Source organism: Streptomyces sp. NPDC030183 (assembly GCF_055573455.1).
On the sequence record NZ_JBVIBK010000002.1, the window covers coordinates 56,967 to 169,269 of the forward strand.

A 112,303-nucleotide genomic window follows, 5' to 3' on the forward strand; every position below is an offset into this window, starting at 1 on the left:
TCGACCCGCCGGAAGGCGGCGGTGTGGGCACGCTGCTCGTCCGTGCCGTCGCGACCTGACCGTACGACTGTTCCGGAGCCGGTGAGCTTCGGGACGGCGGCGGGGGAGGGCGAGGTGGGCGGTGCTGCCTCCCGGACTCCCTCAGGGGGCGCCCGCGTGCCGCCGGGTGCCTTCCGCTCTGAACGTGCGGCGGTACGCCGTCGGGGTCACCCCCAGGGCGCCCTGGAGGTGCTGGCGCATGGACTGGGCCGTGCCGAAGCCCGCGTCGTGGGCGATCTGGTCGATGGAGAGGTCGGTGGACTCCAGGAGGTGGCGGGCCCGTTCGACGCGCTGCCGGGTGAGCCACTGGCCGGGGCTGACGCCGACCTCCTCGCGGAAGCGGCGCGTGAACGTACGGACCGACATGGACTCCTGCCGGGCCATGTCGCGCAGCTGGATCGGCTCGTGGAGACGGGCGAGGGCCCAGGCGCGGGCCGCGGTCGTGCCGGCGGCCTGCGGCTCCGGCACCGGCCGCTGGATGTACTGCGCCTGACCGCCGTCCCGGTGCGGCGGCACCACCGTGCGGCGGGCCACGTCGTTGGCGACGGCGGTGCCGTGGTCGCGCCGGACGAGGTGCAGGCACAGGTCGATGCCGGCGGCCACGCCCGCCGAGGTGAGGATGTCGCCGTCGTCGACGAACAGCACGTCGGCGTCCACCCTCACCTTGGGGAACAGCCGCTGGAAGTGCTCCGCGTGGTACCAGTGCGTGGTCGCCGGGCGGCCGTCGAGGAAGCCGGCGGCGGCCAGGATGTAGCCGCCGGTGCAGATGGAGACGAGCCGGGTGCCGGGGCGGATGTGGGCGAGGGCGGCGGCCAGTTCGGGGGTGAGGACGCCCTCCTCGTACACCGGGCCCAGCTCGTGCGAGGCGGGCACGACGACCGTGTCCGCGGTCGCCAGGGCCTCCGGGCCGTTCGGGATCAGGACGTCGAAGTCGGCGTCCGTCTCCACCGGGCCGGGCGGCCGGATCGAGCAGGTGACGATGTCGTACAGCCGGCGGCCGTCCGCGCCGCGGGCCTTGCCGAAGATGCGCTGCGGGATCCCCAGTTCGAACGGCAACAGCCCGTCGAGGGCGAGGACGACGACACGGTGCCGGGCGTCGCCCCCGACCGGCACAGCCTCTGCGGCCAGGGCGGCCTCTGCGGCCTCGGCGGGTGCAGCGGCCTCTGCGGCCTCGGCGGGTGCAGCGGCCTCTGCGGCCTCAGCGGGCTCCGGCGGTTCGGCGGGCTCGGGGCGTGGTTCGGGGGGCATGGCCCGATCCTAGCGAACACTGTCCTTCGGGCCACTCGTTCGGGAAGATCGCAGGTCCGAAGCTTGTCCGCATGACCCAGAGAGCCGACGACGCCACCGTGCTCAGCCCTGCCTCCACCGATCCGCAGCCGCACGAGCCCCGCCCGGCGAAGCCTTCCCGGGTGCACCGCGCCTGGTTCGTCGCCGCCGTCACCTTCGTGACGATCATCGGCGCGGCGGCCTTCCGTTCCCTGCCGGGTCTGCTGATCGACCCGCTGCACGACGAGTTCCATTGGTCGCGCGGCACGATCGCGTCGGCCGTGTCGCTCAACCTGGCGCTGTACGGGCTGACGGCGCCGTTCGCCGCCGCCCTGATGGACCGCTTCGGCATCCGCCGGGTGGTCGCGGTGGCCCTCACGGTGATCGCGGTCGGTGCCGGCTCCACGGTGTGGATGACCTCGGCCTGGCAGCTGATGCTCTGCTGGGGCCTGCTGGTGGGGCTCGGTTCGGGCTCGATGGCGCTGGCGTTCGCGGCCACGGTCACCAACCGCTGGTTCACCGAGCGGCGCGGCCTGGTCTCGGGCATCCTGACGGCCGCCTCCGCATCCGGGCAGCTGATCTTCCTGCCGCTGCTGTCCTGGATCGTCTCCGAGCACGACTGGCGGCCCGCCGCCGTCACCGTGGCCCTCGCCGCCCTGGCCGTCGTCCCCTTCGTCTGGCTGCTGCTGCGCGACCACCCGGCGGACGTGGGGCTGAAGCCGTACGGGGCGAAGGAGTTCGTGGCCAAGCCGGCACCCGTGCGGGGAGCGGCGAGCAGGGCGGTCAGGGTCCTCCTCTCGGCGGTCCGGACCGGACCGTTCTGGCTCCTCGCCGGCACCTTCGCGATCTGCGGCGCCTCCACCAACGGCCTCATCCAGACCCACTTCGTGCCCGCCGCGCACGACCACCGCATGCCCATCACCGCGGCGGCCTCCCTGCTCGCCGTCATCGGTGTCTTCGACGTCGTCGGCACGATCGCCTCGGGCTGGCTCACGGACCGCTACGAACCGCGGCGGCTGCTGGCCGTGTACTACGCGTTCCGCGGCATCTCGCTGGTCTTCCTGCCGTCTCTGCTGGCCCCGAGCGTGCACCTGCCGATGATCTTCTTCATCGTCTTCTACGGCCTCGACTGGGTCGCCACCGTTCCGCCCACGATGGCCCTGTGCCGCGAGCACTACGGCGACGACAGCGCCATCGTCTTCGGCTGGGTCCTCGCCTCCCACCAGGTCGGCGCCGCCCTCGTCGCCTTCCTCGGCGGTCTGGCCCGCGACACGTTCGGCGAGTACACCGTCGTCTGGTACGCCTCCGGGGCGCTGTGCGCGGTGGCGGCGCTGATGGCGCTAATGATCCGCCGCCGCCGGCCGACTTCGACGGCGACCACCGGCGGCGGGGGCGTGGCGGTGGCCGGGGCCTGATGCCGGGCCGGGGGACGGGGCCTGATGCCCGCCCGAGGTCGGGGCCGGGGCTTGACGCCGGGCCGGGGCCGGGGCCGTGGTGTTCACGGATGGGGCGGGCGCAACCGTTTCGGGGTGGGCACACTCCCTTCAGGCGGGGAGGGTGCAGGTGATGTCCATGGCGAAGCCGAAGGCGGAGGAGACGGGCGAGGGCGTGGCCCAGGGGAGTGCCGAGCCGTCGGCGGTCTCCATGGCCGTGCTCGGTGTCGAGGGCGCGCTGGTGTGCGCCGCGCTGTTCGTGGCGGCGCTCGCGGCCCGGTCGGGGCCGGGGGGCGGGGAGCCGTTCGCCGCCCTCGCGGTCGTTCCGCTGACGCTCGTGCTGATCCTGTTCGCCGGAGGCGTGCTGACCGCGGCGTACGTCGTCCCGGCCGTACGGCTCGCCCACTGGACGGCCCGTCAGCTGACCGGCCGCGCCGCCTGGTGGTGGATCCCGCCCGCCTGCACCCTGTGGGTGCTCCCGGCCCTGGCCGTCCCGGCCTGGCACCTCGCGGGCCTCGCGCTCTACGCCGTGGCCCTGCCCCCGGCCCTGGCGGTGCACTTCACCGTCGTACGCGCCCTCGCGGGACGGCCGGTACAGCCCTGCGCGGCGATCCTCTCGTGGGGAGCGCTGGCCGTGGGGTGCGTGGTGATCGGCGGTGGGGTGGCGGTCGTGGCGGTGGGGTGAGGGCCGGAGGGGGCCCAGGTGTCTCAGCTGCCTCAGCTGACCAAGCCGGTCGTGAAGCCGCCGAAGCGACCCCGGTGGAACAGCAGGGGCGCGCTCGCCGCGTCGTCCGCGCCGGGCGTGCCCAGCGCCTCCACCCGGCCCACCACGATCAGATGGTCTCCTCCGGGGTGCACGGCGTGGATCGTGCAGTCGATCCAGGCGGCGGTTCCGGCGAGGCGGGGCGAGCCGGTGACGGGGGCCGGGTCGTGGTCGACCCCGGCGAACTTGTCCGCGCCGCTCACCGCGAAGCGACGGCACAACTCGCCCTGGTCCGCGCCGAGCACGTTCACGCAGAAGACGCCCGCGCGGGCGATGCGGGGCCACGTCGTCGACGTACGGCCGACCATGAAGACGACAAGCGGCGGGTCGAGGGAGAGCGAGGAGAACGACTGACAGGCGAACCCGGCGGGGCGGTCGTCGACAGAGCGGCTGTCGCCGGCGGGGCGGCCTTCGGCGCGGCGGCTGCCGAGGGGGCTGTCGTCGGCGGGGCGACTGCCGAGAGGGCTGTCGTCGGCGGGGCGGCCCTCGGCGGGGTGGCCGTCGGCAGGGCCGTTGCCGGTGCGGTGGCCGTCGCCCCGGCCGACCTGGCCCGTGGCGGTGGGCGGTGGGGCGGTGATCACCGTCACGCCCGTCGCGAAGGTGCCCAGGACGCGGCGGAACTCCGCCTGGTCGACCGGCGCCCGCTCGCCCTCGCGGACGCAGCGCAGCTCGGGGCGGGGCAGTGCTTCGACCGGGCGCGCCGGCGCGGCCGTCCACGTCCGGTCGGACCGTAGGTACCGGACGGCGGCCTCCGCCATTCCCGCATGTCCCATCACACCGCCCATTGAACCTGACGCATCGTCAGATGTGAAGCGGTGGGGGCCGCTCAGCCGCTCCGGGTCGCCGACCGGTTCGACGCCCCGGCGTGCGCGGAGGTCGACGTGGCCTTCCCGCGTCTCCTCCTCCCGAACGGGTTGCGACGCCTCCCCCTGGCCGTCGAGCCACGCCCGGGACGCGACCCAGGCCGTCGCCCCCCGGGGACGCGACCCTGGCCGTCGCCCATCGGGGGGCGGGGCGCGCCGGCTGAAGTCAGCGGCCCTCGAAACGCGGTGTGCGGCGTTCGACGAAGCTCGCCACGCCCTCCTGGGCGTCGCGCGTCGTCATGTTGATCTCCTGGGCGGCGGCCTCGGCGGCGAAGGCGGTGGCGCGGTCGGTGTCGAGGGAGGCGTTGACCAGGTGCTTGGTCAGTGCCAGGGCGCGGGTCGGGCCGGCGGCGAGGCGTTCGGCCCACTCGCGGGCCGTCTTCTCCAGGTCGGCGGCGGGCACGACCCGGTTGACCAGTCCGAGGCGTTCCGCGTCGGCGGCGGACAGGGCGTCGCCGAAGAACATCAGCTCCTTCGCGCGCCGCGGACCGACCAGCCGGGGCAGGAGGTAGGCGCCGCCACCGTCGGGGACGAGACCGCGGCGGACGAACACCTCGATGAACCGGGCCTCTTCGGCAGCGAGGACCAGATCGCAGGCGAGGGCGAGGTGCGCGCCGATACCGGCGGCGGTGCCGTTCACCGCCGCGAGCACCGGCTTCTCGCAGTCGAGCACGGCCGCGACGAGACGCTGGGCGCCGTCGCGGATGGTGCGGGCCACGTCCCCGGCGGTCCGCTCGGCGGGGCGGGCCGCGCCGCCGGACCGCAGGTCGGCGCCCGCGCAGAAGCCGCGGCCCGTCGCGGTGATCACCACCGCCCGCACGGCGGGGTCGGCGGAGGCGTCCGAGAGCAGCCGGACGAGGCGGTCCCGCTGGTCGGGGGTGAGGGCGTTCATCGCCTCGGGGCGGTTGAGGGTGATCCACGAGACGGCGTTGTCAGTGGCGTGAAGTATCAATGAGTCACGGGATTTTTCGGGAGGATCGAGAGGGGAAGCGGACATGTGGATGCTCCTGCTGTTACGGGGCGTGACAGCCTGGGTCGGGGTGCGGTGGCGGTGTTCAGCGGCACACCGCCAGCGCGTCCAGGGCCACGGCGCCCTGTCCCCTGGGCAGCACCATCAGCGGGTTGATGTCCAGCTCGGCGATCTCGTCCCCGAGTTCCAGCGCCATCCGCTGCACCCGGAGCACGACCTCCACGAGCGCGTCGACATCGCACGGGGGCGCCCCGCGTACGCCGTCCAGCAGGGCCCTCCCGCGCAGTTCGGCCAGCATGGCGCGGGCCTGGTCCTCGCCGAAGGGCGGCACGCGTACGGCCGCGTCGCGGAGCACCTCGACGAGGACACCGCCGAGCCCGACCGTCACCGTCGGTCCGAAGAGGTCGTCGTGCGTCATGCCCACGACCATCTCCACCCCCCGCTCGACCATCTGGCAGACGAGCACCCCGTCGAGCGGCACGTCCTCGTAGCGGGCGATGTCGGTGAGTTCGCGATAGGCGTCGCGGATCTGGCTCGCGGAGGTCAGCCCGATCTTCACCAGGCCGAGTTCCGTCTTGTGGGCGATCCGCGCCCCGGACGCCTTCATCACCACCGGGTAGCCGACGAGGCTCGCCGCGCGCACGGCCGCCGCCGCGCTGGTCACCAACTGCTCGCGCGGTACGCGTATCCCGTAGGCGCGCAGCAGTTGCTTGGCCGCGTGCTCGCTCAGCTGCTGCCCCGGCCGCATCAGCGCCCGGGCCTTGCGGAAGGAGGGCGACGGGGAGCGCGGTGCCTCGTCGAAGGGGGAGCGGTAGGCGGTGGCGAAGCGGGCGTGGTCGAGGTGGGCGCGGACGGCCGTGATGCAGTTGGCGAAGGTACGGAAGGTCACCACCCTCGACGACCCGAGGAGCGTCTCGCGGTAGGCGTCCTCGGTGCCCACCGGCGACCCCCACACCACGCACACCAGCTTGTCGGTGCGTTCGGCGGCGTCCACCAGGTCCCGGGCGAGCTTGTCGCTCATCGGCGGGAAGGGGCCGGTGATGGGACAGATCAGCACTCCGACCGCCGGGTCGTCGAGGATCGCGTCGAGGATGCGGGGGCCACGCCAGTCGCCCACCGGGTGCCCGCCGTTGTCGACCGGGTTGGCCACGTTCAGATAGCCGGGGATCCACTGGCGCAGCTCGGCCTGCTTGGCCTCCGACAGCGTCGGCAGGCGCAGCCCGGCCTCCGTCGCCAGGTCGGCGAAGTGCGCGCCCGTGCCGCCCGAGATCGAATAGACCACGACACCGTCGGCCACCGGACGTGACGGGGCCTGTGCGCGCGGACGCCGGGCCCGCGCCAACAGGGTCGCCGTGTCCTGGAGTTCGTCGAGGCCGTCGACGCGGATCACGCCGTACTGCCGCATCGCCGCGTCGACCACCGCGTCCGCGCCGGTCAGCTTGCCGGTGTGGGTGGCGGCGGTGCGGGCGCCCGCCTCGGTGCGGCCGACCTTCACGGCCACGACGGGTACCCCGCGCCGGGCGGCCCGGTCGGCGGCGAGGAGGAAGGAGCGGCCGTCCTTGAGGCCCTCGATGTAGCAGGCGATGGCGCCGACCTCGGGGCGCTCGGCGAAGTAGGAGATGAAGTCGGCGGTCTCCAGGTCGGCCTCGTTGCCGGTGGGGGCCCAGTGGGAGAGGCGGATGCCGAGTTCCTGGAGGGAGAAGACCGGGCGGCCCTGGTGGCCGGACTGGGTGATCAGCGCGATGGCGGGTCCGTCCAGGTCGTCGCGGAAGCGCTCGAAGGCGTTGAGGTTGGTGTTCGGGCCGAGCAGCCGCAGGCCCCCGGCGCGGGCCACGGCGGCGGCGAGCCGCTGCTGCGCGACAGCGCCCTCCTCGCCGGTCTCCGCGAACCCGGAGGCGAAGGCGACCGCGAACTTCACCTTGGCCTGGGCGAGTTCGTCGATCAGGGGGAGGGGGTCGGAGACGAGCAGCACCGCGAGGTCGACCTGTTCGGGCAGGGCGGCGACGGAAGGGGAGCAGGGTTTGCCGAAGACGGACGGGCGGGTGGGGTGCACGGGATGCAGCCGGGCGCCGACCCGTTCGGCCCAGGCGAGCAGCTGCCGGGTGATCCCGGTGTTGGGCCGGCCCTCCGCGTCCGAGGCGCCCACCACGGCCACGGACTCGGGGTGGAAGAACCGGTCCAGGTCGGGGACGGCGGCGTACAGCGGGCGCCCGCTGACATCGAGGTCGCCGGCCTCGGCGGGCCTGCCGTGCACGATCTGCTGGGGGTGCTCGCCGCAGGCGATGGCCCGGGCCCGGCGGGAGTCGGTGGTGAGGGTGCCGTGGGTTGATCCAAGCATCGGTCCGCCCGCTCCTGTGTGACAGCCAATTCACTGATGTGACGCGGTCACGTGTCGCTCACCTAACTGACACAGCGTCAGATTTCAGACTACTGAACTGACGCAGTGTCAGGAATGGGTGTGCGCGCAAAGTTACGTGGCGGTACGGGGAGTTGTACCCGCCGGGGGCGGGCGTCAGACGTATACGGCCGGGCGAGCCGTGATCGCCGGCTCGCCCCGCCCCGCCGTGCCCCGTTCAGCGCGCGGCGCGTACCTGGACGGTGACCGCGTCGCGCGTGGCGACGCCGCCGGTGCGGGCGACGGCCTTGGCGATCTTCTCCGCGTCCAGGGCGAGTTCGCGGAACATGCCGCTGATGGGGTTGGTGAAGCCGGTGAAGTACAGGCCGGGCGCGTTCCGCGGGGAGCGCGCGCCGTGCACGACCGGCTTGCCGCGCCCGTCCAGGACGTCGAGATGGCCGACGAGGCCCTCCAGGGCCCGGCGGTAGCCGGTGGCGGCGATCACGGCCTCGGGTTCGGCGCGCGAGCCGTCGGCGAGGACGACCTTGCCGTCCTCGAACCTCTCGACCGCGGCGACGATCTCCACCTTCCCCTTGCGGACGGCGTCGATGATGCCGACGTCCTGGACGGGGATGGAGCCCTCGTTCACCCGGGAGTACAGGCCGGAGGTGGGGCGGGGCAGCCCGTGCGCGGACAGGTCAGGCACGCTGAGCCTGGCCATCGGCTTGGCGATCCGGTCCACCAGGGCGACCGGGAGGCGCCGGACCAGGACGGCGCTGTACTGGGCGGCCCAGCCGGCCGTGGAGCGGCGCACGATGTGCGGGGCCGTCCGCACCGCGAGCCGCACCCGCTTCGCCCCGCCCTCGACGAGGTCGACGGCGATCTCGGCGCCGGTGTTGCCGATGCCGACGACGAGGACGTCACGGCCGGCATAGGGCTCGGGGTTGCGGTACGCGGAGGCGTGGGACAGCTCGCCGGTGAAGGTGTCGCGGCCGGGCCAGTCCGGGATGTGCGGGGTGTGGTTGTAGCCGGTGGCGACGACGACCGCGCCGGCGGTGAGCTGACGCCCGCCGGTGGCGCGCAGCAGCCAGGTGCCGTCGGGGTTCCGCTCGACGCGGCTGACCTCGACGCCGGTCACGATCTCCAGCGCGTGGACCTCGGCGTACTTCTCCAGGTAGCGGACCACGTCGTCCCGCGCCACCCACCGGCCGAAGCGGCGCGGCATCGGCAGGCCGGGCAGTGCCGACAGCCGCCGGGTGGTGTGCAGGCGCAGCCGGTCGTAGTGCCGCCGCCAGGACGCGCCCACCGCGTCCGACTTCTCCAGTACGACGGCCCGTATCCCCCGGGCGCGCAGCGCGTGGGCGGCGGCCAGCCCGCCGGGACCGGCACCGATCACATAGACCGGGTGGTCGGAGACGGGGGTCGCGGATGCTCTGGAGTCGGCCATGTGCCCGAGCGTATTCACGTCCCTCATTGATGGGTCTCGGTCAAGACCGGAATTGGTTGCGGATTGATCACGGCTGAGGAGGTGTGCGTGAGGTCTGTGGCGTAGGTCTCCCGGAACGTGGCGGGCGCGTGGCGCGGATGGGGGTGGCGCGGAGCCCTGCGGTCGCCTCTCCATGTCTTGCGCTTCCCCCTTCCATCCGCTGAACTGACGTACCGTCAGAAACCCCGCGCGGACGCGAAGGGCGGCAGCGATGGACTCGGTCTGGCTCTCCGGTGGTGAATGGCTGGCTGTGCTGCGGATCGGGCTCGGGCTGTGGTGGCTGGAGAGCTGGCGGCACAAGGACAAGAAGACCTGGTTCCAGGGGGCCGGGATCGCCTGGGCGGCCGGGGTGGCGGGGAAGCACCGGTGGGAGGCGGTGCGCAGCGGCTTCGACGTGGTGGTGAAGCCCCGGCCGCGCACCATGGCGTACGTCGTCGCGTACGCCGAACTCGCCCTCGGGCTCGGTCTGGTCCTCGGGTTCCTCACTCCCGTGGCGCTCGTCGGGGGCCTGCTGCTCAACCTGCTCTACTTCGTGCTGATGATCCACGACTGGGCCGAGCAGGGACAGAACTCGATGATGGCGCTGATCTCGGTCGTGGCGCTCTTCGGGATGTCCTGGCAGAGCTGGTCGCTGGACAGCGCGCTGGGGCTCTTCTGATGGCCGCCGGCGGGGCGGGCGGCCGGTTCGATCTGCCGGAGGCCGACGCGTTCAGCCGTACGTACTGGGACGCGGCGGCCGAGGGGCGGCTGCTGGTACGGCGGTGCGGGGCGTGCGGGCGGGCCCACCACTACCCCCGGGAGTTCTGCCCCCACTGCTGGAGCGAGGACGTGCGCTGGGAGCGGGCGAGCGGGCGGGCCACGCTGTACACGTGGTCCGTCGTCCACCGCAACGACCTGCCGCCCTTCGGGGAGCGGACCCCGTACGTCGCCGCCGTCGTCGACCTCGTCGAGGGGCCGCGGCTGATGACCGAGGTCGTGGAGTGCGAGGCTGGGAGCCTTCGGGTGGGGATGGCGCTGGAGGTGGCGTTCCGGGAGGCGGGGGAGTTCCGGGTGCCGGTGTTCCGGGTGTGCGGGACCCCGTAGGGGCGCGGCTTGCGGGCCTGGGTTTCAATGGCGGGGTGAGTCGTACTCCTGAGCCGTGTGCCGATGAATCGCCCGCCGGGCACGCCGAGTTCGCCGAGCCCGCCGAGTTGGCTGCGCCTGCCGAGTTGGCTGCGCCTGCCGAGTTGGCTGCGCCTGCCGAGGTGCGCGGGCACGGGCTTGTGCTGTGTGCCTGGGACGCCGAGTCGGACGCCGATGTCGACGCCTGGTTCCGGGGGCGTTCCGACCCGGAGTTCCGGCGGTGGAACACGCCCCTGATGCTGGACGAGGGGCCCGAGGGGGCCCGTGAGTCGTTGCGGCAGCGCGCGGAGACGGACGCGGAGGGGCGGACCGCGACGTTCCGGGTCGTGGACGCGGAGAGCGGGGTCACGCTCGGGCATGTCGGGTTCAGCGGGGTCGACCGGCTCATGCGGCGCGCCATGGTCGGCTACTGGGTGCTGCCCGAGGCCCGCGGCCGGCGTGTCGCCCTCCGGTCGCTCGACCTCGCCACGCGCTGGGCCTTCGCCGAACTCGGCCTGCACCGCATCGAACTCGACCACGCCCTCGGCCACGACGCCTCCTGCCGGATCGCCGAGCGGTGCGGGTACCCGTCCGAGGGGACCCTGCGCGGGTCGATGTGGGAGGCGGGGCGGCACGACGCCTTCCGCGACTCCCACCTCCACGCCCGCCTGGCCACCGACCCGCAGCCGGACGCGAACCTCTACGACGGGCCATAGCCCGAGCGGGGCGCGAACGCCTCGCGCGGCATGATCGGGGCCGGAAATGCTCGTGCGGTGGCCGGCCCCCGCTCGGTACGGTCGTGAGAATGCGTGCAGAAGGACGTGACCACGGAAACGCACAGGCATCCGACTACGCCGACCGCGCCGACCGCGCCGACCGCGCCGACCGCGACGTGAAGACGCAGGCATCCGACGACGGGTACGCCGGTGTGGACGACCCGGACGGCTACTTCGGCGAAGCCATCGCCTCCCACTACGACGAGACATCCGCCGAGATGTTCGACCCGAAGAGGGTCGGACCCGCCGTGGAGCTGATCGCTGACCTCGCGGTGCGGCCCGGGCGCGCGGCCCGCGCACTGGAGTTCGGTGTCGGCACCGGCCGCATCGCCCTGCCCCTCGCCCGCAGGGGCGTCCCCGTGCACGGCATCGACATGTCGCGCGCCATGGTCGAGCGGATGCGGGCCAAGCCCGGCGGGGACGCGATCGGCGTGACCATCGGGGACTTCGCCACCGCCCGCGTGGACGGTGAGTTCACGGTCGCCTACCTCGTCTACAACACGATCAACAACCTGACCACGCAGGACGCCCAGGTGGACTGCTTCCGCAACGCCGCCGCGCACCTGGTGCCCGGCGGCTGCTTCGTGATCGAGGTCGGGGTCCCGGCACTGCGCAGGCTGCCCCCGGGGCAGGACGCGGTTCCGTTCCACGTGGGCCCGGACCGGCTGGGGTTCGACACCTACGACGTGGTCACGCAGGGCATGCGGTCGCACCATGTGCGGGTCGTCGACGGGCGGGCGACGCACTTCTCGATCCCGTTCCGGTACGTCTGGCCGGCCGAGCTGGACCTCATGGCCCGCCTCGCCGGGATGCGGCTGCGCGACCGCTGGGAGGACTGGGACGGCAGCCCGTTCACCAGCGAGAGCACCCGGCACGTGTCGGTGTGGGAGAAGGTCTGAACCGGTAGGGCCGGGGTGGGGCCGGGCGTCGGGGCCGGGTCCTCAGGGCCACAGGAGTTCCGTGGCCCAGCCCTCCTCCGTCCTGCGGTAGACGAGCCGTACGTGGCGTCGGCGGGCGTCGCCCTGGAAGAACTCCACCTCGTCCGGGTCGACCGCGTACGCCGTCCAGGACGGGACGGGTGCGTCCGGCTCCTCCTCGGCCCGTGCCCAGGCGTCCTCCGACGCCCGCTCCAGCTCCGCCAGGGAGGACAGGACCGCGCTCTGCCGGCCCACGAGGGCCGCGGCCAGCGCGCCCGTCGAGCGGGCGTGCAGATCGGCCTGGGCGAACGCGGCGGGCGCCACCGTGACCCGGCCGCGCACCCGCACCTGCCGTCCCCGCACGGGCCAGTAGAAGCCGAGGGCCGCGTACGGGCGGGCCGCGAGGTGCCGGCCCTTGCGGCTGCCGGCGTGCGTCGCGAAGTGCCAGCCGTGGTCGTCCACGTCGTGCAGCATCACGGTACGGACGTCCGGGAGCCCTTCGCCGTCCGCCGTGGCCAGTGACATCGTGTGCGGCTCCGGCTGCCCGGCCGCGACCGCGTCCGCGAACCAGGCGGTGAACAGGGGGACCGGTGCGGCGGGCGCCGTGGCCGGGTCGAAGCCGGGCAGCTCGGTGACCTCGGGGTCCCAGACCCGCAGGGTCCGCAGCAGCTGTACGAAGTCGGAGGGGGCGTCGGCGCCGGGAGTGCTCATGCGCCGATTCTGCCCGGGCCGCGGCGGGGCGGCCCACGAGGCCGGAAGGACCGTTGCCGGGGCCCTCACCCCCGCCCCAGCACCACCGTCCCCGACGAGCAGAACCAGCCCCCCGTGCCGGAGGCCACGGCGAGGCGCGGGAGGTCGCCGCCGGGGGAGCGCAGCTGCCGGTCGCCGGCCTCGCCGCGCAGCTGGCGGACGGCCTCGACGAGGAGGAAGAGGCCGCGCATCCCGGGGTGCTGGGCGGACAGACCGCCGCCGTCGGTGTTGACGGGCAGGTCCCCGGTGAGGGTCAGACGGTTCTTCTCCACGAAGGGGCCGCCCTCTCCCTTGGCGCAGAAACCCAGGTCCTCCAGCGTCACCAGCGTCATGTACGTGAAGGCGTCGTAGATCTCCGCGAAGTCGATCTCGGACGGGCGGACCCCGGCCCGTTCGAAGGCCAGGCGGCCGCTGACCGCCGCCGGGGACACGGTGAAGTCGGGCCACTCGGACATGGTGGTGTGGGAGACGTGCTCCCCGGTGCCGAGCACCCGGACGGGCGTCGCGGGCCGGCAGTCGCGTACGTACTCCTCGGCCGCCAGGACGACCGCCGCGCCGCCGTCGGAGCGGACGCAGCAGTGGAGCTTGGTGAACGGGTCCGCGATCGGCGCGGAGGACAGCACGTCGTCGACGGTGATCGGTGTGCGGAACATGGCCTCGGGGTTCGCCGCCGCGTTCGCCCGGGCCTGGACGGCCACCGAGGCGAGCTGCTCCAGGGTCGTCCCGTACTGGTGCATATGGCGGCGGGCGGCCATGGCGTACTTGGCGATCAGGGTGTGCCCGTAGGGGGCCTCGTACTGGAGGGGGCCGCGGGCGCCGAAGGAGAGGGTGCCGGTGCGGCGGCCCGCCCGGACGTCGGCGCGGGCCGTGGAGCCGTACACGAGCAGGACGACGTTCGCGTGCCCGGCGGCTATCGCGTCCGCCGCGTGCGCCGCCATGACCTCCCAGGTGGCGCCGCCGACCGAGGTGGAGTCCACCCAGGTCGGCCGCAGTCCCAGGTACTCGCCCACCTCCACCGGCGCCAGCGTCCCGAGGCCCGCCGACGCCAGCCCGTCCACGACGGTGTGCTCCAGACCCGCGTCCGCCAGGGCCCGGCGGGCGGCCTGCGCGTGCAGCGCGTACGGCGTCGTGTCGTCCACCCGCCCGCAGTCGGCGAGCGCGACCCCGACGACGGCCACCTCGCGGCGGCCGGTCCTTCCCCTGCGGATCCCCGGTACGGCGGCAGCGGTCATGAATCTGACGGTACATCAGATTGCCGGGACGGGGGACCTGTGCGTCGGCCGCCTCCCGCTCTAATATGACGCACCGTCAGGTGCAGCACAGGGGGGAAGCAGAGGGGGACCGCCCATGAACGCCCGCTTCACCGCCGAGCAGGACGAGATCCGCCGCACGGTACGGGAGTTGCTGCTCAAGCGCAGCGGCCCGGAGGACGTCCGGGCGGCCGTTCGGACCGGCGAGGGGTACGACACCGCGCTCTGGACGACGCTCGCCGAACAGCTCGGGCTGCCGGGGCTCGCGCTCCCCGAGGAGTACGGCGGGGTCGGCTGCTCGGTCACCGAACTCGCCCTGGCCTTCGAGGAACTGGGGCGCGCCCTCACCCCCTCGCCGCTGCCGGGCACCTCCCTCCTCGCCGCCCCCCTCGTCCTCGCCCTCGGCACCGACCGCCAGCGCGACCGGCTCCTCCCCCGCCTCGCCACCGGCCGGCTCACCGCGACGCTCGCCGTACCCGGCACCGCCCTCGCCACCGCGCTCGACCTGACCGGCGACAACCGCGGCGACTGGGCCGGCGGGGGCCGCGCCGGAGGAGTGCAGGCGCGGCGGGCCGGTGACGACTGGCGGCTGTACGGGGAGGCCGCCCAGGTGCTCGACGGGCACAGCGCGGGCCTGCTCCTCGTGGCCGCCCACACCGGCGGCTTCGCCCGGTCGCGCACGCTGCTGTTCCTCGTCCCGGCGGAGGCCGCGGGGCTCGTACGGGTACGGCAGACCGCCCTCGACGAGACCCGACCGGTGGGCCGGGTCCAACTTCGCGACGCACCAGCGGAGTTGCTCGGCGACGACGACGAGGCGGACGTGCCGGGCGCGCTCGCCGAGGTGGGCGACGCGGCCGCCGCCGTCCTCGCCGCCGAGGCGGTGGGAGCGGCCGACCGGGCACTGGAGCGGACCGTCGCCCACGTGGGGCAGCGGGAGCAGTTCGGGCGGCCGATCGGATCGTTCCAGGCGGTCAAGCACCGGCTGGCGGACGTGTACGTGGCGGTCCAGGCCGCCCGCTCGGCGGCGTACTACGCGGCGTGGAGCGCGGGCGTGCGCGGCGAGCGGGTCGGCGGGCAGGCCCTCGCCCAGGCCCTGGAGACGTTGTGGACCGCCGCGTCGGAGGGCGTCCAGTTCCACGGCGGCCTCGGTTTCACGTGGGAGCACGAGGCGCATCTGTACGTCAAGCGCGCGGCGGCGGACGAGCTCCTGCTCGGCCCCGTGCACCGGCTGCGGGGGCGGGCGGCGGAGCTGGCGGGCATTCTCGGGGGCGACGACGAGGAGGTGCGGGGCTGATGGCCTCGAAGAGCACGAGCGGTCTGAAGGACATGGGCGTGCGATGGGTGCAGAAGGTGTCGTCCGCTCCGGCGTTCGCGCGGGTGGCGCCGCATGTCATCCCGGCCCTGGACCGGGCCGTGCACCGGGCGACACGGGGCAGGGTGCTGCTCAGCGCGCAGCTGCTGCCGGGGATCGTCCTGACCGCGACCGGGGCGAAGAGCGGGGTGCCGCGCCGTACGCCGCTCGCCTGCATGCCCGAGGCGGGCGGCCGGAGTTGGCTGCTCGTGGGCTCCAACTTCGGGCGGACCGACCACCCCGCCTGGACGGCGAACCTCCTGGCCCACCCCGACGCCGTGATCAGCTGGAAGGGCGAGGACATCCCGGTCACCGCGCGGCTGCTGGAGGGCGAGGAGCGGGCGGCGGCGTGGCGGGAACTGCTGCGCTTCTGGCCGCCGTACGCGACGTACCAGGCGAGGGTGGAGCGGCAGATCCGGGTGTTCCGGATCGTCCGGCGGTGACGAGGACGCGGGGGCGGTGGCGAGGACGCGGCGGGCGGTGACGAGGACGCGCGGGCGGCGGTGAGGACGCGCGGGCGGCGGTGAGGACGCGGCGGGCGGCGTCCCTCGGGTGAGGGCGCCGTCCAGCGTGACAGGCTCTGCGTCCGGGGCCGCCCGGGGCGCTCACGCTGCCCGGGGTGCTCCTGGTTGCCCGGGGTGCCCCCGGTTACTTCGTGGGCTTCTTGCCGGTGATGCCCAGGTGGACCAACAGCGCCAGGTTCGGCTTCAGTTCGGCCTGCTTCACACCCCAGGACTGGAAGCCCTTCTGGTGCGAGGAGACCGAGGCGAGCATCGCGACCAGCGATCCTGCGAGGGCCCCGGGGTTCACGTCCTTGTCGACCCGGCCCTTGGCCTGGAGCTCCTTCACCGTCTCCGAGAGGGAGTTGGTGACCGAGTTCAGGATCTTCATGCGGATCTTGTAGAAGCGTTTGTCGCCCTCGGCGGCGCCCAGGTCCACGACCCGGAGGATCGCGTCGTTCTTCCGCCAGAACTCCAGGAAGCCGTCGACGAGTTCCTGCGCGGTCTGCCAGCCGGCCTTGCCGACCCACGAGCGCCCTTCGAGGAGGCTCGTCAACGTGGCGCCCTCGGCGGCCATTTGCTCGGCGATCTCCAGGACCGCGCCCTCGACGTCCGGGAAGTACTGGTAGAACGTCGCGGGCGAAGTGCCCGCCTTCCGGGCGACATCGATGACTTTGACGTCCCGGTAGGGGGAGGAGCTGAGCATCTCGCTGAGGCAGTCGAGCAGCTTCTGCCGGGTCGCCTGCCCACGCCGGCCGGCCACGCGGCCGTCGACGGTACGCACTTGTCCTGTCATGCCGTCAGCTTACCGAGGGGTGATGGGAGCGCGATTCGGCCGACTGCAAATGGGGCGCACGGGCTTCACCAAGGGGTTCGCGGGACGCGACGGGCAGAAGGGTGGCGGGTTTCTTTCGCTGCGGGGGAAGCGGGGCGGGCGGGGTTCGCCGCCCCGTCGGCCACCCGCACGTACCCGCTCACCGCGCGATTCGCGTGCGGCGCCGTTAGCTTGGCGCTATGTACCCCGAGGGCGTTCCGTGCTGGATCGATGTGCAGCTCCCCGATGTGGAAGCCGGGAAGCGTTTCTACGGCGAGCTCTTCGGGTGGACGTTCAAGGTGGCCCCCGGCGACGGGGCGCACGAGGTCTGGGCGTATCTCCCCGCCGCGACCGCAGCAACCGCCACACCGTCCGACGCCCCCTCGGGCCTTTCCTCGGACGGCCCCTCCGACTCCTCCTCGGACGGTCCCTCCGACTCTTCCCCGGGCGGCCTCTCGGACTCCTCCTCGGACGCTCCCTCCGGCGCCTCCTCGGGCTCCTCCCTCGCCCCCGTCGCCGCCCTCGTGCCCAAGCCGGACGGGCGGATGCCCACCGTGTGGACGCCGCACTTCGCCACGCCGGACGCGGTGGCGCTCACCGCGCGGATCAGGGCGGCCGGCGGACAGGTGATCACGCCGCCGACCCCTGTCGGGGAGCTGGGGATCGCCGCCCTCGCCACGGACCCCGAGGGGGCCGTGTTCGGGCTGTGGCAGGCGGGCACGCACCCGGGGTTCGGGCGGCGGCACGAGCCGGGGACCTTCGCCTGGGCGGAGTTGTACACCCGTGACACCAAGGCGGCCAACGCCTTCTACGCCCACCTCTTCCACGACGCGCTCTTCGGGCCCGACGCCGACCCCGACTTCGGGCGGGCCGCCGTCACCGAGGTGTTCCCCGCCGAGATGCCGCCGCACTTCCTCGTCCACTTCGGGACGGAGGACTGCGAGGCGGCGCTGGGCGCGGTCACCCGGCTCGGCGGGCGGGTCCAGGTGCCGCCGTTCGACACGTCGTACGGGAATGTGGCGGTCGTCACGGACAATCAAGGCGCGTCGTTCGCCCTGCTCCAGCGCGCGCCCGATGGCGGCCGACGGGAGGCGCGGCAGGGGGCCGGCCCGGAGGAGCAGCTCCCTGACGATCCGGGGTGGCAAGGGGGCGAAGAGCGCGAGGACGAAGGCTGAACGGCTCTTGCGCCAACGACGTACGGGAAGACGTTCCGCAGTGCCCCGGGGGCGGGTGAGGGGGTTGTGCGCCGGTGGTACGCCGCGTGCCGAGGTGGTCCATCATGCGGGCTCCCGCTTCCCACGGGCCGGACGGCATGGTTTTGTCCTGAGACACCCCGTTCCGCACCCGGGTTCGCAACCTGCCCCCGGTACAGGAAGAATCGGGGTGCGTGCCGCCATGGCGGTGCGGTGGTGAGACGCTGCACGGGGTCGCGCACACAACGTGGGTGACGCGGGCCGTACGGGGAGGTGGCAGGGCAAGTGGATCAGCTGACGCAGCACGATCCGCGGCGGATCGGGCCGTTCGAGGTGCTGGGACGGCTGGGTGCCGGCGGCATGGGGCTGGTCTATCTGGCGCGCTCGGCGTCGGGTCGGCGCGTGGCGATCAAGACCGTGCGGACGGAACTCGCGGAGGACCAGCTCTTCCGGGTGCGGTTCACGCGCGAGGTCGAGGCGGCCCGCGCGGTGTCCGGCTTCTACACGGCGGCCGTGGTCGACGCCGACCCGCGGGCCGCCGTGCCGTGGCTGGCGACCGCGTACGTCCCCGCGCCCTCGCTGGAAGAGATAGTGAACGACTGCGGGCCGCTGCCGGTCCAGGCCGTCCGCTGGCTCGCCGCGGGTGTCGCCGAGGCCCTCCAGTCGATTCACGGCGCCGGTCTGGTCCACCGCGACCTCAAGCCGTCGAACGTCCTCGTCGTCGAGGACGGGCCCCGCGTGATCGACTTCGGTATCGCCTCCGGCGTTTCGAACACGCGTTTGACGATGACGAACGTCGCCGTCGGTACGCCCGCGTACATGTCCCCCGAGCAGGCGAAGGACTCGCGCAGCGTCACCGGCGCCAGCGACGTCTTCTCGCTCGGGTCGATGCTGGTCTTCGCGGCCACCGGTCACGCGCCCTTCCACGGTGCCAACCCCGTCGAGACCGTCTTCATGCTGCTGCGCGAGGGGCCCGACCTGTCCGGGCTCCCGGACGACCTGCGGCCCCTGATCGAGTCCTGTATGCAGATGGACCCGACCGCCCGGCCCAACCCCGCCGACCTCCAGGCGCAGCTCGCCCCCCACCTCTTCGGCTCCGGGTCCGACGACAGCGGTACGGCGTCGGCGTGGCTGCCCGAGAAGGCCGTCGCCCTCATCGAGTCCCGCCGCGGCGGCCGCCCCTCCGCCAAGCCGGGCCAGACCTCCGGCGGCCGTAGCGGTGCCGGCGCCCGGCCCCCTGCCCCGGCCCCCGTGCCGCCCCCGCCCTCGTACGACCCGGCGCCTGTCTCCGTCGGCGCCCCTGACACCGGGCCGGTACGGCTCGCCGGCGGGCAGGTGCCCATCGGTCCCGGCCCTCGGGTCGCCGACGCCCGCGCGGCCGCCGTGAAGGCGCCCCCGCCCGAGGCGGGCCTCGCCGCGTCCTGGTCCCGCCCCCGCGCCGGGGTGAACGGCGCCGACCCGGCGCCCGCCGTGACCGCCCACCCCGCGCCCGAACCGGCCGCCTCCGGCTGGCGCCCATGGCGTTTCCGCATGTCGAACGACGTCTGGGGCACCCCGTCCGTCGCCGACGACCTCGTCTACGTCACCTCCTTCGAGGTGCACGCCCTGGACGTGGCCACCGGGCGGCGCCGCTTCAAGACCCGTGACGTCGCCTGGTCGATGGCGGTCGCGGACGGCCGTATCCACGCCTCCGACGGTCCCACGCTCTTCGCGCTCGACGCGCGGGAGGGCGCCGACCTGTGGCGGCTGTCCACCGACGCGTGGGTGTACTCGCTGAAGGCCGACCGGGGCACCGTCGTCACCGCCACCCGGGGCGGCGGCGTCCAGGGCTGGGAAGCCTCGAACGGGCACAAGCTCTGGGAGATCACCGGCACCCAGACCGACTTCGAGTCCCCCGAGGCCGGGCCGCTCGTCCACGACGGCACGGTGTACGTGTGGAAGGACGCCCGGCTGCGCGCCCTGGAGGCCCGTACGGGCGACGAGCGCTGGTCGTACCCCATCGGCGACGCGGCGTCCTGCGGCGGTGTCCCCGTCCGGCTGACCCCGGCGGCGGACGGCTATGTGTACGTCTCCGCCGGCAGCCGGGTCCTCGCCATCGACGTGGCGAGCGGTCACGTCCGCTGGCACTTCGAGGCGCCGGCGGTGTTCCTGTCCGCGCCGACGTTCGCGCCGGGCCCGGCGGTGACGGGCGGCGGCATCTACCTGGCCGACTACCTCGGCACGGTCTACGCCCTCGACGCGACCGACGGCCGCGACCGCTGGCGCATCGCGACGGAGTCCCGCTCCTCCCTGGAGCCGGTCCTGGTCGCCGCCGGGCACGTCCACGTCGGCAGCGGCAAGGGGCTCTACACCCTCGACGCGGTCACGGGCACGCCGAAGTGGCGCTTCCAGGCGGGCGGCGAGATCGTCGGCGCCCCGTCGGTGGCGGAGGGCCGTATCCACTTCGGCTCCACCGACCACCTCCTCTACACGCTGAAGGCGGACGACGGACGCCTGCGGTGGAAGCTCGCGACGGGCGGGGAGATCACCGGCTCCCCGGTCGTCAAGGACGGCGTGGTGTACGCGTGCAGCAAGGACCGCTGCGTGTACGCGCTGGACGCGGAGAAGGGAACGGGGACGGCCCGCACCAGCTGAGTGCGGGCCGGGTGCGGGTGCCTGGTGGCTCGGGGGTGCGGGTGGTCCGGCGGCTGCGGGTGGGGGCGCATCACTTCGCCGCGCCCCTGAGGAGCGTGGGCTGCGCCCCGTGCCTCCCGGTCCTCGTTTCAGCGCCGGGGACGCGCGGCTCTCACGGCCTCGCGGTGGCGGTCGCCCAGCAGGGCCGAGTGGTAGCAGTGGCGTGCCGGGACGCGGCAGCCGTCGTCGCAGACGAGGACGTGGTCCAGCCACGCGTGGAAGGTGGCCCTGACCGGGTCCGGCTCCCCGGGCGCCGCCGCCCCTCCCTCGCTCATGCCCATCTCGGCCGCTCCTCCCTCAAGTAGGCCGCGACGTACGGCCGTACGAGATCCCGCTCGGCGCACACCGACTCCTCGGCGCGCACATTCATGTGTGGACGCGCCGGCTCCCAGCACGGTTCGCGGGGGAGCGGCGGCAACCATCGGCCGTGTGCGGCGCGGTGCCGTGCCGAGCGTGCGGCCCAGCGGCGCCATCGGCCACGTTCGGGGCTGAGCGGCGGGACGGTTACTTGTCGCACCCGGACTCCCCCGGCAGGAGGAAGTAGGCCCACACGCACTTGGTGAACGGCCGCGCCTCGCACCCCCACCGCTCCGCGAGCGCGGCGACGAGCACGAGTCCGAGCCCGCCGTCGCCCTCCGGGCCGGGTTCCGTGCGCGGCGTCGGGAGCCGCCCGCGGTCCGGGTCCGCCACCTCGACGAGCAGGCCGCGGCCCCGGATCGAGAGGGTCACCTCGATCTCGGCGAGGGGCACCCGGCAGTGCCGTACGGCGTTGGCGACGAGTTCCGTGGCCACGGTGGCGATGTCGTCGGCGAGTTCACCACCGACCGCCCAGTCCTTGAGGATCCGCCGCACCTCGGCCCGAGCCTCGGGAACGTGCCGTCTGCGCTTGGGGATGCGGAAGGAGTCGCGGCGCGGGTGGGCGGGGCGTGGGGCGAGTGCGGGCATGGCGAGAAGACCCCCTGACGTGCAGTCAAGTAGCGCAGGGTGGTGGTGCGCTCACGCTGAGGCTAAAGGTGAGCGGTGCTGTTCGGCAACCCGATGAATGGCATACATGCTGAAGCTGCTGTTGCTGTGTGTTGGTGCCGCTCTAGAGTGGGGGTTTCTGGGACCTCGCCGGAGAGGGGAAGCAATGCCCGCAGGGGGACGGCCGACCGTGCGCAGTAGGCGACTTGGCGCCGCGCTGAAGAGGTACAGGCAGGCCGCCAAGCTCGACCAACCGCAGGCGGCGGACCTGCTCGGGGTGCACCAGACGCGAATCAGCCGCATTGAGAGCGGGCACGTGAACGCGCGCATCGTCGAGATCCGGGTGCTGCTGAGTGCGTACGGCGTGGACGACCCCGAAGTCCTCGCCAAGCTGGAGGACTTGGCGAAGCGGTCAAAGCATCGCGGCTGGTGGTTGGAGCATGCGGAGCACCTGCGGCCGAACTACCTGGACTACATCTCCCTGGAGGACGACGCGACGCACATCCGCGTCTGGGCGCAGGTGTTGGTGCCGGGCCTGCTCCAGACGCCCGCCTATGCGGAGTCTGTCATCACGGCCGGGCCGAACTACATCGCTCAAGATCTCGTGGCCCAACTGGTCAAGGTGCGTGAAGCGAGGCAGGCCAAAATCGACGAGGGCGGGGCGGCATACACGGCCATCCTCTGGGAGCCCGTGATCCTCCACCCACTGGTGGGCGTCGCCCATCACCGCCAGCAACTCGAACGAATCCTTGAGGTCGCGAAGAGGAAGAACGTGACCGTTCAGGTTCTTCCCGTGGGCGCGGGAACGGTCGCTGGTGAGATTCCCTCGTTCGCCTCCTTCAGTTTTGACGACGAACCAGTCGTGGAGGCCGTGACGTTGGACAATGTGCGGGGCACCTCGATCCTTGAGGCGTCCGAGGATCTCGCCGCTTACACCCTCGCCTTCGACCAACTACGATCGGCAGCGCTGGCCCCGGATGCGAGCGCGCAGCTCATTCGGCGCGCACTACAGAGACTCAAGGACGACGCATCGTGACCCCTGAACTCATAGGCTCCTTCGAAAAGTCGTCGTATTCCACGTCACAGGGCGAGTGTGTTGAAGTCGCCCTCCTCTCGACCGGCGGCCGTGCCCTCCGCGACAGCAAGAACCCCTGCGGACCTCTCCTCCACCTCGGCCCCGATGGCTGGCGCGCCTTCCTCGACGGGGCCAAGCGCGGTGTGTTCGGCTAGGGCCTGTCCGGCGGATCATTGCCAGCGCGGCAGGTGAGCCCGGGCAGTGATCCACCGGACGCGACCGGGAAGAGGGCGTCAGGCCATGGAGAACTGGGCGACGTACTCGTCGAAGGGCTCGATGCCGACTTCCGCACGGAGTTCGTCCATGCGCTCGGGCTCTTCACAGGGCCACGGAACCGGCGCCCCGTCTTTCACGCCGGCAATCTGAGTGCCGTAGACCTGCTTGCGGCCCTCATTGACCAGCGTGCGGTCGCGCAGAAAGGCCAGCTCGCGCGGGCTGGCCGAGCCTGCCGACACCGCCTGCTGCATCAACTGGAGGGCACGACGCTGAACGTCGAGCTGCCGGTCGGCGTGCTGAGCGATCAGCCATGCCGCGCGTGCGGCCTCCACACCGACCAGTTCCGCCGTCGGCCAGCCGTACTCGTCCATGATCTCGTTGAGCCGGTCACCGTGCCGGGCGGTCAACCGCCGCCAGGCCAGCTGCTCGGCGGGGTCGTCGCTGTTCGCGCGGACTGCCAACTGGTGATCGGCCGCAGCCATATCCGTGAGTTCCGCTGTCAGTGCGGCAACGTCGTGCGCCACTCTCAACTCCCAGGTCAGATCCGTGCTTTGTGTCCGCCCGCAAGCCTAGAGGTGCAAATCGGATGTAAAGATCATTCCGGAGAACGGTGACAGGCGCCTCGCCGCACCGGGATAATGGATCTACCCCCGGAGCCAGAGCCGGATCGCTGCGACGGTCACGGTGCCCTGGAAGACGTGGACACGCTTGTCGAACCTCGTGGCAACGGCCCGGAAGTTCTTGAGGGCGTTGATCGTGCGCTCGACTTCGTTTCTGCGCTTGTAGATCGTTTTGTCGAAGCCAGTGGGCCGTCCGCCCTTGCTGCCGCGGCGTTGGCGGTTGGCCCGCTGGTTCTTCGGCTCGGGGATGGTGTGCTTGATCTGCCGTCTGCGCAGGTATCGGCGGTTACGCCGTGGGGAATAGGCCTTGTCGTCCCGGCACCCGCGGTGGTTTCTTGCGTGCTCCGGCGGCGTGCTGGTGGGCCCGGCAGGTGGTGGAGTCCACGCTCACCATGGACCAGTCGACGCGGCCCTGGGCATCAGCGTCAGCCAGGACGGCCGCGTAGATCTTGTCCCACGTGCCGTCCGCCGACCAGCGTCTGTGCCTCTCGTACACGGTCTTCCACTTACCGAACCGCGCGGGCAGATCCCGCCACGGCACCCCAGTCCGGTTCCGGTGCAGGACCCCGTTGATGATCCTGCGGTGGCTCATCGATCAGTGGGAACACAGCCACGCGATAGAGGTCAGCGCCACCATCGACCAGGCCCAGATCCAGCGAGCGCGACGGATCCTCGGCCGACGGCTCGTCCGGGACGACCGTGAAGACACGGCCGCCACCGCCCGGTCCGCCGCCGGCCACAAGGTGACGATCCGCTTCCTTCGTCTGGAGGACGTGCGGGAACTGCTGCCGTTCGGGAGCGCCGTCACCGTGCACGGCCCCGCCGAAGCCAGGGCCCACCTCGGCGACCTCGCCACCAGTCTTGCCCACCACTATGCGCCGTCCCCGATGCCCTGACCCGCTCGGTGGCGGACACGGCCCCGTTGTCAGTGGCCAGGGGTACGGTGCGACGTGATGGGCCGGACGGAGATCGTGAGGGACTCGCGGCCATGGGGGGTGGGTCGCACAGGCCCCGGCAGCCGGCTCGGGACTGGAGGTATCTTGCCGTTCCCCCACCCCCCACCCCCGCCACCCATCCCCCGACTCCGTGCCCGACTACGCCTGTTCCTTGAACACCGCTTCCACGTTGTTGCCGTCCGGGTCGTCCACGAAAGCGCAGTACGCGCGGTACTCGGGCCAGAGCCGGGGCTTGTGCCGGGACGTGCCGCCGGCGGCCAGGGCCGCCTCGTAGAAGGCGTCCACCGCGGCCCGGTCGCGTGCGGTGAACGCGATGTGCGCGCCCCGGGTCACCGTCGCGTCGCCCGCCGCGTACAGGCCGAAGGAAGGAGTGTCCAGCTCCTCCTCCCAGAACTCCGCCCCGCCGTCAGCCGCTTCCCCGACCACACCGAGGGGCTTGAGCGCGGCGGTGTAGAAGCGGGTGCTCGCCTCCAGGTCCGAGGCGATGAAGGTGACGTGGTGGATGAAGGGCCATCGTTGTGTCATGGCCGCGCAGTCTACGAGGGCGGGCCTCCACTCGGAGACCTCGACAGGATTGCACTAACTGATAGTTAGTGCTTTCCTTTGGAGGGCATTCAAGCTTGAACTCTCAAGCTTCTTGGAGATCGGAGCATCGTGTCCCCCACCATGTCTGCCCGTCGGACCCTCGTCGCCGCGCTCGCGGCCGTCGCACTCGCCTCGCCCCTCGCCGCCGTGCCCGCCGTGGCGGCGGCTCCGCCGGCTTCCGTCCAGCACGCCGGTCACGGCGACGCCGCTCGCCTCGGCCATCAGAAGTCCGTCGCCGTCCGCGTCCTCAAGGGTGTGTTCGAGGAGGGCGACACGCAGGTCGTGGACCGTTACGTACGGCCCGACTACATCCAGCACAACCCCCTCGCCCCCGACGGCGCCGAGGCGCTGAAGAACCTCGGCACCGCCATCGCCCAGCAGTTCCCGGACGCCGAGTACGACGTCAAGCGGGTGACCTCCGAGGGCAGCATGGTGCTCGTGCACTCCAACGTCGTCCTGGTCCCCGGCACCCGCGGCACCGCCGTCTTCGACATCTTCCGCTTCCAGGGCGGGAGGATCGCCGAACACTGGGACGTCGGCCAGGAGGTCCCGGAGACGACGGCCAACGGCAACGACATGTTCTCCACGGAGAGTTGGCCGCGCACCGAGCGGCCGGGCCCCCGATGGCTCACCGCGTACAACAAGAAGCTGGTCGCCAGGGCCTTTGATCGCCTGCTGGTGGACAAGGACCTGTCCGCCATCGACAAGTACTGGGGTCCGGAGTACCACCAGCACAACCCGGACATCGCCGATGGTGTGGAGGGCGTGAAGGCGGGCCTGGGCGCGTACTTCAGGCAGTTCCCGCAGCTGAAAGTGGACCCGAAGCGGGTCATCGCCGAGGGTGACCTCGTGGCCGTCCACAGCCACTATGTGAACGTGCCGGGGGAGCGGGGTCAGGCGGTCATCGATCTCTTCAGGGTCCGCGGCGGCAAGATCGTCGAGCACTGGGACGTGATCCAGAACGTGCCGGAGACCTCGGCGAACGACAACACCATGTTCTGAGGAGCCATGTCACTTGGTGTGATCTCGCGGCAGTCAGGGGTGATGGCTGCTGCGCGCTTCCAGCGTTTGTGGTCGGCGAGGGCGTGTTCGACGGTGATGCGGTCGGATGACCGGCTGTCACGCCCCAACTCGTAAGCCCTCGGCCCGAGGAAGGCGACGAAACGCACCCCCATCGAAGAGACGGGGGTGCGTTCCTCGGCTTCAGCTACTTGAGTGGCGTACCACCGGATTTGCGATACGCGATCGTCTTGCGGATCAGGTTTCCGCCGTCGGACTCGGGCGTCGTCTGCTCCGTCCACCCGGCACCGAACAGGAGGCCGGCGATGTGGGCGTTCGCCACCTGGTCCATGTGGGCGAAGAGCCAGTCCACCTTGTCGTCCTTGAAGTGGCCGGGCGTGTTGTTCTGCGCCATGTTGCCCACGGGGATCTGCCACAGGACCACCGGCTTGCCCACGGACTCGGCCATCGTCTTCCAGAACTTCAGCGAGGCGGCGGCCTTCTTGTCGGTCCAGAACGTGTCACGGCTGCCGTGGGCCGGCTGCGCGTACCAGCCCGCGTCGCGGTCCGACACGTCGGTGACCAGGAAGTCGGCGTTCTTCGCCCCGAGGTCCGCGTAGTCCTTGACGCACTTCTGGACGTCGGTCTCCCAGTCGAAGCAGGAAAGGTGCAGCCCCACGGCGGCGTTCGGCGCGTACTTGTGCGCCATGTGAATCAGGCACTGGGCGAGTCCGGCGGCGCTGTTCTCCTGCGATCCGCAGTCCGTCGGGTTGGCGCGCGAGACCTGCGAGGGAACCTGGTGCAGATTGCCGAGCGACCGGGCGAAGCCCCAGAAGTCGGGCTCCAGGTCGATCATGTCGTGGGACTTGCCGATCTTCTGGAGGAAGAACCGGTAGTCGTTCAGGTACATGGTGAGCAGGTCACGCCTGTTGATGACCTTGACCTCGCCCGGGCCGTCACCCTCGCCTGCCATGTCCCCGAGGTCGCGCAACGAGTACCAGGTCCACAGGTACTTCTGCGGTCGCGACTTGCCCTCGTAGGTCGCCTTGGCCGCCACGCTGTCCTGCCAGGTCACCTGGTTTCCGGGCGCCGTGCTGGTGCCGCCCCAGCAGCCCCACCAGGCCGACCACTCCTCCTTGCAGCGCGATGCCGTATAGGCGGCCGACGAGGGCGCGGGCCGGCTGTGTATGTAGGCGTAGCGCACGTCGAACGGCGCGGCGTTCGCCGAGGCGTCAGTCATCGAACCGCCGATGAACACCTTGTCGCTGCCCATGAAACGTGTCGTCGAGCTGCCGTTGGCGGGGGGTGGGGACGTCGGCGACGACGGGTGGGTACCGCTGGGGGCCGGGCTCGCCGGAGCGCTGCCGCCGGGCGTGGGCGTGCTGCCGGAGTTCCCCGGGTTCCCGGTGCCGCCGGCGACGTTACCGGCCGCGACGAGCTTCCACTGCTGGTTGGCGCGGCCCCGGTCGCGCTTCTGGACGATGTCGCCCCCGTTGGCCTTGGTGGCGTTCTCGACACCCACGACCATGCCGCTGAAGCGATTGACCAGACGCACGTGGCCGTCCGACGACTTGGCCAGTTTGAACTGCTGGTTGGTGCTGTTCAGGTCCTTCCACTGCACGATGGCGGAGCCGGCGGCCTTCGACCAGCCGAAGTCGTCCAGCACCTTGCCGGAGTTGCGGTTCTGCAGCCGGTAGTACCCGTCCCCCGATTCGATGAACCGCCACTGCTGGTTGGCCCCACCTTTACGGCTCCACTGCTCCAGCTTCGCGCCGTCCTTCGTGGCCACGGCGCGGTTGTCCAGCGCCTTGCCGCTGTTGCGGTTGACCAGGACGTACCACTTCTTCAGATTCAGGGTTTCCTGCTCCGCCGAAGCCTGGTTGACCACGACAGCCGAGCCGGCCACGACCACCGTGGCGAGACCCGCCCAGAGACCCCGACGCGCGAGCAACCGACGGCCACGATGCCTCGGGCGATCACCGCGCGCGCCGCCGTCGGCACGACGGCCGCCGACGCGGGACGCCACGGGTGACGTGGGTGGGCCTGGGACATGTCTGTGCTCTCGTTCCTGGGACATGCCTGTGCTCTCGCTTTCAGCCGTTGCATCTGACCGGACCGCTTGGCCGGACAACGCTGAGTGGTCCGAGAGCCCGAAAAGGTTGCCGCGAAGATCCCCCTCACCGCCGGCGACCTGAAATGGCGTCCAAGGGGCGCCGCCCTGGGCGTTCGCTCCCCGCCCTGTCGAAGTGCGTGTGCGGGCGGCTCGTCGGCCCTCGTCTACGATCGGGCCCACTGGGCCGACATCGAGCCCGGCGGTCGGCGCAACGCGTCGCCGCCCCCGTCCCCGGAGGGCAACCGCTTGCCCCGAAAGCCGTGGGCCAATCGCTGCTATCGTGGCGTGCACCTGCCAGCAATGTGCTGGCGTTTCGCCATTTGGGCGCTCATTTCGCAACGTTTCAACGGGGGTTGAACACGTGAAGTCCCGTCACATCCGTGCCGTCGCCGTCTTCGGTATCGCCGTCATCGCCCTCACCGGAGCCCGCGGCTCCGGCGGCGGAGGCTGCTCGGGCGGCTCGTCCTCGTCCAGCTCGTCCAGCTCCAGCGGCGGCTCCAGCACCTCCGGCGGCTCCGACAGCGGTTCCTCGTCCACCTCGGGCGGCAGCACCACCCTGGGGACGGGCGGCTCGTCGAGCTCCAAGCGCGGCGCCGCGAGGGACCTGAAGATCGAGACCTGCACCTACGACAACGGTCTCGTCTCCCGCGTCCGCGCCACCAACAGCAGCTCCAGCGCCACGTACTCCTACACGTTCGACCTGGAGTTCACGGACGCGAGCGGCAGTGTCCTGCACACCGCCGAGGACAACCTCATCCCCTCGGTGCCGCCGGGCGAGTCCGCCACCATCGACGTGAAGGCGCCCGCCGGCGCGGTCGAGGACGGCGGCGCGAGCGGCGGCAGCTGCAAGCTGACCGACCTGGAGCGCTCCTCCTTCTGAGCCCTCCTTCTGGGCCGCCCCGCCCGGGGCTCACCGCACCCGGAACCCGCCCGGTCGGCGTCCGGCGAACAGCTCGGACTGCCGGTCGGCGGGCAGGTTGCCCAGCGAGATCAGGTGCGGCGCGTACGCGAGGGCGTGCGTCCGCGCCGCCTCCCGGGCCGCCCAGCAGGCCCGTACCGTGCCCTGTACGGCCTCCGTCGGGTACCCGGCGACGACCTCCGCGCACCGCACGGCCGCCGCCACCGCCTGCCCCGGTTCCGTCACCTCCGACACCAGCCCCACCTCGTACGCCCGGCGGGCCGACATCCGCTCGGCGGTGCCCATCAGCGCCATGCGGGCCGCCTCCCCGAACGGCATCCGCTGGGCCATGAGGATCGACTCGAAGGCGCTGACCATGCCGTACGCGGTGTGCGGATCGAAGAAGGTGGCCGTCGAGCCCGCGATCACGAACTCCGCCTCGCCCAGCAGATAGAACGCGCCCCCGCAGGCCATGCCGTCGACGGCCGCGATCACCGGCTTCCAGAAGTCGTTCGCCTTCGGGCCGACCGACAGCAGCGGATCGTCGATCGCGTAGGGGGAGCTCGGCTGCGGCACCTCGGCCGCCGTGTCGCGGTCGAGGCCCGTGCAGAAGGCCCGCCCGCCCGCTCCGGTGACGACGACCGCCCGCACGGTGTCGTCGAACCGCAACTCCCGCCAGCGCATGCTCAGTTGCTCCGCCATGTCCGTGTCGATCGCGTTGAGCCTCTCCGGGCGGTCCAGGGTCAGCAGCGCGACGCCCGTGTCCTTGTCGGTGGTCAGGCGCACGGTCACGGCCGCTCCAGAACCCACTGGGGCAGGCCCTCCGGGGTGAATACGGCCTGCACGCGCGCCCCGATGCGGATGCGGTCGGCGGGCACGGAGTCCAGGCGGGCCCCCGGCTCGCTGACCAGGTTGCCGACGAGCCGGATGCGCGGGGCGTCGGCCAGCTCGACGAGGATCACGTTGTAGGGGGCCTGCTCGGCGTAGTCGGGGAGCAGCGGCGGGTGCGGGAACACGTACGACCAGATGCGGCCCCGGCCGCTCACGGGCCGCCACTCGACGGTGAAGGACCGGCAGTGCGGGCAGCAGGGCCGGGGCGGGAAGCGCGGCTCGCCGCAGTCGGCGCAGGACTGGACCCGCAGCTCGCCGCGGGCGGCGTACTCCCAGAACGGGGCGCCGTCGACGTCCACGACCGGTGTCAGCATGCCTTCGTCTCCCTCGCTCGTCCTGCGTCCTTGTCGACTGGCTCAGTTGCGCAGCAGCAGGGCCGAGGTCGGTACGCCCTCGCCCGCCGTCACCAGGCAGGTCGCCGCGCCGGGCACCTGGGCGGTACTCGTGCCGCGCAACTGCCGTACGCCCTCGGTGATCAGGTTGAACCCGTGCACATACGCCTCGCTGAGGCCGCCCCCGGAGGTGTTGAGGGGGAGCCGGCCGCCGATCTCCAGGGCGCCGCCCTCGGTGAAGGCGCCGCCCTCGCCGCGGGCGCAGAAGCCGTAGCCCTCCAGGGAGAGGGGGATGAGGGCGGTGAACGCGTCGTAGATCTGGGCCACGTCGATGTCGTCCGGGGTGAGGTCCGCGTGCTTCCACAGATGCCGGGCGGCGGTCCAGGCGGGGCCGGTCAGCGGGTCGTCGTTCCAGTAGTTGACCATGCCGTGGTGCTGGGCGGGCAGGCCCTGGGCGGCGGAGTGGACGTAGACGGGGGTCCGGCGGCAGTCGCGGGCGCGCTCGGCGGAGACGAGGACGCACGCCAGCGCGCCGTCGGTCTCCAGGCAGTTGTCGAAGAGGCACAGGGGCTCGCTGATCCACCGGGAGGTCATGTACATCTCGCGGGTCAGCGGACGGTCGTACATGATCGCGGCCGGGTTCTGGTTGGCCCGGTTGCGGCAGGCCAGGGCGACGTTGAAGAGGTGGTCGCGGGTGGTGCCGTACTCGTGCATGTGGCGGCGGGCCAGCATGGCTATCTCGTCGGCGGGCCGCAGCAGCCCGAAGGGTCTCGTCCACTGGGCGGGGGTGGGCAGTTGGACCGTGGTGTTCTTCCACGGGCGGGGGCCCGAGCCGCGTTTGCGGGACCGCCAGGCGACGCCGACCGTGGCCTGACCGGTGGCGATCGCGGCAGCCAGGTGCGCGACCGTGGCGCACGAACCGCCGCCGCCGTAACCGACCTTGCTGAAGAAGGTGAGGTCACCGAGGCCGAGGGCCTTGGCCACCTCGACCTCGTCCGTCTCCTCCATCGTGTACGAGGCGAGCGCGTCGACCTCGTCCGGCGCGATCCCGGCGTCGTCCAGCGCCGCGAGGATCGCCCGGCACGCCAACGCCCGTTCGGTCTCCGGGAGGTGTTTGGCGAAGGGGGTCTGGCCGATGCCGACGATCGCTGTCGCGTCCTTGAGCACGGCCATGGGAGCCATGGGGCACACCTCCGCACCGGGGCGTCGCTCGCTGCTGACAGTCCGTCAGCGTACAGCTAATCTGACGGTCAGTCAGCTACAGGGATTTCGGGTACGGAGGCGGGCTGTGCGCGGTGACTCGGAAGGACGCGGCGACGCGGAGGCACGCGGTGACCTGGAGTGGGGGACCATCCCGGGACTGGTCCGCGCCGCCGCCGAGCGGTACGGCGGGACCGAGGCGGTCGTCGAGGGGCGGACACGGGTGTCGTACGCCGAACTCGGCGCCCGCGTCGAACGGGCGGCGGCCGCGTGCGTCGCCGCCGGGGTGCGACCCGGCGACCGGGTGGGCATCTGGGCGCCCAACTCCCTGGACTGGATCACCGCCGCGCTCGGCGCCGTCTGCGCCGGGGCGGTGCTCGTCCCGCTGAACACCCGGTTCAAGGGCACCGAGACCGCGGACGTCCTGGCCCGCAGCCGGGCGAAACTCCTCTTCGTCACCGGCACGTTCCTCGGCACCTCCTACGTGGCGTCGCTGCGGCGGGCGGCCGGGCAGGGGGTGCTGCGGCGGGCGGCGGGTCCGTCGGTGGTGGGCGGCGGACCGCTGCCCGGCCTCCCGCACCTGGAACAGGTCGTCGTCCTCGCCGACGACGCGCCCACCGACTTCCGTACCTGGAAGGACTTCCTCGCCGGCGGCGACGGCATCCCGGCCGCGACGGTACGGGCGCGGGCGGCGGCACTGGACGGCGACGCACCGTCCGACATCATCTTCACCTCCGGCACGACCGGCCGCCCCAAGGGCGCCGTCATCACCCACGCGCAGACCCTGCGCGCCTACGAGGTGTGGTGCCGGCTCGCCGGGCTCCGCCGGGGCGACCGCTATCTGATCGTCAACCCCTTCTTCCACACCTTCGGCTACAAGGCCGGTGTGATCGCCTGCCTCATGCGGGGCGCGACGATGATCCCGCAGCCCGTGTTCAACGTGCGGACGGCCATGGCCAACGTGGCCGCCGAACGCGTCTCCGTCCTCCCCGGCCCGCCGACCCTGCACCAGTCGCTCCTGGACCACCCCGACCGCGACGACTACGACCTCTCCGCCCTCCGCCTCGTCGTCACCGGCGCGGCGGTGGTGCCGCTGCGGCTCGTCGAACGGCTGCGCACGGAACTGCGCGTCGACACCGTCCTCACCGCGTACGGGCTGTCGGAGGCGAGCGGGATCGTCACCATGTGCCGGCGCGGCGACGAGCCCTCGGTGATCGCCTCGACCTCCGGACGGGCGGTCCCCGGCACCGAGGTCAGGGTCGTGGACCCCTCGGGCGCCCCGCTGCCGCCCGGCTCCCCCGGGGAGGTCCTGGTCCGCGGCTTCAACGTCATGCGCGGCTACTTCGAGGACCCCGGCGAGACCGCCCGCGCCGTCACGGACGACGGCTGGCTGCACACGGGCGACGTCGGCGTGCTGGACGAGGCGGGCAACCTCCGCATCACCGACCGGATCAAGGACATGTTCATCGTGGGCGGCTTCAACGCCTACCCCGCCGAGATAGAGCAGCTTCTCGGCCTCCACCCGGACGTCGCCGACGTCGCCGTCATCGGCGTCCCCGACGCCCGCCTCGGGGAGGTCGGCAAGGCGTTCGTCGTCCGCAGGCCGGGCGCTCTGCTGACGGCGGACGACCTGATCGCCTGGTCACGCCGTGAGATGGCCAACTACAAGGTGCCGAGGACGGTCGAGTTCGTCGGCGCCCTGCCGCGGAACGCGAGCGGCAAGGTGGTGAAGGGCGAACTCCGGGCCCGGTGCCGGGCGATCTGATCCGCCCCGGCCCCCGGCGGGCAGCGGCCCCCGACCGCCGCCCGCCCCCCCGATGTCCGCCCCGCACACGACTCGGCCGCGGTGGCTCCCCCTCCGCGCCACCGCGGCCGATCCCCGTCGGGATGGAAGTCCTCCGTGGTCCTACTTGTCGCCGCCGAGGTTGAGCGCCGGCGGGGCAGGGGTGTGCTGGTCGAGCGTGGTGATCTCCGGGTCGGCCGGCGGGGCAGGGGTGTGCTGGTCGAGCTTCCTGGGCTCCGGATCGATGCTCGGCGGGGCCGGGGTGTGCTGGTCCAGCGTGACGATCTCCGGGTCCTGCTTCTTCTCTTCGCTCATAGCTCGAACTCCCCACAAGTGAACACTGCATTCGGGAGGAACGCCCGTTCGGCGGCTCCCCCGACAGGCGTCGCCGAACGAGCGTTCCAGGCGGCCTCAGGGTAGCCGTGAGGCCGGAGAGACCCGTCTGCCCCCCGACACGACGGATCGACTGCTTTCACAGTGGCAGGGCGCCATAAACGTTCGATGAACGACCCCGGAGGACCGGACCCCGTCATGCCGCCGCCAGCGGGCGCAGCAGGTCGCGCACCTCGGCGGCCTCCGGGGAGCGCGAGTCCTCGTAGAGGGTGAGGGCATCGGACCAGCAGGCGCGGGCGCGGTCCGTCTGGCCGAGGGCCAGGAGGGCCTTGCCGAGCAGGGTGAGGGCGTTGGCCCGCATCCAGTCGCCGCCGATGCAGCCGGTGGCCAGGGCCTGTTCGGCGCGCTGGGCCGCCTGCGCGGGGCGGTGGGCGGCGAGGTCGACCTGGGCGATGCGGAAGTGGGTCGTGCCCTCCCAGAGACGCTGACGGCTCTCGGTGAAGAGCTGGAGGGCCGCGTCGAGCTGCTCCAGGGCCTCGGGGAGGCGGCCCGCCTGGGTGAGTACCGTGCCCGAGGCGTAGCGGGCGTTCGCGAGGCGTACGGAGAGGCCCAGCTCGTCGTAGATCTCCACGCCCCGCTGGGCGAGTTCGACGGCCTGGGCGGTGCGGCCCATCGAGGCGAGGGAACGGGACAGGTTGCAGACGGCGCTGGCCTCGCCGGGCTTGTTGCCGTCGGCCTGGAACGCCTCGATGGCTCTGAGCAGGAACGCCTCGGCGTCCGGGAAGCGGGCGGTGCAGTTGGCGATGATGCCCAGCTGGTTGGGGGCGGTGCCGCTCGTCCAGGGGTCGTCGGCGGTTTCGTTGACGCGGTCGGCGCGCCGGGCCTCACGTTCCGCCTCGTCGAACCGGCCCGCCTGGCTGAGGACCTGGGCCAGGGTGATGCGGGCCCTGGTCTCGGCGCGCGCGTCGCCGAGCCGGGCGGCGGCGTCGCGGGCGGCGAGTGCCGTCAGCTCGTAGCGGCGGGAACCGGCCCCGGACTCGGCCAGGTCGATGGTGGCCAGCAGCAGGTCGACGGCGCGGCGGAGGGTGGCCGGGCCGAGGGACTGCTGGACGCAGGCGAGGAGGGGTTCCGCCTCCGCGTGCAGCCAGTCCAGCGCGTCCGAGGCGGAGGCGAACTCCCGCCCCTGGTAACGGCTCTTCTCCAGGTGGGCGACCGTGCGGTCCCCCGGCCGCTCGATGGCGTACACCCGTGCCGCCGTCGCCAGGTAGAAGTCCAGCAGGCGCGACATGGCCGCCTCCCGCTCGCCCGGCGACTGCTCGTCCCGTTCGGCGCACGCACGCGCGTAGAGCCGGACCAGGTCGTGGAAGCGGTAGCGGCCGGGCGCCGCGGACTCCAGGAGGGAGGTGTCGACGAGGATCTCCAGCAGGTCCTCGGTGTCCTCCGGGGGGAGGTCCAGTACGGCGGCCGCGGCGGCGAGCGAGATGTCCGGGCCGTCGGCCAGGCCCAGCAGACGGAAGGCGCGGGCCTGGGCCGGCTCCAGCTGGCCGTAGCCCAGTTCGAAGGTGGCCTTCACAGCCAGGTCGCCGGCCTGGAGCTCGTCCAGCCGCCGCCGTTCGTCGGCGAGCTTGGCCGCGAGCACCGACACCGTCCAGGTCCTGCGCGCGGCGAGGCGGGACGCGGCGATACGGATGGCGAGCGGCAGGAAGCCGCAGGCGGCCACGACGTCGAGGGCTGCCTCCCGCTCGGCGGCGACCCGTTCCTCGCCGACGATCCGGGTGAACAGCTGGAGCGCCTCGTCGGGGGACATGACGTCGAGGTCGACGAGGTGCGCCCCGGCCAGGTCGACCATGCGGACCCGGGCGGTGACGAGGGCCGCACAGCCCGCCGTGCCGGGCAGCAGGGGCCGGACCTGGGCGGCGTCGCGAGCGTTGTCGAGGAGGACCAGGACCCGGCGGCCGTCCAGTACGGACCGGTAGAGCGCGGCCCGCTCCTGAAGCGAGTCGGGGATCGCCGAGTCGGCGGTGCCGAGGGCCCGCAGGAACGAGCCGAGCACGGTCTCCGGGTCGGCGGGCCGGGCACCGGCGCCCTGGAGGTCGACGTAGAGCTGCCCGTCGGGAAAGGCCGGCCGGGCCTGGTGGGCCACGTGCACGGCGAGGGTCGTCTTGCCGACGCCGCCGATGCCCGCGAGCGCGGAGACGGCCATGACCTGGCCCTCGGAGGCGGACGCGGCCGACAGCACCTCGCTCAGCTCGGAGACGAAGGCGGACCGGCCCGTGAAGTCGGGCACGGTGGCGGGGAGCTGTGCGGGGCGCACGGCGCTCGCCGCGGGCTCGGCGGCGAGCGGGGCGGAGGGCTCGGCGAGCGTCGGGTCGGCCCGCAGGATGCGCTGCTGGAGTTCGCGCAGGCCGGGTCGCGGGTCCACGCCGAGTTCGTCGGCGAGCAGGCGGCGGGTGTCGGCGTAGACGGCGAGGGCCTCCGCCTGCCGGCCGCTGCGGTAAAGGGCGAGCATGAGCAGTTCGCGCAGCCGCTCCCGCAGCGGGTGCGCGGCGGTCAGGGCGGTCAGCTCGGACACGGCCTCGGCGTGGCAGCCCTGCTCCAGGTCCATGTCGAGCCGGGACTCCACCAGTTGGAGCCGCCATTCGTCGAGGCGGGCCCGCTGGGTCTCGGCGTACGGCCCGGGGACGCTCGCCAGGACCTCGCCGTCCCACAGGCCGAGCGCCTTGTTCAGCAGTGTGCGGGCCTGGTACAGGTCCCCGGAGCTCTTGGCCTTCTCGGCGTCCGCGGCGAGGTCCTGGGCGACGGTGAGGTCGAGCGCGCCGCCCGACAGGGAGCGGATCGCGTAGCCGCCGGACTCGCTCACCAGCACGTCCGGGGAGAGGGCCTTGCGCAGCCGGGAGGCGTAGGTGCGGACGGCGGCCAGCGCCTGGGAGGGCGGGTCGTCGCCCCAGAGCGCGTCGATCAGTTCGCTCGCGGTGGCGGTACGGCCCTCGCGCAGCAACAGCGCGGCCAGCAGGGCTCGTTGCTGCGGCGAGCCGGTGGCGAGGGGCTCGCTGCCGCGCCAGGCGCGCACGGGTCCGAGCACGCTGAACCGGAGCCCCGTGGCGGTCCCGGCCTCCGGCTCCGGGGCCGCGTGGCCGTCGGGTACCGGGGCCGTGCGGGCGGCCGGGGCCCGGGTCGTATGGCCGTCCGGATCCGGATCCGCGGGTCCGGGCGCCGGCACCGGAATCCCCCCTTCCACGGAACTCCGCTGCTCCGGCACCCGCGTCTCACCAGCCTCCGGCACTCGCGACTCACCGCCCATCGACGCCCCCCAAGGCCACCTGATATCGAGGCCAGTTTGCCTTGTTCATGGCAGATACGTCAGCCGTGCGAGACCCCGATCACAGGGAGCCGGGCGGGATGTCACCAGGTCCACACAACCTCTCCTCGACTCTCCGGGCGCGGGGCAATGACCGACACGGGAGCTGACGATCCGTCAGATCGGCGCTACCGTGGCGCACATGGAGACCATGGAGAGCGAGACGGTATTCCCGAAGATCATCTCCGTCGACGACCACACGGTGGAGCCCCCCAACGTCTGGCAGGACCGGCTCCCGGAGAAGTACCGGGACACAGGCCCCCGCATCGTGCGCGCGCCGCTGAAGGAGATGACCTTCCTCGGCGGCCGCTTCCGGCCCGTCATGGGCGCCCCCGGCGACGACGGCCCCATCGGCGACTGGTGGGTGTACGAGGACCTGCACCGCCCCCTGACCCGCCTCGACACCGCCGTCGGCTACTCCAGGGACGAGATCAAGCTGGAGATCATCACGTACGAGCAGATGCGCCCCGGCTCGTACGACGTGGAGCAGCGCCTCGCCGACATGGACGTCAACCACGTCCAGTCCGCCGTCTGCTTCCCGACCTTCCCGCGCTTCTGCGGCCAGACCTTCACCGAGGCCGCGGACCATGAGCTGGGTCTGCTGGGGGTGCGGGCGTACAACGACTGGATGGTGGAGGAGTGGTGCGGGCCGAAGGCGCGGGGCCGGCTCATCCCGCTCACCCTCATCCCCCTGTGGGACGCCGAACTCGCCGCCGCCGAGGTCCGCCGCAACGCCGCGCGCGGGGTGCGGGCCGTCGCGTTCTCCGAGATACCGCCGTATCTGGGTCTGCCCTCCATCCACACCGACGACTGGGACCCCTTCCTCGCCGCCTGCGACGAGACGGGCACGGTCATCGCGATGCACATCGGCTCCAGCAGCCGGATGCCGTCCACGTCCGCCGACGCGCCGCCCGCCGTCGGCTCCACGATCACCTTCGCCAACTGCTGCTTCTCGATGGTCGACTGGCTGATGAGCGGCAAGTTCGAGCGGTTCCCGAACCTCAAGGTCATGTACGCCGAGGGACAGATCGGGTGGATCCCGTACATCCTGGAGCGGGCGGACGTGGTGTGGGAGGAGAACCGCGGCTGGGGCGGCGTCGCGGACAAGGTCCACCGGCCGCCGTCCGAGCTGTTCGCCGAGCATGTCTTCGGCTGCTTCTTCGACGACGCGTTCGGGCTGCGCAACCTCGACGCCATCGGGGTGGGCAACGTCCTGTACGAGACGGACTACCCGCACTCCGACTCCACCTGGCCCAAGTCGCGGGAGGTCGGCGAGTCCCAGATGGGGCACCTCGCCCCCGACGTCGTCGACCGGATCGTCCGCCGGAACGCGATCGACCTGCTGGGACTGACGGAGGACGGCCTGTGGCCGGGTCCGGGGAGCACGGTGTGAACGGGACCGGAGTCACGGCGTGAAGGGGACCGGGCGGCACGGGGTGCACGAGGTGAACGGGACCGGCGCCTCCCTCCGCTACGGGATGCAGCTGCCCGTCCAGTCGCAGAGCACCCTCTACGCCGAGCCCTGGGAGGCGGACGCCGGACCGGAGGACCTGGCGGAGATCGCGCGGGCCGCCGACCGGGCGGGGTTCGCGTACGTGGCGGTCTGCGACCACGTGGCCGTCCCGCGCCGCCTGGCGCCCGCGATGAGCACGGTCTGGTACGACCCGGTCGCCACGCTCGGCTTCCTCGCCGGGGTCACCGAACGGGTCCGCCTCCTCAGTCATGTCGCCGTCGTCGGCCTGCGCCACCCGCTCGTCACGGCCAAGCAGTACGCCACCCTCGACCACCTCTCCGGGGGCCGGCTGGTCCTCGGGGTGGGCGCGGGGCACGTACGGGAGGAGTTCGAGGCACTGGGGGTCGACTTCGAGCGGCGGGGTGCCGTCCTGGACGAGTGCGTCGACGCGCTGCGGGCCTCGCTGGGCCCGGACGAGTTCCCCTCCCACCACGGCGAGCTGTACGACTTCGAGGACCTGGGCCAGCGGCCCCGCCCGGCGCAGCCACGGGTGCCGCTGTGGGTCGGCGGCTCCTCCCCGGCGGCCGTCCGCCGGGCCGCCGTCCGTGGCGACGGCTGGCTGCCGCAGGGCGACCCGCGCGACCGGCTGCCGGAACAGATCGCCCGGCTGCGGCGACTGCGGCAGGAGGCGGGGGCGACGGGGCCCTTCACGGTCGGCGCGATCACCGAGCCGCTGTACGTGGGGGAGCCGACGTGGGACGTCGGCCGCCGTACGCTCAGCGGCTCACCGGAGGCACTCGCGGAGTCGCTCCGGGCCTACGCGGCGATGGGGGTGGACCAGGTGCAGGTGCGGTTCCGCAGCCGCGGGCGCGCCGAACTCATCGACCAGATGGGCGAGTTCGGGCAGCGAGTGGCTCCGCTGCTGTGACCGGCCGTGCGGGAGCAACCTGTCTGACAGCCAGACAATCTCTTATTGAAACTTCGAACAACTACCGCCCGAGCCGCGTATGTACGTACGTCATGGCTTCGGCGGAAGGACACGCGAAGTGCGATCCCCCCGGCACGTCCTCACTTCCCGGCACCCCGGCACCACCGTTTCCGCAGCCCAGTCGCGTGGGCTGACCGTCGCGCTCGCCTGCGCCGAGGGCGACTGGCCCCACGCCGACTGGCCCGAGCCCGACGATCCGTACGTCACGCGCGCGGTGCCCGTGGACCCGCCCTACCGTGGCCTGCGCGCGTCCGGCGCGGACGCCGTGGTCCTGCGCTGCGCCGACCCGTCCGGCTCCTTGGCCGAACTGCTGAACGCGATGGGGGCCATGAACGCGCCGGTGATCGTGGTGACGCCCCGCAGGGACACCGACACGGTGGTCGAGGTGTTCCGGGGCGGGGCCGGCTATCTGGTCGAGGGCGACTACTGCGCCTGCATGCTCTCCTCGGCCGTCATGGCCGCGACCGTCGGGCACACGTATCTCTCGCCCGTCGCCTGCGCCGCCCTCCGCGACGCGGCCCAGCGGATGCCGGACGGCGGGGAGGCGGTGGAGCGGCTGCGGTCGCTGCTCTCGCCCCGGGAGCGGCAGATCATGGAGCTCCTCTCCACCGGTCTCGGCGCCCAGGAGATCGGGCTGCGGCTGCGGCTGAGCGAGAAGACCGTCCGCAACAACCTCAGCAACATCTACGCCAAGCTCGATGTCCGGGGCGGCACGGAGGCGGTCCTCCGCTGGCTGGGCGCGACCCCCACGGTCCGCGTGTGAACACACCCCTTCGCAGATGAGAACGAGCCTCCGCTTGTTCGCGGAGGCTCGCCCGGATCCAAGCCGACCGGTGGCCGAATGGCACACCGGTCGGCTTTCCCGCCATTTTCTTTTCTCACCCTCTATTGCACGGAGACATCCGAGAGCGATACCTCGACATCGGTCACGTTGTTGCCGCCCTGGCCGAATCCGGGTTCGGCTCGGGCACTGTTCTCGCTGTTGATGACGCCGTTGGCCTGAGGCGATCCGCACTTCACATTGCGCAGCCACAGCCGGCCGTCCGGGGTGCCGCTCTTCAGCAATTGCGGGTAGAAGACGTGCACGGTGGCCGCGCCCTCGCTGGGGGAGAAGAAGACCTTCTGGCCGTCCTGCTCCTCCTTGTACGTGGCCTTCAGGAACCCGCTCACGTCGGTGCGCTTGTGGGACCACATGAAGAAGGCGATGTGGTCCGGCTGCACCGTGTCGCTCCGGGTGAAGGAGAACGAGGACGTGGTGTCGTCGCGCTTGATGTTGATCTCCTGCGACACGAACTTCACGCCGATCTCGAAGAACGAGTTCCCGAGCTTCGTGCTCCCGTCGACGCTGAAGCCGTCCTCGAGCTGGATGACGCGGGTCACGGAGGCCGTTCCGCTGAAGGACTTGGTCGCCGCTGTGGTGCTTCCGCAGTTGTCGCTCACGCTGGTGACCCGCTCGTTGGGGCCGAGGCTGTCCCGCTTGACCTGGACATCGACGAACTCGCAGTTCTCCAGTTTGTCCGAGTCCGTACGACAGTCCGTGGCCACCTCGTCGGGGGTGGCCGCGCCCGCGCTGTACATCAGCGGGACGGCCAGGCCGAGGGCGGCGATCGGGGCCAGCGCGAGGGTGATGCGCTTCTTCTTGCCGCGGTGGCTGCCGCGGCGCCCGGTGTTCGTCATGGGTGTCTCCTGCACGGGTGATCGAGCGGAAAATGCTGGTGGGGAGGTGTTCCCGGGGAGGGGGGAGCACCGTCGGGAGGGGGGAGGCGGTGAGGGATCCCGTGGGGTGTCATCGGGTGCGGGGGACCGGCCGGTGCCGGTCAGCAGTCCTCCAGTACGACCTTGGAGGTGCCGTCCGCGAGTCCGGGCGTGCCCGCGGCGCTCGCCAGGATCACCGGGCCCTCGACGACCTCCTCGGCGACGAGGTTCTGCTCGGGCGTGGGGTTGGTGGCGAAGCCGCCGGGCCTGGCGTCGATGTGCACGCGCCATTCGCCGGTCATGCGCTGGATCTTCGGCGTGAACGTCACGTGCATGACCTTGCCGACGGGCACTTCCCGCTGCTCGGACTCGCTGGCCGTGGCCGTCCTGACGGTCATGTCCAGGGTGCCCTTGTGCTTGACCCAGGAGCCGCTGAGAGCGCCGAAGAGGCCGCCGAGCGCGCCCTGCTGGGTCACGGTGTACTTGCCCTGACCCTGGCCGATCGCCTTCGAGAACTCGGTCGTCACCTTCGCCGGCGCGGTGGCGTTCGGCTCGCAGTTCGGGAAGTCGACGGTCACCTTCTCGGTGGGGCCGTCGAATGTCTCGAATTTGGTCTCGACGAAATCACAGGTGTCGGACTCGAAGCCGTCCCCGAGACCGCCGCGGAAATCGGCGGTGGTCTGCTTCTTCCCGTTCAGTACCGCCGTCCTCTCGCACTTTCTCATGATCTGGTCGGCTGTCAGTTCCTCGGCGGCGTTGGCCGAAGGAAGGAGTACGGTGGCCACGGCCGCGCCCGTGACGAGTGAGGCCCCGATCGCGACGTACCGGACCTTCTTGTTCTTGAGCCGCCTCTTCGCCATCTCGCGTTCACTCCTTGGGGGTGGCTTTACCTTCCGATGGAGGATTATTGGGGTCTGCAAAGACCCTCGACAGAGTCAAATATCCCTACTCGTTGGTCACTTGGGTCGCATATGCAAGCGGTCTGTGCGGACCTGACGGTTCGTCAGTTCAGCGGTACGCTGACCTCGGCCAATGCCGCGCGAAGGGAGTCCACATGGGCAAGCTCGACGGACGTGTCGTCCTCGTCACAGGCGCCGCACGGGGTCAGGGGGAGCAGGAGGCCCGGCTGTTCCGGGAGGAAGGCGCCCGGGTCGTCGTCGCCGACGTCCTCGACGACCAGGGCGAGGCCCTCGCCAAGGAGATCGGCGCCCTCTACGTCCACCTGGATGTGGGCCGCGAGGAGGACTGGACGGCCGCCGCGGCCGCCGCCAAGGAGGCGTACGGCCGGGTCGACGGGCTCGTCAACAACGCCGGAGTCCTGCGCTTCAACGCCCTCGTCGACACCTCCCTCGACGAGTTCATGCGGGTCGTGCAGGTCAACCAGGTCGGCGTCTTCCTCGGGATCAGGACCCTGGCCCCCGAGATCGAGGCGGCCGGCGGCGGCACCATCGTCAACACCGCGTCCTACACGGGCCTGACCGGCATGGCGTACGTGGGCGCCTATGCCGCCACCAAGCACGCCATCGTCGGCCTGACCCGGGTCGCCGCGCTGGAGCTGGCCCGCAAGGGCATCCGGGTCAACGCCGTCTGTCCCGGCGCCGTCGACACCGCGATGACCGATCCGGGGGAGGGGGTGTCCGCCGAGGCCGTCGACAAGCTCTACCGCAAGCGCATCCCGCTCGGGCGGATCGGCAGGCCCGAGGAGGTGGCCCGCCTGGCGCTGTTCCTGTCCTGCGAGGACTCGTCGTACATCACCGGCCAGCCCTTCGTGGTCGACGGCGGATGGCTGGCCGGGGTCAGCCTCCTCTGAACCCCGGCCGGCGGCACAGCTGACGGCCCATCAGCTATTGACGCTCCACGGGGCCGGTGGAACAGTCGGCCGTACCAGAATCTGACGCACTGTCAGGAACGGCTGTGCCGCCGGCGCGGCCACGGGCTGTGGGGACGGTGAACCTCCTTGGAATTCGGGCTCTTTGTACAGGGATACGTGGGAAAGCGGGCCGAGACCGACCCCCTCGCGGAGCACAAGGCGCTGATGGAGGAGACCGAGTACGTCATCCAGGCGGACAGGTCCGGCTTCAAGTACGCCTGGGCCTCCGAGCACCACTTCCTGGAGGAGTACTCGCACCTGTCCGCCAACGACGTCTTCCTCGGCTACCTCGCGCACGCCACCGAGCGGATCCACCTCGGCTCCGGCATCTTCAACCCGCTGGCCCAGGTCAACCACCCGGTGAAGGTCGCCGAGAAGGTCGCCATGCTCGACCACCTCTCCGAGGGGCGCTTCGAGTTCGGCAGCGGCCGCGGCGCCGGCTCCCACGAGATCCTCGGGTTCATCCCCGGCGTGACCGACATGAACTTCACCAAGGAGATCTGGGAGGAGACCATCGCCGAGTTCCCCAAGATGTGGCTCCAGGACGAGTACGCGGGCTTCCAGGGCAAGCACTGGTCGCTGCCGCCGCGCAAGGTCCTGCCCAAGCCGTACGGGAAGTCCCACCCCGCGATGTGGTACGCCGCCGGGTCGCCGCCGTCGTACGCCATGGCGGCGCGCAAGGGGCTCGGGGTGCTCGGTTTCAGCGTGCAGAAGGTCTCCGACATGGAGTGGGTGCTGGAGCAGTACAAGACCGCGGTCGTCGACGCCGAACCCGTCGGCGACTTCGTCAACGACAACGTCATGGTGACCACCACGGCGATCTGCGCGCCGACGCACGAGGAGGCCGTACGGATCGCCGTGGACGGCGGCCTGCATTACCTGCCGTCGCTGGTGTTCCGCTACCACGACACCTTCCCCCGCCCCGAGGGGTTCCCGGTGTGGCCCGAGACGCTGCCGCCGTACGACGAGGAGTTCATCGAGCTGCTCATCGCCGAGGAACTGCTGATCTGCGGGGACCCGGACGAGGTGCTCACCCAGTGCAAGCGGTGGGAGCAGGCCGGCGCGGACCAGCTGAGCTTCGGACTGCCGGTGGGGGTGCCCAAGGAGGAGACCCTCCAGACCATCCGGCTCGTCGGTGAGCACGTCATCCCGAAGATCGACACCGACCCCGTGCACCGGACGTCACGGTTCCGGGCGGCCGGGTGAGGCTGCCCCCGACGGCACGGGCGGCACCCACCCCTCACCAGGCACCCGGAAGGAGCGAGGCATGCTCGACCATGTCATCAAAGGCGTGACCGTCGTCGACGGGACCGGCGCCCCCGCCCACACCGCCGACGTCGGCCTGCGCGACGGCCGTATCGCCGTCATCGGCACCGTCACCGAACAGGCCCGTACCTCCGAGGACGCGGCGGGGCTCGTCCTCGCCCCCGGCTTCGTCGACCCGCACACCCACTACGACGCACAGCTGTTCTGGGACCCGTACGCCACCCCCTCCCTCAACCACGGGGTGACCACGGTCGCCGGCGGGAACTGCGGGTTCACGCTGGCACCGCTCCACCCCGACCGGCCCGAGGACGCCGACTACACGCGGCGGATGATGTCCAAGGTCGAGGGGATGTCGCTGGTCGCGCTGGAGGAGGGCGCGCCCTGGAGCTGGCACGGCTTCGGCGAGTACCTGGACGCCCTCGACGGGCGGATCGCCGTGAACGCCGGGTTCATGGTGGGGCACTGCGCGCTGCGCAGGTACGTGATGGGGCCCGACGCGATCGGCGGGCAGCCGACCGAGGCGCAACTCGCCGACATGGTCCGGCTGCTGCACGAGGCGATGGAGGCGGGCGCCTGGGGGCTGTCGACCACCCAGTCGTCCTCGCACAGCGACGGCGACGGCAAGCCCGTGGCGTCCCGGCACGCCCGGCCGGCCGAGCTGATCGCGCTGTCGCGGGCCGTGGGCGAGCACGAGGGCACCCAGATCGAGGCGATCGTCGCGGGCTGCCTCAACCAGTTCAGCGACGACGAGATCGACCTCTTCGTGGAGATGAGCGCGGTCGCGGGACGCCCCCTGAACTGGAACGTCCTCACGATCGACGCGGCCGTCCCCGAGCGGGTGCCGAGGCAGCTGGAGGCCAGCGAGCGGGCCCGCAAGGCCGGCGGCAGGGTGGTCGCCCTGACCATGCCGATCCTCACCCCCATGAACATGTCGCTCGGCACCTTCTGCGCGCTCAACCTGATCCCCGGGTGGGGCCCGGTCCTCGGTCTGCCCGTGCCCGAGCGGATCGAGCGGCTGCGCGACCCGGAGGTCCGCGCCGAACTGCTGCGGCGCGCCCGCAGCAAGGAGGCGGGCGTCTTCCGGCGGCTCGCCGACTTCGGCCGGTACGTCATCGGGGACACCTACAGCGCCGCCAACGAAGGCCTCACGGGGCGGGTCGTCAAGGACATCGCCGCCGAACGCGGCCAGGACCCCTTCCACTGCCTGGTGGAGATCTGCGCCGCCGACGACCTGCGCACGGTGCTGTGGCCCATGCCCACCGACAACGACCCCGCGTCCTGGGCGCTGCGCGCCGAGACCTGGCGGCACGAGGACGTCCTCCTCGGCGGCTCCGACGCCGGCGCCCACCTGGACCGCATGTGCGGCGCCCCGTACACCACCCGGTTCCTCGGGGACTGTCTGCGCGGCCGGCGGCTCGTCGGCCTCGAACAGGCGGTCAAGATGCTGACCGACGACCCCGCGCGGCTCTTCGGGCTCCGTGAACGCGGCCGGATCGCGGAGGGCTGGCATGCCGACCTCGTCCTCTTCGACCCGGAGCGGGTCGACGCCGGCAAGGCCACCCTGGTGCACGACCTGCCGGGTGACAGCCCGCGCCTGGACTCCAAGGCCATCGGCGTACGGGCGGTCTGGGTCAACGGCGTCGAGACGATCCGCGACGACGAGGTGACCGGCGCCGTGCCCGGCAAGGTCCTGCGGTCGGGCCGCGACACCCGCACGGTGAGCACGAGGTGAACGCCGGGGCGGGCTCCCCGGAGCGGCAGCGGCTGTTCATCGGCGGCTCCTGGGTGGAGCCCGACGACGGGCACTACGAGGTGATCGACCCGGCGACCGAGACGGTCGTCGGGCTGGCGCCGGAAGCCTCGCGGGACCAGGTGCACGCGGCCGCCGCAGCGGCCCGCGAGGCGTTCGGGGCGTGGTCGCGGACCTCCCCCGACGAGCGGGCCGCCGTCCTGGCCCGCACGGCGGAGCTGATCCGCGCCCGGCTCGTCCCGTACGCCGACCTCGCCGGAGCCGAGTCCGGCGCGACGACCGGCACCGCGCGGGGCATGCAGGTCGGGGTGGCCGCCGCCCGCTTCCAGCGCTACGCCAGGCCCGAACCGGTGGAGGAGCCCATCGCCCCCCAGGTCAACGAGGCGGGCCCCTTCGGCCGGGCGGCGGTGATGGGCGCTCTCGCCGTACGGCAGCCGGTGGGCGTCGTCACCTGCGTCACCTCGTACAACAACCCCTGGGCCAACCCGGCGGGCAAGATCGCGCCCGCCCTGGCCATGGGCAACACGGTCGTGGTGAAACCCGCCCCCCAGGACCCGCTGTCCGTGTACCGCATGGCGGAGGCCCTGGAGGAGGCCGGTGCCCCGCCGGGCGTCGTGAACGTGGTGAGCGGCGCCGGCCCGGGTGTCGGCGAGGCGGCCGTGGACTCGCCCGAGGTCGACATGGTCAGCTTCACCGGCTCCACGGCGGTCGGCCGGCGGATCGCGGAGGTCTGCGGGCGCGACATGAAACGCCAGCTGATGGAGCTGGGCGGCAAGGGCGCGGCGATCGTCTTCGACGACGCGGACGTGCCGTCGGCCGTGGCCGGGATCGGCACGACCTTCTCCTTCTACAGCGGCCAGATCTGCACGGCGCCGACGAGGGTCCTCGCCCAGCGGGGCGTCTACGACCAGGTGGTGACGCGGCTCGCCGCGTACGCGGACCGACTGCCGGTCGGCGACCCCCGCGCCCGGGGCACGGTCGTCGGCCCCGTGATCTCGGCGGCCCACCGCGACCGCGTCGAGGCGTACGTCGAACTGGGCCGCAAGGAGGGAGCCCGCGTGGTCACCGGCGGCGAACGCCCGCCGCTCGACCGGGGCTTCTACGTCGCCCCCACGCTCCTCGCCGACTGCACCCCCGACATGCGGGTCGTCCGCGAGGAGATCTTCGGCCCGGTCGTGGTCGTCCTGCCCTTCGACGACGAGGAGGACGCCGTGAGGCTCGCCGACGCCACCGACTACGGCCTCATCGACTACGTCTGGTCCGGCGACGTGGCCCGCGCCTTCCGCGTGGCCCGGCGCCTGCGCGCGGGCGGCGTCGGCGTGAACACGGTCGGCCGCAACATGGAGGCGCCGTTCGGCGGCTTCAAGAAGAGCGGAGTGGGACGCGACGTGGGGTCGTACGCCCTGCACGCGTACAGCGAGTTGCAGGCGATCGTCTGGGCGGGGTGAGGGAGCGGACGGGACGGCGGCCACCGGTTGTCAACTGCGGTCTCTCCCGCCGGACTTGCCGCGCCGCAATGATGTTCGAACGCAGTCACTGTCGACGTCATGGCGTTGGCCGGTGGGCGGGCTCGTGGTGGCCGGTGCGGGTGCCCTGTTCGTGCCGATCGGCGGACTGATCCGGGCCCATCTGCTCATCCCGACGGCCGCCTCCACCCGGCGGCTCCTCACCCGGTGGCGGAAATCGCGGGCGGGCAGCGACGCGTGACACGTAGCATCCGGCAGCATCCGGCACGGACCACGGAAGGGGGCGAGGGCATGGCGACGACCCGGCCGCTTCTCTACCTCGACGTGGACGGGCCGCTGAACCCGTACGCGGCGAAGCCGGAGCGACGGCCCGCCGGGTACACCACCCACCGGATGAAGCCGGACGGCTGGATCGCCCGGCATCCGGGACAGTCCCCGGCGGAGGTGAAGCCGCTGCGGGTCTGGCTCAACGAGGCCCACGGCCCCGAACTCCGCGCGCTGGCCGCACGGTTCGACCTGACCTGGGCGACGACCTGGGGCGGCGAGGCCAACACGTTCATCGCTCCCGTCCTCGGCCTGCCGGAGCTGCCGGTGGTGGAGTGGCCGGCCGGTACGCCGCCGACCACGACCGACCGCTCGGGCCTCTTCTGGAAGACCCGTCACCTCGTCGCCCACGCCGCAGGCCGCCCCTTCGCCTGGGTCGACGACGAACTCGGCACCCGGGACCGCGCGCACGTGACCGTCCACCACAAGGCCCCCGCGCTGCTGCTGCACATCGACCCCCGGCTCGGTCTGCGCACCCCCGACTTCACCGCGCTCGCGGACTTCGCCGACGGGGTGTGAGGAGGCGGGGCGCGCGGGCCGGGTGCTGTGCGCGGGCCTTGTGGCCGGGCTGGGTCAGGGCGTGCGGTCGGCGGCCGGGGGAGCGTCCCGGCCGACCGTCAGGGACCAGTGGACGGAGCCGGAGGAGGCAGGGGTGGCGGTGACCGCGACGGTGCCCGCGTCCCGTGCGTGGGAGACGGCGAACTCGTGCTGGACGGTGCTGGTGTCACCGGCCCGGCACTCCACGGGGAAGTCGGCCGCGACGGGCCGCAGCCGGACGGTGAGCCGTCCCTCGCCGTGACACCGCACGGCGACGACCAGGGCGTCACCGTCGCCCTTCCCCGCCTTCGGGAACTCCAGGGCCCGGCTGTCCCGGGTCCCGTCCTGGCGGACGATGACCTTGCCGCCGGCCAGCTCAGGCGCCGTGAGGTCCGCCGGCTGCGTCACCTTCGCCTGGCGCTGCCCGGACGACCGTACGGGCGGCTGGGAGGCCGTGGCTTCGGACGTGGTGGTGACGGCGGACGAGCAGGCGGTGACGGTGGCGGCGAGCAGGACGGCGGTCGCCGGCAGGGTGAGGGCGGAGCGGGTGCGGTACGACATGGAGAACCCCCCGTGAGTCAGGTCGGTCCGCGGACGGCGCAGGGCGCGGTGCGTGGTGAGTGGTGCGCAGCGCCTGGCGTGTCCGGCGGACGAGATGGCGATCGTGACACCGGGGGACGGCGGGGGGCCAGGCCGGGGCGGGGGTTCAGAGCTTGATCTGAGGTTGGCGGGTCGGCGGCGAGCCGGGCGTCGAGGCGGCGCGGCTCACCGGAGGGTGAGGCGGGCGATCTTCCCCGTCTCCAGGGCGGTCCACAGCGCGCCGTCCGGGCCGGCGGTGATGCCGTGCGGTTCGGAGGACGGGGTGGGGAGGTCGTACTCCTCGATGTGGCCGTCGGGGGTGATCCGGCCGACGCGGTTGGCGCCCCACTCGGTGAACCAGCAGGCGGGGTCGGGCGTACCGGCGGTGGTGATGGCGTGGGGGCGGGCCGTGCGGTCCGGGAGCGGGAACTCGTCGACCTTCCCGTCGGGCGTGATCCGTCCGATCTGCCCCGCCCCGATCTCCACGAACCACAGGGCCCCGTCCCCACCGGCGGTGATCCCGACCGGCGCGGCGCCCGGCGTGGGCAGCGGATGGACGGTGACATCGCCGGCCGGGGAGATCGCGCCGATCGCGTTCGCCTGGTTCATCGTGAACCACAGCCGGTCGTCACCGTCCGGCCCGGCGGTGACGGCCGACGCGAAGGCTCCGGTCAGCGGCAGCGGGAACTCGGTCACCTCGCCGTCCGGTGTGATCCGCCCGATGCGGTCGGCGCCCGTCTCGGTGAACCAGAGCGCGCCGTCCCGGCCGGCCGCGATCCCGAACGGGCCCGCCTCCGGGGTCGGCAGCGCGAACGAGTCGACGACACCGGCCGTGGTGATCCGCCCGATCCGGTGCCCCCGGAACTCCGTGAACCACAGCGTGTCGCCCTCCGGGCCCGGAGTGATCAGTGAGGGGCCGCCCGAGGCGGGATCGAGGGGGTACGAGGTGCTCTCCCCGTCGGCCGTCAGCCGCCCGATCCGCCCCGCGTGGACCAAGGTGAACCACAGTGCGCCGTCCGGCCCGGTGGTGATCCCGTAGGGCCCCGCTTCGGGCTCGGAGACGACGAACTCCGTGACGGAGGCGGACGTGACGTGCTCAGACATGACGGGCCCTTCCCGGGTCGGTGATCCACACGCGCGATCGACGTGCCAGCGTGTCAGAGCGGTGCCGCCGTGTCGCGTGAATTCCGCGCCCGGGACGGGCAGTTGTCAGCGCATGCCGGACGAGATCTACAACGACCGCCGCCTGGCCGGGATCTACGACCCCCTCGACCCCGACCGCGGCGACCTGGACGCCTATCTGCGGCTCGCGGAGGAACTGGGCGCGCGGCGGGTGCTGGACATCGGCTGCGGGACGGGCGTGTTCCGGGAGGACGCAGACCCCGGCGCCCCCTCGGCCACCTGGGACGCCGCCAACCCGTACGTCGCCCCGACTTTCGGCCCCGGCGTCCGCGTCGACTACATCCACGTCGGCCCACCGGGACGCGGTGGCCTCGGCCACGTCCGCGCCGTCCGCCGGGCGGGCGACGCCCCGGTCGACGGCGTCTGGCCCTCCGACCACGCCGCCGTGGTGGCCGACCTGGGAGCGGAGCCGGCCACCACCTGAGGGGACGCGGGGCGGGCGCGCGGCCCCGCCCTACGGCTTGCGGCCCAGCCCCCCGTGCTGGCCGATCGGCTTCGGGTCGTCCGACTGCTCGTCCGGGTGCCACAGCGGCACCGAGACGATGCCCGGCTCGATCAGGTCCAGGCCCTCGAAGTAGCCGGTGATCTGCTCGACCGGGCGCAGGAAGTACGGGACGGCGCCCGTCTCGTTGTAGGCGTCCTGGGCCCGCTCGTAGTCCGGGTCGGTGCCGCGCGAGCCGTCGTTGATGTTGAGGAAGCTGCCGGAGGGCAGCCCGGCGAGGAGGCGGCGGACGATGTCGCGGGCCTCCTCGTAGTCGCCGACGTGACCCAGGATGCCGCTGAGGATCAGGGCCGTGGGCTTCGACAGGTCCAGCGTCCGCGCCGCCGCCTCCAGGATCCTCTCCGGCTCGTACAGGCTGGCGTCGACGTACGCCGTGGCCCCCTCCGGGGAGGAGTACAGCAGCGCGCGGGCGTGGGCGAGGACCATCGGGTCATTGTCGACGTAGACGATCCGCGCCTCCGGGGCGCTGCGCTGGGCGACCTGGTGGGTGTTGTCGGCGGTCGGCAGCCCCGTGCCGACGTCCAGGAACTGCCGGACGCCCTCCACCTCCACCAGGTACCGGATGCTGCGCCGCAGATACGCCCGGCTGCTGCGGGCGATCGTCACGATCCCGGGGAACGCCCCCGCGTAGGCGTCGCCCGCCGCCTCGTCCACCGGGTAGTTGTCCTTGCCGCCCAGCCAGTAGTTCCAGATGCGGGCGGAGGCGGGCACCGAAGTGTCGACCTTCTCCTTCGCCGCGGGTTCGGGCGTGGTCGCGTGATCGGTCATGGGCGCCGTTCTCCTCCACCGAACAGGTGCGTCACACCTGCGGACGCACGGGTTGTGTCGAGCCAAACCTAAGGCCCGGCACGGTCGTTGCGTACGGGGGTTCCCCTACGATCCGACCGGCGTCACCGCCGCCCCAGGAAGATCGGGTTCGTGAACGCCGCCATCGGGCCAGGGAAGCCGGGGACCACCGGGGGATGACGGACCTCCGCGCGGACGTACGCCGCGTACGAGGCGGTCGTCCGCCACTCGGCCGAACCGGTGCCGGAGTCCGGCAGCGCGGGGGAGGTGAACAGGACGCCCTGGTCGGTGACGAAGCGGATGAGGCAGCCGGGGGCGCCCGTCGCCTCCAGTCGGACGGTGACCGGTGTGTCGCGATCCACCTTCAGCCGCTCGCCGATCCCGGCGTGCTCGCCGCGCGCGCCCGACGCCGTGAACGACACCGACACGTCCTTCGACTCCGCGACGTACGACCGACCGGCCCGCAGCCCCTCCTGGATGGCGTCCCTGGTCAGCTCGTCGGCGAGGACGACCGTCTGGGGGCGGCCCACCGGGTCGGGGTCGCGGTGGGCGTCGCTGTTGCCCATCGCCGGGATCCAGCCACGGCCCTCCCGCACGGACGCCACGAGCATGCCGTCCCAGTCGGCCAGGGCGACCTCGTCCTCGGGCGAGTAGCCGCCGTTCCACACCTCCACGACGTCCGCCTCGCCGAAGCCGAACTTCCAGTTGCAGCCGACGCAGGTGGCGTGCGGATGGGCCGGGACGACCAGGCCCCCGGCGCGGCGGATCTGCCGGGCGAACGCGCCGAAGCGGTTGTCGCGGGCCCGGTAGCGCCAGTCGACGAACGTGCCGGGGTCCATGCCGAGCGCGACCACGTGCCCGTTGCGCGTGGTGACCTCCTCGCCCAGCAGGATCAGCAGGTCGTCACCCGCGTGCTCGGCCCAATGCGCGTGCCCGGAGTGCGTGTTGTGCTCGGAGCTGTTGATGAAGTCGAGCCCGGCGGCCCGCGCCAGCGCCGCGATCTCGGCGGGCGTACGGCGTCCGTCGGAGTACCAGGAGTGCAGATGGCAGTCGCCCCGGTACCAGGCCCGCCCCCGGCCCCCGGCCCGCTCCGGCGGGTACACCGGCCGCACCCGCTCGCCGGGCGGCCCGTACGTCAGGGTGATGGTGATCTCGTACGGCAGTCCCTGCGGCGCCACCGTGTACGGGCCCAGCGCGATGTGCCAGGTGCCGGGGCGGACCGGGCCCGGAATGTAGCCGGGGGTCGCCTCGTCCGCGCGGACGAAGAACTCGGTGCGGGCACCGCCCGACCAGCCGCGGAAGCCCTTGCCGCCGAGGTCGGTGCCGCGTTCGTCGAAGACGCCGATGTCGAGCGCGTTGCCCGCCGTGCCCGCCGGTACGGACGGTCTGTCATAGGTGTACGAGACCCGCAACTCCCGTACTCCCGCCGGGACTTCGACCGGCAGGTACACGAAGTCGGGGGAGCCGGTGGGGAGGGTGCCCCGGATCGTCCGGGTCTCCTGGTCGCCGTCCGCGGCCGCGCCGCTGCTGCCGAAGGTCACGCTTCCCAACGTAAGCGCGGCCGCCGCCGACGTCACGAACAGCGCGCGCCTTCCCAGCCCCCTCCCTTCGGGTCCGTCGCTCCCTTCGCCCCCTCGGCCCCCGTCGCCGCGGGTGTCGCCCTGGTGGTCGTCGCACATCTGCTGCTCCCCGGGTAGTCGTGTGTGACCTGGCGCGGATGGTGCGGTGGTGGTGCGGGACACCTTCGTATGCGGTGGTGAACTGCGGGGCAAGGCAAGGGGATCGGCGGCTTTCGAGTTGGCCGAGTCACCATGGTCGCGACGGCCGGGCGGCGGGGCGGCCGGGCGGCCGGGCGGCGGGGGCGGCCGAGGGCGGGTGGTTTGTTCCGACCGGTCGGTATGGACAAGCGGGGCGCGCACGGGTAGAGATGACCCATGCGCATCGCCGTGACGATCTTCCTCACCGACGAGACGATCACTCCGACCAGGCTCGCGGTCGAGCTGGAGCAACGCGGTTTCGCGGGGCTCTACCTCCCCGAGCACACCCACATCCCCGTCGAGCGGACCACGCCGTACCCGGCGGGCGGTGAGCTGCCGCGCGAGTACGGCCGCACGCTGGACCCGTTCGTCGCGCTCGGCCAGGCCGCCGCCGTCACCGAGCGGCTGGGGCTGGGCACCGGCATCACGCTCGTCGCCCAGCACGACCCGATCGACCTCGCGAAGCAGATCGCGACCGTCGACCACCTCTCCGGCGGCCGCCTCACCCTCGGGCTCGGCTACGGCTGGAACGTGGAGGAGGCCGCCGACCACGGTGTCGAGTGGCGTACCCGGCGGGACCTCGTACGGGACCGCATGGCCCTCATGCGGGCGCTGTGGGCGGAGGAGCCGACGGCGTACACGGGGGAGTTCGGGAGCGTACGGGCGAGCCACGCCTACCCGAAGCCGGTCCAGAAGCCGCGGGGGCCGGTGGTGGGGCCGCGCACGCTCATCGGCGGGGCGGCCGGGCCCAAGCTGTTCGCGCACATCTGCGAGTACGCCGACGGGTGGCTGCCGATCGGCGGGCGGGGGCTGGGCGAGGCCCTGCCGGCCCTGCGGGGGGCGTGGGCCGACGCGGGGAGGGACCCGGCGGCGCTTCAGGTCGTCCCGTACGCGGTGCAGCCGAGCGCGGGGAAGCTCGCGTACTACGCGGAGCTGGGGATCGAGGAGGCGGTGGTGCAGCTGCCTCCGGCGGGGGAGGGGGAGGTGCTGGCGTTGCTGGACCAGTACGCGGAGTTCGTGGGGTAGGCGGGTTCGTCTGCCGGGTGCGGCGGGCCGGCGGCTGCGCGTCCGTCGTGGTGGTTCGCGCAGTTCCCCGCGCCGCTGAGAAGCGGCCGGGGCTGCGCCCCGTGCTTCTCGGCAGCGCGGGAGAACCGCGCGATCAGTCCACGTTCAGGGTCACTTCCCCGCCGGTTCCACCCGGACCGTGACCGTCGAGCCGTCCTTGGCCTCCTTGACGATCCGGATCTGCGTGTTGGTGTCGGTGATCCTGACGCCGCCCGTGGGGTTCTTCTCGTCGTAGTAGGTGTGCCTGCGGTCGTTGAAGACCGACACGCCCTTCTTCGACGTGACCCTCAGCGTGACCTTCTTGCCCCGGTGCAGCGTGAAGGCGTCCGTGCGGCCCAGCGTGAACGTCGAGTCGTGCGTCTGGTGGTCGTTCCCGGCCGGCTTGCCGTCGGACCACTTCAGGGCCTTCGGGTGCGCGTCGACCGGCAGCAGCCGCCCGACACCGGGGTGCCTGCTGGTGTTGTTGTCCTGCTGCGAGGTGTCCCACTTCCAGATGAGCAGACCGTTCTGGTACGGGTAGCGCTCCACCCAGCCGTCGCGTACGGAGTTGATCGCGAGCTTGAGGGCCTTGTCGTACGAGACGTACTGGCGGTTCTCGGCGATGTAGTACTGCTCGTTCTCGGTGGTGTAGGAGCCGCCGAAGCGGGAGAAACCGGCCGCCGTCCAGGCGGGGTCCGCGGTCTCGGCGTTGTCCGAGAAGAGGGGCGAGCCGTCGGCCGTGACGGTGATCCGGTCGGCCACGAAACCCTTCTGGGCCACGAACTGGTCGGTCTGGTAGCGGAAACGCAGCTCGATCTTCCGGCCCGCGTAGGCGTCCAGGGAGTACGACAGCTTCCTGAAGCCGTCCGTGGTGCCGTCCAGGGCCGGCTTGCCACCGCTGTCACGGCTGATCGGCGCGCCGTCGGCGGTGCCGTCGAGGGCGGTCCAGGTGGCGCCGCCGTCCGTCGAGACCTCGGTGTAGAGGTAGTCGAAGTCCTTCTCGATGTCCCACCAGCCGTCGAGCGTCAGCGCCGCCGAGGCCCTGCCGGTGAGGTCCACGGAACGGGTCAGCGTGTTGGACAGGTTGTCGGCGCTGCCGCTCCACCACTGCCGTGTGCCCTCGACGGGCTTGACGACCTCGACCTCCACCCGCTTCTTGGGCAGCTCGACCACGAGGGCCTGCTTGTCCCGGGTGTTGTACTCGGCGACGCCCAGCGTGTGCGTGGACTTCGTCCCGGCCTTGGCCCTGTCGTAGTTCAGCCAGCCGAGCTGGAGCTTGTCCCAGGCGGTCATGTCGCCGGGCAGGTCGCCTATCTCGGTCCTGCTCTGCCCCAGCCAGGAGCCGCCCGACATCAGGGTCCAGGCGCCGGTGGAGTTGTCGCCCTCGCCCGTGGTGTCGTAGTGGTCCGGAAGGCCGAGGTCATGGCCGTACTCGTGGGCGAAGACACCGAGGCCGCCGTTCTCCGGCATGATCGTGTAGTCGCCGACCCAGATGCCGGTGTCGCCGATCGGGGCGCCGCCGCGCTTGTTGCCCTCGGGGCCGGTCTTGTCCCAGTCGTCGCCGAACGCGTACCAGCGGTGTGACCAGATGGCGTCCTCGCCCTGCGGTCCGCCGCCGGCCTCCTCGCCCTCACCGGCGTGCACGAGCTGGAAGTGGTCGATGTAGCCGTCGGGCTCGTCGAAGTCGCCGTCGCCGTCGAAGTCGCCGCGGTCCCAGGTGTCGAAGCGCGCCAGCTCCGCCTTGATCTCGGCGTCCGTGCGTCCGGCCGCCTTCCGCTGCTCGGCCCAGGCCGTGACGCCGTCCGCGACGACCTGCCAGGAGCAGGTGTCGGGCTTGCACTTGTTGGAGCCGTAGCGGGCCTCGTTGTAGGGAACCCTGACCCAGTCCGAGACCTCGCCCTCGACCGAGTAGCGGCCCGAGGACTGCTTCTCGTAGTACTTCTTCATCGACTCGGTCTTCTTGCCCGTGCCGAAGAGCAGCTTCTCGTAGTGCTCGCGGTTGTAGTCGGCCCGCCAGGCCGTCGTGTTGTTCTTCTTGCGGTCCGGCTCGGCGATGCGGTTGTGCAGGGGTCCGGGCGTGCCGCCGTAGCTGCTGTCGACCTGGTCGCCGAACTCGACGAGGATCGTGAAGATCCTGTCGGTCTTCTCCCGTCCCAGCTCGACGTACTTGGGGTCGCCCTTACCGCTCTTCAGCCGCACGACCTTGGAGCCGTCACGGTTCCTGACCGTGGCGTCGCCGGATATGAGCTGCTTGAGGGCCTCCTCGCGCTGGGCGGCCAGCGTCCTGCTCGACGGGCTCTCGAAGTCGTGCTCGTGCCCGTGCGTGCTGTGCCCGGCGTGCGCGTCGGCCGGGTGGCCGTGATCCGTGGCCGTGGGGGGCGTGTGGGCTTCGGCGGTCCGAGAGGTGGCGACGGCGAACGTCGCCGCGGCGGTCGCGAGGGCCACGCCCGTCGCCGCCGCCCTGAACGCCCAGGGTGTGCTGCTCACTTGTGGGGGGTTCCTTCCTGAACTCAAGTGAGCTGATTCGACAACGAGTTGAGGGAAAATGAAAGTTCAAGATCGCCTGTTGCACGAGTAACTGCGGCTCGGGGAAGCGGCCACGGAAATTCCGCACGGCGCGTTCACCAATCCCTCGGGGAAGACGCACGAAAGGGGTCATAGGTTACCGAGTGGTAACCGACGGCAGGGGCACACGGGCGCACCCCTCGGTCGTTTTCCGGGGCGAGACCCGCCGCACCTGCCCGTGGAGATTCGAGCCGATCCCGTCGCTCGTATGCTCGACGAATGACGACTTCCGCCAGCCAGGGAACCGGCCCCACCGAGAACTCCATGCGTCGCGCCCTGAAACGCGCCCGGGACGGCGTGGCGCTGGACGTGGCCGAGGCGGCGGTGCTGCTCCAGGCCCGCGGCGCGGACCTGGACGACCTCGCCGCGTCGGCGGCCCGCGTGCGGGACGCGGGGCTCGCGGAGGCCGGGCGGCCCGGCGTCATCACGTACTCCAAGAGCGTGTTCATCCCGCTCACCCGGCTCTGCCGGGACACATGCCACTACTGCACCTTCGTCACCGTGCCCGGCAAGCTGCGCCGGGCCGGCCACGGGATGTTCATGTCGCCCGACGAGGTCCTCGACGTGGCCCGCAAGGGCGCCGCCCTCGGCTGCAAGGAAGCCCTGATCACCCTCGGCGACAAGCCGGAGGACCGCTGGCCCGAGGCGCGCGAGTGGCTCGACGCGCACGGCTACGACGACACCATCGCCTACGTCCGCGCGATCTCCATCCGCATCCTGGAGGAGACCGGACTGCTGCCCCACCTCAACCCCGGCGTGCTGAGCTGGACCGACTTCCAGCGGCTCAAGCCGGTCGCCCCCTCGATGGGCATGATGCTGGAGACCACCGCCACCCGTCTGTGGTCCGAGCCGGGCGGCCCCCACCACCGCTCCCCCGACAAGGAGCCCGCCGTACGGCTGCGGGTGCTGGAGGACGCCGGTCGGTCCTCCGTCCCGTTCACCTCCGGCATCCTCCTCGGCATCGGCGAGACGTACGAGGAGCGGGCCGAGTCCCTCTTCGCGCTGCGCAAGGTCGCCCGCGCCTACCACGGCATCCAGGAACTGATCATCCAGAACTTCCGCGCCAAGCCCGACACCGCGATGCGCGGCATGCCGGACGCGGAGCTCGACGAGCTGGTGGCCGCCGTCGCCGTGGCCCGGCTCGTCATGGGCCCCTCGGGCTGCATCCAGGCCCCGCCGAACCTCGTCGACAGCGAGTACGAGCGCCTCATCGCCGCCGGGATCGACGACTGGGGCGGGGTGTCGCCCCTCACCATCGACCATGTGAACCCCGAGCGCCCCTGGCCGCTGATCGAGGAGCTCACCGAACGGTCCCGCGCCGCCGGGTTCGAGCTGCGGGAGCGGCTCTGCGTGTACCCGGAGTTCGTCACCCGCGGCGAGCCCTGGCTGGACCCCCGGCTCCTCCCGCACGTCCGCGCGCTCGCCGACCCGGCCACCGGCCTGGCCCTGCCCGACGCCGTCGTCGAGGGGCACCCGTGGCAGGAGCCCGAGGAGGTCTTCGTCGCCGCCGGGCGCACCGATCTGCACACCGCCGTCGACACCGAGGGCCGCACCGGCGACCGCCGCGACGACTTCGACTCCGTCTACGGCGACTGGGGCGCCCTGCGCGAGGCGGCGGCGCCCGGCATGGCACCCGAGCGCATCGACACCGACGTACGGGACGCGCTGCGCACGGCCGCCGACGACCCGACCCGGCTCAGCGACGACGAGGCCCTGGCCCTGCTGCACGCGGACGGCCCCGCGCTCGACGCGCTGTGCCGCGTCGCGGACGACGTCCGCAGGTCGGCCGTCGGCGACGACGTCACGTACATCGTCACGCGGAACATCAACTTCACCAACGTCTGCTACACCGGCTGCCGTTTCTGCGCCTTCGCGCAGCGCCGCACGGACGCCGACGCGTACACCCTGTCGCTGGAGCAGGTCGCCGACCGGGCGGCGCAGGCGTGGGACGTGGGCGCCGTCGAGGTCTGCATGCAGGGCGGCATCCACCCCGACCTGCCCGGCACGGCGTACTTCGACATCGCGCGGGCCGTGAAGGAGCGGGTGCCGGGGATGCACGTCCACGCGTTCTCGCCCATGGAGGTCGTCAACGGCGCCACCCGCACCGGGATGTCGATCCGGGAGTGGCTGACGGCCGCGAAGGAGGCCGGGCTCGACTCCATCCCCGGCACGGCCGCCGAGATCCTCGACGACGAGGTCCGCTGGGTCCTCACCAAGGGCAAGCTGCCCACGGCCACCTGGATCGAGGTGGTGACCACCGCCCACGAGCTGGGCATCCGCTCCACCTCGACGATGATGTACGGCCACGTCGACCAGCCCCGGCACTGGCTCGGCCATCTGCGGACCCTCGCCGGCATCCAGCAACGCACCGGCGGCTTCACGGAGTTCGTGACGCTGCCCTTCATCCACACCAACGCGCCGGTCTACCTGGCCGGCATCGCCCGGCCCGGCCCGACGATGCGCGACAACCGCGCGGTCACCGCCATGGCCCGCCTCCTCCTCCACCCGTGGATCCCCAACATCCAGACCAGCTGGGTGAAGCTCGGCACCGAGGGCGCCGCCGAGATGCTCCGCTCCGGCGCCAACGACCTCGGCGGCACACTGATGGAGGAGACGATCTCCCGCATGGCCGGCTCCTCCTACGGCTCGTACAAGTCGGTCAAGGACCTGATCGCCGTGGCGGAGGCCGCCGGCCGCCCCGCCCGCCCGCGCACGACCCTGTACGACCCGGTCCCGGAGGAGCGTCGGCGCGCGGCCACCGCCTCCGACGGCCACCTGCCGGAGCTGCTGCCGATCCTGGACCGACGGCCCTGACGAGCCCCACGGAGCCGACCCCGGTCACCCGCGCGATCGACCCCGCCGGTCCGTACGGTCCGTACGACGGCGGGGGTCGATCGCGCCGGGGCCCGGGCGGGTCCTGGGGCAGGCGCTAGCCCTTCGCCGGTTCGTCCTGCGGCAAGCAGGTGACCAGGAGCACCACACCGCTGAGCAGGAACACGCGCAGCGCCGCGTCGAGGCCGTTCCAGCTCTTGGACTGCCACATCACGAACCACTCGCCGCCGATGGCCATGAAGCCGGCGCCGAAGAGGAGCAGGACCATGAGCAGACCGAGGGTGCTGTAGCGGCGGGCGGTGTGGAAGGCGCGTGAGCGCAGGGCGGTGGCCCAGAAGTACGTGGCGGCTATGAGGATCAGCGCGGAGACCGTCTCCCAGACGATGATGGCGACGTACGCCGTGTCCTGGAGGCCCTTCGACGTGATCGCCCGCCACATGAGGTCCTCGTCCTTGAACGTGGTGTCCATGGCGAGAACGTGCCGTACGAACTGCTGGTTGGTGCCGAAGTCGGTGATGTTGCTGAAGGCGACGAGCGCCATGTAGAGGGCGACGGTGCCGACGAGAAGCGTCGAGGCGAGGGGGAGGACGGACGAACGGGGTCTCAGATCTGCGGACATGGATCAACTATGTCCCGCATGATCTGTGCAACCCCAGGTGATTTTCGGCGCGTTGGGCCAGAATCAGTGGCTGCCGACTGGCGGGAACAGCACGGGTGGCGACCGCCGCGACCGGCGGACGAGCGGAGGATGACGCATGGCACGGGAGCGGCCGGTTCCGACGATGCAGGAGCTGATCCGGCGGCGCACCCGGCAGGGCTTCGTCGGCCGTGCCGCGGAACGGGCCGCGTTCCGCGCCGCCTTCGACCTGCCGATCGAGGACGAGCGCCGGCGGTTCCTGTTCCACGTCCACGGCGACGCGGGCATCGGGAAGACCTTCCTCGTCCGGGAGTTGGAGCAGATCGCCCGGGAGCACGGCGCCCTGACCGCCTATGTCGACGACGGGGCCGGCAGCGTCCCCGAGGCCATGGCGGTGATCGCGGACCGGCTCGCCCGTGAGGGGCGGCGGTGCAAGGAGCTGGAGCGGCTGCTGACGGCCCACCGCGAGCGGCGGTACGAGGCCGAACTGGCCGCCTTGGCCGTGGCGGAACCCGAGGAGGAGCCCGGCGCCGGACCCGCGGTGCCCTCCGCCGCGAGCACGGCCGCCGCCCGGGCGGCCCTCGTGGCGCTCGGCCTGCTGCCCGTCGTCGGGCCCTTCGCCGGCGCCGTCGACCCCGACGGACTCGCCCGCGGCGCCGACCGGCTGTGGGCGGGCATGGGCTCCCGGCTGCGCGGCCAGGAGGACGCCCGGCTCCTCCTCGCCCCCGAACGCGTCCTGACCCCCGTCCTGCTGGACGAACTCACCGAGGCCGCCGCCCACGTGCCCTGGCTGGTCCTGCTCTTCGACACCTACGAGCGGACCGGCCCCTTCCTCGACCCGTGGCTGCACGACCTGGTCACCGGTGACCGCCACGGCCCCCTCCCCGGCAACGTCGTCCTCGTCACCGCCGGTCGGCGGCCCGTCGACACCGCCCGCTGGGGAGGGCTCGCCGACTTCGTCGCGGACATCCCGCTGCGGCCCTTCACGGAGACCGAGACCCGGGGGCTCCTCGCCGCCAAGGGCGTCCTCGCGGAACCCGTCGTCGACGAGGTGCTGCGCCTCACCGGCGGCCTCCCCGTCCTCGTCTCCACGCTCGCCGAGGCCCGCCCCCGCGACCTCGACGACCTGGCCGACGCCGGCGACCCCAGCGCCACCGCCGTGGAACGCTTCCTGAAGTGGGAGCCCGACCCGGTGCACCGGGCGGCGGCACTGGCCTGCGCCCTGCCCCGGTGGCTGGACGCGGACGTCTTCCGTGCGGCCGTCGCGGACCTCCACCCCGACGGCACCGACGGCCCCCACGGCCGCGACGGCACCGGGGGCGACGGCGACGGCGGCTCCGAGGCGCTGCTCGCCTGGCTGCGGGCGCTGCCCTTCGTCACCGACCGCGGGGACCGGATCGTCTACCACGACGTCGTACGGGCGCCCATGGTCCGGCTGCAACGCCTGCGGTCGCCCCGCGCGTGGACCGAGCGGCACCGGCGCCTCGCTGCCGCCTTCGCCGAGTGGCGGGCCGAGGCCGGAGCGGGCGTCGCGGACGACCGGCTCTGGGGCACGGAACGGTGGCGGGAAGCGCGCCTGGCCGAGACCTACCACCTGCTGTGCGCGGACGGGCGGGGCGCGCTGCCGCGGGCGTTGCGCGACGCCGTGCGCGCGTGCGGCGAGGGCGAGCCGGTGGCCCGGCGCTGGGCCGAGACGCTGGCCCAGGCGGGCCGGGACGCGGACGCCGCGGAGCCCGCCCGCTGGGGCGAGGACCTGCTGGCGGCGCTGGGGCGGGGCGGGGCGCACGACGCGCTGGGCGCCCTGCTCCTGCGGGCCGGCCTCGACACCCGGCACCAGGCCCTCGCCCATGCCCTGCGGGGACGCGCCCTGCACCGCGACGGGGCCGACGAGCGGGCGGTCACCGAGTTCGACCGGGCGCTCGCCCTCGACCCGGAGCTGGTCACGGCGTACACGGGGCGGGCCGTCGCCCACGCCCACACCGGGGACCACGCCGCCGCCGTGGCCGACCTCGACCGGGCCGACGCCCTCGCCCCCGACGACGCCACCACCCTCACCCTGCGCGGCGACTACCAGCGCCTCCTGGGGAACCCGTCCGCCGCGGTCGCCGACCTGGACCGGGCGGTCACGCTCGCCCCGGACCGCCGCGCCGCCTGGGCCTCCCGGGGCGCGGCCCGGCACGCGCAGGGCCGCCTCGACGAGGCCCTCGCGGATCTGGACCGGGCCCTCGAACTGGACGGCACGTATGTGTGGGCCCTGGTGCGCCGCGCCCGGGTGCGCCGCACGCGGGGCGAGCACGAGCGCCAACTGGCCGATCTGCACCACGCGGTGGCCCTGGAGCCCGACTCGGCGTGGGTGCGCTGCGAACGCGGCGACGCCCTGCGGGTCGCCGGCCGTGACGAGGAGGCCCTCGCCGACTACGACCGGGCGATCGCCCAGGACGGGCTGTACGCGTCGGCGTACGCCAGCCGGGGTGTCTCCCTCATGAAGCTGGGCCGCCGCGAGGAGGCCCTGACCGACCTCGACCGGGCGGTGGCCCTGGCCCCCGAGTACACCTGGGCGCTCCGCCACCGGGTGGCGCTCCACCTCGAACTCGGCGACCCCGCGAGGGCGCTGGCCGACGCGGAGCGGGCCCTCGAACTGAGCCCCGGCGACTCGTGGACGGAGGAACTGCACGGCCGGGCCACCGAGGCGGCGGCCCGGCCGGGCGGGGCGGGGTAGGGCCTACCTGGCGTGGGCTACTTGGCGAACCCGGCGCCGAAGAGCGCGCCCTTCTCCGGCGCCTTCAGGACGGATGGCCCGAACGAGGTGATGTTGTTCGTGGTCAGGCCCGCCTTCGAGCCCCGGAACAGCCACACCGCGCCCGAGTTCTTGTACGTGCCGTCCTCCGTGGGCGCGGCGACGGCGAGGTCGGCGCGGTCGTTGGCGTTGACGTCGAGCAGGGCGACGGCCTCGCCGAACCGGTCACCGGCCTCGGAGACACCGGGCACCCCGGAGACGGACTGGTCGAATGCCTGGGCGCCGGTGCCGGTGAGCCCGGAGGGGCCGCCCTTCAGCAGGACGACGGAACCGGCGTCGCGGACGGAGCCGATGTCCTCGCCGGGCACACCGACCGCGATGTCCGGGTAGCCGTCGCCCGTGACGTCACCGGCGGCCAGCGAGGCGCCGAACTGGTCGCCGTAGTCGCTGTGGTCGCCGCCCCGGAATCCGGCCTCGGAGACGCCGGGCACGCCCGCCGTGTTCTGCGTGATCTTCGTGACCCGGGTGCTCGGTCCGTCCGGGCCGCCGTAGACGACCCGGACGTTGCCCGCGTCGTACATCTCCATCTCGGAGATGGCGTCGACCTGCCGTCCGACGTAGTCGCCGTAGCCGTCCGCGTTCACGTCCGCGACGACGCCGCCGAGGGTGGGGGCGCCGGTCGACCTGGCGTGCTCGGTGTCGACGCCGGTCGCGGTGCCCGGCCACCAGAGGGTCGGGTACGAGCGCTCGTCGAAGCCGTGGGTGGTGACGAGGTCGTCCTTGCCGTCGCCGTTCATGTCGCCGGCGATGACGTCCCAGGTCGGCCGCCTCTCGTTCTCCGGGAAGACGTTGGTGCCCGCGGGCGCGCCGTCCCGGGTGAACGGACCCAGGCGGACCTGGAGGACGCCGTCGTTGCCGAGGGCGATGTCGTCCTGACCGTCGCCGTTGAAGTCGCCGCCGGCCAGTTTGATGACGGTGCCGCTGAGCGCGGTGGCGGATGTCAGACCGCTCGCGGAACCCCACACGATGGCGGCGGCGCCCGCGTTGGCGCCGACGACGAGGTCGGTGTAACCGTCCCCGTCGAGGTCGCGGGCGGCCGTGGACCTGCCGAAGTGGTGCGGCGAGGGCTCGCCGGGCACCCACGGCAGGGCCTGCGACACGATCAGCGGGTGCGCGGTGTCGGCGCCCGCCGGGGAGCCGTAGACGACGGCGACGTAGCCCGCGGACTGGACGCCGGAGACGGTGGCCTCGGGCGCGGCGGTCGCGAGGTCGGCGAAACCGTCGCCGTTGAAGTCGGTGATCGGCGCCTTCGGGGCCGCGGCGGCCGGAACGGTGGCGACGAGGGGAGCGGCCAGCAGCGCGACGGCGACGGCGGCGCGTCCCGCGACCGCGCGGTTGCTCGTGCGGCGGGCGGCGCCGGTGCCCGTACGACGGCTGGTGCGAAGAGGCACGGATTCTCCAGGAGTTGGGTCAGGGGATGCCGGTGGTTCACATCTGATCGTTTGACCATCGGGGGTGCAAAAGGGTTGCTCTCCACGTGCTGGAACCCGCTCGTCGAGACCCCTGAACCGACCATTCCCGTTCGATTACAGTGCTGGACTGTCGAGCCGTACGGGCGTACGGATGTACTTACGTACTGACGTACGGGTAAGGCCGTGAGGAGGCCGGGGTGGGTGCGACAGCCGGGGCCGTCTGGGGGCGTGCCGAACAGCAGGACTTCCGCAGCCGGGTGCGCGGAACACTGCTGGGCGCGGCCGTAGGCGACGCGCTGGGAGCGCCCGTCGGACCGCTGCCCCTGCCCCGCATCCGCGAGACGTACGGCCCCGAGGGCCTGCCCGACCTGGCGCCCGCCTACGGAAGACGCGGCGCGATCACCGACCTCACCCAGCTGACCCTCTTCACCGTCGACGGTCTGATCCGCGCCCAGGTCCGCCGCGACACCGGCGCCTGGCACCCGCCGACCGATCTGCACCGGGCCTACCTCCGCTGGGCGGCGACCCAGCGGGACTGGGGCCCCGACGAGCGCCGCAAGGACGACGGCTGGCTCGCCCGCGAGGAGTGGCTGTACGCCCGGCGCGACCCGTCCCGGGTGTGCCTGCTCGGCTTCGCCGACGACACCATGGGGACGCTCGACGCCCCCAAGAACCCCGGCGAGGCCGGCGCCGAGGCCGCCGCCCGCTCGGCCCCCTTCGGCCTCCTCGTCGGCTGGGAGCCCCAGCTCGTCTTCCAGCTCGCCGTCGAGTGCGCGGCCCAGACCCACGGCCACCCCACCGCGTACCTCGCGGCCGGCTCGTACGCCGTCGTCGTGCACGCCCTGGCCCGGGGCGAGAGCATGGACGCCGCCGTGCAGAAGGCCCTGGTGCTGCTCGCCGCCCGCCCCGGCCACCAGCCCGTCACCGAAGCCCTCCACGAAGCCCTCGCCGCCGTCCGCACCGGCCCGCCCTCACCGGCGCTCGTGGAGGAGCTGGCCGACCCCGGCACGGCAGACCGGCTGCTCGCGGTGGCGATCTACTGCGCGCTCGTGGGCGAGGACGTACGCCAGGGCCTGTGCCTCTCGGTCAACCACAGCGGCCCGTCGAAGGCGGCGGGCGCCCTGACCGGCGGCCTCCTCGGCGCCCTGCACGGCGAGACGGCGCTCCCCCCTGCCTGGCTCGCGGAACTCGAGGGCCGCCCCACCCTGCTGGTCCTGGCCGACGACTTCGCCCTGGAGATGACCCAGGGCCCCGCCCTGCACAGCCCCAACGGCGCGGTGCCGGGATGGCTGGCACGCTATCCCCGGGCCTGAGAGCGAGAGAAAGCCGGTGAGAGAGGAAGCCATGGCGGACTGGACCCTGCGCGGGGCCTCGGCGGCGGACGTGGAACCGCTGGCGGAGCTGCGGGCCGTGGTGATGCGCCCGGACCTGGAGCGCCTCGGCCGCTACGACGAGGACCGCGTCCGCCGGCGCTTGCGCGAGGGCTTCGACGCGGCCCACACCTGGATCATCGAGGTGGGCGGTGAACCCGCCGGCTGTGTGGCGCTCCGCCCCGCCGCCGACGCCCACTGGCTGGAGCACTTCTACCTGGCCCCGCGCCTGCACGGCTCCGGCACCGGCACGGCCGTGCTGCGCGAACTGCTCGACCGCTGCGACCGGGACGGCACGGTGGTCCGCCTCAACGTCCTGCGGGGCAGCGCGGCACGCCGCCTCTACGAACGGCACGGCTTCACCCCGGAGTCCGAGGACCCGGTGGACGTCTTCATGGTGCGCCACCCGGCGGCCACCGGCCCGCGCGGGGCCGCGGTGACGCGATGAACACCCGCATGATCATCCTCAACGGCGGTTCCAGCTCGGGGAAGTCCGCGATCGCACGGAGCCTGCAGTCCGTACTGCCGGACCCCTGGCTGGCGTTCAGCGTGGACACGCTCGTGGACGCGATGCCGGAGCGGATGCGGTCCTCGGACCAGGGCATCGACTTCGCGGCGGACGGCGCGGTGAGCACGGGCGCCGACTTCCAGGTGCTGGACGCGGCCTGGGCGGCGGGCCTGGCGGCGATGGCCCGCGCGGGCGCCCGCGTCGTCGTCGACGACGTCTTCCTGGGCGGCGCCGCCTCCCAACGGCGCTGGCGCGACGCCCTCGGCGACCTCCCGGTCCTGTGGGTCGGCGTCCACTGCGCCGCCACGGTGGCCACGGCCCGGGAGGCCGCCCGGGGCGACCGCCCCCACGGCATGGCCGCCCTCCAGGCCACCCTGGTCCACCAGGACGTCACCTACGACCTCGAGATCGACACCACCCACACCGCCCCCCTGACCTGCGCCCACACCATCGCGGCCCACCTGCACTGAGAACCCGGCCCCCTGACGGCCGACGGGACGGTGACGTGCAAAACGGTGGTCCGCGCGGCGACCGGGCCCTAGTGTCCTCGCTTGTGACTGGACTCCCCTCGCATCTCCGTACGACAGCGGCCGCGTACGACGACATCGCCGTCCTCTACGCCCAACTGGTCAAAGACGAGTTCGACTCCCTCCCGCTGGAACGCGCGATGCTCGCCGCGTTCGCCGACTCCGTGCGGGCCGTCGACGGTGGGCCCGTCGCCGAGCTGGGCTGCGGCCCCGGCCGGGTGACGGCGTACCTGCGGGACCTCGGCCTCGACGTCCTCGGGATCGACCTGTCGCCGGTGATGATCCGGCTGGCCCGGGAGTCCTACCCCGACCTGCGGTTCGAGGTCGGCTCCATGCACGCGCTCGACCTGGCCGACGACGAGCTGGACGGCCTCGTCTCCTGGTACTCGGTCATCCACGCCCCGCCGCGCGAGGTGTGCTCGTACGTCGCGGAGTTCCGCCGTGTCCTCGCGCCCGGCGGCCACCTCGTGCTCGGCTTCTTCGAGTCGGAGGGCGGACCCGTCACCGAGTTCGACCACAAGGTGACCACGGCCTTCCGCTGGCCCATCGACGAACTCGCCGCCCTCACCAGCGAGTTCGGCTTCATCGAAGTGGGCCGCATGCTGCGCGAGCCCCGCGAGGGCGAGCGGTTCAGGCGCGGGCACCTGCTGATGCGGCTGGAGAAGTGACCGCCGGTCCCCGACGCCGACGCCGGCGTCGGGTGAACCCGTCCGGCTAGGCCGACAGGCCTAGACCCCCGTCGGACTGGCCGCGTCCTTGCCCGAGCCCGGTGCCGGGACCGCCGCCGCGGCTCCCGTGCCGCCGCGGCCGTCGCCGTCCCCGTCCGTGTTGATCTTCTCGATGATCGCGAGCCGCTCCGGTGTGTCCTCCGGCTTGATGAACCCGATGGCGATGTACAGCACCAGCGACACGGACAGCGGGATGGACACCTGGTACTGGAGCGGGACGCCGCCCTCGACGTTCCAGTGGATCGGGTAGTTCACCAGCCAGAAGGCGAACAGCCCGCACGCCCAGCTGGTGAGCGCGGCCGTCGGCCCGGAGCGCCGGAACGGCCGCAGCAGACCCAGCATCATCGGGATGGCCATCGGACCCATCAGCCCGGCGACCCACTTGATGACGACCGTGATGATGTCCTTGAACGCGGGGGAGTTGACCTGTGTGGCCGCCGCCATGGACAGCCCCAGGAACACGACGGTCGTGATCCGGGCGACCCGCAGCCCCTGGCCCTCGCTCCAGGCCCGCGCCCGGCGCCACACCACCGGCGCGCAGTCCCGGGTGAAGACGGCCGCGATGGCGTTCGCGTCGGAGGAGCACATCGCCATGGTGTGGGAGAAGAAGCCGACGATGACGAGTCCCAGCAGCCCGTGCGGCAGCAACTGCTCGGTCATCAGGGCGTAGGTGTCGGAGCCGTCGCCCTTCTCCGAGGTGACCAGCAGCGGCGACATCCACATGGGGAAGAACAGCACCAGCGGCCAGACCAGCCACAGGACCGCCGACAGCCGGGCGGAGCGCTCGGCCTCGTAGGGGGTGGCCGTGGCCATGTAGCGCTGGGCCTGGTTGAGCATGCCGCCGTTGTACTCGAACAGCTTGATGAAGAGGAACGCCAGGAGGAAGACGGTGCCGTACGGGCCGACGAGGGGCTCGCCGTGGCCCTCCAGCTCGGGGCGGTCCCAGACGCCGAAGAAGCCGCCGTAGTCGTCCAGTTTCACGAACACGGCCACGAACATCGCGATGCCGGCGAGGAGCTGGATGACGAACTGCCCCAGCTCGGTCAGGGCGTCCGCCCACAGACCGCCGATGGTGCAGTAGACGGCGGTGATACCGCCGGTGATGAGGATGCCCTGGTTCAGGGAGACGCCGGTGAAGACGGACAGCAGGGTCGCGATCGCGGCCCACTTCGCCCCGACGTCCACGATCTTCAGCAACATGCCGGACCACGCCAACGCCTGCTGGGTCGGCAGGTTGTAACGGTTCTTCAGATACTCCAGGGGGGACGCCACATGCAGCCGCGACCGGAGCCGGTTGATGCGCGGCGCGAACAGCTTGGAGCCGATGGCGATACCGAGGGCGATGGGGAAGGACCACGTCACGAACGACGTCACGCCCCACGTGTACGCGATGCCGGCGTACCCGGTGAACATCACCGCGCTGTAGCCCGACATGTGGTGCGAGATGCCGGACAGCCACCACGGCATCCTGCCGCCGGCGGTGAAGAAGTCGCTGACGTTGTCCACTCGCTTGTGCGACCAGACGCCGATCGCGACCATCACACCGAAGTAGCCGATGAGCACGGCCCAGTCGAGACTGTTCATGGGCCCCCTTCCAGGGTCCGCCGCCAGGGTCAGCCATGTGAACGGTCAGGCATGTGAACTCTGTGAACTCTGGGTTCGGTGGCATGCTCACGGCAAGGAAGGGGTAGGTCAAGAGGCGGTAAAAAAGTTCTGCGCGATGACCCTGGTTCATGTACATGAAAGATTGAGTGGCGTCGGGTGGCTAAAAACGATCACCCCCGCGGCCCCGCAGCCCGCGCCCCCGCAGTCCTCATCACCGCGGACCGGCTCAGCGCATCAACTCCCCGGCGTTCACCAGCAACGACTGGCCGGTGATCGCCCGAGCCCGGTCGGAGGCCAGGAAAACCACGGCGTCCGCGACATCCCCGTCCGTGGCCAGCTCGGGCAGCGCCATGCGCTCGGTGAGCCGCGCCAGCACCTCCGCCTCCGGCACCCCCTCGCCGTGCGCCGTGAACCGGACGTACGCCTCCACCGGCGGCCCCCACATCCACCCCGGCAGCACCGTGTTGACCCGTATCCGATGGGGCCCCAACTCCCGGGCCAGCGAGTACATCGCGCTCGTCAGCGCCCCCTTCGACGCCGCGTACGCGGCCTGCCGCACCTGCGAGGGCGCGGCGACCGCCGACTGCGTCCCGATGATGACCACGGACCCGCCGCCCGCCTCCTTCAGGGCGGGCAGGCAGGCCCGGGTCATCCGCAGGGTGCCCAGCAGGTTCACGTCGAGGACCGCCTGCCAGGTGGCGAAGTCGGCGTCCTCCAGCCCTCCGAAGCAGCTGTCCCAGGCGGCCACGTGCACCACCGCGTCCACGCCCCCGAACCGCTCCCGCGCCAGCGCCGCGAGCGCGTCGCACTGCCCCTCGTCGGTGATGTTCGTCGCCCGGTACGCCGTGTGCGCGCCGTCCGGGTCCACCTCCGCCGCGGCCTTGGCGAGGCTGGCCTCCGTACGCGCCCCCAATACGGCGTTCCCGCCGTCCCGCACGACCGCGGCGGCCACCCGCCGGCCGAGTCCCGCTCCGACGCCCGACACGACGACGGTCTTGCCGCTCAGCAGGGGCAGGGGCAGGGGCAGGGGCATCGCTACCTCCAGGGTCTGGCGCTCTATCTGACGGGACGTCAGAGTATGGGCGACCGGTGGAGGAAGGAAGGGAAGCATCCATGTCGGACGACACCCGCAGCGCCGCCTATGCCGAGCTGGCCGCCGTCGGCCCGTACGGCGTCCGTCCCGGCCACGCCCTGATCACGATGGTCGAGCCGCATCCGGGCCACGAGTACGCGTACAACCGCTGGTACGAGGACGACCACTACTACGCGGGGGCGATGGCGATGCCCTGGATGTTCGCGGGCCGCCGCTGGGTCGCGACCCGCGATCTGCAACTGCTGCGGACCCCGGAGAAGTCGGCGATCGCCCAGCCGGTCACCGCCGGCTGCTACCTCTCCACGTACTGGATCACCGACGGCCGCTACGACGACCACATGCGCTGGACGGTCGCCATCAACAAGCGGCTCAACCGCGACGCGCGGGTCTACCAGGACCGGACGCACGTCTTCACCGCCTTCCAGGACCACGAGGCGACCGTCTACCGGGACGGCGCCGCCGGTCCGCGCGACATCCACGCCCTCGACCACCCGTACGCGGGCCTCGTACTGGAGGTGGTCGACGCCGAGGGGCCGGAGCGGCGGGCGGAGCTCCTGGAGTGGCTGCGGGCCCGGCGGCTGCCGAAGCGGCTCGCCGGGTCCCCGGCCGCCCTGGTCACGGTCTTCCGGCCGACGCCGCTGCCGCTGGACCGCATGTCCTACGTCAAGCAGGTCGAGGGCGTCGACACCCGCCTCACCCTCCTGTGGTTCCTGGAGGCCGACCCACGCGACTGCTGGGAGGCGCACTTCGCGGGCGCGCGGGAGGAACTGGAGGGTTCGGGACTGGGGAGGCTGGAGCTGCTGGCGCCGTTCATCCCGACGGTCCCGGGGACGGACCGGTACGTGGACCGGCTCAGGTAGCGGGCGGGCAAGGCCGAGCCCCCTCGGCCAGGACGGCGGGCCGGTCGAGAGGGCTCTGTCAGTTGGTGTGTGTGAAGTTGTGTTCCTGGTGGGGGTGAACCATGGTCACGCGAGGTCGAAGGCTCCGCGGTTGACCCCGGTGACGAACGCGTTCCACGAGTCGGCGGGGAACGCCAGGGTCGGACCGTCGGAAACCTTGGAGTCACGCACGGAGAGTGCCGCGACGACGGGGGACTTGACCTCGACGCACGCGCCGTTGCCCGTGGAGTACGAGGACTTGACCCACGTGTCCGTGGCGCCTTGCTGAATTGCCATTTCTGCTCCGCTAGCCGGTTGGTCGTTGAGTTGCTGTCGCCGAACCGCGGGACCACGTCCGTTCCCGGACCCCACAGTTCGGTTTCCGCCAAGGTCGTTGATTTCCTTGACGTGATCGACGCTACTCGCCAACATCGCCTGACGAAGCGACTATTCACTCGGGCGAGTGACATATTCCCCTTGGGTCTTCCCCGTGGAGATGCCAGGGTGTATCTTCCGTCCCTTTCTCTCCCGTGGGCGCCTGATCAGCGTGGAGCGGGGACTACAACCCGGCATAGCCCTTCGCGATCTCGGCGATGAACTGGCGGGATTGATCCACATTCAGGGCCTGCGCCCTCAAGTGCTCGTACATCACGCTGTACTTCTGGACGTCGGCGGGCTTCTCCAGATACAGATCGCTCGTGACACCCTCGATATAGACGACGCTGGAATCCGAGGCGTCCGGGAACTCCAGGATCGCGTACTGACCGTTGAGACCCGGGTGCGCCCCCATGTCGAAGGGGATCACCTGCACGGTGACATGGGGGAGTTGGGACTGCTCGACCAGGTGCTCCAGCTGCTCGCGCATGAGGGAGCGGTTGCCGACCACCCGGCGCAGCGCGGCCTCGTCGAGGACGGTCCACAGCCGCAGGGGGCTCTCCGGCGCGGAGATACGTTCCTGTCGCCTCATCCGTACCTGGACCCGCTTGTCGATGTCGCCGGGCGTCGTCTCGGGCAGTGCGCCCGCGATGAGGGCCTCGGCGTACGGGCGGGTCTGGAGCAGTCCGGGGACGACCTGCGGGTCGTACACGCGCAGGCTGGCCGCGTCGGTCTCCAGGCCGATGTAGACGCTGTACGGGACGTCGCCGAACGCGTGCCACCAGCCCTGCTGGCGCGAGTCCTTGGCCATCTGCATCAGGGAGTCGACGACCCGCTGGTCCTCGACCTCGTAGACCCCGCAGAGGTCGCGGACGTCGCGCTGGCTGATGCTGCGGCGGCCGTTCTCCAGCCGGCTGATCTTCGACTGCGAGACCAGCAGCCGCTCGGCCACTTCCTCGGCGGTCATGCCCTTGAGCTCACGGAGCCGGCGCAGCTCCTGGCCCAACCGGCGTCGCCTGACGGTGGGATTGACATTGGACGCCACGGGACGTGCACCTCCGGCTGCGGGCCTCTACTTTGCGTATCTGCTGCTGAGCAGATTGCCACCAAGGTGCCGAGTAGCGCTGGAAAACAGCGGATATGCGCTGGACACACGCCGTTCGCGCCGTAGTTTTTCCGCTGTGCGGGGTTCTCCGCCGAATGTACGGCCAGCACCGGAACATGCGGCCGCGCGGGGCGGCGAGGCCGTCTCGTACGGACGGTCCGGCCGGTCGACGGATCGACCTTCCGAGCGTGTCCGTACGGCCTCGCCCGCCCCGCGCGGTCCAGCGGCTCCCGAACCGGGTCCCTGGGTCCCCGTGTGACGGTTCGGCGCGGTGCTGACGGTGCTGACGGTGCGAGTGGTGGTGCGAGTGGTGGTGCGAGTGGTGCGCAAGAGGTGAAGCGGTCGGTGCGGCCGTGCGTGGTCGTGCGGTCCCGCGCGGAACGGGCCGGGCGGTGTCGGGGCCCGCGGCTCTGGGCCCGGGGTCCCACCCGGTGTGGCGCGCCGGTGCGTTGTACGACCGGCGGCGGTGTTTCGGTACGGCTGTGTTTCAGCGCTTCGTTGCTTCGTTACCGCGGTGCTTCGGTGCTTCTGTGCGCGTTGGTGGGTCGGCGCGCGGGTGGGTCAGTGCGCCACGACGCGTGCCATGGAGCCACGGCGCGGCTGCATCGGAACGCCACGGGCGGGTTCCGGTGCGGGTGGCCTGGCGCCGGGTGCGGCCTGACGGCCGGCCGGTGCCGGGCTGCGGCGGGGCTGTGCGGCCACGCCGTTCTGCACGTCCATGACGGCGTGGGCCACCAGACCGCCCATGGGGTCGTGCCGGATGAGGTCCCTGAGCCGGGAGCGGGACGAGCGTCCTTCGTTCCCCGGGTACAGGTGCTTGCCGAGGCCCACGGCGTGGGCCAGTGCGGCGAGCGCGGCCGTCCGCGGGTCCGGCGGTACGCCGGTGCGGATCGCGGAATCCAGCCGGGCCCTGATCTCCCGGCTGATGGCCGTGTCCGTCGCCTGGTAGCGCGTCGTCGGCAGCACCCCGCACATCTGGCCCGCGACGGCGTGCACCATGCCGCAGCGCTCCAGGTGTGACAGGTAGGTCTGGCGCAGCCCCAGCCGGGGCCCGCCGATCCAGTGCACCGCACGGACCGGAGCGCCGCGCCTTCGCAGCAACTCCAACGCGCAGTCCAGTGTTGGATCTCCAGTCGGCCGTGGGGACACCACGGCGATACGATCCCCGTCTGGGGCTATCCGCCCGGCCAGCGCCAGCTCTACTAGCTGTGCTCCGGCCAGACCAAGGTCGAGCGACTGCGGCTGTGCGGTGGTACCCGTGGCCGGGTCCAACGCCAGCAGCAGAAGCTCCTCCGGAATTGTTCTGCGGCTCCTGCCCATCCATGCCTCCCCGCGTGGATGAATGACAGGGTGACCCCTCTCACATTGGTCTGTCGAGGGTGCGTGACCGGAATGTAGTGGAACCGATAGGTATGTCGTTCTCGTCTACCGCAGGGGTTAAGCCCGCACACAGGACACTGGTACATGGTTCGGACAGCGGCGCGGCGCGGTGGTGCGTGTGATGGCTAGTGTCCGGGCGGCGGGTTTCACAGATCGGTAGGGCGCGTGTCCCGAGGGCGGGCGGCGCGCGGGAGGAGGCATCGGTGGCGGGCACGTCCCCCGACAGGTCGGAGCGGTACGAGTCGTCGACGGCGTCGGCGTCGGGGAGCGAGCCGCCGATCCCGGAGAACCCGGGCTCCGGCTCCTCCACACCCTCCCAGGACCCACGCCTCTCCCTCACCCGGCAGACCCCGCCGGCCCCCGCCCCGAAGCCGGACCAGGCGACAGCGGTCTTCTCCCGCCGTGCCCTGCGAGAGACGGCACAGGACGCGAAGAGGGAAGCCGCCGGGGAGGCGGAGGGGGCCGAGAGGGCCGGGGAGCCCGTGGAGGCCGGGTCCGGCACGGCGAAGGCCGGCTCGGGGAACGCCGACACGGCGGAGGCCGGCTCGGCCGCCGGGGGCGCGGGGTCGCGGAGCGCGTCAGGGACCCGGACGGCCGCCGACGGGGCGTCCGGTGGCGCGGGTTCGGACGACGCTGACTCGGACGGCGCCGGGTCGACCGGTGCCGGCTCGGACGGCGCCGCGCCGGGTTCCGCCGGCTCGCGGACGCAGGGGCCGGGCGACGACGAGCGGACCGAGGCGGACGCCGCCGACGATGACGGGGAAGCCGAGGCGGACGCGAAGCCGGAAGCCGGGGCCAGGGCGGACGCGAAGCCGGACGACGCGGCCGGGGCCGAGCCGGACGACGTGGCTGGGGCCGAGGCAGGCGTGAAGCCGGGCGACGCAGTCGTGGCCGGGGCCGGCGAGGAGTCGGCGGGCGGGGACCAGGCCGGGGCCGGTGACGTCGACCGGCGTTCGTCGGGTGCCGCCGCGCCGACCCGTGCCGCGCGGCTGCCCGGAGCCAGGGAGTCGGAGGAGACGAGCGGCGAGGCCGACGCGGCGGAAGCCGAGCGAGGCTCTGCGGATCGGCAGGAGACAGCCCCCGAGGCCGCCGACGCCGAGGCTGACCTGAACTCACCGCGCGACGCCGACGACGCCGCCGCAGAGCCCAAGGCCGCCGACGACGCCGCCGCAGAGCCCAAGGCCGCCGACGACGCCGCCGCAGAGCCCAAGGCCGCCGACGACGCTGTCGTGGGGTCCAAGGCCGCCGACTCCGAGGCTCCGCACGACCGCGTGCCCGAGACCGGAGACGTGGACGCGGGCGACGGCGGTGCCCGGACCGGCGACGAGGACTCCGCCGACGACGGGCGGACGGACTCCCGCACCACCACGCTCAGGACCGACTCACACACCACCATGCTCAGGATCGGCTCCGGCACCACGCCGTCCGACGCCGACGCCGACGCCGCCGCGTCCGGCACCCGCGGCTCCGGCAGTCCGGCGGCCGAGGACGCGTCCGGCACCCGAGGCTCGAAGGACGCGTCCGGCACCCCCGCGACCGACGGCACCCCCGCGACCGACGGCACCCCCGCGACCGACGGCGCCTCCGGCACCCCGGCGTCCGGCGACGACTCGGCGGCACCGGCGCCCAAGGGCGGTTCCGGGGTCCTGTTCGCCAAGACCCGCTCCCGTGCCGGGGACTCGGGCGGCCACGACGGGGCCTCGGCCGCCGACGACGCGGAGGACCCGCAGGGGTCGTCCGACGGAGACGGCGAAGGCCGCGCGGGCGCCGAGGCTCGGGGCGACGGCGCAGACGGGGCGGAGCGGCCCGTGGACCAGGCCACCGCCATCTTCCGCGCACCCCGGCCCCCGGCCGTGGACCAGCCCACCACCATGCTCAAGCTGGGTGCGACACCCGCCAAGGACCCCGGCGGCGACGCCACCGACGACACCACCGACGAGGACACCGACGACGCCCCCGAGGACGCCAAGGGCGCCCCCGTGCAGGACGGTGCCCCCAGCGAGCGGACCAGTAAGTTCGTCGCGCTCAAGCCGCTGGACGACACCGCCCCGCCCAAGCCGGCGCAGCCCTCCGCCCCGCCCGCCGAGGCCACCCGGACGATTCCTCAGGTGGGCCCGGAGCGGACGACGCAGCAGCCGCTGCCGCCGAAGCCCCCGCTGGACCTGCTGGCGGAGCTGACGAACACGCCGCCGCCCCCGCAGACCCCCCTCAGGACGGCCGTCCGCCGGGTCAAGATCTGGACCCCGCTGGTCATCCTGCTGGTGATCGTCTTTGCGGTCGTACAGACCTTCCGCCCCCTCCCCACCCCGACGCTGGCACTGACCGCGAAGGAGTCGTACGCCTTCGAGGGCGGCAAGGTCTCCCTGCCGTGGCCCGAGCAGGGCCAGGGCTGGATGGACGTCAACGGCATCGGCACCATGGACAGCTTCGGCGAGCAGAAGCCCGTCGCCATCGGCTCCGTCGCCAAGGCGATGACCGCGTACGTCATCCTCAAGGAACACCCGATGAAGCCGGGCGGGAAGGGCGCGACGATCCCGGTCGACGCGAAGGCGGAGACCGAGGGCGGCTACGACAAGGACGGCGAGTCCACGCTCAACACCGTCAAGGAGGGCGACAAGCTCTCCCAGTACGACGCCATCGCGGCCATCATGATTCCGTCCGCGAACAACATCGCCCGGCTGCTCGCCCGCTGGGACAGCAACGGCTCCGAGGCGGAGTTCGTCAAGAAGATGAACGCCGCCGCCAAGGACCTCGGGATGAAGAACACCACGTACACCGACCCGTCCGGGCTGAAGGAGACGACCGTCTCCACCGCCGAGGACCAGGTCAAGCTCGGCAACGAGCTGGTGAAGATGAAGGCCCTCACCGACATCACCAAGCTGCCGTTCTGGCACGACCCGTCGGGCCAGCGCTGGGACAACTACAACCGCCTCGTCCCCTACAACAACGCCATCGGCATCAAGACCGGCTCCACCTCGGCCGCCGGCGGCAACCTGCTCTTCGCCGCCACGAAGGACATCGGCGGTGAGACGGCGATCGTCGTCGGCGCGATCCTCGGCCAGCACACCCCGCCGATCATCGACACGGTCAACGCGGTCAGCAAGACGGCCATGCTCGCGGCCCAGGACGCCCTGACCTCCGACACGATCCTGAAGAAGGGCGACGTCGTCGGCTACGTCGACGACCGGCTCGGCGGCCGGACCCCGGTCGTGGTCACGAAGAACGTCTCGGCGGTCGGCTGGGCGGGCAAGACCGTCAAGCTGCGGCTGGACGCCGCCGAGAGCCTCCCGCACACGGCGAAGGCCGGCACCGAGGTCGGCTCGCTGACCATCGGCGACGGCACCGGCGACGGCGTCGAGGTCCCGGTGGCCCTCCAGAAGGACCTCACGGAACCCGGCTTCGTCCCCAAGCTCACCCGCGTGAGCTGACCCGCTCGAGTCGACACGCGTGAGTCGTCACGCGTGAGTCGACACGCGTGAGTCGAAACGTGTGAGTCGATCCGCCTGCCCCGACCGGCAGCCGGTCACCGAAGCGCCCCTTCCGCCCACGGCCGGAAGGGGCGCTCACGTTCGCCGCGGCCCGCACGCGGCCCGCACGCGGCCCGCAAGCGACCCGCGCCGCGACCGCCGCGCCGCTACTGCCCCCCGTCCCCCTGCTCCGCCTTCTCGTCCGCTTCCTTCTTCTCGCACTCCAGGGCCGTGGTCCGGGACGGGCCGCCGTACTGGGAGCTGATGCGTACGTCGCCCGGCTCGTCGACCGTGAGGCGGGTGAACTCGGTGAGGTCGCCGTCGGATCCGCGGTCGGCGGTGAGGCAGCCGTTGTCCGCCCAGAGCCAGGGGGAGTAGGCGATGCGGACGGTGACCGCGCCGGCCCGCGGCATGTGGACGACGAGGTTGGCCCCGTCGGCGCTGACGACGGTGGCCGGCCGGTCGACCAGCGGCGTCGCGTTCCTCACCCGGTAGATCTTCCAGTTCGCGTCCTCCCAGACGCGCTCCAGATAGTCGGGCTCGCTGGTCACCAGGGCGTGTTCCAGCTCGGCGGGCCCGTCCGGCTCGCCGTTGACGAGGACGACGAAACCGACCGCCCACTGCGACAGCCACGCCTTGTACGCCTCGGGGGTGAACGCGCCCTCGGGCACCTCCGTGCCGCCGTGGCCCTCGTAGAAGAGGCGGCCCCGCTCCACGTCGGCCTGCCGGTTCCAGCCGCGCGCCATGTTGATGTACGGGGCGAGGATCGCGGCCTCGCGGTGGTCGCGGGCCGGGACCACCTCGACGCGGGTCTTCCACGCGCCGAGCCGCTTCAGCTCGTTCACCACGCCGTCGGTCTTGACGGCCCACTCGGGCACCTTGGTGTTGGTGACGATGTCGGCGGTCGTCTTGCCCGTCAGCCACGTCAAGGACAGGACGAGGGCCACCACCCCGGTCACCAGCCGCCGCCGGGGCGTGAACCAGGACAGCGGCAGCCGGGCGCCGTCCTCGCGGGCCTCGCCGCGGTACAGGGCGATGGCGAGGGCCGTCGCCGGGCCCGCCAGCTCCAGGAGCCGTTCGACGTTCGTACCGATGGGGGTGGGGATCAGATAGCAGAGGACCACGCCGAGGGCGTAGACCGCGGAGCCGAGCCGGAGCACCCGCCAGGCGCTCGGCGCGGTCACCACGACCACCGCGCAGATCACCACCGGAGGCCATATCCGGCTGAACGCCATGGGCTGCTCGCCCTCGAAGGGGAACAGCAGCGTGGTCACGGCGACGACTGTCACAGGCGGCACGATCAGCGCCGCCGCCCGGCCCCACTCGCGGCACAGCAGATACGCGGCGCCGACCACGAGGAGGAAGAGCCCGGAGACGGGGCTCCCCATCGTGGACAGCGTCGCGCACACCGCCGCGACCGCCAGCCGCCGCCCGCCGCGCCCGCCCACCACCGCCAGCAGCGCCCCCATCGCGAAGGCCGTGCCCAGCATGAACGTGGAGCGGCCCGACACGACCTGGCACCACAGCGAGAAGGTCGCCGCGAGGGCGACCGGGATCGGCGCCCGCACACCCGTCCGGGCGACGACCCCGCCGACGAGCCAGGAGGCCGTGAGCCCCGACGCCAGCGTCACGGGAACCACCCCGCAGGCCGCCATCAGATACGGCGAGAGGACGCTGTAGTTCGCCGCGTGCAGCCCTCCGTACCAGAACAGGTTGACCGCGGAGTCCGGGTACATCTTGGCGAACTCCGCCCACGCCACCTGGGCCGCCAGATCACCGCCGCCGGTCGCGAAGACCGCCCACCACACGAAGTACAGCGGCAGGGCGCACAGAGCGGCCGTCAGGGGCACTCGGTGGCGTTCCCGCCACGGCTCACGCGTCGGCGACGGTTTGTCGGCGCGCGAGACCGGACGTCGTGGGGTCAGTTCGGCAAAGGCCACTGCGGCTCGTCCGTTCCGTTCGACTCGTGCGGGCGGGTGTTCGTCATGTGTTGGGGTAGACGCTAACCATCCGCTGACAGTTGGCCGACAGGACCTGTTCCCTCCGGTGCGGCCGTAGGGAAAACCCCCACAGCCGTACCGGTACTACATGGGTCAGGATGCGACCGGGAACGCCACGTCGCACACCGGGTCCTCCGGCCCCGCCGCGTCCCAGTCCGCGAAGTACACCTCACGGCAGGGGCCGGCGACCTCCAGGCCGCGCGCGGCGATCCAGCGCTCGACCGCCTCGAAGGCCGCCGCGATCTGCGGGTGGGCCACCTGGGCCTTGGTGATCCGGGTGTACACGAGGCGTCGGGCCGGCTCCTCGCGGACCGCGGTCGCCCAGGCCCGCCCGTGCTCCGCCGCCCAGCGGCGGGCCGCGTCCGGGTCGGCCACCGGCACACACGCCTCGGCGGGGCCGTCGCTCTCCAGGGACACCTCGGAGTGGTACACGACGAACGGCGCCCCCGTCGTGCCGCCGCAGGCCGCCGCGCCCTCCTCCAGCCGCCCCAGCGACGCCCCGATCCACGCCGGAAGCTCATCGACCAGGGTGTGCCGCGACTGGGTCAGCACCACCTGCGCGGCCGTGTCGGCCGTCTCGATGACAAAGGCGTCGTACATGTCCGGGTCCCTTCCCGTCAGCCGTCCACGGAGGTGGGCGACCAGGGCCCGCTGGGACGCGAACCGTTCCTCCGCCCCTGCCCAGTACGCGGCGAGCCGGTCGGCGGCCTCCGTGCCGTCCGTGCCGACGGCCGCCACGATCTCCGCGACACGGGCGAGAGGCATGTCGAGCTGCCGCAGCAGGGCGACGAGACGGGCGCGCTCGACCTGGTCGGCCCGGTAGTACCGGTAGCCGGTCCGGTCGTCGACGTACGCCGGGGTGAGCAGCCCCAGCCGGTCGTACAGCCGCAGCGCCTTCGCCGACAGCCGTGCGCGCGCGGCGAAGGCGCCGATGGTGAGCAGGTCGTCCGTGGCCACTGGGTCATCCTCCGTCACCGGGCGTCCGCGCCCGGCGGAAGGGACGGTGGCCCTTGCCCCAGGGGAAAGGTCAAACAGGTGACCGCTGACCGCCGGCCGTTGGCCGCTGACCGGTGGCGAACGGCCTCACGTCCGCCTTCAGCCGATGGCCTTCTCCACGGCGGCCACCAGCTCCGGGGACTCCGGCTCGGTCTGCGGGGAGAAGCGGGCGACGACCGAGCCGTCACGGCCGATGAGGAACTTCTCGAAGTTCCAGCGGATGTCTCCGCTGTGGCCCTCGGCGTCCTCGTGCCCGACCAGCCGCTCGTACAGGGCGTGCCGGCCCTCGCCGTTGACCTCGACCTTCTCGGTCATCGGGAAGGTCACGCCGTACGTCGCCGAGCAGAACTCCGCGATCTCCTCGGCCGAGCCCGGCTCCTGCCCCAGGAACTGGTTGCAGGGCACACCGAGCACGGTGAAGCCCTTCTCCGCGTAGCGGGCCTGGAGGGCTTCGAGACCCGTGTACTGGGGGGTGAGACCGCACTTGGAGGCCACGTTCACGACGAGCACGGCCTGCCCGGCGTACTGCGAGAGGTCCGCGGAGCCGCCCGTGAGGGCACCGATCTCGACGTCGAGGGGAGAGGTGCGGGGGGTGTCAGTAGTCATAAACGGATGCTATCTCCGGAAACCTTTTCGCCCCGCCACCCCGGAAGCGACCCATCACCGCCCCCGGCCCGGCTGGGGCACGTCACCCTCCGCCCCCGTCGGACTCCCGTGTTCCGGGGCCCGTACCAGGACCTCGCCGGCCGGTGTGCGGGTGTACAGGACCGAGCGGCCCGCTCGGCCGCGGTGGATCAGGCCCGCGTCCAGGAGGACCTTCAGGTGGCGGCCCACGGAACCGAGGGAGCCGCCGGTGACCGCGCACAGCTGGGTCGTGCTCATGGGGGAGTCGAGGAGGGCGAGGAGGCGGGCGCGGGCGGTCCCGAGGAGCGGGCCGAGGGCGGCGGGCGCGGACGTCGGACCGGTGGCGAGGACGCCCGAGCAGGGGTACACCACGGCGTACCGCTCGCCCTCCTCCCACGCCACCCAGCCGACCCGCTGCGGGGTGACCGGCACGAACACCAGCCGGGCACCGGAGATCTCGCGCGGCGGATACTCGTGCAGGTTGACCTGGAGCCGGTTCTCGCCGAGCCACCGCATCCCCGGCCTCAGCGCGTCCAGCACCGCCGCCCAGCCGCTCTGCCCCAGCTGCGCGGTCCGGGCGAGGACATCGGCCTCCAGCACGCGCCGCCGCCGCTCCCAGGAGGGCCGTACGGTCTCCTCCCACACGTACGTCAGCAGGTCGGCCGCCCGGTCCGGCAGGTCGTCGCGGTCGAGGGCGGCCGGGAGCGGGCCGCGCAGGGACAGCACGAGGTGGGCGCGGGCGGCGGCGGGGTCCACCGCCCGGACCCGGGCGACCTCCTCCGCGAAGGTCTCGCCCTCGCGCGGGGCGGGCGTGAGGAAGTCGGCGATCCACTCCTCGCCGAGGCCCGCCCGGACCAGCAGCGCGGTCAGCGGGTCGCGGGCCAGCTCGGCGCGGTAGCCGGGCAGATGCGACGCCAGCCAGGCCCGCTCCCCCGGGTGGGTGCCGGTCCCCGCGTGCAGCCGCTTCAGGCTCGCGAACGTCTCGGCGAGCGGCGACACCACGAACCGGCTGCCGGCGAGCGTGTCGGCGTTGACCTGCCACCAGCCCACTGGGTCACCTCCGGGACGCGGCGGAAGCCGTCCGGGCTTTCGCGTGTGCGCGAAACATTAGCGACGGCCGGGGCGCCCGACCGATCGTCCTGCCCATGCGCAGCTACCAAGCCCTGTTCCGCACCAGGGAGTTCACCCCTCTCTTCCTGTCCTCGTCCCTCCAGGTCGCCGGGTCCACGATCGGCGGCCTGGCCCTCGGGACGTCCGTCTACGAGTCCACCGGTTCCCCGCTGCTGTCGGCGCTCAGCATGTTCGGCCCGTCCCTCGCCCAGGTGATCGGCGCGACGACGCTGCTGTCCGCCGCCGACCGGCTGCCGCCGAGGGCGGCGCTGGCAGGCCTCACCGTGTCGTTCGCGGTGAGCACGGCCCTGCTGGCACTGCCCGGTCTGCCGCTGTGGTCGGTGTTCGCGGTGATCGCCGCCCAGGGGATGATCGCCTCCCTCGGCGGGGGAGTGCGCTGGGGTCTGCTGACCGAGATCCTGCCGAAGGACGGCTATCTGCTGGGCCGCTCGGTGTTCAACATGCTGCACGGCCTCACCCAGATCACCGGCTACGCCACCGGCGGCGCCCTGGTGGCACTGCTGTCCCCGCGGGTCACGCTGCTGGTGTCGGCGGCCCTCTACGCGACCGCCGCCCTCTGCACGCTCGCGGGACTGACCCGGCGCGCCCCGCGCGCCTCCGGCCGCCCGTCCGTCGCCGAGACCTGGCGGACCAACGCGCGCCTGTGGGCGTCCGTCCCGCGCCGGCGCCTCTTTCTGGGCCTGTGGATCCCCAACGGCCTGGTCGTCGGGTGCGAGTCCCTGTTCGTGGCGTACGCCCCCGACCGCGCCGGCCTGCTGTTCGCGTGCGCGGCGCTCGGCATGTTCACGGGTGACGTGACCGTCGGCAGACTCCTCCCGCCCCGGGTCCGCGACCGCCTGGCCACACCTCTCCTGCTGCTCCTGGCCGCCCCGTACCTCGTCTTCGCCCTGCACCCGCCGACCGCGCTCGCCGCGGCCTGCGCGACGCTCGCCTCCGTCGGCTTCGGCGCGAGCCTCGTCCAGCAACGGCAGCTGCTCGCGCTCACCCCGCCGGACCTCACCGGCCACGCCCTCGGCCTGCACTCGGCCGGCATGCTCACCTTCCAGGGGGTGAGCGCGGCCCTGGCGGGCGGAGTCGCCCAGCTGACCTCGCCGGGAACGGCGACGGCGGCCATGGCCGCGGCCTCGGTGGCGGTGACGCTGGCCCTGGCGGTCGACCGCCCCCGCCCGCCCCTGCCGGACCGAGCGGGAACGGTCCGCCCCTCCTCGGTCGGCACGAGGGGCGGGATCTCCCGGACGGGAAGGTTCCGGCGCTGAACGCGCCTCGCGGTCCATGAACACGGGGGTGCGTGGCGCGGCCGGGTGGTGGGACGGCCGCCGCGCACAGACCGCGGCCGTCACGTCGCCTGGTCACCGGCCGGAGGCTGCGGCCGGGCGGCGTGACGACGGTCAGGACTGATACGGCTGCTGCTGGCCCTGCCCCTGGTACTGACCATTCTGGCCGCCCGCGCCGGAGCCCTGAGCCTGGAGCTGCTCGGCCTGCTCCGCGGTGACCTTCTGCTCGGCCCCGCAGAAGGTGCACTGCGTCTGGTACTTGGTGGACACCGGGAACAGCGGAACGAAGAACAACGTGAACTTCGTGACCCGCTTCCGCAGCGTGTGCGCCGAGGGATTCCCGCACCGCCCGCACACGAGCGTGAGTATCGCGAGCTGGTACAGGTAACCCTTGGTGCCAAAGATGATCAGCATCTCGTTCCTTCCCGGTGGTGCCTACCGGCACTCTGCCTCCCAGTGTGCCCTGCCGCCCAGACCGGAGCCGGGAGACGGTCGTCACCCCCCTCCCCTCGCAGTTCCACGCGGGCCGGTGGTCATTCGGCCCTGATGTCGTCCACGTACACGATGCCCTTCGTCGCCGCACCGTCCCCATGGACGAGGTACAGATGGAACGCCGTCACCTTGGCAAGGCGCGCCCCGTCGAGCACGGCTCCGGCGTTCGCGGTGTCCCAGGGAGCTGGCGTGAACTCGCTGAAGGGCACCCTGACCTCCTGCCCAGTCGTGTCGGACAGCGGAACCTGGTACCAGAAATCGACACCGCCGGCGACGATCTGGAGCGCTCCGCCGTTCGCCGAACCGTCGCCCCGCAGCCACAGCGCGAGCGATGTGAAGGCGGACCAGTCGGCGTCGACCGGTTTGCCCGTGCCGGTGTACTCGGCGCCGGTGAAGTCGTACGCGTAGGCCAGCCCGTACGAGCCCGAGGACTTGTGGTCGGCCGACAGGGAGAGGGTGTGGGAGTTGACGTGGGTGTACGCCTGGCTCAGGGCGGTGTCGTCCCCGGCGTACCCCTCGAAGTCGTCGACCCAGCCGGCGGGCAGGGGTGCGACGGCGCCGAGGAGGACCACGGCCGAGTCGGTGAGCGTCCTGCCGTCCACCCGCGCGCGCACGGTGAGGGTCACCGAGCGGTCCTTCCGCAGGGCCGGGTCGATCGACCAGTCGCCCGAATAGAAGCCGTCGGCGTCGAGGGACAGTCGTCTGGCGCGTCCGCCGTTCACCGAGTAGGTGACCCGGCTTGCCCTCGCGGGAGTGACACGGACCCGGACGGTGGTCTTGGAGGCCGCTACGCGCTGCCGGTCCGTAGGGGTCACGAGGTGCAGGAACGGGGCGTTCCTGACAGCGGTGGTGCGAGCGGAGTACACCCCCCGGAGATCGGCGGCGAACAGGGTGTGGGGGTCCTGCTCGAACTTGACGAAGTCCGGCAGCAGGGCGTGGCCCGGGTACGGCACATAAGCGCGCTTGGTGCCTCCGAAGTTGGCCCAGGTGAGCATGTACGTCACCTGGCGGGCCAGCGGGTCCGCCTCGACGGCCCGCGACAGCCGGGTGAACCACCCCGGGTCGCGGACCTCGGTGCCGCCCTCCCCGAACTCGGTGAAGGCCGGAGCCTTGCCTCGCTCGTTGGCCAGCCGGACCACCATCGCCAGGTCCTTCACCACACCGTCCAGCCAGGGCGTCGGTCCGGCGTTCTCGTCGTACGAGTCGTAGCCGAGGACGTCGACGAAACGGTCGCCGGGGTAGGTCTTCAGGTAGCCGGCCGGGTCGCCTCCGAAACTGGAGTTGGGCGAGTACGCGTAGAGCAGGTTGTGGACGCCCCTGGTGTCGCGCAGGTACTCGACGGTGTAGCGGAACAGCTCGATGAACTCGGCCGGGGTGGTGTGGCCCGCGCCCCACCAGAACCAGGACCCGTTGTTCTCGTGGAAGGGGCGGAAGACGACCGGGATCGCGGTGCCGTCCGGCCGCCGTGCGTGCTTGACCGCCTTCGCGACGCGGTCGAGGAAGGCGTTGAAGTCCGCGTGCTTCGCGCCGCCGGGAAGGATCTGGCTGACCACTCGGCCCTTGGTGTCGTAGAAGTTTTCGCCGGTGACGAAGTTCGGCATGTGAGCACTGAGGGTGTTGATCCCGCCGCGTGCGTCCCCCTGCCGGATGCACCGGCTGAGCGCGGCGATGTTCTCGGCTTCGGTTCCGCCCTCGACGCCGGGGCGTTCGTCGCCGTCGAGGATGAGGGTGTCCCAGCCGAAGACGGCGGGGTAGTCGCCCACCGCCGCCCTGGTGTCGGACGCCCTGCCGTCCGGGGTGGTGAAGGTGAAGCCGTAGGTGAGGTCGTGCTGGTGACCGAACAGGATGCCTTTGCCCTGCTGCCGCTTCAGGTACGAGAACAGTGCGCGGGTGGCGGGGGTCGCCTTGTCGTCGACGATCCGGACCGGCGTCGGCTGCGCGCCGGCGTGCGGCGTGGTGGAGGCCGCCGCGGCGGCCATCGAGGTCCGGGCGCCGGCTGCCGCGGCGACCGTGGCACCGAGGAGGATGAACGTGCGACGGTTCAGGGGAGAGCTGGGCATGTGGGTCTCCGTTCGACGTGGGTCTCGTGGATGTGGCGTCTCGCTGATCCGGCGTATCGCTGATGTGGCGATCTCTTGCCAGGGAGAGGTGCGCAGGGGCCGGGGTGCACCGCCCCGGGGAGTGTCGTGGGCGCCCCCGGCGGGGGCGCCAGGCGTCGTCGGGCGGGGCGGCAGGCGTCGTCGGGCGGGCGGCTACTCGGCCTGCTCAGCGGGCCACCGATCCGGACCGTGAGCCACCGCGAAGCCCGAGCATCGGGGGACTGTGGGTCACTTGTGGGGGGTCCTTCCCGTGACGCGGTCGGCTGCGGCTGGATGGGGTCCTGGTCAGGGACATCCGCGACGCACGACACGCGTGTGCTTCAAGTGACGCTATTTGACTAGTAGTTGAGCAAGAAAGAAAGAGCCTGGCTTGCCTTGGTCAAGTTCGTGGCCTTGCGCGGCTCCACGGCGAACTTCCAGCGCCAACGACCACGCCGCAGGACGCGACCGCCTCCCCCTCCTGCCGCGCCTGGCCCCCGCCGTCGCCTTCACCACGTCCGAACACTCGTCCAGCGCGCCCTTCGGTGGTGCCTGGCGGCCCCGGGGACTGGATCCTTGCCGGGTGCGCGGCTGTGCCGCATAGCGCTGTTCTGCCTGATCAGCGGCCTCACTCACCCGACTGCCCGGGGAGGGGCCGTTCAGCGGGCAGCGGTGACGGCGTCGGTCCGCAGGGGCGCGGCCACCCTCGCCACGTCCAAGCTCCATTACGCCGACCGCGGCCGCGGCACCGGCCTGTGGACGGGCTTCTTCTTCCTCGGCCAGTTCATCTGCCCGCTCGTGGTCCTCGCGCTCGCCTCCGCCACCGGCACCCTGGCGAACGCGCTGGGCGTAGTCGCCCTGGCCGGCGCCGTCGCCGCCGCACTCGGCCTCGCCGCCCGGCGCCGCCGGACGGCAACCCCGCAACCGATCCAGCAGACGGCGGGCTGACCACGAGGCGCCGGTCCACCACGAGAACCACACACCCGTCGAGATCGGCATCGCGGATTTCCCCTCGATGCCGATCACCACGCGTTCCACGGAGGAACGGTCCATCGACGGCTGCCTGGCTCGGCACCGGACCGACCCTCACCCGGCAGCCGACAACAACCCGAGGAAGTCAGTGGCCAGCGAGGCGACCACCGGTCTGCTGCGCCGGCCGCGGCCGACGGACGCCGGCCTCGGCACTCGCGGTGGTCCCACGGTGTCGATCACACGCGAGGCCGGTTCAACAGCCGGGAGAGCACGATGGCGCTCTCGGTCCGTTCCACAGGAGCGGTGGCGCGCACGCGTTGGATTGCCTGTTCCAGGTGGGGGATGTCTCTGGCGAGCATGTGGACGACCGCGTCGGCGGCGCCCGAGACGGTACAGGCTTCGACGACCTCGGGGATGGCCTCCAGGGCTTGGCGCAGTTCGGCGGGGGTGGGATTGCCGGTGCAGTAGACCTCGACGAAAGCCTCGGTATGCCAGGCCAACGCCTGAGGATCGACGAGAGCGGTGAAACCGCGAATCGCTCCGGTGGCCACGAGGCGGTCGAGACGCCGCTTGGCGGCGGGCGCGGACAGCCCGGACGCCTTGCCGATCTGGGCGTATGTGGCCCGCGCGTCGTGCAGCACGTACCGGATGATCGCTTGGTCGATGGCGTCCATGACCTCACTCCAGACGTCAGAACCTGCCGACCCAGCGCAAGAAATGGTCACGGACCCACCGAGATTGCAAGAAAGCGACACTGAACAGCAGTAAATAGCGATTGTTTGCGCTGTCCGTCGACCATAGTCTCCGGCTTGTCCTTGTGTCACGTGCTGGGAGCGGTGTGGAGATGACAGCAAGCCTGAGCGATGTGGAAGCCTCGGCCCTGGCCGCGGTGGACGAGGCGGCCATCGCCCGGTTGCTGCTGGAACTTCTCGTCGTTCCGAGCGTGACCGGGAGCGCCGCGGAGTCCGAGGTCCAGCATGTCCTTGCCCGGCATCTGGAGCGGATGGACCTTGATGTCGACCTGTGGTCCATGAACCTGCCCGAGCTACGTGACCATCCCCGCTTTCCCGGCAGCGAGGCCCCGCGCACGGAGGCGTGGGGCCTGGTGGGCGGCACGGTGCCCCAGGGCGACGGGCCGACCCTGATCCTCCAGGGGCACGTCGACGTCGTCCCTTCCGGAGACCTGGCGCGTTGGGAGGGTGACCCGTTCCGCCCTCGGGTTACCGGGGACGTGGTGCACGCACGAGGAGCGTGCGACATGAAGGCGGGGGTGGTGGCGATACTGGCCGCCCTGGCCGCGATACGGGAGGCGGGCGCAAGGCTGCGCGGCCAGGTGTCCGCGCATTTCGTGGTCAGTGAAGAGGACGGCGGCCTCGGGGCGTTCGGCACCCTCCAACGCGGTCACACCGGCGACGCCTGCATCATCACCGAACCGACCGGCGGCGCGGTCATGACCGCGAACGCAGGCGCCCTGACCTTTCGCATCCAAGTACCCGGCCGGGCCACCCACGGCAGCACCAGATACGTGGGGGTGAGCGCCATCGACGCCTATCTGCCCATCCACCGCGCGCTCGCCCGTCTGGAAGCCCGCCGCAACGTCGGCGTCGACCCGCTCATGTCCGCATACCCCATCCCCTACCCGCTGTCCGTGGGTACCGTCCATGCCGGCGACTGGGCCAGCAGCGTGCCCGACCTCCTGGTGGCCGAGGGGAGACTGGGCGTCCGGCTGGGCGAGGATCCGGCCCGGGCTCGCACCGAACTGGAGACGTGCGTGGCCGAAGCCTGCGAGGCCGACCCCTGGCTGCGCTCCCACCCCGCCACGGTGACCTGGCCCGGTGGGCAGTTCGCCAGCGGACGGCTGCCGACCGGGCACCCGCTCGCGGCCCAGGTCGCCGACGCGCACGCCGACGTCACCGGCGGCCCACGACCCTCTGAGCGAGGCGCCCCCTACGGCAGCGATCTGCGACTGTACTCCGGGGCGGGCATCCCCACGCTGCAGTACGGCCCCGGCGACGTACGCCTCGCACACGGTCCTCAGGAACAGGTTCGTCTGAGCGACATCGTCACCGTCACCCGGGCGCTGGTGCTCGCCACGCTGCGCACGGTCGGCACCAAGTAGTAGCCCAGCCTCACCCCCTACCGGCTGCCTGCGACCCGGTGGAAGTGACTGTCGCGGCGAGCCGGAGGCGGTCGAAGGGATGGCCGGCGGCGGTTCCGACAGCATGGCAGTCCTCGGCCACCACCGGCCCGAGAGCGATCACCGCAGTCCTCCGACCACGGCCGAACCGCTCACCTGCCTCGTACCGGATCCGCTCACGAAGCCGTCGCCCCTCGGCGGTCGGCGGATTCCAGGGGTCGTTGCAACGCAGGCGATCAACTGGCTGTGGCCAGGAGCTTGGCGAGGCGCTCGGCCGGGGTTTCCCAGCCGAGCGTTTCGCCTGGGCGGCTGTCGAGTTCGGCGGCGCCGGCGTCGAGGTGGTCACGGGTGTGCAGGGACAGGTCGGTTCCCTTGCGGAAGTACTGCCGCAGCAGGCCGTTGGTGTTCTCGTTCGAGCCGCGTTGCCGGGGACCGGCCGGGTCACAGAAGGAGACCCTGCCCGGCGAGCACCAGGCCGCGCGACAACGTGGGCTGTCGTACTCGGGACAGGCCGGAGCATCGTCGGTAGAGAAAGATCTGTTCCGGGCGCGCCTGGATGGCTTGTGCCTGGACCGGCCCGATCGTCAGCCCGAGGCCCTGGCCCCGTCGGTCCTCGGCCGCTCCGGTCCGCAAGTGTTGCGGCCCGTGGGCGAGCAGCTCTGCCGAGGCCCGGGCCTGGTTCGCGTACGACGACAGCGGCGCCGTTCACCGCGGTGAGACCGGCGCCCGCCCGTGCCGGTGGGGCGTAGCCGAATCAGCCTGTTCCGCGCCCGCGTTCGGCCTCGACCGGGTGACGGGAACCCCCTCACGGGCGGCGAGCGCTCCTCCCACAGCCTCTCGACCGGCCGGCGCACCCCCGGACCGGGCCCCGCATCAGACCGGGCGCCTTGCTCCCGGGCCTCGCGGGCTGCGCGGTACGCGGCTGAGCGGCTGCCATGTCCACCGAGCCCTCGTGCGGTCACCGCTCCGGTGACCTGTACGACGGCTGTGACGTGTCTCACCGGAACTCGCCCGCACCGTACGTCAGCTCAAGACGTGACCACAGATATGCGAACCCGGGTGCGAAACGGAGATCCGGACGCCTTCGCGGAACTCTTCGACGCGTGCGCCCGCGCGGTGTACAACCACGCCTTCCGCCTGACCGCCGACTGGTCGCTGGCCGAGGACGTGATGTCGACGACCTTCATGGAGGCGTGGCGGCGCCGGGCCTCGGTCGAGGCCGAAGGCGGCTCGCTGCGGCCGTGGCTGCTGGGCATCGCCACCAACGTCGCCCGCTCCCACCACCGCAGCAACCGCCGCTACCGCAACGCGGCGAGCGCCGCGGCCGCCGCGCACGCCGCCGAGGAACGGGTCGAGGACCACGCCGAGGAGACCGCCGGACGCCTGGACGACCGGCGCCGTATCAACGCCACGCTCGCCGCCCTCAGCCTGCTCAAGCGCCCCGAGCGTGAGGTCCTGACGCTCTGCCTGTGGGAGGGGATGGAGTACGCCGAAGCGGCTCGCGCCCTGGGCATCCCGGTCGGCACCGTCCGCTCCCGCCTCTCCCGCGCCCGCGTCAAGCTGCGCAAGCTCACCGACGCGCGACTGCTCGGAGAAAAACGGGAACCCACCCGCACGAACCGGCAGATAACAGGTGATCGCGGATACGCGGTCCGGTCCGCACAGGAAGGAAACCGATGAACGCCAGCCCCTCCCACCGGCCCCACCCGGCCGAGTGGACGGAGACGCAGAGTCTGCTGCCCTCCGCCGAGCGGGATCTGCCGGCGGGCCGCCACCAGTTCCACAAGGAGCAGATGATGGCCCGGATCCACGAAGACCTCCGCACCCCCTCCCGTACGTCCGCCACCTCTCCCGCCGCGCCCGTGAAGCGCCCCAACCCGTTCCTGCGCCGTACGATCCTCCTGCCCGCCGCGGCCCTCGCCCTGGCCGGCGCGGTCGTGGGCGGCCTCGCCCTCACCGGCGGCGAGACCGACGGCGGCAAGACCGCCCTGGCCACCGGCCCCGCACTGACCACCAGCATCGGCGTCGCCGACCCCAAGGGCGCCCCCCAGCTCCTCGAACGCATCTCCCTGGCCGCCGCCGACACCTCGGCGCCCACCCCGCGCAAGGGCCAGTACATCTACATCGCCTCGAAGGTGGCCGACACCTACATCAAGACCGTCGGCGACAAGAGCGAGGTGGTCAGCGACGAGCTGCACTCCCGCCAGGTCTGGAACTCCCTCGACGGCAGGGACGGCTGGCTGATCGAGGCCGGCGCGACCAGCGACAAAGGCATCACCCTGAAGGGCGACACCCCGCTCACCGGCTCCTACAACGCCCTGGCCGCTCTGCCGACCGACCCCGACACGCTGCTCCAGCGGATCTACCGCGAGTCGGACGCCGTCCGGGACCCCGAAGTCCCGCGCGACCAGGCCGCCTTCGTCGCCATCGGCGATCTGCTGTTCGAGAGCTACCCGCCCGCCGAGGTCGGCGCCGCCCTCTACAAGGCCGCGGCCAAGATCCCCGGCGTCGTCGCGGTGAACGACGCGGTCGACGCCACGGGCCGGCACGGGGTCGCGATCGCGCGGGAGAACGACGGCGAGCGCATCGAGTGGATCTTCGACAAGAAGACACTGCGGTTCCTTGGCGAGCGCATCGTGGTGGTCAAGGCCACGGCGGACGATCCCCTCAAGGTCGGTACCGTCACGCACACCAGCGCGATCACCGAGCGCGCGGTCGTCGACGCCAACAAGCAGCTCCCCGGGCAGGCGAGCTGAATGCGCGACAGAACCACAAGCGCCTCGCTGGCCGCCCTGCTGGTGGCGGGGCTGATGACGGGCGTCTCGGTGGCGGCCACGGGCTCCGGCCTCGGCGTACGGACGCAGGACACCGCCACGGTCGCGGCGCCCGGCGGCTCCGCCCCCGGCGCGCGGGCCGCGGGCTCCGCCTCCGCGACAGGCCGGTACGTCACCCTCCTCACCGGCGACCGGGTCCGGCTGGACACCCACGGCCGGGTGACGGGCGTACGGCGGGCACCGGGCCGTGAGCACGTCCCGGTGTCCGTGCGCGGCGTCGGGGGCGATCAGTACGTCGTTCCCGCCGACGCCGCCGCCCTGATCGGCCAAGGCGTGCTGGACATGCGGCTGTTCGACGTCAGCGGCCTGACACGGGCCGGCTACGACGACACCCGGCGGGGCACGCTCCCGTTGATCGTGTCGTACGAGGGCAAGTCCGCCCAGCGCAGGAGTACGCAGAAGTCGCTGGTCGCGGACGCGGACGCCACCGTGCGCCGGGAGCTGCCCAGCGTGCGGGGCGCCGCGATCACCGTGCCCAAGGCCGGGGCCGACGACATGTGGCAGGCCCTCACCGAGGAGCAGGGAGTCGCGCGGGTCTGGCTGGACGGCCGGTTCAAGGCGCCCGCGGACGTAGACGGCGCGAAGGCTGGGGAGGCGGGCGGCGGCGTCGCGCAGATCGGCGCCCCGGCCGCCTGGGCGGCCGGATACGACGGCAAGGGCGTCAAGGTCGCCGTCCTGGACACCGGCGTCGACACCACACACCCGGACCTCGCCTCGGCGGTGAAGGCCTCGAAGAACTTCACCGCCACCGGCAGCACCGACGACATGGCCGGCCACGGCACCCATGTGGCCGCGACGCTGGCGGGCTCGGGCGCACGGTCCGACGGCCGGTACAAGGGCGTCGCGCCCGGTGCCGGGATCCTCAACGCCAAGGTGCTGGACGACAGCGGCGAGGGCAGCGACTCCAGCGTCATCGCCGGCCTGGAGTGGGCCGCCGGACAGGGCGCCAGGGTGGCCAACCTCAGCCTGGGCCAGGACGACACCCCGGGGGAGGACCCGGTCGAGGCGGCGGTGAACGCCCTCTCGAAGAGCACCGGCATGCTCACCGTCGCCGCGGCCGGCAACGAGGGCCCCGACGCGGGAACCGTCGGCTCCCCGGGGGCCGCGGAATCGGCGCTCACGGTGGGCGCCGTCGACGGCGAGGACCGGCTCGCCGACTTCTCCAGCACCGGCCCGACCGCCGACAGCGCGCTGAAACCGGACCTCACGGCGCCGGGCGTGGACATCGTCTCGGCGAAGGCGGCGCACGGCCACCTGGGCGACCCGGCGGCCGACGGCTATGTCTCCATGTCCGGTACGTCGATGGCGACACCCCACGCGGCGGGGGCGGCCGCGATCCTCGCCCAGCGGCACCCCGACTGGACCGGCGCACGGATCAAGCAGGCGCTCACCGCGTCCACCACCCCGACCACCGGCGCGACCGGCTACCAGCAGGGGACGGGCCGGCTCGACGTGTCCCGGGCACTTCAGGGGGTGGTGGCGAGCGAACAGACCTCCGTGTCCTTCGGCAAGCAGCGGTGGCCCCACACCGACGACCGGCCGGTCACCCGGCACATCACCTACCGCAACGACGGCGACCACCCCGTCACCCTCGACCTGACGGCCACCGCGACCGGCCCCGGAGGCAGCACGGCCCCCGAAGGCATGTTCACGCTGAGCACCACACGGCTCACCGTCCCGGCGGGCGGCACCGCCGGCGTCGACCTCACCGCGGACACCCGCGTCGAGGCGGCGGACGGCGCCTACTCGGGCACGCTGGTCGCCACCGCGCGGAACGGCGCCGCCGCCGCTGCCGCCGACCCCGCTGCCGTACGGACCGCCTTCGGCGTCGTACGCGAGGCCGAGTCGTACGACCTCACCCTGAAGTTCCTCGACCGCGGCGGCAAGCCCGTGAGCGCTCCGCTGACCGAGATCCTCGGGTACTCGGGCACGTACTGGACCACGAACCTCAAGGACTCCGAGCAGATCTCCAAGGGCGTGTACCGGGTGCGGGTCCCGCGCGGCGACTATGTCGTGGACACCGTGCTGGACGACGCCGGGGGCACCTCCGCGCTGGTCCGGCCGCGGCTCTCGCTGACCGGGGACACCACGGTCGTCTTCGACGCGCGCAAGGCGAAGCCGGTCGGGATCACCGCGCCGCAGGGCGCGAAGATGTCCGACGGCCAGCTCAACCTCGCCGTGGGCACCGGGGACACCGGAAGCGAAGCGCACAACAGCACCCTGTTCTGGGGAACGTTCAACAACCTGCGCACCGCGACCCTGGGACCGACCGCCGCGGCCGGGAGGCTCAGCACGCAGCTCGGCGGCCTGTGGCAGAAGGGCAGCACCACCTACCACCTGCTCCACAACCTGCCCGACCGCTTCCCCACCGGCTATCGGCACACCACGCGCATGAACGAACTGGCCCTGCTGAAGCGCGACTTCGGGTCGTCCGCCGCCCACCGCAAGGGCATCGTCAACGTCCTGTGGAGCGGCCCCACCCTGTCGCTGGGCACGGTGAGCGCCCCCTTCCCGCTGCCGACGACCGCGAAGATCTACGTCACCACGCCCAAGGGCTTCAAGTGGACGGCCAACCTGGGCCAGCGAAACGCCTCCGGCGACGGCGACGACGTCTTCTACGGCACGGAGGGCCCGAAGTCGTACCGGGCAGGCCGGACCTACGCGGCCACGTACAACGTCGGTGTCTTCAGCCCGCTCACCGGCGGCCCGCACGGCGCGCGGCGCGACGGCGACACCCTCGACCTGTGCGTCCCCGACCTCGCCGACGGGGCCGGTCATCCCGCCTCCTCCGTCGCCGAACGCCACACCACGGTCACCGCGGACGGCAACACCCTGCTCGACAACGACGGCGACCTCTGCCAGACGGTGGAGAAGCTCCCGTCCGTCCCGGCCCGCTACACGATCCGAACGAATCTGACCCGCCCGTCAGACGTGGCCACGACCACGAGCCGCCTGACAGCGGCCTGGACCTTCACGTCCAGCCCGTCCGACTCCGGCTCGCTGCCCCTCTCCACGGTCCGCTTCCACCCGAAGCTGACCCCGACCGGCACGGCCCCCGCAGGCCGCCGCACCACGATCCCCCTCTCCCTTCAGGGCCCGGCGGCCACCGACCTGAAATCCCTGACGGTGAAGGTCTCCTACGACGCCGGCAAGACCTGGTCCCCCGCCCCGGTGACCACCACCCACGGCAAAAGGACCCTCACCCTGACCCACCCGGAAAACGCCCGCTCGGTCTCCCTCGAATCCACCCTGACCGACACCACCGGCAACACCTACGCGGTGACGATCCTGGAGGCCTACCTCTTGACCTGACGTGGTCCGGACACTCCTCGACGCGATCACGCATCATCTGGAGCACTTCAGCACTTCAGCACTTCGCCGCTGCCGACCGAGACACACCCCTCTGAAAAGGATCGGGCGGGCTCGTAGAGGCACGGATGTGGCACGGCGCCTGAAACGGCCAAGGGCCAGCCTGGGAGGAAACCCTCCTGAGCTGGCCCTTTTGCTGTGCCCCGGCAGGATTCGAACCTGCGAGACCTCCTTTAGGCGTTCGATCGAGCAGCTCTCCTACGGCCCACGCCGTATGCCCGTATGGCGTGTGTGATCGCTCAAGGTCGCCTGCGTCCATCCTCGTTGATGTCAGCCGGTGATGTCAGGTTGGATGATCCGATGGAGCGCATTGAGGCCGAGCTGTTCACCGATGGTGGCAACAACGCGGTGGTTCGCCTGCCGGGCAGACGGTTCCCCGGCGTCCTGGTGCAGGGCGACTCCCTTCACATCCTGCACAGCGACGTGGCTGAGGTGATGGAGGCATGTGAGCGAGGCGACCTGGCTGAAGCTCGGGACTCCGTCGGCCTTCTTCTGACGAACCTGGATGCTCTGCTGTCGCGGTACGAGGCTGCGTTGAACGAGCACGAGATTCCGCGGCCGTACTGAGCTGCCGGGCCATCTCGGCACCACGGAATCGTTTCCCGCGCCGACTGATCGCTGAGCGGCGTATCCAGTTTGTATCCCTTTCGCCCCGATGAACTGCTGAGTGGGCGTAGTGGCACGCGTGTGGCACGGCCTCGAACACGACGAAGGGCCAGCCTGGGAGGAAACCCTCCTGAGCTGGCCCTTTTGCTGTGCCCCCGGCAGGATTCGAACCTGCGACACCCGCTTTAGGAGAGCGGTGCTCTATCCCCTGAGCTACGAAGGCGGGGTGGCGTGGTGTGGTGCTTCGCCGCGGCCAGTGTAGCGGGTGGTGGTGGGGCGGTCGGATCGGTTCGAGGTTGGTAATTCGGTTCTCCCTGGCGAGGCGAGGGGCCTAGCATCGGCGCCGTTGTGTCGGATGATGTTCGGTATTTCGGACGTCGTCTGTTGAGTGGTTGTCGCGAGTGTGTCCTCCGCCCGCCCGGTCAGGCCGTCGGGTCCGCCCTACGGGTCCGCCCGTCGGGTGCGGCCTTCAGGTCAGCCCGTCGGGGCAGGGGCCCCAGCAGATCGGATGTGATGCCATTGAACGCGGTGATCGAGGCGCGCGGGCTGTCCAAGGTGTTTCATTCGACCGTGCGCCGGCCGGGGCTCGGCGGGGCGCTCAGGTCGCTCGTCAGTCCGGAGCGCGTGGCCAAGGTCGCGGTGCGGGACGTCGACTTCCGTGTGGGCAGAGGGGAGTTGCTCGCACTCCTCGGGCCCAACGGGGCCGGCAAGTCCACCACCATCAAGATGCTCACCGGCATCCTCACCCCCACCTCCGGCGAGGCGCTCGTCGCCGGTGTCGTGCCGCACCGGGACCGGGAGCGCAACGCCCACAACATCGGCGCCGTCTTCGGGCAGCGGACCCAGCTGTGGTGGGATCTGCCCGCCCGGGAGTCGTTCGCGATCCTCCGCGACATCTACGGCGTTCCCGAGGACCGGTACCGGGAACGCATCGACGAGTTCGACGGGCTCCTCGACCTCTCCGAGTTCTGGGACACCCGCGTCCGGCATCTGTCCCTCGGGCAGCGCGTCCGGTGCGATCTCGCCGCCTCGCTCCTCCACGACCCTCCCGTCGTCTTCCTCGACGAACCAACCATCGGCATGGACGTCGTCGTCAAGGAGCAGGTCCGGCGGTTCCTGCGGCACCAGGTCGAGGAGCGGGAGCGGACCGTACTGCTCACCACGCACGACATGACCGAGGTCGCCCGGCTCGCCGAGCGGGTCGTCCTCATCAACCACGGCCGCTTCGTCCTCGACGGGCCGCTCCACGAGATCCGGCGCCGCTTCGGCGGCAGCTGGCAGATCCGTGCCACCCTCGCCGACCCCGCCGACGTCCAGGAGATCGAGCGCCAGGAGCGCGAAGCCGGGGGCGCGAGTTCCGACGGCCCCGACGGCACCGGCCGCACCGGCGGCACCGGCGGCCTCATAGGCGCCGGCCGCCTCGAAAACACCGGCCGCCCCGGCGGCACCGACCGCGGCCAGCGCGACCTCTCCTCCCTGCCCGGCTTCGCTGGCATCGGCGTCCTGCGCCGCGAAGGGCCCCGCGTCGTGTTCGGGCCCGTCGGCGACGGCGCCCCCTCCGTGCACGAGGCGCTGAAGGTCGTCATCGGGCGCTTCCAGGTCACCGATCTCGCCCTGGAGGAGAACGACCTGGAAGACGTCATGCGTTCCGCCTACCTCAGCGATGTGCCGGGGCTGGGTTCCGGGGTGATGTCCGGGGAGGACCCGTCCGCCGCGTCCTCCCCGGACGCCGTCACCTCCGCCTCCCCGGACGCCGTCACCTCCGCCACCAAGGGCGGCTGACCATGGCCCCCACGCCCCCACCCGTCACCCCCACCCCCGCGCCCACCGACTCCCCCTCCCACTCTCACTCCCACTCCCACTCCCCATCCCCCTCCACCCCCACCTCCGCCCTCTCCCGCATCCGCCGCGTCGCCTCCATCACGCCACGCGGTGAGTTCCTCGCCCCGCCGCGGATGACCGCCACCGCCGTGCGGCTGCTCGTGCAGGTGTGTCTCGTCGTCTACCTCTGGCGAGGGCTTTACGCGAACACCGAGTCCAGCGCCGGGCTCGACGAGACCCAGGCCGTCGGGTACGCCGTGCTCGCCGTGCTGGCGGGCCGCGTCCGCGGGCTGGACCGGCGGGCCGGGCGCGACACCGTCATCCAGCACCTGCACTTCGGCACGATCGTCTACTGGTACCTGCGGCCCATGCGGCCCCAGCGCTACTACGCGCTCCGCGCCCTCGGCGACCAGGTGTACGGCTTCGGCTGGGTGCTCGGCGGATACGTGCTCTGCCTCGCCGCCGGGGTCGTCGCCCCGCCCGCCTCCGCCGAGGTCGCCGCGGTCTTCCTCGTGAGCATGCTGCTCGGCCAACTCGTCCTGTACTACGTGATGATGCTCGTCGACCTGCTGTGCTTCTGGACGCTGCGCAACGAGTCGGCCCTCCTTATCCTCGTCTTCGCCCAGAACCTGCTCTCCGGCGTGTACGCGCCCCTGTGGTACTTCCCGGACTGGTTCATCACCCTCAGCGCGTTCCTGCCGTTCCAGGCGACCCTCGGCGTACCCCTCTCCATCTACGTCGGCCGCATCGGGGTCGGTGACGCGTTCGGGCAGATGGCGGTCCAGGGCGTGTGGATCGTGCTGCTCGCGCTGCTCACCCGCCGGTTGTGGGGCATGGCCGACCGACGCGTCGTGGCCCAGGGAGGATGACCATGAGCACTCCGTCCACCAAGGGGGCCCGGACCGCGTCCACCAGCGGGCTGCGGGCCGCCCGTGTCGTCTGGCGGATCACCAGGCTCAACTTCAAGGCGCGGCTGGAGTACCGGGGCGAGTTCCTGATGGGAGTCGCCATCGGGGCGATCTGGCAGGTCTCGATCATCGTCTTCGCCTCGGTGCTGCTCACCCGGTTCCCCGGGCTCGGCGGCTGGTCCAGCTCCGACGTCCTGCTGATCGCGAGCATGCGCATGCTCGCCCACGGGCTGTACGTGCTGTTCCTCGGCCGCGTCCAGTACATGAACATCCTCGTCCAGGAGGGGATCGTCGACCCCTGCCTGATCCGGCCCATGCCGGTGTACCGGCAGGTCCAGCTCGCCTTCTTCCCCGTCAACGCCATCGGCGACCTGGTCGTCGCGGCCGGGCTGTTCGCCGCCGCGGTCCAGCGGAGCTCGCTGGAGTGGACGGCGGGGCGGATCGCGTACGTGGTGGCGGGCGTCCTCGGCGGGATGCTGGTCGAGGCCGCGCTGTTCACGGCGCTGGCCGCCGCCGCGTTCCACTTCCCGGCCACCTCGTACTGGGCCCAGTGGCTGGAGGAACTGATGGGCACCTTCGGCAGCTATCCGCTGAGCATCCTGCCGAAGGCCGCCTCCGCCGCGTTCACCTTCGTCGTGCCGCTCGCCTTCATCGCCTACTTCCCGGCCGGGGTGCTGACCGGGCACGGCGACGACATGGGCGTACCGCGGGCGCTCGCGGTGGCCGCGCCGTTCGTCGGCCTCGTCGCCTTCGTGCTGTCCCGGCTGCTGTGGAACTGGAGCCTCAGCCGCTACACCGGCGTCAACGGGTGACCGGACGACGGGGGTTGTGCGGCGCGGCGGTGCGGCGGAGCTGCGGCGCGGCTACGTCAGTCGCGTCGCCAGACCGTCCAGTACGCGCTCCAACCCGTACTGGAACCCCTCCTCCCGCGCGGTCCGCGGGTCCGCGCCGCGCTGTTCGGCGTAGCCCTCCCGCAGCAGCGGATAGTCCTGGGCGGCCTCCTCGGCGGCCGGCCACAGGCGCTCGACCAGCGTCTGTTCGTCCTGGCCGCTGCGGGCGAGGACGGTGAGCCAGGCGGCCTCGCTCGTGGCCATGCCGGTGACGTACGCGACGAGCGTGCCGAGGGCCCGGTCCGCCTCCTCGGCCGGGAAACCGGCCGTGGTGAGCAGCTTCAGCATGGCCTCGGAGACGCGCATCCAGTTGGGGCCGAGGTAGGACATGCCCATCTCGCCGAGCACAGAGGCGAGCCAGGGGTGGCGCAGGATCGTCGCGCGCAGGCTGTGAGCGCACCGGGCCGTGTCGGCGCGCCAGGTGGCGGGGTCGGGGGAGGCGGTGACCTCGATCTCGCCGTAGACCTCGTCGACGGCCAGTTCGATCAGCTCGTCCTTGTTGGCGACGTGACGGTAGAGCGAGGTGGCGCCCGCGCCCAGCCGGCCGCCGAGCTTGCGCATGCTGAGGGCGTCGATGCCCTCCTCGTCGAGCAGGCGCAGGGCCTCGGCCACGATGTGCTCCCTGCTCAGCGCGGGCTGCTCCCGGCCGGTCCGGGGGCGGGTCCACACCGACTGGAAGCCCTGCTGCTCGGCTGGCATGGCCGGTTCCTCTCGTGTCGACGGCTGGTGCCGGTCACCGTAGCGCACGGTATTCGCAGGCTGCGTACGCGCGACGAGGCGGGCGTACGGTGTTCGCAGCGCAGGATGAGACGGGCGTCCGGTGTTCGCAGCGCATCATGAGTCGGGCGTACGGTTTCGCGCCGCGTCCGGAGACGGGTCAGACGGCTGACACGCGGCGGAACATCCCCGCCACCCGCAGCTCGCCCTCGATGCGCTCCACTGTCGCCCGCAGCTCCGGCAGGACCTCCTCCACGCACTGCTCCACCGACCGCCGGCTGCTGTGCATCGCGACGTTGACGGCGGCCGTGACATGGCCGTCGCGGTCGTGGACGGGGACGGCGATGGAGCGCAGGCCCTCCTCAAGTTCGCCGTCGACCAGGGCGTAGCCGTCAGTGCGGACACGCTCCAGGACGGTGAGGAGTTCCCGGCGGTCCGTCACGGAACGGGGGGTCAGCGGGACGAGCCGCTCGGGGAGGGAGACCTCCGGGAGGAGGCCGGCGAGCATCACACGGCCCAGGGAGGTCGCGTACGCGGGGAGCCGGGTGCCGAGCGTGATGTTGACGCTCATGATGCGGCTGGTGGCGACCCGAGCCGTGTACTGCACCTCGTCCCCGGCCGCGGTGAGGACCGCGAGGGACGCCGAGTCGTGCACCTTCGCGGAGAGTTCCGCCAGGTGCGGGGCGGCGATCCGGGGGAGCGGCAGCATCGACAGGGGCGGGAAACCGAGGCCCAGGACGCGGGGGGTGAGGCGGAAGACGCGGTCGTACGACTCGACGTACCCGAGGTGTTCCAGCGTGATCAGCGCCCGGCGGGCCGTGGCCCGGGCGAGGCCGGTGGCACGGGCGACGTCGGTGAGGGTGAGGTCGGCGCGGCCCTCGCCGAAGGAGGTGATGACCGTGAGCCCCCGGGCGAGCGACTCGATGAACTCCCGGCCCAGTTCCTGCTTGGACGCGCCCGTCCAGGCGGCGAGACCGGACGGGGCCGGGGAGCCGTGCTCCAGGGCGGCGGGATCGCGCGGCTCCCGTGCCAGCTCCGCCTCCATCCGCGCGACGGTCGCCCGCAGCCGGGGCAGGAGCGTCGAGGTCAGTGAGCCGGGGGTGTGCCGGCTGGTGTGGCTGACGACGCTCGCCACGCACGCGACCCGGCCCGTACGGGGATCCCGTACGGGTACGGACACCGCGATCAGCCCCGGCTCGATCAACTGGTCGTCCAGCGCCCACCCCTCGGTGCCCGCCGCCCGCGTACGGGCCTCGAAGTCGTCGTACGCCCCCTCGCGCGGCGGAACGGCGGGGAAGCCGCGGCCCTCCGGGTCGGCCTCGCGGCGGGCGCGCCAGCGGGCCCAGTCCCCGGGGCCCCACTCGGTGGCGAACAGCGGGCCGGGGGCGGTGCGTTCGGCGGGGAGCAGGTCGCCGATGCGGAAGCTGAGGGACATCGCACGGCGGCGGGTCGCCTGGTGGATGAAGCGGACGCCGTCCCGGTCGGCGACCGCGAGCGACACGGACTCGTCCAGTTCGTCGGCGAGGGCGTCCGCGTGGGCGTCGAGGAGGCGGGGGAGGCGGATCGAGGCGAGGTAGGCGTTGCCCAGTTCCATCAGCCGGGGGGCGAGGACCGCGTCGCGGCCGTCCAGGCGTACGTAGCCCATCCGGGCCAGCGTCGCGGTGATGCGGTCGACCGTGGAGCGTGCGAGGCCGGTGGCCTTCTCCAGCCCGCTCAGACTCAACGCGCCGTCCGCCTCGGTGAGCCGCCGCAGCACGGTGATCCCCCGCACGAGGGGGGCGACGGCCTCGCCGGGCAGGGGGGTGGCGGGGCCGACGGGGCCGACGGGGCCGACGGAGCGGGGGCCGAGGCCGGGGTTCGGGGTGGGGCCGAGGCCGGGGTTCGGGGTGGGGCCGGGGCCTGGGCCTGGGGTGGAGCCGGGGTCGGGGTCGGCGTCACTCGGGACGTTCGGGCGCATGGGGCCACGGTAATGCGGGCCGGCTGCGCCGCTCGGCAGGGTGGTCGGGCGCCTCTTGGCTCGGGGGGTGCGGTTTGGGTGGGGGCCGGGCGCCTATGAGGCTTGGGGGTGCGGGGTGGGTGGGCGTCGGGCGCCTATTAGCTCGGGTTGCGGGGTGGTTGGGGTCGGGTGCCTACTAGCTCGGGGGTGTGCGTCGTCGGGCGACTGCGACACCGTCGTGGCCGTTCGCGCAGTTCCCCGCGCCCCTGAAAGCCGGCGGCTCCGCCGCGGCTTTGACCCCGCGCCGTTCAGGTGCGCGGAGAACTGCGCGAACGGCCCCCACCGACCCGCACATGCCCCCCGCCCAAGGCACCCCCGCCCAAGGCACCCCCGCCCAAGGCACCCCCACACCCCCCACCCACATGCCCCCCGCATCCCCCCTCACCGTCGGCTCACCACCACCCGGTGGTTGCCGGACTCGTCCCTGCCCGTGACGCTGATCTCCACCCCCACCCTCGTGTCCTTGAAGGTCTCGCCCGGTACGAACGGCGCGTCGGACAGTTCCGCGTGGACGTTGGGGCTGCGGGTGCACCCCCCGCTGTCCCGGCGGGAGTCGTACACCTGAATCGGCCCGTTCCCGGTGTCGATGTCCGCGTCGACCCTGTAGACGAGGACACCGGGACGGCAGACGGCGACATCGTTGCCCGCCCGGGTCCGCAGCTCGACCGCGTACGCCGTGCGCGCCGTCAGCGGCACCACCACCAGCTTGGGCCCCCCGGCCGCGGCGAGCGGGGTGAGCGTGTACTCCGCCGCACCGGGCTCGGACACGCAGCCCACCTGCGTCGCGTCCAGCCACCCGAGCTTCCACTTGTGCCAGCCCAGCATGTCGTTGTCGACGCCCCAGTCCTCGCTCATGATGTCCCAGTGCCCGACCGCGCCCCCGCCCTCATGGGTGTAGAGGTCGGGCAGGCCGAAGACATGGCCGTTCTCGTGGGGAAGGACGCGGTAACCCGTCTCCCGGTACGTGCCGGAGCCGTCGTCCTGGCGGCTGTACACGAACGACGCGTTGGCGACGGGGACGCCGTCCGCGACCGGCGCCTCCCTGTTCCCGGCGAACGTCACCGACAGGACCGTGTCGAGGGCGGAGGGACCCGCGTTCGGGGTGACGAGGACGTTGACCAGGTCGTACGTCCGGAAGTCCACGACGGGGTCGGCGACCCGCACCAGGTCCTGGACCAGCCGGCGGTACCCCGGCTCGAAGGGCACCCCGCGTTCTATCCCGTACGAGCGGAACGTCTCCGGCATCCGCAGCCACTCGGTGACCGGGGCCTCGGGCCGGTAGTCGACACGGCCGTAACTGCTCGTCCGGAACCACTTCTGGGTCTGCGGGGCGAACTCGGCGAAGCGGTCCATCGCGCTGCCCTCGCCCGGCGCGTCGGAGAAGTCGATCATCAGGTTGAGGGCGCGGACCGTGCCGGTGGAGCGGGAGTAGCCGGGCTGGGTCGGAATGCCCTCGGACATCTGGACGCCGGGCCGGCCGCGGATCATGCAGGGGTCGAGCCCGGAACCGGGAGCCACGGCGACCGCTCCCGCGGCCGTCCTGGTCTCCTTCGCCACGAGGTGCCCGGTCCCGGCGGAGGTGCTGAGCGCGAACATGAGGGCGGTGACCGAGGCGAGCGCGACGGCCCGCCGGGGGCGTATGCCGCCCATGGCGCCCTTGCCTCCCATGCCGCTCGTCGCGTGGGTGCCGTCCGTCCGGCGCGCCCGCCACGCGCGCCGTGGCCGTGGCCGACGTGGTGCGGTCGGCCGGCGCTCGGGTATCCCGTTTCGGCGGAACGGCTGCTGCATGCACGCGCCCTTCGCTCCACGGCAGCCGCCCGGGCCACGGCCGCACCCTTTCGATCACCCTGTGGCGGGCCGGGCGGGGACGCGCGCTGGATGGGCCGAACGAGGGTTCTCCGCACGCGACCGCACGCGACCGCTCGTGACCGCACGCGACGGCGTGACCCAGGTCACTTCGAAAGGGCGGCTGCTGCGATGTGACCCAGGTCACGGGAAATCTCTTCGGCGACGGGAAATAACCGGGGACCGTCTCCCCGTTTAGTCAGGTGTCCGAGCGAAACGGGGAGACACTCCCCGGATCCCGCTCTCCCTGTCGTCAGGAGGTATGCCGTGCAGACCGCCACCCCCGTGCGCAAGGTTTCCCGTCCCCGGGCGGACGCCCTGCGCAACCGGGAGCGGATCGTCACCGCCGCCCGGGAGATGTTCGTCGAGTTCGGCCCCGACGTGCCGCTCGACGAGATCGCCCGCCGGGCCGGCGTCGGCAACGCCACGGTGTACCGCAACTTCCCGGACCGCGACGCACTGGTCCGCGAGGTCGTCTGCTCGGTCATGGACCGTACGGCGCTGGCGGCGGAAGTCGCGCTGGAGGAGACCGGTGACGCGTTCGAGGCGCTCTCCCGCTTCGTGCACGCCGCCGCCGACGAACGGATCAGCGCACTCTGCCCGATGGTCCAGAGCACCTTCGACCAGAACCACCCCGACCTGGAGGCGGCACGCGAACGGCTGGAGGAGCTGACCGCCGCGATCATGGAGCGGGCCCAACGGGCCGGACAGCTCCGTGACGACGTCAGCGTCGGCGATCTGATGCTCGCCATCAGCCAGCTCAGCCGCCCCCCGGCCGGCACCCAGTGCGCGGGTGTCGACCGTTTCCTCCACCGCCATCTGCAGCTGCTGCTCGACGGCCTGCGGGCCCCGGCCCGCTCCGAACTGCCCGGCACCGCCGTGACGATGGAGGACCTGCGCCGAGCCTGACCTGATCCGATCCTCCTTCCTTCCTCCTTCCTCCGTCCTTCCGTTTCTTTCGTTACTCCGTCCTTCCGCCATCGGCGTCTTGTCGCGTCGCGTCGCGTCGCATCGCTTTCACCTGACTTTTTCCGTCTCGAAGTCCCGAAGTGGGTACCGCCATGTCTGCAACAGCCCGGAATGTCCCCGATACGGTGGACGACTCGCACTCCAACCGCTGGAAAGCGCTCGTGTTCATCGCGCTCGCCCAGCTGATGGTCGTCCTCGACGCGACCATCGTGAACATCGCCCTGCCGTCCGCCCAGGAGGACCTCGGGATATCCGACGGCAACCGCCAGTGGGTCATCACGGCGTACGCCCTGGCCTTCGGTGGTCTGCTCCTCTTCGGTGGCCGTATCTCCGACCTGTGGGGGCGCAAGCGCACCTTCGTCACCGGTCTGATCGGCTTCGCCGGCGCCTCCGCGCTGGGCGGCGCGGCCACCGGTGAGGCCATGATGCTGGGCGCCCGAGCCCTCCAGGGTGCCTTCGGCGCGCTGCTCGCGCCCGCCGCGCTCTCCCTGCTCGCCGTGATGTTCACGGACGCCAAGGAGCGGGCCAAGGCGTTCGGTATCTACGGTGCGATCGCCGGTGGCGGCGGCGCCGTGGGTCTGATCCTCGGCGGTTTCCTCACCGAGTACCTGGACTGGCGCTGGACGTTCTTCGTCAACATCCCGTTCGCGGTGATCGCCGCGGCCGGCGCGTACTTCGTCATCCGTGAGCCGGAGGGCGGCCGCAACCGCTCGCCGCTGGACATCCCCGGCGTGGTCCTGTCCACCCTGGGTCTGGTCTCGCTGGTCTACGGCTTCACCCGCGCCGAGTCCGACGGCTGGGGCGACTCCATGACCATCGGTCTCTTCATCGCCTCCGCCGTGCTGCTCGCCGCGTTCGTCCTGGTCGAGTCCAAGGTCAAGGCCCCGCTGCTGCCGCTGCGCGTGATCACCGAGCGCAACCGCGGCGGTGTCTACCTCTCCCTCGGTCTCGCGATCATCGCGATGTTCGGCCTGTTCCTCTTCCTGACCTACTACCTGCAGATCGTGAAGGGGTACTCCCCGGTCAAGACCGGTTTCGCGTTCCTGCCCATGATCGCGGGCATGATCGTCGGCTCCACGCAGATCGGCACCCGCCTCATGACCCGGGTCGCGCCGCGCCTGCTGATGGCGCCGGGCTTCCTGCTCGCGGGCCTCGGCATGCTGCTGCTGACCCAGATGGAGATCGACTCCTCGTACCCGGCCCTGCTCCTACCGGCCCAGCTGCTGCTCGGCCTCGGCATGGGTACGGCGTTCATGCCGGCGATGTCCCTCGCGACCCACGGTGTGGAAGCGCGTGACGCGGGTGTCGCCTCCGCGATGGTCAACACCTCCCAGCAGGTCGGCGGCGCCATCGGTACGGCCCTGCTGAACACGATCGCCGCCTCCGCGACCACGTCCTACATCAAGGACCACATCGCCACCGCGACCTCCCGCCCCCAGCAGCAGCTCGTCCAGCTCCAGGGCATGGTCAACGGTTACACCAACGCGATCTGGTTCGCCGTCGGCATCCTGGTCCTGTCGGCCGCCATCGCCTTCACCCTCGTCACCACCGGCAAGCCGGACATGACGGCCACCGTCGGCGCGGGCGATGACGCGGCGGACGAGGTCAAGGTCCCCGTGATCGCCCACTGACGACGGGACGGGTCCCGCTTCGCCCACTGACGGGGGGACGGGTCCCGCATCGCCCACTGACGACGGGACGGGTCCCGCTTCGCCCACTGACAAGGGGACGGGTCCCGCATCGCCCACTGATGACGGGACGGGTCCCGCATCGCCCACTGACAAGGGGACGGGTCCCGCATCGCCCACTGATGACGGGACGGGCCCCGCGGTCGGGGCCCACATGAGGGGCGTGGGGACCCACGCGGCCGGCCGAGTACGGCTCACGGCAGCGCGGGTCCCCGGGCCCCGAGCCCTCAGGGGCCCGAGACCCTGCGCCCCGCTCCTCCTGGATCGGGCCCCGGCACCCCACTCCCCGTGGGTCTCGGCGCCCGACCTCCATGTGGCGGAGCGGCTAGCGCAGCCACGGCAGGTCCGCCCCCGCCTCCTTCGGCTGAAGCCCCTCGGCGATGATCCCCATGATCTCGCCGAGGGCTTTCTGCTGTTCCGGTGTCAACCGGTCGAACAACGCCTGCCGCACCGCGGCCACGTGTCCCGGCGCGCTCTTCGCCAGGATCTCGAACCCGCCGTCCGTGAGCACGGCGAACTGCCCCCGCTTGTCCGAGGGACAGTCCTCGCGCCGCACCCACCCGTTCTTCTCCAGGCGGGCGATGGCGTGCGAGAGGCGTGAGCGGGTGATCTTCGTGTGCATCGCCAGCTCGGTCATCCGCAGCCGTCGCTGCGGCTCGCCGGACAGCACCACGAGCAGGTGGTAGTAGAGGTGCGGCATACCCGCGTCGCGCTGCAACTGGCGATCGAGGTGGTCGTCGAGCAGGGTCGTGCCATGGACATAGGCGAGCCAGACGCGCTGTTCCTCTTCGGTGAGCCAGCGCGGTTCTTCGGCGGCGGACGGTGTCTTCATACCTCCACTCTACGAGCACCCTTCTTGAATTTTGAACTATAGAGATGTAAGGTGAAACAAGAAATATTGAGACTTCAACTACTGGGGAGTGGGGCGAGGTCTCACAGCAACCGAAGAGCCTGAAGCGACCCGCAGCGGCCCGCTTGAGGCCGGCGTGCTCCAGGGAGCCGTACAGTTCGAGGGAGTCACCCCTATGTCCGCCGCCACCGCCGAGCGCATGCCGACCCTCTATCTGAGCCACGGCGCGCCCCCGCTCGCCGACGACCCGATCTGGCCCGGCGAACTGGCCGCCTGGTCGAAGACGCTGCCCCGCCCCAAGGCGATCCTCATGGTCTCCGCCCACTGGGAGGAGGCCCCGCTCGCCCTCGGCGCGGTCGAGACCGTCCCCCTGGTGTACGACTTCTGGGGCTTCCCCGAGCACTACTACACGGTCCAGTACCCGGCGCCCGGCGCCCCCGAGTTGGCCGCCTCCGTGCGCAAGCTGCTCCAGGCCCCCGGCACACCGGTGCAGGACATCCCGGACCGGGGCCTCGACCACGGGGCGTACGTCCCGCTCGTCGAGATGTTCCCGGAGGCGGACGTCCCGGTCCTCCAGATCTCCATGCCGACCCTGGACCCGCTGAAGCTGATGGACATCGGCCGCAAGCTCGCCCCCCTCCGGGACGAGGGCGTCCTGATCGTCGGCTCCGGCTTCTTCACCCACAACCTCGCCGCGCTCCGCCAGGGCGGCATCCCCACCTGGTCCGCCGAGTTCGACGACTGGGGCAACCGGGCGCTGGAGTCCCGCGACTGGGATTCCCTCCTCGACTTCCTCCACAAGTCCCCGGCGGGCCGGCTCGCCCACCCCCGCACCGAGCACTTCGCTCCGCTCTTCGTGACCATGGGCGCGGCCGAGGCCGCCGGCGAGCTGGACGCCCAGCGGTCGGTGATCGACGGGTTCTGGATGGGCCTGGCGAAGCGGTCGGTTCAGTTCGGCTGAGGAGCGTTCGGCTGAGGAGCGTTGGGCTGAGGGGCGTTCCGCCAGGAAGGCCGGACGGACAACGGCCGCCGCTCCGCCACGGGCTTTCCCCGCCACGGGCTTTCCCCGCCACGGGCTTTCCCCGCCACGGGCCTTCCCCACGACGGGCTTTCCCTGCGACAGGCTTTCCCCACGTGGCGGGGCGAGTTGCTTCTACGCTGGACAGCGTGACGGATCAGGGCGGCGGGGCCGGCAACAGCATCCACGACACCACGGTCCACGGCACCGCGTTCCAGGCGCGTGACGTGGACAAGCTAGTGATCAACAACTACGCGGCGTCCGCGCCCCCTTCGGCCGCCGACCCCACCGGGACGCTTCACCCCTGGGCGCGCGAGGTCACTGAGTCCTTGCTCTGGCGCACCGTCCCGCCCGCCCGGGACCCCGCGCCGTTCCAGGCCGCCGCCCGCGACCTCGCCGCCACGCTCGCCGACCTGCACGAGGCGGCGGAGTGGGAGGCGACCGGCGACCCCTGGTGGGACCGTTCCTTCCCCACCCGTTTCCACGGCCAGCTCAGCCAGTTGCTGTGCGCGGAGGACGCCCCCGACTGGGACTTCCAGCCCGCCGAGGTCCTGCTCCTGACCCTCGCCCCGTACCTGTCGCAGACCCTGTGGGCGCGTACGGCGGCCGGCCGGATCGGTGTCGACCCCGCCGACCTCCGGCTGACAGGGGCCGGGGGAGACCGCGGCGACTTCGAGAGGTACTTCGACCGCGGGCACGAACGCCTCGTCCGCCGGGCCCGGTTGGGGCTGCCGGAGCGGCGGGGCGCCGAGGCGGACATCGGGTGGTGGCTGTTCCACCAGTGGGTGGACCACGGGCTGCGCGGCACGGAGGACCACTGGACGGCGTACGCGGACCTGCTGGACCGGCTGCCGCTGCCGGACGCTGTGCCGGACGCGCTGTTCCACCGGCGCCGGACCGGGCAACTGCTCTACGGGCTGCGGCTGTCACTGGGGGAGACCTGCCGCCAGGAGCGCCTCGACCGGCTGGAGGCCGTCGCGTCCGTCGCCGGCGGCATCGGGGTGCCGCAGCAGGTGCGGGTCAGACGTCTCGCCGCCCTCCTGGCCGTCGCCCGCGCCAGGGCCCTCGACATCCCCGCGCTCCCGGACGACCTGGTGGAGAACCTCGGCATCCCCTACCCGGTCGGCCTCGCCGACCTGCGGCAGACCGTGGAGCAGGCCGCCTGGCACACCGACAACGGCCGTATGGTCCTCCAGGCCGCCGACTGCCACCACGAGGCGGTGGTCGAGGCCCTGCGACGCCATGTCGGCCAGGTCGACCTCCTCCTCTACGACATCCGCCGCGCGGCCGGCGCCGACGACACGCTCACCCCGCTGCTGACACTGTCGCAACGGGCGTCCGCCGAAGGCGTGGAGGCCGCCCTCGGCGACGACGACCGGCCCAAGTTCGAGAGCTACGGCAAGTTCCAGGTCGACCCCCGCCGGGTGCAGGAACTGCTCATGGGCGACCAGCTCTACCGCAGTCCCGGCCTCGCGATCCGCGAGCTGTACCAGAACGCGCTGGACGCCTGCCGCTACCGCAAGGCCCGCACCCGGTTCCTGGCGGTGAGGTCGAGGGGCGGCACCCCGGACGACGACTGGAAGGGGAAGATCCGCTTCGAGCAGGGCGTCGGCCCCGACGGCCGCCCGTATCTGCTCTGCGAGGACAACGGCATCGGCATGGGCGCGTCCGAGCTGAGCCGTGTCTTCGCCCGCGCGGGCACCCGCTTCACCGATCTGACGGACGTACGCAACGAACGCGCCCTCTGGGAACGCGCGGGCATCGAGATGCACCCCGTCAGCCGCTTCGGCATCGGCGTGCTCAGCTACTTCATGATCGCCGACGAGATCGAGGTGATCACCCGGCGCCTGGGCGAGGACGGGGCCACCTCGGAGCCGTGCTTCAAGGTGGCCATCCACGGCCCCCACCACCTCTTCCGCATCGAACGCAGCACGGAACGCAGGGAGCCGGGGACGACGGTACGGCTCTATCTGCGAGAGCGGGCGCCCTCCTGCGTCACGGAACTGCTCGGGCTGCTCGGCCTCGCCGAGTTCGAGACGACGGCGGAACACGGAATGCGCTCGGCGACATGGCCGGCGGGGGAGTACGCGCTGCGGTCCGGGAACCGGAAGACCGCGATCAACGCCGGCGGAGGGCGCGTACCGGGCCCCGCACCCGAGGGCGGCGCCCCCGAGGTGCTGTGGGTCGAGTCGGGGGGCGGGGTCCTGGTGGACGGGATCGTGACCGAGCCGAGCCGCCTGACCGGGGTGCTCGCGGGGAAGGATCCGCAGAACCACACGGAACGCACCGTGCTGCGGGGGGCCGTGGTCAACCTGACCGGGAAGCTCGTGCCCAAGCTGTCGGTGGACCGCCTGCAGATCCTCAGCGACATCTCAGGGGACGTGGAAGACCTCCTCCGCTCGGCCGCGGCCGACCTGGCCTCCTCGCCCTCGGGCCTGCTCAGTTATCGATGGCTGTGCACCGTCGCGCAGACCCACCCCAAGGTCGCCGACATCATCACCGAGGCCGCGATGGCAGCCGACCTGAGGCTGCGCCTAAACCGCGGCCAGGAGTTCCGGCCCGCTGAGGTCGGCTGTCTGCCCGTGGACGACGGAATCCTCAGTAAGAGCGACGGCTCACTCTCCGAGCGCTCCATCGATGACATCTATCCGATCGTGAAGGTCACCGACCCCGTTCTGCTGTGGCGGCTGCTCGCGCACGGAGAGGCGGCCCGGTTGACCGGGGTCGTTCCGGAACTGTCCGAGGCGGGCCCTCTCCTGCCGGCCACCCCGTCGGACGGTGTCCTGGTGGCCATGGCCCCGACGGAGCTGACCCGCCCCGGGTGGATCATGCAGATCGCGGCCCGGATCGGCCGGAGCCCGCGGGCGACCGTCGCCCGTGCCGTGGATCTGGGACTGTGCACGCTGGAGCCGGACCGGTACCCGGACGGCGAACCGGACCCCGTGGACATCGGTCTCCTCGGGTCCGGCCAGGACGATGCGCCTATGCTGTTCGGTGGCGAGTGGGTTGCATGGCTCTCCACCGAGCAGCCAGTGCCCCTTGACCGGTTCCTCCACGCCCATGTGCACCTCGGTCTGAGCACCCGGGAGGCCGCCGAGCGCCTGCGGGCTTACGGCTTCGACGTCTCGCTCGCCGAGACCCTTCCCGACCGCCCGGCGAGAGAAGACCTCCTCCTGCTCAGCCAGGACGGCGAAGGCGAGGGCAAGTGGTTCCGTGGTGACCACGACGTCCCGCCGGGGCATGTGCTGTGGAGCGCGAGGCTGACCGGCCTGCCGGTGCGCGAGGTCTGTCAGAGGCTGCGTGCCTACGGGCTGACAGTGACCGACCCGCCCGCGCCGCAGTGCGCTGACGATCTGCGCCTGCTCAGCGAGGACTTCGACGCGGAACCGCCCTGGCTCGGCGGCCCCGAGCCCGTGACGCTCGGGGACGTCCTGGGAGCGGCGCGGGAATGCCGCATGCCCGTGGACGACGTCGTCTCGGTCCTCACCGCGTATGGGCTGAAGCCGAAGTTCTCTCCCGCGGGCCGGCCTTCGCAGGAGGACCTGCGATTCTTCGGCGGACATGAGTTTTACGAAGACTTCGGCTGGCTCGTGCGCTGGTCCCGGCACTGGCATGAGGTGTGGGCCCGCGCCGAGGAGCTGGAGGTGCCGCCCGCAGGCGTGCCGGAAAAACTGCGGGCGCTGGGGATGAGCTGTCCGCTGGTCCTCCCCGAACCCCTCACCGACCTCGACGAGGCCCTGCTGGACAAGGATCTGTACCTCTGGAGGGCACTCCGCACGGACGACACCGAAGTCTCCGTGGCCGCACT

General features: G+C 72.1%; 92 protein-coding genes, 1 tRNA gene and 4 pseudogenes (2 of these 97 only partly in view). 51 read left to right on the top strand and 46 right to left on the bottom strand.

Annotation, left to right across the window (positions count from 1 at the left end; translation table 11 throughout):
* Positions 1 to 59: the 3' end of a class I SAM-dependent methyltransferase gene (locus tag ACZ4Z2_RS03135; RefSeq protein ID WP_468071786.1), read on the top strand. Its footprint begins 514 nt before the window's first position; the window shows 59 of its 573 coding nt (coding positions 515-573); its start codon lies beyond the left edge, outside the window; its stop codon occupies positions 57 to 59.
* Positions 60 to 141: 82 nt separating this feature from the next.
* Here ACZ4Z2_RS03135 and ACZ4Z2_RS03140 read toward each other — a convergent pair whose 3' ends face one another.
* On the bottom strand, positions 142 to 1,287 hold the full coding sequence (locus tag ACZ4Z2_RS03140) for a GlxA family transcriptional regulator (protein ID WP_468071788.1): 1,146 nt from the start codon (positions 1,285 to 1,287) through the stop codon (positions 142 to 144).
* Positions 1,288 to 1,358: 71 nt separating this feature from the next.
* Here ACZ4Z2_RS03140 and ACZ4Z2_RS03145 point away from each other — a divergent pair, with 71 nt between their 5' ends.
* The gene (locus ACZ4Z2_RS03145) at positions 1,359 to 2,720 is read left to right on the top strand and encodes an MFS transporter (protein WP_468071790.1); all 1,362 of its coding nucleotides are present in this window, start codon (positions 1,359 to 1,361) and stop codon (positions 2,718 to 2,720) included.
* Between the two features lie 157 nt (positions 2,721 to 2,877).
* Positions 2,878 to 3,423 carry a hypothetical protein gene (locus tag ACZ4Z2_RS03150; RefSeq protein WP_468071791.1) on the top strand — a complete coding sequence of 182 codons (546 nt, stop codon included), beginning with the start codon at positions 2,878 to 2,880 and terminating at the stop codon, positions 3,421 to 3,423.
* Positions 3,424 to 3,455: 32 nt separating this feature from the next.
* On the opposite strand, the gene ACZ4Z2_RS03155 is transcribed toward ACZ4Z2_RS03150, so the two are convergent.
* From ACZ4Z2_RS03155 to ACZ4Z2_RS03170, 4 genes are all read right to left on the bottom strand, one after another.
* A complete protein-coding gene (locus tag ACZ4Z2_RS03155) occupies positions 3,456 to 4,274 on the bottom strand; it encodes a flavin reductase family protein (RefSeq protein WP_468071793.1) in 819 nt (272 codons plus the stop codon).
* Between the two features lie 256 nt (positions 4,275 to 4,530).
* Entirely contained in the window at positions 4,531 to 5,361 is an 831-nt protein-coding gene (locus ACZ4Z2_RS03160) for an enoyl-CoA hydratase/isomerase family protein (protein ID WP_468071795.1), read from the bottom strand.
* Positions 5,362 to 5,419: 58 nt separating this feature from the next.
* Positions 5,420 to 7,672, bottom strand: a complete 2,253-nt coding sequence (locus ACZ4Z2_RS03165; RefSeq protein WP_468071797.1) for an acetate--CoA ligase family protein — start codon at positions 7,670 to 7,672, stop codon at positions 5,420 to 5,422.
* A gap of 235 nt (positions 7,673 to 7,907) precedes the next feature.
* Positions 7,908 to 9,116, bottom strand: a complete 1,209-nt coding sequence (locus ACZ4Z2_RS03170; protein WP_468071799.1) for a flavin-containing monooxygenase — start codon at positions 9,114 to 9,116, stop codon at positions 7,908 to 7,910.
* Between the two features lie 250 nt (positions 9,117 to 9,366).
* Between ACZ4Z2_RS03170 and ACZ4Z2_RS03175 the strand changes: the two genes are divergently transcribed.
* From ACZ4Z2_RS03175 to ACZ4Z2_RS03190, 4 genes are all read left to right on the top strand, one after another.
* Positions 9,367 to 9,813, top strand: coding sequence for a DoxX family protein (locus tag ACZ4Z2_RS03175; RefSeq protein WP_468071801.1), 447 nt, complete (start codon positions 9,367 to 9,369; stop codon positions 9,811 to 9,813).
* Complete coding sequence (locus ACZ4Z2_RS03180) at positions 9,813 to 10,238, top strand: Zn-ribbon domain-containing OB-fold protein (protein ID WP_468071803.1); 426 nt, start codon at positions 9,813 to 9,815, stop codon at positions 10,236 to 10,238. The genes ACZ4Z2_RS03175 and ACZ4Z2_RS03180 overlap by 1 nt, the downstream gene beginning before the upstream one ends.
* Before the next feature lie 125 nt (positions 10,239 to 10,363).
* On the top strand, positions 10,364 to 10,972 hold the full coding sequence (locus ACZ4Z2_RS03185; RefSeq protein ID WP_468072322.1) for a GNAT family N-acetyltransferase: 609 nt from the start codon (positions 10,364 to 10,366) through the stop codon (positions 10,970 to 10,972).
* Positions 10,973 to 11,184: 212 nt separating this feature from the next.
* Positions 11,185 to 11,931, top strand: coding sequence for a class I SAM-dependent DNA methyltransferase (locus ACZ4Z2_RS03190; RefSeq protein WP_468072323.1), 747 nt, complete (start codon positions 11,185 to 11,187; stop codon positions 11,929 to 11,931).
* A gap of 42 nt (positions 11,932 to 11,973) precedes the next feature.
* On the opposite strand, the gene ACZ4Z2_RS03195 is transcribed toward ACZ4Z2_RS03190, so the two are convergent.
* Positions 11,974 to 12,660 (bottom strand): pyridoxine/pyridoxamine 5'-phosphate oxidase, encoded by a 687-nt coding sequence (locus tag ACZ4Z2_RS03195; RefSeq protein ID WP_468071805.1) that lies wholly within the window; start codon positions 12,658 to 12,660, stop codon positions 11,974 to 11,976.
* A gap of 65 nt (positions 12,661 to 12,725) precedes the next feature.
* Positions 12,726 to 13,931 carry a thiolase C-terminal domain-containing protein gene (locus tag ACZ4Z2_RS03200; RefSeq protein ID WP_468071806.1) on the bottom strand — a complete coding sequence of 402 codons (1,206 nt, stop codon included), beginning with the start codon at positions 13,929 to 13,931 and terminating at the stop codon, positions 12,726 to 12,728.
* 115 nt (positions 13,932 to 14,046) lie between these two features.
* Here ACZ4Z2_RS03200 and ACZ4Z2_RS03205 point away from each other — a divergent pair, with 115 nt between their 5' ends.
* Complete coding sequence (locus ACZ4Z2_RS03205) at positions 14,047 to 15,243, top strand: acyl-CoA dehydrogenase family protein (RefSeq protein ID WP_468071808.1); 1,197 nt, start codon at positions 14,047 to 14,049, stop codon at positions 15,241 to 15,243.
* Positions 15,243 to 15,743, top strand: a complete 501-nt coding sequence (locus ACZ4Z2_RS03210) for a nitroreductase family deazaflavin-dependent oxidoreductase (RefSeq protein WP_468071810.1) — start codon at positions 15,243 to 15,245, stop codon at positions 15,741 to 15,743. Before ACZ4Z2_RS03205 ends, ACZ4Z2_RS03210 begins: the two co-directional genes overlap by 1 nt.
* 205 nt (positions 15,744 to 15,948) lie before the next feature.
* Here ACZ4Z2_RS03210 and ACZ4Z2_RS03215 read toward each other — a convergent pair whose 3' ends face one another.
* The gene (locus ACZ4Z2_RS03215) at positions 15,949 to 16,596 is read right to left on the bottom strand and encodes a TetR family transcriptional regulator (protein WP_107465195.1); all 648 of its coding nucleotides are present in this window, start codon (positions 16,594 to 16,596) and stop codon (positions 15,949 to 15,951) included.
* A gap of 218 nt (positions 16,597 to 16,814) precedes the next feature.
* On the opposite strand from ACZ4Z2_RS03215, the gene kbpA reads away from it, so the two are divergent.
* Both kbpA and afsK read left to right on the top strand, forming a co-directional pair.
* Positions 16,815 to 17,789, top strand: a complete 975-nt coding sequence (kbpA, locus tag ACZ4Z2_RS03220; protein WP_468071812.1) for an AfsK-binding protein KbpA — start codon at positions 16,815 to 16,817, stop codon at positions 17,787 to 17,789.
* Positions 17,790 to 18,092: 303 nt separating this feature from the next.
* On the top strand, positions 18,093 to 20,441 hold the full coding sequence (afsK, locus tag ACZ4Z2_RS03225) for a protein serine/threonine kinase AfsK (protein ID WP_468071814.1): 2,349 nt from the start codon (positions 18,093 to 18,095) through the stop codon (positions 20,439 to 20,441).
* 128 nt (positions 20,442 to 20,569) lie between these two features.
* On the opposite strand, the gene ACZ4Z2_RS03230 is transcribed toward afsK, so the two are convergent.
* Together ACZ4Z2_RS03230 and ACZ4Z2_RS03235 are read right to left on the bottom strand one after the other, a co-directional pair.
* Complete coding sequence (locus ACZ4Z2_RS03230) at positions 20,570 to 20,755, bottom strand: hypothetical protein (RefSeq protein WP_468071816.1); 186 nt, start codon at positions 20,753 to 20,755, stop codon at positions 20,570 to 20,572.
* Between the two features lie 229 nt (positions 20,756 to 20,984).
* A complete protein-coding gene (locus ACZ4Z2_RS03235; protein ID WP_468071817.1) occupies positions 20,985 to 21,425 on the bottom strand; it encodes an ATP-binding protein in 441 nt (146 codons plus the stop codon).
* Between the two features lie 184 nt (positions 21,426 to 21,609).
* Between ACZ4Z2_RS03235 and ACZ4Z2_RS03240 the strand changes: the two genes are divergently transcribed.
* Positions 21,610 to 22,479, top strand: a complete 870-nt coding sequence (locus ACZ4Z2_RS03240; protein ID WP_468072325.1) for a helix-turn-helix domain-containing protein — start codon at positions 21,610 to 21,612, stop codon at positions 22,477 to 22,479.
* Entirely contained in the window at positions 22,476 to 22,673 is a 198-nt protein-coding gene (locus tag ACZ4Z2_RS03245; RefSeq protein WP_468071819.1) for a DUF397 domain-containing protein, read from the top strand. Before ACZ4Z2_RS03240 ends, ACZ4Z2_RS03245 begins: the two co-directional genes overlap by 4 nt.
* Positions 22,674 to 22,751: 78 nt before the next feature.
* Here the strand turns inward: ACZ4Z2_RS03245 and ACZ4Z2_RS03250 are convergent, their stop codons facing one another.
* Positions 22,752 to 23,258 (bottom strand): DUF6624 domain-containing protein, encoded by a 507-nt coding sequence (locus ACZ4Z2_RS03250; RefSeq protein ID WP_345666216.1) that lies wholly within the window; start codon positions 23,256 to 23,258, stop codon positions 22,752 to 22,754.
* Positions 23,259 to 23,378: 120 nt separating this feature from the next.
* A pseudogene (locus ACZ4Z2_RS03255) lies at positions 23,379 to 23,940 on the bottom strand (transposase); the annotation flags it as partial.
* Between ACZ4Z2_RS03255 and ACZ4Z2_RS03260 the strand changes: the two are divergent.
* Positions 23,927 to 24,250 carry a hypothetical protein gene (locus tag ACZ4Z2_RS03260; protein WP_468071821.1) on the top strand — a complete coding sequence of 108 codons (324 nt, stop codon included), beginning with the start codon at positions 23,927 to 23,929 and terminating at the stop codon, positions 24,248 to 24,250. The pseudogene ACZ4Z2_RS03255 and the gene ACZ4Z2_RS03260 overlap by 14 nt on opposite strands.
* A 198-nt stretch (positions 24,251 to 24,448) precedes the next feature.
* On the opposite strand, the gene ACZ4Z2_RS03265 is transcribed toward ACZ4Z2_RS03260, so the two are convergent.
* The gene (locus ACZ4Z2_RS03265) at positions 24,449 to 24,835 is read right to left on the bottom strand and encodes a VOC family protein (protein WP_468071823.1); all 387 of its coding nucleotides are present in this window, start codon (positions 24,833 to 24,835) and stop codon (positions 24,449 to 24,451) included.
* A 141-nt stretch (positions 24,836 to 24,976) separates the two neighbouring features.
* Between ACZ4Z2_RS03265 and ACZ4Z2_RS03270 the strand changes: the two genes are divergently transcribed.
* The gene (locus ACZ4Z2_RS03270) at positions 24,977 to 25,897 is read left to right on the top strand and encodes a nuclear transport factor 2 family protein (RefSeq protein ID WP_468071825.1); all 921 of its coding nucleotides are present in this window, start codon (positions 24,977 to 24,979) and stop codon (positions 25,895 to 25,897) included.
* Between the two features lie 205 nt (positions 25,898 to 26,102).
* Here ACZ4Z2_RS03270 and ACZ4Z2_RS03275 read toward each other — a convergent pair whose 3' ends face one another.
* On the bottom strand, positions 26,103 to 27,845 hold the full coding sequence (locus tag ACZ4Z2_RS03275; RefSeq protein WP_468071827.1) for an RICIN domain-containing protein: 1,743 nt from the start codon (positions 27,843 to 27,845) through the stop codon (positions 26,103 to 26,105).
* A gap of 523 nt (positions 27,846 to 28,368) precedes the next feature.
* Between ACZ4Z2_RS03275 and ACZ4Z2_RS03280 the strand changes: the two genes are divergently transcribed.
* Positions 28,369 to 28,887 (top strand): hypothetical protein, encoded by a 519-nt coding sequence (locus ACZ4Z2_RS03280; protein ID WP_468071829.1) that lies wholly within the window; start codon positions 28,369 to 28,371, stop codon positions 28,885 to 28,887.
* A gap of 30 nt (positions 28,888 to 28,917) precedes the next feature.
* Here the strand turns inward: ACZ4Z2_RS03280 and ACZ4Z2_RS03285 are convergent, their stop codons facing one another.
* Genes ACZ4Z2_RS03285 through ACZ4Z2_RS03295 form a run of 3 tightly spaced genes read right to left on the bottom strand, consistent with a single transcriptional unit; the run spans position 28,918 to position 31,301 of the window.
* Positions 28,918 to 29,697 (bottom strand): enoyl-CoA hydratase/isomerase family protein, encoded by a 780-nt coding sequence (locus ACZ4Z2_RS03285; RefSeq protein WP_468071831.1) that lies wholly within the window; start codon positions 29,695 to 29,697, stop codon positions 28,918 to 28,920.
* Positions 29,694 to 30,110 carry a Zn-ribbon domain-containing OB-fold protein gene (locus ACZ4Z2_RS03290; RefSeq protein WP_468071833.1) on the bottom strand — a complete coding sequence of 139 codons (417 nt, stop codon included), beginning with the start codon at positions 30,108 to 30,110 and terminating at the stop codon, positions 29,694 to 29,696. Before ACZ4Z2_RS03290 ends, ACZ4Z2_RS03285 begins: the two co-directional genes overlap by 4 nt.
* A 42-nt stretch (positions 30,111 to 30,152) precedes the next feature.
* Entirely contained in the window at positions 30,153 to 31,301 is a 1,149-nt protein-coding gene (locus ACZ4Z2_RS03295) for a lipid-transfer protein (RefSeq protein WP_468072327.1), read from the bottom strand.
* Between the two features lie 115 nt (positions 31,302 to 31,416).
* On the opposite strand from ACZ4Z2_RS03295, the gene ACZ4Z2_RS03300 reads away from it, so the two are divergent.
* Positions 31,417 to 33,093 carry a FadD3 family acyl-CoA ligase gene (locus ACZ4Z2_RS03300; RefSeq protein WP_468071835.1) on the top strand — a complete coding sequence of 559 codons (1,677 nt, stop codon included), beginning with the start codon at positions 31,417 to 31,419 and terminating at the stop codon, positions 33,091 to 33,093.
* 141 nt (positions 33,094 to 33,234) lie between these two features.
* On the opposite strand, the gene ACZ4Z2_RS03305 is transcribed toward ACZ4Z2_RS03300, so the two are convergent.
* Both ACZ4Z2_RS03305 and afsR read right to left on the bottom strand, forming a co-directional pair.
* Entirely contained in the window at positions 33,235 to 33,426 is a 192-nt protein-coding gene (locus ACZ4Z2_RS03305) for a sigma-like protein (RefSeq protein ID WP_468071837.1), read from the bottom strand.
* Between the two features lie 214 nt (positions 33,427 to 33,640).
* Positions 33,641 to 36,745, bottom strand: coding sequence for an SARP-family global regulator AfsR (gene afsR / locus ACZ4Z2_RS03310; RefSeq protein WP_468071839.1), 3,105 nt, complete (start codon positions 36,743 to 36,745; stop codon positions 33,641 to 33,643).
* A gap of 199 nt (positions 36,746 to 36,944) precedes the next feature.
* Here afsR and ACZ4Z2_RS03315 point away from each other — a divergent pair, with 199 nt between their 5' ends.
* The 3 genes from ACZ4Z2_RS03315 to ACZ4Z2_RS03325 all read left to right on the top strand — a co-directional run bounded on the left by ACZ4Z2_RS03315 (position 36,945) and on the right by ACZ4Z2_RS03325 (position 40,006).
* Positions 36,945 to 38,195, top strand: a complete 1,251-nt coding sequence (locus tag ACZ4Z2_RS03315) for an amidohydrolase family protein (protein ID WP_468071841.1) — start codon at positions 36,945 to 36,947, stop codon at positions 38,193 to 38,195.
* An 85-nt stretch (positions 38,196 to 38,280) separates the two neighbouring features.
* Positions 38,281 to 39,183 (top strand): LLM class F420-dependent oxidoreductase, encoded by a 903-nt coding sequence (locus tag ACZ4Z2_RS03320; protein ID WP_468072329.1) that lies wholly within the window; start codon positions 38,281 to 38,283, stop codon positions 39,181 to 39,183.
* Positions 39,184 to 39,301: 118 nt separating this feature from the next.
* Complete coding sequence (locus ACZ4Z2_RS03325; protein WP_468071843.1) at positions 39,302 to 40,006, top strand: LuxR C-terminal-related transcriptional regulator; 705 nt, start codon at positions 39,302 to 39,304, stop codon at positions 40,004 to 40,006.
* Positions 40,007 to 40,128: 122 nt separating this feature from the next.
* Here the strand turns inward: ACZ4Z2_RS03325 and ACZ4Z2_RS03330 are convergent, their stop codons facing one another.
* Together ACZ4Z2_RS03330 and ACZ4Z2_RS03335 are read right to left on the bottom strand one after the other, a co-directional pair.
* Positions 40,129 to 40,920, bottom strand: coding sequence for a hypothetical protein (locus ACZ4Z2_RS03330; RefSeq protein ID WP_468071845.1), 792 nt, complete (start codon positions 40,918 to 40,920; stop codon positions 40,129 to 40,131).
* Positions 40,921 to 41,060: 140 nt separating this feature from the next.
* A complete protein-coding gene (locus tag ACZ4Z2_RS03335) occupies positions 41,061 to 41,798 on the bottom strand; it encodes a hypothetical protein (protein ID WP_468071847.1) in 738 nt (245 codons plus the stop codon).
* A 194-nt stretch (positions 41,799 to 41,992) separates the two neighbouring features.
* Here ACZ4Z2_RS03335 and ACZ4Z2_RS03340 point away from each other — a divergent pair, with 194 nt between their 5' ends.
* The 6 genes from ACZ4Z2_RS03340 (at position 41,993) to ACZ4Z2_RS03365 (ending at position 48,133) form a co-directional block, all read left to right on the top strand.
* Entirely contained in the window at positions 41,993 to 42,748 is a 756-nt protein-coding gene (locus ACZ4Z2_RS03340) for an SDR family NAD(P)-dependent oxidoreductase (RefSeq protein ID WP_468071849.1), read from the top strand.
* A 147-nt stretch (positions 42,749 to 42,895) separates the two neighbouring features.
* Positions 42,896 to 44,014, top strand: a complete 1,119-nt coding sequence (locus ACZ4Z2_RS03345; protein WP_468071851.1) for an LLM class flavin-dependent oxidoreductase — start codon at positions 42,896 to 42,898, stop codon at positions 44,012 to 44,014.
* Positions 44,015 to 44,075: 61 nt separating this feature from the next.
* A complete protein-coding gene (locus tag ACZ4Z2_RS03350) occupies positions 44,076 to 45,806 on the top strand; it encodes an N-acyl-D-amino-acid deacylase family protein (RefSeq protein WP_468071853.1) in 1,731 nt (576 codons plus the stop codon).
* Complete coding sequence (locus tag ACZ4Z2_RS03355; RefSeq protein WP_468071855.1) at positions 45,803 to 47,272, top strand: aldehyde dehydrogenase family protein; 1,470 nt, start codon at positions 45,803 to 45,805, stop codon at positions 47,270 to 47,272. Before ACZ4Z2_RS03350 ends, ACZ4Z2_RS03355 begins: the two co-directional genes overlap by 4 nt.
* Before the next feature lie 112 nt (positions 47,273 to 47,384).
* Positions 47,385 to 47,531, top strand: a complete 147-nt coding sequence (locus ACZ4Z2_RS03360) for a hypothetical protein (protein WP_468071857.1) — start codon at positions 47,385 to 47,387, stop codon at positions 47,529 to 47,531.
* A 50-nt stretch (positions 47,532 to 47,581) separates the two neighbouring features.
* Entirely contained in the window at positions 47,582 to 48,133 is a 552-nt protein-coding gene (locus tag ACZ4Z2_RS03365) for an HAD domain-containing protein (protein WP_468071859.1), read from the top strand.
* 54 nt (positions 48,134 to 48,187) lie between these two features.
* Here the strand turns inward: ACZ4Z2_RS03365 and ACZ4Z2_RS03370 are convergent, their stop codons facing one another.
* A complete protein-coding gene (locus ACZ4Z2_RS03370; protein ID WP_468071861.1) occupies positions 48,188 to 48,712 on the bottom strand; it encodes a hypothetical protein in 525 nt (174 codons plus the stop codon).
* A 204-nt stretch (positions 48,713 to 48,916) separates the two neighbouring features.
* Positions 48,917 to 49,834 carry a Vgb family protein gene (locus tag ACZ4Z2_RS03375; RefSeq protein WP_468071863.1) on the bottom strand — a complete coding sequence of 306 codons (918 nt, stop codon included), beginning with the start codon at positions 49,832 to 49,834 and terminating at the stop codon, positions 48,917 to 48,919.
* A 112-nt stretch (positions 49,835 to 49,946) separates the two neighbouring features.
* On the opposite strand from ACZ4Z2_RS03375, the pseudogene ACZ4Z2_RS03380 reads away from it, so the two are divergent.
* Positions 49,947 to 50,096, top strand: a pseudogene (locus ACZ4Z2_RS03380) (SAM-dependent methyltransferase); the annotation flags it as partial.
* Between the two features lie 3 nt (positions 50,097 to 50,099).
* Positions 50,100 to 50,336, top strand: a pseudogene (locus ACZ4Z2_RS03385) (endonuclease/exonuclease/phosphatase family protein); the annotation flags it as partial.
* A 30-nt stretch (positions 50,337 to 50,366) separates the two neighbouring features.
* Here the strand turns inward: ACZ4Z2_RS03385 and ACZ4Z2_RS03390 are convergent.
* Positions 50,367 to 51,182 carry an SAM-dependent methyltransferase gene (locus ACZ4Z2_RS03390; RefSeq protein WP_468071865.1) on the bottom strand — a complete coding sequence of 272 codons (816 nt, stop codon included), beginning with the start codon at positions 51,180 to 51,182 and terminating at the stop codon, positions 50,367 to 50,369.
* Between the two features lie 122 nt (positions 51,183 to 51,304).
* Positions 51,305 to 52,879, bottom strand: coding sequence for a CehA/McbA family metallohydrolase (locus ACZ4Z2_RS03395; RefSeq protein ID WP_468071867.1), 1,575 nt, complete (start codon positions 52,877 to 52,879; stop codon positions 51,305 to 51,307).
* A 255-nt stretch (positions 52,880 to 53,134) separates the two neighbouring features.
* Between ACZ4Z2_RS03395 and ACZ4Z2_RS03400 the strand changes: the two genes are divergently transcribed.
* Entirely contained in the window at positions 53,135 to 53,983 is an 849-nt protein-coding gene (locus tag ACZ4Z2_RS03400; protein ID WP_468071869.1) for an LLM class F420-dependent oxidoreductase, read from the top strand.
* A gap of 150 nt (positions 53,984 to 54,133) precedes the next feature.
* Here ACZ4Z2_RS03400 and ACZ4Z2_RS03405 read toward each other — a convergent pair whose 3' ends face one another.
* Positions 54,134 to 56,488 carry an immune inhibitor A domain-containing protein gene (locus tag ACZ4Z2_RS03405; RefSeq protein ID WP_468071871.1) on the bottom strand — a complete coding sequence of 785 codons (2,355 nt, stop codon included), beginning with the start codon at positions 56,486 to 56,488 and terminating at the stop codon, positions 54,134 to 54,136.
* Positions 56,489 to 56,785: 297 nt separating this feature from the next.
* Between ACZ4Z2_RS03405 and ACZ4Z2_RS03410 the strand changes: the two genes are divergently transcribed.
* Positions 56,786 to 59,380 (top strand): bifunctional FO biosynthesis protein CofGH, encoded by a 2,595-nt coding sequence (locus ACZ4Z2_RS03410; RefSeq protein WP_468071873.1) that lies wholly within the window; start codon positions 56,786 to 56,788, stop codon positions 59,378 to 59,380.
* Positions 59,381 to 59,495: 115 nt separating this feature from the next.
* Here the strand turns inward: ACZ4Z2_RS03410 and ACZ4Z2_RS03415 are convergent, their stop codons facing one another.
* The gene (locus ACZ4Z2_RS03415; RefSeq protein WP_468071875.1) at positions 59,496 to 60,017 is read right to left on the bottom strand and encodes a DUF2165 domain-containing protein; all 522 of its coding nucleotides are present in this window, start codon (positions 60,015 to 60,017) and stop codon (positions 59,496 to 59,498) included.
* A 136-nt stretch (positions 60,018 to 60,153) separates the two neighbouring features.
* Between ACZ4Z2_RS03415 and ACZ4Z2_RS03420 the strand changes: the two genes are divergently transcribed.
* A complete protein-coding gene (locus tag ACZ4Z2_RS03420) occupies positions 60,154 to 62,754 on the top strand; it encodes a tetratricopeptide repeat protein (RefSeq protein ID WP_468071877.1) in 2,601 nt (866 codons plus the stop codon).
* Positions 62,755 to 62,771: 17 nt separating this feature from the next.
* Here ACZ4Z2_RS03420 and ACZ4Z2_RS03425 read toward each other — a convergent pair whose 3' ends face one another.
* Entirely contained in the window at positions 62,772 to 64,223 is a 1,452-nt protein-coding gene (locus tag ACZ4Z2_RS03425) for an FG-GAP-like repeat-containing protein (protein ID WP_468071879.1), read from the bottom strand.
* A gap of 218 nt (positions 64,224 to 64,441) precedes the next feature.
* On the opposite strand from ACZ4Z2_RS03425, the gene ACZ4Z2_RS03430 reads away from it, so the two are divergent.
* The 4 genes from ACZ4Z2_RS03430 to ACZ4Z2_RS03445 all read left to right on the top strand — a co-directional run bounded on the left by ACZ4Z2_RS03430 (position 64,442) and on the right by ACZ4Z2_RS03445 (position 67,317).
* Positions 64,442 to 65,557, top strand: a complete 1,116-nt coding sequence (locus ACZ4Z2_RS03430) for an ADP-ribosylglycohydrolase family protein (RefSeq protein WP_468071881.1) — start codon at positions 64,442 to 64,444, stop codon at positions 65,555 to 65,557.
* A 31-nt stretch (positions 65,558 to 65,588) separates the two neighbouring features.
* Entirely contained in the window at positions 65,589 to 66,062 is a 474-nt protein-coding gene (locus ACZ4Z2_RS03435) for a GNAT family N-acetyltransferase (RefSeq protein ID WP_468071883.1), read from the top strand.
* Positions 66,059 to 66,592: a chloramphenicol phosphotransferase CPT gene (gene cpt / locus ACZ4Z2_RS03440; protein WP_468071885.1), complete on the top strand. Its 534-nt coding sequence runs from the start codon at positions 66,059 to 66,061 to the stop codon at positions 66,590 to 66,592. The genes ACZ4Z2_RS03435 and cpt overlap by 4 nt, the downstream gene beginning before the upstream one ends.
* Before the next feature lie 83 nt (positions 66,593 to 66,675).
* A complete protein-coding gene (locus tag ACZ4Z2_RS03445) occupies positions 66,676 to 67,317 on the top strand; it encodes a class I SAM-dependent methyltransferase (RefSeq protein WP_468071887.1) in 642 nt (213 codons plus the stop codon).
* 60 nt (positions 67,318 to 67,377) lie between these two features.
* Here the strand turns inward: ACZ4Z2_RS03445 and ACZ4Z2_RS03450 are convergent, their stop codons facing one another.
* Together ACZ4Z2_RS03450 and ACZ4Z2_RS03455 are read right to left on the bottom strand one after the other, a co-directional pair.
* On the bottom strand, positions 67,378 to 68,961 hold the full coding sequence (locus tag ACZ4Z2_RS03450) for a sodium:solute symporter family protein (RefSeq protein ID WP_468071888.1): 1,584 nt from the start codon (positions 68,959 to 68,961) through the stop codon (positions 67,378 to 67,380).
* Positions 68,962 to 69,208: 247 nt separating this feature from the next.
* Positions 69,209 to 69,997 (bottom strand): SDR family oxidoreductase, encoded by a 789-nt coding sequence (locus ACZ4Z2_RS03455; RefSeq protein WP_468072331.1) that lies wholly within the window; start codon positions 69,995 to 69,997, stop codon positions 69,209 to 69,211.
* A 98-nt stretch (positions 69,998 to 70,095) separates the two neighbouring features.
* Between ACZ4Z2_RS03455 and ACZ4Z2_RS03460 the strand changes: the two genes are divergently transcribed.
* On the top strand, positions 70,096 to 70,935 hold the full coding sequence (locus ACZ4Z2_RS03460) for a hypothetical protein (RefSeq protein WP_468071890.1): 840 nt from the start codon (positions 70,096 to 70,098) through the stop codon (positions 70,933 to 70,935).
* A 105-nt stretch (positions 70,936 to 71,040) separates the two neighbouring features.
* On the opposite strand, the gene ACZ4Z2_RS03465 is transcribed toward ACZ4Z2_RS03460, so the two are convergent.
* From ACZ4Z2_RS03465 to ACZ4Z2_RS03475, 3 genes are all read right to left on the bottom strand, one after another.
* Entirely contained in the window at positions 71,041 to 71,250 is a 210-nt protein-coding gene (locus ACZ4Z2_RS03465; protein WP_055537993.1) for a DUF397 domain-containing protein, read from the bottom strand.
* Between the two features lie 262 nt (positions 71,251 to 71,512).
* Entirely contained in the window at positions 71,513 to 72,373 is an 861-nt protein-coding gene (locus ACZ4Z2_RS03470) for a helix-turn-helix domain-containing protein (RefSeq protein WP_468071892.1), read from the bottom strand.
* Positions 72,374 to 72,994: 621 nt separating this feature from the next.
* On the bottom strand, positions 72,995 to 73,753 hold the full coding sequence (locus tag ACZ4Z2_RS03475; RefSeq protein WP_055717212.1) for a GOLPH3/VPS74 family protein: 759 nt from the start codon (positions 73,751 to 73,753) through the stop codon (positions 72,995 to 72,997).
* A gap of 263 nt (positions 73,754 to 74,016) precedes the next feature.
* Between ACZ4Z2_RS03475 and ACZ4Z2_RS03480 the strand changes: the two genes are divergently transcribed.
* Positions 74,017 to 77,241 carry a D-alanyl-D-alanine carboxypeptidase gene (locus tag ACZ4Z2_RS03480; protein ID WP_468071895.1) on the top strand — a complete coding sequence of 1,075 codons (3,225 nt, stop codon included), beginning with the start codon at positions 74,017 to 74,019 and terminating at the stop codon, positions 77,239 to 77,241.
* A gap of 206 nt (positions 77,242 to 77,447) precedes the next feature.
* Here the strand turns inward: ACZ4Z2_RS03480 and ACZ4Z2_RS03485 are convergent, their stop codons facing one another.
* The 4 genes from ACZ4Z2_RS03485 to ACZ4Z2_RS03500 form a co-directional block, all read right to left on the bottom strand.
* The gene (locus ACZ4Z2_RS03485; protein WP_468071897.1) at positions 77,448 to 79,130 is read right to left on the bottom strand and encodes a hypothetical protein; all 1,683 of its coding nucleotides are present in this window, start codon (positions 79,128 to 79,130) and stop codon (positions 77,448 to 77,450) included.
* A gap of 243 nt (positions 79,131 to 79,373) precedes the next feature.
* Complete coding sequence (locus ACZ4Z2_RS03490) at positions 79,374 to 80,255, bottom strand: MerR family transcriptional regulator (protein WP_468071899.1); 882 nt, start codon at positions 80,253 to 80,255, stop codon at positions 79,374 to 79,376.
* 120 nt (positions 80,256 to 80,375) lie between these two features.
* Positions 80,376 to 80,882, bottom strand: a complete 507-nt coding sequence (locus tag ACZ4Z2_RS03495) for a glutathione peroxidase (RefSeq protein WP_468071901.1) — start codon at positions 80,880 to 80,882, stop codon at positions 80,376 to 80,378.
* Positions 80,883 to 80,936: 54 nt separating this feature from the next.
* Complete coding sequence (locus ACZ4Z2_RS03500; protein WP_468071902.1) at positions 80,937 to 81,950, bottom strand: helix-turn-helix domain-containing protein; 1,014 nt, start codon at positions 81,948 to 81,950, stop codon at positions 80,937 to 80,939.
* Between the two features lie 95 nt (positions 81,951 to 82,045).
* Here ACZ4Z2_RS03500 and ACZ4Z2_RS03505 point away from each other — a divergent pair, with 95 nt between their 5' ends.
* A complete protein-coding gene (locus tag ACZ4Z2_RS03505; protein ID WP_468071904.1) occupies positions 82,046 to 83,287 on the top strand; it encodes an MFS transporter in 1,242 nt (413 codons plus the stop codon).
* Positions 83,288 to 83,419: 132 nt separating this feature from the next.
* Here ACZ4Z2_RS03505 and ACZ4Z2_RS03510 read toward each other — a convergent pair whose 3' ends face one another.
* Positions 83,420 to 83,719, bottom strand: coding sequence for a zinc-ribbon domain-containing protein (locus ACZ4Z2_RS03510; RefSeq protein ID WP_468071906.1), 300 nt, complete (start codon positions 83,717 to 83,719; stop codon positions 83,420 to 83,422).
* Between the two features lie 119 nt (positions 83,720 to 83,838).
* On the bottom strand, positions 83,839 to 85,857 hold the full coding sequence (locus ACZ4Z2_RS03515; RefSeq protein WP_468071907.1) for a glycosyl hydrolase: 2,019 nt from the start codon (positions 85,855 to 85,857) through the stop codon (positions 83,839 to 83,841).
* 690 nt (positions 85,858 to 86,547) lie between these two features.
* On the opposite strand from ACZ4Z2_RS03515, the gene ACZ4Z2_RS03520 reads away from it, so the two are divergent.
* Positions 86,548 to 86,823, top strand: a complete 276-nt coding sequence (locus ACZ4Z2_RS03520) for a hypothetical protein (RefSeq protein WP_468071909.1) — start codon at positions 86,548 to 86,550, stop codon at positions 86,821 to 86,823.
* Between the two features lie 260 nt (positions 86,824 to 87,083).
* Here the strand turns inward: ACZ4Z2_RS03520 and ACZ4Z2_RS03525 are convergent, their stop codons facing one another.
* The gene (locus ACZ4Z2_RS03525; RefSeq protein WP_030049525.1) at positions 87,084 to 87,521 is read right to left on the bottom strand and encodes an Lrp/AsnC family transcriptional regulator; all 438 of its coding nucleotides are present in this window, start codon (positions 87,519 to 87,521) and stop codon (positions 87,084 to 87,086) included.
* Between the two features lie 170 nt (positions 87,522 to 87,691).
* On the opposite strand from ACZ4Z2_RS03525, the gene ACZ4Z2_RS03530 reads away from it, so the two are divergent.
* Positions 87,692 to 88,966 carry an ArgE/DapE family deacylase gene (locus ACZ4Z2_RS03530; protein ID WP_468071911.1) on the top strand — a complete coding sequence of 425 codons (1,275 nt, stop codon included), beginning with the start codon at positions 87,692 to 87,694 and terminating at the stop codon, positions 88,964 to 88,966.
* 254 nt (positions 88,967 to 89,220) lie between these two features.
* On the opposite strand, the pseudogene ACZ4Z2_RS03535 reads toward ACZ4Z2_RS03530, so the two are convergent.
* Positions 89,221 to 89,439 (bottom strand): annotated as a pseudogene (locus ACZ4Z2_RS03535) (transposase); the annotation flags it as partial.
* Between the two features lie 580 nt (positions 89,440 to 90,019).
* On the opposite strand from ACZ4Z2_RS03535, the gene ACZ4Z2_RS03540 reads away from it, so the two are divergent.
* The 4 genes from ACZ4Z2_RS03540 to ACZ4Z2_RS03555 all read left to right on the top strand — a co-directional run bounded on the left by ACZ4Z2_RS03540 (position 90,020) and on the right by ACZ4Z2_RS03555 (position 95,754).
* The gene (locus ACZ4Z2_RS03540; RefSeq protein WP_468071913.1) at positions 90,020 to 90,664 is read left to right on the top strand and encodes an RNA polymerase sigma factor; all 645 of its coding nucleotides are present in this window, start codon (positions 90,020 to 90,022) and stop codon (positions 90,662 to 90,664) included.
* Entirely contained in the window at positions 90,661 to 91,740 is a 1,080-nt protein-coding gene (locus ACZ4Z2_RS03545) for a CU044_5270 family protein (protein WP_468071915.1), read from the top strand. The genes ACZ4Z2_RS03540 and ACZ4Z2_RS03545 overlap by 4 nt, the downstream gene beginning before the upstream one ends.
* Positions 91,741 to 95,130, top strand: a complete 3,390-nt coding sequence (locus ACZ4Z2_RS03550; RefSeq protein WP_468071917.1) for a S8 family peptidase — start codon at positions 91,741 to 91,743, stop codon at positions 95,128 to 95,130.
* Between the two features lie 357 nt (positions 95,131 to 95,487).
* Entirely contained in the window at positions 95,488 to 95,754 is a 267-nt protein-coding gene (locus ACZ4Z2_RS03555; RefSeq protein WP_468071919.1) for a DUF6959 family protein, read from the top strand.
* Positions 95,755 to 95,943: 189 nt separating this feature from the next.
* Here ACZ4Z2_RS03555 and ACZ4Z2_RS03560 read toward each other — a convergent pair.
* Positions 95,944 to 96,016: transfer RNA gene (locus tag ACZ4Z2_RS03560), tRNA-Arg, on the bottom strand.
* 290 nt (positions 96,017 to 96,306) lie between these two features.
* On the opposite strand from ACZ4Z2_RS03560, the gene ACZ4Z2_RS03565 reads away from it, so the two are divergent.
* From ACZ4Z2_RS03565 to ACZ4Z2_RS03575, 3 genes are all read left to right on the top strand, one after another.
* The gene (locus ACZ4Z2_RS03565; protein ID WP_468071921.1) at positions 96,307 to 97,575 is read left to right on the top strand and encodes an ABC transporter ATP-binding protein; all 1,269 of its coding nucleotides are present in this window, start codon (positions 96,307 to 96,309) and stop codon (positions 97,573 to 97,575) included.
* A 173-nt stretch (positions 97,576 to 97,748) separates the two neighbouring features.
* Complete coding sequence (locus tag ACZ4Z2_RS03570) at positions 97,749 to 98,483, top strand: ABC transporter permease (protein ID WP_468072333.1); 735 nt, start codon at positions 97,749 to 97,751, stop codon at positions 98,481 to 98,483.
* Between the two features lie 2 nt (positions 98,484 to 98,485).
* Positions 98,486 to 99,334 (top strand): ABC transporter permease, encoded by an 849-nt coding sequence (locus ACZ4Z2_RS03575; protein WP_468071923.1) that lies wholly within the window; start codon positions 98,486 to 98,488, stop codon positions 99,332 to 99,334.
* A gap of 51 nt (positions 99,335 to 99,385) precedes the next feature.
* Here the strand turns inward: ACZ4Z2_RS03575 and ACZ4Z2_RS03580 are convergent, their stop codons facing one another.
* The 3 genes from ACZ4Z2_RS03580 to ACZ4Z2_RS03590 form a co-directional block, all read right to left on the bottom strand.
* Positions 99,386 to 100,111 carry a TetR/AcrR family transcriptional regulator gene (locus ACZ4Z2_RS03580; RefSeq protein WP_468071925.1) on the bottom strand — a complete coding sequence of 242 codons (726 nt, stop codon included), beginning with the start codon at positions 100,109 to 100,111 and terminating at the stop codon, positions 99,386 to 99,388.
* A gap of 178 nt (positions 100,112 to 100,289) precedes the next feature.
* Complete coding sequence (locus ACZ4Z2_RS03585; protein ID WP_468071927.1) at positions 100,290 to 102,086, bottom strand: IclR family transcriptional regulator domain-containing protein; 1,797 nt, start codon at positions 102,084 to 102,086, stop codon at positions 100,290 to 100,292.
* A 420-nt stretch (positions 102,087 to 102,506) separates the two neighbouring features.
* Positions 102,507 to 103,793 carry a M6 family metalloprotease domain-containing protein gene (locus ACZ4Z2_RS03590; protein WP_468071928.1) on the bottom strand — a complete coding sequence of 429 codons (1,287 nt, stop codon included), beginning with the start codon at positions 103,791 to 103,793 and terminating at the stop codon, positions 102,507 to 102,509.
* Positions 103,794 to 104,237: 444 nt separating this feature from the next.
* Here ACZ4Z2_RS03590 and ACZ4Z2_RS03595 point away from each other — a divergent pair, with 444 nt between their 5' ends.
* Both ACZ4Z2_RS03595 and ACZ4Z2_RS03600 read left to right on the top strand, forming a co-directional pair.
* Positions 104,238 to 104,879 (top strand): TetR/AcrR family transcriptional regulator, encoded by a 642-nt coding sequence (locus ACZ4Z2_RS03595; RefSeq protein ID WP_468071930.1) that lies wholly within the window; start codon positions 104,238 to 104,240, stop codon positions 104,877 to 104,879.
* Between the two features lie 152 nt (positions 104,880 to 105,031).
* A complete protein-coding gene (locus ACZ4Z2_RS03600) occupies positions 105,032 to 106,570 on the top strand; it encodes an MFS transporter (RefSeq protein WP_468071932.1) in 1,539 nt (512 codons plus the stop codon).
* A gap of 382 nt (positions 106,571 to 106,952) precedes the next feature.
* On the opposite strand, the gene ACZ4Z2_RS03605 is transcribed toward ACZ4Z2_RS03600, so the two are convergent.
* The gene (locus ACZ4Z2_RS03605) at positions 106,953 to 107,459 is read right to left on the bottom strand and encodes a MarR family winged helix-turn-helix transcriptional regulator (RefSeq protein WP_468071934.1); all 507 of its coding nucleotides are present in this window, start codon (positions 107,457 to 107,459) and stop codon (positions 106,953 to 106,955) included.
* Between the two features lie 193 nt (positions 107,460 to 107,652).
* Here ACZ4Z2_RS03605 and ACZ4Z2_RS03610 point away from each other — a divergent pair, with 193 nt between their 5' ends.
* Together ACZ4Z2_RS03610 and ACZ4Z2_RS03615 are read left to right on the top strand one after the other, a co-directional pair.
* Positions 107,653 to 108,438: a dioxygenase family protein gene (locus ACZ4Z2_RS03610; RefSeq protein WP_468071936.1), complete on the top strand. Its 786-nt coding sequence runs from the start codon at positions 107,653 to 107,655 to the stop codon at positions 108,436 to 108,438.
* A 206-nt stretch (positions 108,439 to 108,644) separates the two neighbouring features.
* Positions 108,645 to 112,303: the 5' portion of a wHTH domain-containing protein gene (locus ACZ4Z2_RS03615; protein ID WP_468071938.1), read on the top strand. The gene runs 391 nt beyond the window's last position; the window shows 3,659 of its 4,050 coding nt (coding positions 1-3,659); it begins with the start codon at positions 108,645 to 108,647; its stop codon lies off the right edge, out of view.

What these genes read in the sequence shown, in the direction of transcription:
- ACZ4Z2_RS03140 (WP_468071788.1), bottom strand. Translation starts at nt 1,287, where the DNA reads ATGCCCCCCGAACCACGCCCCGAGCCCGCCGAACCGCCGGAGCCCGCT.
- ACZ4Z2_RS03145 (WP_468071790.1), top strand. Translation starts at nt 1,359, where the DNA reads ATGACCCAGAGAGCCGACGACGCCACCGTGCTCAGCCCTGCCTCCACC.
- ACZ4Z2_RS03150 (WP_468071791.1), top strand. Translation starts at nt 2,878, where the DNA reads ATGGCGAAGCCGAAGGCGGAGGAGACGGGCGAGGGCGTGGCCCAGGGG.
- ACZ4Z2_RS03155 (WP_468071793.1), bottom strand. Translation starts at nt 4,274, where the DNA reads ATGGGACATGCGGGAATGGCGGAGGCCGCCGTCCGGTACCTACGGTCC.
- ACZ4Z2_RS03160 (WP_468071795.1), bottom strand. Translation starts at nt 5,361, where the DNA reads ATGTCCGCTTCCCCTCTCGATCCTCCCGAAAAATCCCGTGACTCATTG.
- ACZ4Z2_RS03165 (WP_468071797.1), bottom strand. Translation starts at nt 7,672, where the DNA reads ATGCTTGGATCAACCCACGGCACCCTCACCACCGACTCCCGCCGGGCC.
- ACZ4Z2_RS03170 (WP_468071799.1), bottom strand. Translation starts at nt 9,116, where the DNA reads ATGGCCGACTCCAGAGCATCCGCGACCCCCGTCTCCGACCACCCGGTC.
- ACZ4Z2_RS03175 (WP_468071801.1), top strand. Translation starts at nt 9,367, where the DNA reads ATGGACTCGGTCTGGCTCTCCGGTGGTGAATGGCTGGCTGTGCTGCGG.
- ACZ4Z2_RS03180 (WP_468071803.1), top strand. Translation starts at nt 9,813, where the DNA reads ATGGCCGCCGGCGGGGCGGGCGGCCGGTTCGATCTGCCGGAGGCCGAC.
- ACZ4Z2_RS03195 (WP_468071805.1), bottom strand. Translation starts at nt 12,660, where the DNA reads ATGAGCACTCCCGGCGCCGACGCCCCCTCCGACTTCGTACAGCTGCTG.
- ACZ4Z2_RS03200 (WP_468071806.1), bottom strand. Translation starts at nt 13,931, where the DNA reads ATGACCGCTGCCGCCGTACCGGGGATCCGCAGGGGAAGGACCGGCCGC.
- ACZ4Z2_RS03205 (WP_468071808.1), top strand. Translation starts at nt 14,047, where the DNA reads ATGAACGCCCGCTTCACCGCCGAGCAGGACGAGATCCGCCGCACGGTA.
- ACZ4Z2_RS03210 (WP_468071810.1), top strand. Translation starts at nt 15,243, where the DNA reads ATGGCCTCGAAGAGCACGAGCGGTCTGAAGGACATGGGCGTGCGATGG.
- ACZ4Z2_RS03215 (WP_107465195.1), bottom strand. Translation starts at nt 16,596, where the DNA reads ATGACAGGACAAGTGCGTACCGTCGACGGCCGCGTGGCCGGCCGGCGT.
- kbpA (WP_468071812.1), top strand. Translation starts at nt 16,815, where the DNA reads ATGTACCCCGAGGGCGTTCCGTGCTGGATCGATGTGCAGCTCCCCGAT.
- ACZ4Z2_RS03230 (WP_468071816.1), bottom strand. Translation starts at nt 20,755, where the DNA reads ATGAGCGAGGGAGGGGCGGCGGCGCCCGGGGAGCCGGACCCGGTCAGG.
- ACZ4Z2_RS03235 (WP_468071817.1), bottom strand. Translation starts at nt 21,425, where the DNA reads ATGCCCGCACTCGCCCCACGCCCCGCCCACCCGCGCCGCGACTCCTTC.
- ACZ4Z2_RS03240 (WP_468072325.1), top strand. Translation starts at nt 21,610, where the DNA reads ATGCCCGCAGGGGGACGGCCGACCGTGCGCAGTAGGCGACTTGGCGCC.
- ACZ4Z2_RS03260 (WP_468071821.1), top strand. Translation starts at nt 23,927, where the DNA reads ATGATCCTGCGGTGGCTCATCGATCAGTGGGAACACAGCCACGCGATA.
- ACZ4Z2_RS03265 (WP_468071823.1), bottom strand. Translation starts at nt 24,835, where the DNA reads ATGACACAACGATGGCCCTTCATCCACCACGTCACCTTCATCGCCTCG.
- ACZ4Z2_RS03270 (WP_468071825.1), top strand. Translation starts at nt 24,977, where the DNA reads ATGTCTGCCCGTCGGACCCTCGTCGCCGCGCTCGCGGCCGTCGCACTC.
- ACZ4Z2_RS03290 (WP_468071833.1), bottom strand. Translation starts at nt 30,110, where the DNA reads ATGCTGACACCGGTCGTGGACGTCGACGGCGCCCCGTTCTGGGAGTAC.
- ACZ4Z2_RS03295 (WP_468072327.1), bottom strand. Translation starts at nt 31,301, where the DNA reads ATGGCCGTGCTCAAGGACGCGACAGCGATCGTCGGCATCGGCCAGACC.
- ACZ4Z2_RS03305 (WP_468071837.1), bottom strand. Translation starts at nt 33,426, where the DNA reads ATGAGCGAAGAGAAGAAGCAGGACCCGGAGATCGTCACGCTGGACCAG.
- afsR (WP_468071839.1), bottom strand. Translation starts at nt 36,745, where the DNA reads ATGGGCGGTGAGTCGCGAGTGCCGGAGGCTGGTGAGACGCGGGTGCCG.
- ACZ4Z2_RS03315 (WP_468071841.1), top strand. Translation starts at nt 36,945, where the DNA reads ATGGAGACCATGGAGAGCGAGACGGTATTCCCGAAGATCATCTCCGTC.
- ACZ4Z2_RS03320 (WP_468072329.1), top strand. Translation starts at nt 38,281, where the DNA reads ATGCAGCTGCCCGTCCAGTCGCAGAGCACCCTCTACGCCGAGCCCTGG.
- ACZ4Z2_RS03330 (WP_468071845.1), bottom strand. Translation starts at nt 40,920, where the DNA reads ATGACGAACACCGGGCGCCGCGGCAGCCACCGCGGCAAGAAGAAGCGC.
- ACZ4Z2_RS03335 (WP_468071847.1), bottom strand. Translation starts at nt 41,798, where the DNA reads ATGGCGAAGAGGCGGCTCAAGAACAAGAAGGTCCGGTACGTCGCGATC.
- ACZ4Z2_RS03340 (WP_468071849.1), top strand. Translation starts at nt 41,993, where the DNA reads ATGGGCAAGCTCGACGGACGTGTCGTCCTCGTCACAGGCGCCGCACGG.
- ACZ4Z2_RS03350 (WP_468071853.1), top strand. Translation starts at nt 44,076, where the DNA reads ATGCTCGACCATGTCATCAAAGGCGTGACCGTCGTCGACGGGACCGGC.
- ACZ4Z2_RS03365 (WP_468071859.1), top strand. Translation starts at nt 47,582, where the DNA reads ATGGCGACGACCCGGCCGCTTCTCTACCTCGACGTGGACGGGCCGCTG.
- ACZ4Z2_RS03370 (WP_468071861.1), bottom strand. Translation starts at nt 48,712, where the DNA reads ATGTCGTACCGCACCCGCTCCGCCCTCACCCTGCCGGCGACCGCCGTC.
- ACZ4Z2_RS03375 (WP_468071863.1), bottom strand. Translation starts at nt 49,834, where the DNA reads ATGTCTGAGCACGTCACGTCCGCCTCCGTCACGGAGTTCGTCGTCTCC.
- ACZ4Z2_RS03390 (WP_468071865.1), bottom strand. Translation starts at nt 51,182, where the DNA reads ATGACCGATCACGCGACCACGCCCGAACCCGCGGCGAAGGAGAAGGTC.
- ACZ4Z2_RS03395 (WP_468071867.1), bottom strand. Translation starts at nt 52,879, where the DNA reads ATGTGCGACGACCACCAGGGCGACACCCGCGGCGACGGGGGCCGAGGG.
- ACZ4Z2_RS03400 (WP_468071869.1), top strand. Translation starts at nt 53,135, where the DNA reads ATGCGCATCGCCGTGACGATCTTCCTCACCGACGAGACGATCACTCCG.
- ACZ4Z2_RS03410 (WP_468071873.1), top strand. Translation starts at nt 56,786, where the DNA reads ATGACGACTTCCGCCAGCCAGGGAACCGGCCCCACCGAGAACTCCATG.
- ACZ4Z2_RS03415 (WP_468071875.1), bottom strand. Translation starts at nt 60,017, where the DNA reads ATGTCCGCAGATCTGAGACCCCGTTCGTCCGTCCTCCCCCTCGCCTCG.
- ACZ4Z2_RS03420 (WP_468071877.1), top strand. Translation starts at nt 60,154, where the DNA reads ATGGCACGGGAGCGGCCGGTTCCGACGATGCAGGAGCTGATCCGGCGG.
- ACZ4Z2_RS03435 (WP_468071883.1), top strand. Translation starts at nt 65,589, where the DNA reads ATGGCGGACTGGACCCTGCGCGGGGCCTCGGCGGCGGACGTGGAACCG.
- cpt (WP_468071885.1), top strand. Translation starts at nt 66,059, where the DNA reads ATGAACACCCGCATGATCATCCTCAACGGCGGTTCCAGCTCGGGGAAG.
- ACZ4Z2_RS03450 (WP_468071888.1), bottom strand. Translation starts at nt 68,961, where the DNA reads ATGAACAGTCTCGACTGGGCCGTGCTCATCGGCTACTTCGGTGTGATG.
- ACZ4Z2_RS03460 (WP_468071890.1), top strand. Translation starts at nt 70,096, where the DNA reads ATGTCGGACGACACCCGCAGCGCCGCCTATGCCGAGCTGGCCGCCGTC.
- ACZ4Z2_RS03465 (WP_055537993.1), bottom strand. Translation starts at nt 71,250, where the DNA reads ATGGCAATTCAGCAAGGCGCCACGGACACGTGGGTCAAGTCCTCGTAC.
- ACZ4Z2_RS03475 (WP_055717212.1), bottom strand. Translation starts at nt 73,753, where the DNA reads ATGGGCAGGAGCCGCAGAACAATTCCGGAGGAGCTTCTGCTGCTGGCG.
- ACZ4Z2_RS03495 (WP_468071901.1), bottom strand. Translation starts at nt 80,882, where the DNA reads ATGACTACTGACACCCCCCGCACCTCTCCCCTCGACGTCGAGATCGGT.
- ACZ4Z2_RS03505 (WP_468071904.1), top strand. Translation starts at nt 82,046, where the DNA reads ATGCGCAGCTACCAAGCCCTGTTCCGCACCAGGGAGTTCACCCCTCTC.
- ACZ4Z2_RS03510 (WP_468071906.1), bottom strand. Translation starts at nt 83,719, where the DNA reads ATGCTGATCATCTTTGGCACCAAGGGTTACCTGTACCAGCTCGCGATA.
- ACZ4Z2_RS03515 (WP_468071907.1), bottom strand. Translation starts at nt 85,857, where the DNA reads ATGCCCAGCTCTCCCCTGAACCGTCGCACGTTCATCCTCCTCGGTGCC.
- ACZ4Z2_RS03525 (WP_030049525.1), bottom strand. Translation starts at nt 87,521, where the DNA reads ATGGACGCCATCGACCAAGCGATCATCCGGTACGTGCTGCACGACGCG.
- ACZ4Z2_RS03530 (WP_468071911.1), top strand. Translation starts at nt 87,692, where the DNA reads ATGACAGCAAGCCTGAGCGATGTGGAAGCCTCGGCCCTGGCCGCGGTG.
- ACZ4Z2_RS03545 (WP_468071915.1), top strand. Translation starts at nt 90,661, where the DNA reads ATGAACGCCAGCCCCTCCCACCGGCCCCACCCGGCCGAGTGGACGGAG.
- ACZ4Z2_RS03550 (WP_468071917.1), top strand. Translation starts at nt 91,741, where the DNA reads ATGCGCGACAGAACCACAAGCGCCTCGCTGGCCGCCCTGCTGGTGGCG.
- ACZ4Z2_RS03555 (WP_468071919.1), top strand. Translation starts at nt 95,488, where the DNA reads ATGGAGCGCATTGAGGCCGAGCTGTTCACCGATGGTGGCAACAACGCG.
- ACZ4Z2_RS03565 (WP_468071921.1), top strand. Translation starts at nt 96,307, where the DNA reads ATGCCATTGAACGCGGTGATCGAGGCGCGCGGGCTGTCCAAGGTGTTT.
- ACZ4Z2_RS03570 (WP_468072333.1), top strand. Translation starts at nt 97,749, where the DNA reads ATGACCGCCACCGCCGTGCGGCTGCTCGTGCAGGTGTGTCTCGTCGTC.
- ACZ4Z2_RS03575 (WP_468071923.1), top strand. Translation starts at nt 98,486, where the DNA reads ATGAGCACTCCGTCCACCAAGGGGGCCCGGACCGCGTCCACCAGCGGG.
- ACZ4Z2_RS03580 (WP_468071925.1), bottom strand. Translation starts at nt 100,111, where the DNA reads ATGCCAGCCGAGCAGCAGGGCTTCCAGTCGGTGTGGACCCGCCCCCGG.
- ACZ4Z2_RS03585 (WP_468071927.1), bottom strand. Translation starts at nt 102,086, where the DNA reads ATGCGCCCGAACGTCCCGAGTGACGCCGACCCCGACCCCGGCTCCACC.
- ACZ4Z2_RS03590 (WP_468071928.1), bottom strand. Translation starts at nt 103,793, where the DNA reads ATGGGAGGCAAGGGCGCCATGGGCGGCATACGCCCCCGGCGGGCCGTC.
- ACZ4Z2_RS03600 (WP_468071932.1), top strand. Translation starts at nt 105,032, where the DNA reads ATGTCTGCAACAGCCCGGAATGTCCCCGATACGGTGGACGACTCGCAC.
- ACZ4Z2_RS03605 (WP_468071934.1), bottom strand. Translation starts at nt 107,459, where the DNA reads ATGAAGACACCGTCCGCCGCCGAAGAACCGCGCTGGCTCACCGAAGAG.
- ACZ4Z2_RS03610 (WP_468071936.1), top strand. Translation starts at nt 107,653, where the DNA reads ATGTCCGCCGCCACCGCCGAGCGCATGCCGACCCTCTATCTGAGCCAC.